Source organism: Ruminococcus flavefaciens ATCC 19208 (genome assembly GCF_000518765.1).
In the GTDB taxonomy this organism is placed as follows: Bacteria; Bacillota; Clostridia; order Oscillospirales; family Ruminococcaceae; genus Ruminococcus; species Ruminococcus flavefaciens.
Window position 1 is genome coordinate 302,997 of sequence record NZ_KI912490.1, and the last position, 115,343, is coordinate 418,339.

84 protein-coding genes and 1 other annotated feature (1 of these 85 only partly in view) are annotated in these 115,343 nt (G+C 42.8%); of the genes, 47 read left to right on the forward strand and 37 right to left on the reverse strand.

The window, feature by feature from the left end; all coding sequences use genetic code 11:
- On the forward strand, positions 1-1,401 hold a 1,401-nt coding region (locus tag L870_RS17470; protein WP_162148448.1), incomplete at its 5' end, for an endo-1,4-beta-xylanase.
- Between the two features lie 92 nt (positions 1,402-1,493).
- On the opposite strand, the gene L870_RS0111495 is transcribed toward L870_RS17470, so the two are convergent.
- On the reverse strand, positions 1,494-2,633 hold the full coding sequence (locus L870_RS0111495; RefSeq protein WP_341349474.1) for a glycerate kinase family protein: 1,140 nt from the start codon (positions 2,631-2,633) through the stop codon (positions 1,494-1,496).
- Between the two features lie 851 nt (positions 2,634-3,484).
- Here L870_RS0111495 and L870_RS19035 point away from each other — a divergent pair.
- Both L870_RS19035 and L870_RS19740 read left to right on the forward strand, forming a co-directional pair.
- Positions 3,485-5,113, forward strand: a complete 1,629-nt coding sequence (locus L870_RS19035; RefSeq protein ID WP_080676435.1) for a DUF5131 family protein — start codon at positions 3,485-3,487, stop codon at positions 5,111-5,113.
- 328 nt (positions 5,114-5,441) lie between these two features.
- On the forward strand, positions 5,442-14,804 hold the full coding sequence (locus tag L870_RS19740; protein WP_028518268.1) for a leucine-rich repeat protein: 9,363 nt from the start codon (positions 5,442-5,444) through the stop codon (positions 14,802-14,804).
- 141 nt (positions 14,805-14,945) lie between these two features.
- Here the strand turns inward: L870_RS19740 and L870_RS0111510 are convergent, their stop codons facing one another.
- The 4 genes from L870_RS0111510 to L870_RS17480 form a co-directional block, all read right to left on the reverse strand.
- A complete protein-coding gene (locus L870_RS0111510) occupies positions 14,946-16,142 on the reverse strand; it encodes an alpha/beta hydrolase-fold protein (protein WP_028518269.1) in 1,197 nt (398 codons plus the stop codon).
- Between the two features lie 128 nt (positions 16,143-16,270).
- Entirely contained in the window at positions 16,271-17,008 is a 738-nt protein-coding gene (locus L870_RS17475) for a purine nucleoside phosphorylase YfiH/LACC1 family protein (RefSeq protein ID WP_051411531.1), read from the reverse strand.
- Between the two features lie 28 nt (positions 17,009-17,036).
- Positions 17,037-17,606, reverse strand: coding sequence for a carbonic anhydrase (locus tag L870_RS0111520; protein WP_037272054.1), 570 nt, complete (start codon positions 17,604-17,606; stop codon positions 17,037-17,039).
- A gap of 88 nt (positions 17,607-17,694) precedes the next feature.
- Positions 17,695-20,430: a CotH kinase family protein gene (locus L870_RS17480; protein WP_051411532.1), complete on the reverse strand. Its 2,736-nt coding sequence runs from the start codon at positions 20,428-20,430 to the stop codon at positions 17,695-17,697.
- Positions 20,431-20,711: 281 nt separating this feature from the next.
- On the opposite strand from L870_RS17480, the gene L870_RS0111530 reads away from it, so the two are divergent.
- The gene (locus tag L870_RS0111530) at positions 20,712-21,512 is read left to right on the forward strand and encodes a class I SAM-dependent methyltransferase (protein WP_028518271.1); all 801 of its coding nucleotides are present in this window, start codon (positions 20,712-20,714) and stop codon (positions 21,510-21,512) included.
- A 57-nt stretch (positions 21,513-21,569) separates the two neighbouring features.
- Here the strand turns inward: L870_RS0111530 and L870_RS0111535 are convergent, their stop codons facing one another.
- Positions 21,570-23,591 carry a metallophosphoesterase family protein gene (locus L870_RS0111535; RefSeq protein WP_028518272.1) on the reverse strand — a complete coding sequence of 674 codons (2,022 nt, stop codon included), beginning with the start codon at positions 23,589-23,591 and terminating at the stop codon, positions 21,570-21,572.
- 618 nt (positions 23,592-24,209) lie between these two features.
- On the opposite strand from L870_RS0111535, the gene feoB reads away from it, so the two are divergent.
- Together feoB and L870_RS19055 are read left to right on the forward strand one after the other, a co-directional pair.
- On the forward strand, positions 24,210-26,558 hold the full coding sequence (gene feoB, locus L870_RS0111545; RefSeq protein ID WP_028518274.1) for a ferrous iron transport protein B: 2,349 nt from the start codon (positions 24,210-24,212) through the stop codon (positions 26,556-26,558).
- Positions 26,559-26,696, forward strand: a complete 138-nt coding sequence (locus L870_RS19055) for a FeoB-associated Cys-rich membrane protein (protein ID WP_080676436.1) — start codon at positions 26,559-26,561, stop codon at positions 26,694-26,696.
- Positions 26,697-26,754: 58 nt separating this feature from the next.
- Here L870_RS19055 and L870_RS0111555 read toward each other — a convergent pair whose 3' ends face one another.
- A complete protein-coding gene (locus L870_RS0111555) occupies positions 26,755-27,783 on the reverse strand; it encodes a 3-deoxy-7-phosphoheptulonate synthase (RefSeq protein WP_028518275.1) in 1,029 nt (342 codons plus the stop codon).
- A 72-nt stretch (positions 27,784-27,855) separates the two neighbouring features.
- Positions 27,856-28,209: a C-GCAxxG-C-C family protein gene (locus L870_RS0111560; RefSeq protein ID WP_028518276.1), complete on the reverse strand. Its 354-nt coding sequence runs from the start codon at positions 28,207-28,209 to the stop codon at positions 27,856-27,858.
- Between the two features lie 158 nt (positions 28,210-28,367).
- Here L870_RS0111560 and L870_RS0111565 point away from each other — a divergent pair, with 158 nt between their 5' ends.
- The 4 genes from L870_RS0111565 to L870_RS0111580 all read left to right on the forward strand — a co-directional run bounded on the left by L870_RS0111565 (position 28,368) and on the right by L870_RS0111580 (position 34,136).
- Positions 28,368-29,975 (forward strand): leucine-rich repeat protein, encoded by a 1,608-nt coding sequence (locus L870_RS0111565; RefSeq protein ID WP_028518277.1) that lies wholly within the window; start codon positions 28,368-28,370, stop codon positions 29,973-29,975.
- Between the two features lie 113 nt (positions 29,976-30,088).
- Positions 30,089-30,985 (forward strand): helix-turn-helix domain-containing protein, encoded by an 897-nt coding sequence (locus L870_RS0111570; protein ID WP_028518278.1) that lies wholly within the window; start codon positions 30,089-30,091, stop codon positions 30,983-30,985.
- A gap of 64 nt (positions 30,986-31,049) precedes the next feature.
- Entirely contained in the window at positions 31,050-33,500 is a 2,451-nt protein-coding gene (locus L870_RS17485) for a glycoside hydrolase family 44 protein (protein WP_037272055.1), read from the forward strand.
- A gap of 117 nt (positions 33,501-33,617) precedes the next feature.
- Positions 33,618-34,136, forward strand: a complete 519-nt coding sequence (locus L870_RS0111580) for a cysteine hydrolase family protein (protein WP_028518279.1) — start codon at positions 33,618-33,620, stop codon at positions 34,134-34,136.
- Positions 34,137-34,180: 44 nt separating this feature from the next.
- Here L870_RS0111580 and L870_RS0111585 read toward each other — a convergent pair whose 3' ends face one another.
- Both L870_RS0111585 and L870_RS0111590 read right to left on the reverse strand, forming a co-directional pair.
- On the reverse strand, positions 34,181-35,293 hold the full coding sequence (locus L870_RS0111585; protein ID WP_051411533.1) for a GGDEF domain-containing protein: 1,113 nt from the start codon (positions 35,291-35,293) through the stop codon (positions 34,181-34,183).
- A gap of 267 nt (positions 35,294-35,560) precedes the next feature.
- Positions 35,561-36,028 carry a C-GCAxxG-C-C family protein gene (locus L870_RS0111590; protein ID WP_028518281.1) on the reverse strand — a complete coding sequence of 156 codons (468 nt, stop codon included), beginning with the start codon at positions 36,026-36,028 and terminating at the stop codon, positions 35,561-35,563.
- A gap of 225 nt (positions 36,029-36,253) precedes the next feature.
- Here L870_RS0111590 and L870_RS0111595 point away from each other — a divergent pair, with 225 nt between their 5' ends.
- The gene (locus tag L870_RS0111595; protein ID WP_028518282.1) at positions 36,254-36,946 is read left to right on the forward strand and encodes an iron-sulfur cluster assembly scaffold protein; all 693 of its coding nucleotides are present in this window, start codon (positions 36,254-36,256) and stop codon (positions 36,944-36,946) included.
- 14 nt (positions 36,947-36,960) lie between these two features.
- A complete protein-coding gene (locus L870_RS0111600) occupies positions 36,961-37,959 on the forward strand; it encodes a GGGtGRT protein (protein WP_028518283.1) in 999 nt (332 codons plus the stop codon).
- 170 nt (positions 37,960-38,129) lie between these two features.
- Here the strand turns inward: L870_RS0111600 and L870_RS0111605 are convergent, their stop codons facing one another.
- From L870_RS0111605 to L870_RS18625, 3 genes are all read right to left on the reverse strand, one after another.
- Positions 38,130-38,846, reverse strand: coding sequence for a hypothetical protein (locus L870_RS0111605; RefSeq protein ID WP_028518284.1), 717 nt, complete (start codon positions 38,844-38,846; stop codon positions 38,130-38,132).
- A 256-nt stretch (positions 38,847-39,102) separates the two neighbouring features.
- Positions 39,103-39,435, reverse strand: coding sequence for a hypothetical protein (locus L870_RS0111610; RefSeq protein ID WP_028518285.1), 333 nt, complete (start codon positions 39,433-39,435; stop codon positions 39,103-39,105).
- Positions 39,436-39,702: 267 nt separating this feature from the next.
- Positions 39,703-40,692, reverse strand: coding sequence for a dockerin type I domain-containing protein (locus tag L870_RS18625; protein WP_028518286.1), 990 nt, complete (start codon positions 40,690-40,692; stop codon positions 39,703-39,705).
- A gap of 145 nt (positions 40,693-40,837) precedes the next feature.
- Between L870_RS18625 and L870_RS0111620 the strand changes: the two genes are divergently transcribed.
- From L870_RS0111620 to L870_RS0111630, 3 genes are all read left to right on the forward strand, one after another.
- Positions 40,838-41,896, forward strand: a complete 1,059-nt coding sequence (locus tag L870_RS0111620; RefSeq protein WP_028518287.1) for an alpha/beta hydrolase — start codon at positions 40,838-40,840, stop codon at positions 41,894-41,896.
- Positions 41,897-42,033: 137 nt separating this feature from the next.
- A complete protein-coding gene (locus L870_RS17495; RefSeq protein ID WP_051411534.1) occupies positions 42,034-42,507 on the forward strand; it encodes a hypothetical protein in 474 nt (157 codons plus the stop codon).
- Between the two features lie 167 nt (positions 42,508-42,674).
- Positions 42,675-43,556, forward strand: coding sequence for a DegV family protein (locus L870_RS0111630; protein ID WP_028518288.1), 882 nt, complete (start codon positions 42,675-42,677; stop codon positions 43,554-43,556).
- A 42-nt stretch (positions 43,557-43,598) separates the two neighbouring features.
- Here L870_RS0111630 and L870_RS0111635 read toward each other — a convergent pair whose 3' ends face one another.
- Positions 43,599-44,444, reverse strand: a complete 846-nt coding sequence (locus L870_RS0111635; protein WP_028518289.1) for a Rossmann-like and DUF2520 domain-containing protein — start codon at positions 44,442-44,444, stop codon at positions 43,599-43,601.
- A 354-nt stretch (positions 44,445-44,798) separates the two neighbouring features.
- Between L870_RS0111635 and L870_RS0111640 the strand changes: the two genes are divergently transcribed.
- Positions 44,799-45,371, forward strand: a complete 573-nt coding sequence (locus L870_RS0111640; RefSeq protein WP_028518290.1) for an RNA polymerase sigma factor — start codon at positions 44,799-44,801, stop codon at positions 45,369-45,371.
- On the forward strand, positions 45,371-47,605 hold the full coding sequence (locus L870_RS0111645; RefSeq protein WP_028518291.1) for a hypothetical protein: 2,235 nt from the start codon (positions 45,371-45,373) through the stop codon (positions 47,603-47,605). The genes L870_RS0111640 and L870_RS0111645 overlap by 1 nt, the downstream gene beginning before the upstream one ends.
- A gap of 84 nt (positions 47,606-47,689) precedes the next feature.
- Here the strand turns inward: L870_RS0111645 and L870_RS0111650 are convergent, their stop codons facing one another.
- Positions 47,690-47,893 (reverse strand): hypothetical protein, encoded by a 204-nt coding sequence (locus tag L870_RS0111650; RefSeq protein ID WP_028518292.1) that lies wholly within the window; start codon positions 47,891-47,893, stop codon positions 47,690-47,692.
- Between the two features lie 363 nt (positions 47,894-48,256).
- Here L870_RS0111650 and L870_RS0111655 point away from each other — a divergent pair, with 363 nt between their 5' ends.
- A complete protein-coding gene (locus L870_RS0111655) occupies positions 48,257-49,672 on the forward strand; it encodes a sensor domain-containing diguanylate cyclase (RefSeq protein WP_028518293.1) in 1,416 nt (471 codons plus the stop codon).
- Between the two features lie 225 nt (positions 49,673-49,897).
- On the opposite strand, the gene L870_RS0111660 is transcribed toward L870_RS0111655, so the two are convergent.
- Entirely contained in the window at positions 49,898-50,605 is a 708-nt protein-coding gene (locus L870_RS0111660; RefSeq protein WP_028518294.1) for a prolipoprotein diacylglyceryl transferase family protein, read from the reverse strand.
- A 24-nt stretch (positions 50,606-50,629) separates the two neighbouring features.
- Positions 50,630-51,193 (reverse strand): hypothetical protein, encoded by a 564-nt coding sequence (locus tag L870_RS0111665; RefSeq protein WP_028518295.1) that lies wholly within the window; start codon positions 51,191-51,193, stop codon positions 50,630-50,632.
- Between the two features lie 185 nt (positions 51,194-51,378).
- On the opposite strand from L870_RS0111665, the gene L870_RS0111670 reads away from it, so the two are divergent.
- The 5 genes from L870_RS0111670 to tnpA all read left to right on the forward strand — a co-directional run bounded on the left by L870_RS0111670 (position 51,379) and on the right by tnpA (position 56,317).
- Positions 51,379-52,086, forward strand: a complete 708-nt coding sequence (locus L870_RS0111670) for an ABC transporter ATP-binding protein (protein ID WP_028518296.1) — start codon at positions 51,379-51,381, stop codon at positions 52,084-52,086.
- Positions 52,079-53,668 carry a hypothetical protein gene (locus L870_RS19895; RefSeq protein ID WP_028518297.1) on the forward strand — a complete coding sequence of 530 codons (1,590 nt, stop codon included), beginning with the start codon at positions 52,079-52,081 and terminating at the stop codon, positions 53,666-53,668. Before L870_RS0111670 ends, L870_RS19895 begins: the two co-directional genes overlap by 8 nt.
- A gap of 194 nt (positions 53,669-53,862) precedes the next feature.
- A complete protein-coding gene (locus tag L870_RS18630) occupies positions 53,863-54,906 on the forward strand; it encodes a D-alanyl-D-alanine carboxypeptidase family protein (protein ID WP_051411535.1) in 1,044 nt (347 codons plus the stop codon).
- A 121-nt stretch (positions 54,907-55,027) separates the two neighbouring features.
- Positions 55,028-55,693: a nitroreductase family protein gene (locus L870_RS0111685; protein WP_028518298.1), complete on the forward strand. Its 666-nt coding sequence runs from the start codon at positions 55,028-55,030 to the stop codon at positions 55,691-55,693.
- Between the two features lie 174 nt (positions 55,694-55,867).
- Complete coding sequence (gene tnpA, locus L870_RS0111695) at positions 55,868-56,317, forward strand: IS200/IS605 family transposase (RefSeq protein ID WP_028518300.1); 450 nt, start codon at positions 55,868-55,870, stop codon at positions 56,315-56,317.
- 178 nt (positions 56,318-56,495) lie between these two features.
- Here the strand turns inward: tnpA and L870_RS0111700 are convergent, their stop codons facing one another.
- Both L870_RS0111700 and L870_RS0111705 read right to left on the reverse strand, forming a co-directional pair.
- Complete coding sequence (locus L870_RS0111700) at positions 56,496-57,422, reverse strand: SufB/SufD family protein (protein WP_028518301.1); 927 nt, start codon at positions 57,420-57,422, stop codon at positions 56,496-56,498.
- Between the two features lie 12 nt (positions 57,423-57,434).
- The gene (locus tag L870_RS0111705) at positions 57,435-58,163 is read right to left on the reverse strand and encodes an ABC transporter ATP-binding protein (RefSeq protein ID WP_028518302.1); all 729 of its coding nucleotides are present in this window, start codon (positions 58,161-58,163) and stop codon (positions 57,435-57,437) included.
- 321 nt (positions 58,164-58,484) lie between these two features.
- On the opposite strand from L870_RS0111705, the gene L870_RS0111710 reads away from it, so the two are divergent.
- Together L870_RS0111710 and L870_RS0111715 are read left to right on the forward strand one after the other, a co-directional pair.
- Entirely contained in the window at positions 58,485-58,727 is a 243-nt protein-coding gene (locus L870_RS0111710; RefSeq protein WP_028518303.1) for a hypothetical protein, read from the forward strand.
- Between the two features lie 3 nt (positions 58,728-58,730).
- Positions 58,731-60,251 (forward strand): hypothetical protein, encoded by a 1,521-nt coding sequence (locus L870_RS0111715; protein ID WP_028518304.1) that lies wholly within the window; start codon positions 58,731-58,733, stop codon positions 60,249-60,251.
- 113 nt (positions 60,252-60,364) lie between these two features.
- On the opposite strand, the gene L870_RS0111720 is transcribed toward L870_RS0111715, so the two are convergent.
- On the reverse strand, positions 60,365-62,743 hold the full coding sequence (locus L870_RS0111720; RefSeq protein WP_028518305.1) for a glycoside hydrolase family 11 protein: 2,379 nt from the start codon (positions 62,741-62,743) through the stop codon (positions 60,365-60,367).
- A gap of 289 nt (positions 62,744-63,032) precedes the next feature.
- On the opposite strand from L870_RS0111720, the gene L870_RS0111725 reads away from it, so the two are divergent.
- Together L870_RS0111725 and L870_RS0111730 are read left to right on the forward strand one after the other, a co-directional pair.
- Positions 63,033-63,707: a response regulator transcription factor gene (locus L870_RS0111725; protein WP_028518306.1), complete on the forward strand. Its 675-nt coding sequence runs from the start codon at positions 63,033-63,035 to the stop codon at positions 63,705-63,707.
- Positions 63,708-63,712: 5 nt separating this feature from the next.
- Positions 63,713-65,422 (forward strand): sensor histidine kinase, encoded by a 1,710-nt coding sequence (locus tag L870_RS0111730; RefSeq protein WP_028518307.1) that lies wholly within the window; start codon positions 63,713-63,715, stop codon positions 65,420-65,422.
- A 47-nt stretch (positions 65,423-65,469) separates the two neighbouring features.
- Here L870_RS0111730 and L870_RS18635 read toward each other — a convergent pair whose 3' ends face one another.
- From L870_RS18635 to L870_RS0111745, 3 genes are all read right to left on the reverse strand, one after another.
- Positions 65,470-68,217 carry a DUF6055 domain-containing protein gene (locus L870_RS18635; RefSeq protein ID WP_051411536.1) on the reverse strand — a complete coding sequence of 916 codons (2,748 nt, stop codon included), beginning with the start codon at positions 68,215-68,217 and terminating at the stop codon, positions 65,470-65,472.
- Between the two features lie 145 nt (positions 68,218-68,362).
- Positions 68,363-69,163 (reverse strand): TrmH family RNA methyltransferase, encoded by an 801-nt coding sequence (locus L870_RS0111740; protein WP_028518308.1) that lies wholly within the window; start codon positions 69,161-69,163, stop codon positions 68,363-68,365.
- 62 nt (positions 69,164-69,225) lie between these two features.
- Complete coding sequence (locus L870_RS0111745; RefSeq protein ID WP_028518309.1) at positions 69,226-69,900, reverse strand: META domain-containing protein; 675 nt, start codon at positions 69,898-69,900, stop codon at positions 69,226-69,228.
- A gap of 283 nt (positions 69,901-70,183) precedes the next feature.
- On the opposite strand from L870_RS0111745, the gene L870_RS18640 reads away from it, so the two are divergent.
- The 13 genes from L870_RS18640 (at position 70,184) to L870_RS0111815 (ending at position 89,595) form a co-directional block, all read left to right on the forward strand.
- The gene (locus L870_RS18640; protein WP_051411537.1) at positions 70,184-71,614 is read left to right on the forward strand and encodes a glycoside hydrolase family 16 protein; all 1,431 of its coding nucleotides are present in this window, start codon (positions 70,184-70,186) and stop codon (positions 71,612-71,614) included.
- 343 nt (positions 71,615-71,957) lie between these two features.
- The gene (locus L870_RS0111755) at positions 71,958-72,938 is read left to right on the forward strand and encodes a DUF4003 family protein (RefSeq protein ID WP_028518310.1); all 981 of its coding nucleotides are present in this window, start codon (positions 71,958-71,960) and stop codon (positions 72,936-72,938) included.
- Between the two features lie 48 nt (positions 72,939-72,986).
- Positions 72,987-73,952 (forward strand): PPK2 family polyphosphate kinase, encoded by a 966-nt coding sequence (locus tag L870_RS17515; protein WP_037272059.1) that lies wholly within the window; start codon positions 72,987-72,989, stop codon positions 73,950-73,952.
- Between the two features lie 238 nt (positions 73,953-74,190).
- Complete coding sequence (locus L870_RS17520; protein ID WP_051411538.1) at positions 74,191-74,859, forward strand: FadR/GntR family transcriptional regulator; 669 nt, start codon at positions 74,191-74,193, stop codon at positions 74,857-74,859.
- Between the two features lie 27 nt (positions 74,860-74,886).
- Positions 74,887-75,963 (forward strand): TraB/GumN family protein, encoded by a 1,077-nt coding sequence (locus tag L870_RS0111770; protein ID WP_037272061.1) that lies wholly within the window; start codon positions 74,887-74,889, stop codon positions 75,961-75,963.
- 357 nt (positions 75,964-76,320) lie between these two features.
- Positions 76,321-80,250: a DNA-directed RNA polymerase subunit beta gene (rpoB, locus tag L870_RS0111780; RefSeq protein ID WP_028518312.1), complete on the forward strand. Its 3,930-nt coding sequence runs from the start codon at positions 76,321-76,323 to the stop codon at positions 80,248-80,250.
- Positions 80,251-80,330: 80 nt separating this feature from the next.
- The gene (gene rpoC / locus L870_RS0111785) at positions 80,331-84,053 is read left to right on the forward strand and encodes a DNA-directed RNA polymerase subunit beta' (RefSeq protein ID WP_028518313.1); all 3,723 of its coding nucleotides are present in this window, start codon (positions 80,331-80,333) and stop codon (positions 84,051-84,053) included.
- A gap of 162 nt (positions 84,054-84,215) precedes the next feature.
- Positions 84,216-84,683, forward strand: coding sequence for a GNAT family N-acetyltransferase (locus tag L870_RS0111790; RefSeq protein ID WP_028518314.1), 468 nt, complete (start codon positions 84,216-84,218; stop codon positions 84,681-84,683).
- Positions 84,684-84,729: 46 nt separating this feature from the next.
- A complete protein-coding gene (locus L870_RS17525) occupies positions 84,730-85,869 on the forward strand; it encodes a glycoside hydrolase family 10-like protein (RefSeq protein ID WP_051411539.1) in 1,140 nt (379 codons plus the stop codon).
- Between the two features lie 334 nt (positions 85,870-86,203).
- Complete coding sequence (locus L870_RS0111800) at positions 86,204-86,383, forward strand: glycosyltransferase (protein WP_028518315.1); 180 nt, start codon at positions 86,204-86,206, stop codon at positions 86,381-86,383.
- On the forward strand, positions 86,367-87,347 hold the full coding sequence (locus tag L870_RS0111805; RefSeq protein ID WP_028518316.1) for a glycosyltransferase: 981 nt from the start codon (positions 86,367-86,369) through the stop codon (positions 87,345-87,347). The genes L870_RS0111800 and L870_RS0111805 overlap by 17 nt, the downstream gene beginning before the upstream one ends.
- Before the next feature lie 71 nt (positions 87,348-87,418).
- A complete protein-coding gene (locus tag L870_RS0111810) occupies positions 87,419-88,525 on the forward strand; it encodes a glycosyltransferase family protein (protein WP_028518317.1) in 1,107 nt (368 codons plus the stop codon).
- Positions 88,522-89,595 (forward strand): polysaccharide pyruvyl transferase family protein, encoded by a 1,074-nt coding sequence (locus L870_RS0111815; RefSeq protein WP_028518318.1) that lies wholly within the window; start codon positions 88,522-88,524, stop codon positions 89,593-89,595. The genes L870_RS0111810 and L870_RS0111815 overlap by 4 nt, the downstream gene beginning before the upstream one ends.
- A gap of 70 nt (positions 89,596-89,665) precedes the next feature.
- On the opposite strand, the gene L870_RS17530 is transcribed toward L870_RS0111815, so the two are convergent.
- From L870_RS17530 to L870_RS0111865, 9 genes are all read right to left on the reverse strand, one after another.
- Positions 89,666-90,595, reverse strand: a complete 930-nt coding sequence (locus L870_RS17530) for a glycosyltransferase family 2 protein (protein ID WP_051411540.1) — start codon at positions 90,593-90,595, stop codon at positions 89,666-89,668.
- A gap of 2 nt (positions 90,596-90,597) precedes the next feature.
- The gene (gene cps2T / locus L870_RS0111825) at positions 90,598-91,824 is read right to left on the reverse strand and encodes a beta 1-4 rhamnosyltransferase Cps2T (protein WP_155250196.1); all 1,227 of its coding nucleotides are present in this window, start codon (positions 91,822-91,824) and stop codon (positions 90,598-90,600) included.
- A gap of 122 nt (positions 91,825-91,946) precedes the next feature.
- The gene (locus L870_RS0111830) at positions 91,947-92,786 is read right to left on the reverse strand and encodes an SDR family oxidoreductase (protein WP_037272064.1); all 840 of its coding nucleotides are present in this window, start codon (positions 92,784-92,786) and stop codon (positions 91,947-91,949) included.
- Positions 92,787-92,799: 13 nt separating this feature from the next.
- Positions 92,800-93,729, reverse strand: a complete 930-nt coding sequence (locus tag L870_RS0111835) for a hypothetical protein (protein WP_028518321.1) — start codon at positions 93,727-93,729, stop codon at positions 92,800-92,802.
- Positions 93,730-93,743: 14 nt separating this feature from the next.
- On the reverse strand, positions 93,744-95,459 hold the full coding sequence (locus L870_RS0111840) for a thiamine pyrophosphate-binding protein (protein ID WP_028518322.1): 1,716 nt from the start codon (positions 95,457-95,459) through the stop codon (positions 93,744-93,746).
- A complete protein-coding gene (locus L870_RS0111845; RefSeq protein WP_037272248.1) occupies positions 95,456-96,946 on the reverse strand; it encodes an oligosaccharide flippase family protein in 1,491 nt (496 codons plus the stop codon). Before L870_RS0111845 ends, L870_RS0111840 begins: the two co-directional genes overlap by 4 nt.
- Positions 96,947-97,492: 546 nt before the next feature.
- A complete protein-coding gene (locus L870_RS0111855) occupies positions 97,493-98,023 on the reverse strand; it encodes a flavodoxin domain-containing protein (protein ID WP_028518324.1) in 531 nt (176 codons plus the stop codon).
- A 33-nt stretch (positions 98,024-98,056) separates the two neighbouring features.
- A complete protein-coding gene (locus tag L870_RS0111860; RefSeq protein WP_028518325.1) occupies positions 98,057-99,322 on the reverse strand; it encodes an O-acetylhomoserine aminocarboxypropyltransferase/cysteine synthase family protein in 1,266 nt (421 codons plus the stop codon).
- A gap of 25 nt (positions 99,323-99,347) precedes the next feature.
- A complete protein-coding gene (locus tag L870_RS0111865) occupies positions 99,348-99,854 on the reverse strand; it encodes an HD domain-containing protein (RefSeq protein ID WP_037272067.1) in 507 nt (168 codons plus the stop codon).
- 326 nt (positions 99,855-100,180) lie between these two features.
- Between L870_RS0111865 and gdhA the strand changes: the two genes are divergently transcribed.
- From gdhA to L870_RS0111885, 4 genes are all read left to right on the forward strand, one after another.
- Entirely contained in the window at positions 100,181-101,548 is a 1,368-nt protein-coding gene (gene gdhA / locus L870_RS0111870; RefSeq protein WP_028518327.1) for an NADP-specific glutamate dehydrogenase, read from the forward strand.
- Between the two features lie 253 nt (positions 101,549-101,801).
- A complete protein-coding gene (locus tag L870_RS0111875; protein WP_028518328.1) occupies positions 101,802-102,428 on the forward strand; it encodes a cytidylate kinase-like family protein in 627 nt (208 codons plus the stop codon).
- Positions 102,429-102,485: 57 nt separating this feature from the next.
- Positions 102,486-103,202, forward strand: a complete 717-nt coding sequence (locus tag L870_RS17535; protein ID WP_080676441.1) for a DUF421 domain-containing protein — start codon at positions 102,486-102,488, stop codon at positions 103,200-103,202.
- A complete protein-coding gene (locus L870_RS0111885) occupies positions 103,189-103,566 on the forward strand; it encodes a DUF4363 family protein (protein WP_028518329.1) in 378 nt (125 codons plus the stop codon). The genes L870_RS17535 and L870_RS0111885 overlap by 14 nt, the downstream gene beginning before the upstream one ends.
- A 148-nt stretch (positions 103,567-103,714) precedes the next feature.
- Here the strand turns inward: L870_RS0111885 and prfB are convergent, their stop codons facing one another.
- A complete protein-coding gene (gene prfB, locus L870_RS0111890; protein WP_028518330.1) occupies positions 103,715-104,833 on the reverse strand; it encodes a peptide chain release factor 2 in 1,119 nt (372 codons plus the stop codon).
- A gap of 609 nt (positions 104,834-105,442) precedes the next feature.
- Positions 105,443-105,681, forward strand: a binding site (T-box leader).
- Between the two features lie 172 nt (positions 105,682-105,853).
- Between prfB and L870_RS0111895 the strand changes: the two genes are divergently transcribed.
- Complete coding sequence (locus tag L870_RS0111895) at positions 105,854-108,475, forward strand: valine--tRNA ligase (protein ID WP_028518331.1); 2,622 nt, start codon at positions 105,854-105,856, stop codon at positions 108,473-108,475.
- Between the two features lie 78 nt (positions 108,476-108,553).
- Here L870_RS0111895 and L870_RS17540 read toward each other — a convergent pair whose 3' ends face one another.
- On the reverse strand, positions 108,554-110,140 hold the full coding sequence (locus L870_RS17540) for a S1C family serine protease (protein WP_080676442.1): 1,587 nt from the start codon (positions 110,138-110,140) through the stop codon (positions 108,554-108,556).
- A gap of 684 nt (positions 110,141-110,824) precedes the next feature.
- Here L870_RS17540 and L870_RS0111905 point away from each other — a divergent pair.
- Both L870_RS0111905 and L870_RS0111910 read left to right on the forward strand, forming a co-directional pair.
- On the forward strand, positions 110,825-112,093 hold the full coding sequence (locus L870_RS0111905; RefSeq protein ID WP_028518332.1) for a hemolysin family protein: 1,269 nt from the start codon (positions 110,825-110,827) through the stop codon (positions 112,091-112,093).
- A 278-nt stretch (positions 112,094-112,371) separates the two neighbouring features.
- Positions 112,372-112,677 (forward strand): hypothetical protein, encoded by a 306-nt coding sequence (locus tag L870_RS0111910; RefSeq protein ID WP_028518333.1) that lies wholly within the window; start codon positions 112,372-112,374, stop codon positions 112,675-112,677.
- 232 nt (positions 112,678-112,909) lie between these two features.
- Here L870_RS0111910 and L870_RS0111915 read toward each other — a convergent pair whose 3' ends face one another.
- The 3 genes in view from L870_RS0111915 to L870_RS0111925 are tightly spaced (at most 52 nt apart) and all read right to left on the reverse strand, a layout consistent with a single transcriptional unit that may run on beyond the window.
- Positions 112,910-114,226 (reverse strand): protein kinase domain-containing protein, encoded by a 1,317-nt coding sequence (locus L870_RS0111915; RefSeq protein ID WP_028518334.1) that lies wholly within the window; start codon positions 114,224-114,226, stop codon positions 112,910-112,912.
- A gap of 52 nt (positions 114,227-114,278) precedes the next feature.
- Positions 114,279-115,241: a GDSL-type esterase/lipase family protein gene (locus L870_RS18645; RefSeq protein ID WP_051411541.1), complete on the reverse strand. Its 963-nt coding sequence runs from the start codon at positions 115,239-115,241 to the stop codon at positions 114,279-114,281.
- A 12-nt stretch (positions 115,242-115,253) separates the two neighbouring features.
- A protein-coding gene (locus L870_RS0111925; RefSeq protein WP_242836507.1) for an MBOAT family O-acyltransferase crosses the window boundary here: on the reverse strand, positions 115,254-115,343 show its final stretch. 1,602 nt of this gene lie beyond the right edge of the window; the window shows 90 of its 1,692 coding nt (coding positions 1,603-1,692); its start codon lies beyond the right edge, outside the window; its stop codon occupies positions 115,254-115,256.

The following is a 115,343-nucleotide window of genomic DNA, read 5'->3' on the forward strand; positions in this document are numbered from 1 at the left end:
CAGAATAATAACTGGAATAACAACAACCAGTGGAATCAGAATAACGACTGGAACAACTGGAATAATCAGAACCAGAACAACACTTGGGACTGGAATAACCAGAATAACAATCAGTGGAACGGCGTTGTAAACAATGATTGGAACAACCAGAACAATAACTGGGACTGGAACAATCAGAATAACTGGAACCAGAATAATAACTGGGACTGGAACAACCAGAACAACTGGAACCAGAACAATAACTGGGACTGGAACAACCAGAACAACAACCAGTGGAACGGCGTTGTAAACAATGACTGGAACAATAATAACTGGAACCAGAACAACGACTGGAACAACCAGAACAACAATCAGTGGAACCAGAATAATAACAACAATAATAACAACCAGCAGCAGAACAACAATGCAGGTTCAAAGGACAGCCTCAAGGGAGCATTTGCAAACTACTTCAAGATCGGTACATCTGTAAGCCCTAACGAGCTTAACAGCGGTGCTGACTTCATCAAGAAGCACTACAATTCTATTACTCCCGAGAACGAGCTCAAGCCTGACAGCATTCTCGATCAGTCAGCTTGTCAGCAGAGAGGCAACAATGTAAATACTCAGATCAGCCTCAACAGAGCTGCTCAGACTCTGAAGTTCTGTGAGCAGAACGGTATCGCACTCCGCGGTCATACATTCGTATGGTACAGCCAGACTCCTGACTGGTTCTTCCGTGAGAACTTCTCACAGAATGGTGCATACGTATCAAAGGATATTATGAACCAGCGTCTTGAGAGCATGATCAAGAACACATTCGCAGCTCTCAAGCAGCAGTATCCGAATCTTGAGGTTTACTCATACGACGTATGTAACGAGCTCTTCCTCAACGACGGCGGCGGAATGAGACCTGCAAGCAACTCTAACTGGGTAAGAGTTTACGGTGATGACAGCTTCGTTATCAACGCATTCAAGTATGCAAGACAGTATGCTCCTGCAGGCTGCAAGCTCTACCTCAACGACTATAACGAGTATATCCCTGCAAAGACAAACGATATCTACAACATGGCTATGAAGCTCAAGGGGCTCGGCTATATCGACGGTATCGGTATGCAGTCACATCTTGCTACAAATTATCCTGACGCTAATACTTATGAGACAGCTCTCAAGAAGTTCCTCAGCACAGGTCTTGAAGTTCAGATCACTGAGCTTGACATCACTTGTACAAATACTCAGGAACAGGCTAATCTCTATGAGAAGATATTCAAGCTCGCTATGCAGAATTCTTCTAAGATCCCGGCAGTTACTATCTGGGGTACTCAGGACAGCGTAAGCTGGAGAAGAGACCAGAATCCGCTTCTCTTCTCAAACGGCTATCAGCCTAAGCCGGCTTATGAGAAGGTAATGGCACTTGTAAAGTAAGATCAATGTTAAGCCTGATCTTATAAATCATAAAAATAAAACAGTCACAGGATCGTAATTGATCTTGTGACTGTTTTTGTTTCGGAATATTGTCAGCGGAAAAGCTTTATAGTCCTGAATACCTGTTCTGCCGTGTCTGCAAGATTTTTATAGGCAGTTTCTTTGTCTATAGCCTGTTCGAGAGTACATATCCTTCGCAGAACAGGGAAGTATGCGTCGATGCCGCTTGCGTTGCACAGATCAGCCCCTTCGCGTACCGAGCCGCAGAATGCGATGACAGGCTTGCCGTATTTTTTAGCTAACCTTGCAATACCTATGGGAGCTTTGCCCATAGCGGTCTGACTGTCGAGACAGCCCTCTCCTGTGATGATTATGTCCGCTTCTGCTATGGCTTCTTCGAGCCTTGTCTCTCGTATAACAAGATCAACGCCCGATTGCAGCTCTGCATTCAGATAATACATCAGTGCAAAACCAAGACCGCCTGCTGCGCCTGCTCCTGCTGTATCGGGAGAAGCGGAAGGACAGCAGCTTTTCGTAAGTTCCGCGTAGCTTTGCATATATCCGTCCATAAGGCTGACAGCAGACTTGTCAGCGCCCTTCTGCGGAGCAAAAACTTCGCTGCAACCGTTAGCGCCGCAGAGCGGATTTGTAACATCACAGGCAACATGAAAAGCGCATTCTTTCAGTTCCTTTACTGCATTGTTGTCGGTGATGCGTGTAAGCTGTGAAAGACCGTTTGCACCGTACTCCACCTGATGACCGTCTTTGTTCAGCATACCAAATCCCAAAGCCTGCAAGCAGCCGATACCGCCGTCATTTGTGGCGCTTCCGCCTATACCTATAATGAAATTGCGGCAGCCCCGTCTGACAGCGTCAAGTATCATTTCACCAGTACCGTAGGTAGTTGTATGCATGGGATCACGCTCAAGCCCTGAAAGCAGCGGCAGCCCCGAAGCAGCTGCCATTTCTATAACGGCAGTATTGTCGGGGAGGATACCGTATTTAGCGGTAATACGCCGCCCAAGCGGATCACGGACATCGGCATCGACGAATTGCCCATTAAGCCCTGATACAAGAGCCTCCACAGTACCCTCGCCGCCGTCTGCAACAGGTCTGATAACAGCGTCTGTTTCTGGAAAAACACGGCATATACCCTCGGCAGCAGCTTTGCCTGCTTCAATTGAAGTCAGACTTCCTTTGAAAGAGTCTATTGCAATAACTGTTTTAATCATCAGCTTAACACCTCTATTTAAAAAATTGATGTTTTATATGCTATAATTGATTTGCGACCTCGACCAAATTTTAACATTAAATCATTCAAAAGTCAATACATTTTAGATAGTAAATCATCGGTAGTTTAATTATTATGTAATAAATGATAATTATTATTTTTTATTGGTATATTTATTTTATAACTCTAAGGTATAAATGTTAGAAAATTGCTAAAATGCCACAAATATTTCTCATTGTTAACAAATATTGAACGAAAAGCCACTTGACGAAATTGCACCTATAGTATATAATATAAATAGTGTATCCTGAATTGGGAGCACCTTCAGTAAGCTTAATTATTATTCTGATTTGCTATAATTTTTATTTTGTTTTTATTTTACCATTGTACTATTTTTTGTTACATTTCCCGCTGGTTTTATACTTTTATCGTCAGTAACTCAGCAGGAGCATATTTAATAATCGTCTTTTATATTTTCAGTATTTTTTACTTTTTACAGCAGCTTATGATAAGAATTAAGCTATGATATCTTCTTTCAGACAGAGCGAGGCTGCATAAACTTCCGGTTTATGTCGGTTTCTTGTTGTATGCGTTTAAACTAAATGTGCCGTACTTCGACAAGCAGCTATTATCACAGGAGCGTATTTACTCTATTTGATGGCAGATCGTTTTTATATTGTCTGCCTCAGTAATAACGTATCTTCTTTATTATGATTTTCGGCATTGAAGACACCAGCGCAGCATAATAAAAAAAAACAATTAATATCCAAGCTATGAATGCGGCTTTTCCCAAAGCTGCTTCTGTACAAAAAAACGTAGAAAAGAAATAAATATTGAAGGGCAAGATGTTTTATGCTGAGAATAGAAGACTACTATACTGACGCACCGTCAGCGGGTATCATTACAATGCTCGAAAGACCTGAAGTTGTAAACAGACTTCTGAATACTCTTATCTGTAATTTCAGAGGCTTTGACTTTATGAAGTTAAAGATAAGTATGCATTCCGTACAGGAAGAGCTGGAAGAGTTCAGCAATCTGAATCAGATGTATCTCAGCCAGATACAGAAGCTTTATGTTTACTATGACGGTCATCAGCTTGCATTGAAGCGTATACTTAAAGATATCAACTATGATACACACCTCAATACAAAGGTCTATTCTCCCGTAATAGGCTGTCCTATAGGCTGTAAGTACTGCTTTACCAAAAGGGTAGTAGATCATTTTGGTATTACCGAGGATTACAAGAAGCAGGTATTCCGCGGTCCCTTTAAAATGAAAAAGGACGAAGATGGAAATGATATTCCTGAGCTCTTCAATATAGAGACTGAAAGTCCTATTGACTGGTTCCTGACATATATGTCGGATTTTGGCTGTTGGAAGCCTGAGTGGCAGGAAAATGTTCTTCAGCAGATAATCGCTGCAACCAATATTAAGCGAAGAGACGGCAGGTATGTTGATACGTTCCAGCTCGTTACAAAATGTCCCAAGGGTATTGACCTCAGTCCTATCCCTGTGGATACTGATATGAGGAATGTTGTTATTTCCTGTACTGTTGACAAAAATGAATGTACAGACCGCATTGTTCAGCTTATCGAAAAGACAAAGGCTCATAAAATCACAGCCTGCGTTGTATACCAGCCTGTGCTTGAATACATAGAGCCTGTCCATCTTGATGAGCTTGTAAAGACCTATGGCAAAGATCATTCATGGGTAATTATCGGCGGCGAGATCGGCGATGGCGCTGCTCCTCTACAGTTTGAGTGGATAAAGGATATAATAGACAAGTGTCTTGAACTTGGTATCCCGATCAAAATAGAACGCGATATCATGAGGATCGTTGAGGCAAACGGATATGAGTATCTCGAACAGGAGCCTAAACCTATTAGAGAAGCAAAGATTATCCGCAGGAGAAACCTTGCTTTCAAGAATAATGCTGTTTCCGAGTATTATGAGCTGAAGGTGGCAGAGCTAAATGAACAGCTGAAAAAATGTGCTGCCGCTGATATGCTCGACATTGCATCTTCCATACTTTACGGCGAAGTAGAGATAATCGTGGAAAGCGCAAGGAGACTTCTGGAAAAGCTGCCTGAATTCGATATCATATTCAGTGCCGAGACAAAAGGTACTCCGCTTGCTTATGAAATATCAAGACAGAGCGGCAAGAGCTGTATCATAGCTCATAAGTCGGTCAAGCTTTATATGAACGATACGTATGAAGTGGCTGTGAAGTCCATAATGACTGAAAAGAAGAAGAAATTTTATCTTGCCAAAGAGGATGCAGAGGCTATGAAGGGAAAGCGTGTGCTTATTGTTGATAATGTTATAAGCACAGCCGAGTCTCTGAAGGATCTGGAAGCTATCGTTGAAAGTACAGGAGGTATTCCTGCGGCAAATGTTGCTGTATTTGCAGAAAGCAATTCCGGGAAGCGCAGTGACATCGTTTTCCTTGAAATGCTTCCGACTCTGGTTTGCGAAAAATAATATATAAAAATAAAGCAGGAGAGCTTCAGTGTTCTCCTGCTTTTTAGTTTTGTTTGTCTATTTCAGCATTAATGTGATACAAACGACTGAATTGTGACATATAAGTTAATCAGATATATTTGTTATATTTTGAATTGATATTTTTAACAAATGCGTTCTGTCTCGGTTGTTGCTTATAGAATTTTTAGTATTTATCATTGCTGCAAGTTAGTTATTTCACCAAAAATCCCCTTAAAAATTTAGGTTACTATTGAAGGTTTCGCTTCATAATGGTATAATTATTGAGATGGATTTTATTCATTGATTTTTGATAAGGGAGGTAATTGAAATGGGACATAAATACCCAGGAAAGTTCACCAAAAGGTTTGTGTCCGTGCTTGCCGCATCTGCTATGATAACCACGCAGATTCCGACAAATCTTTCAGCAAATGCAGCAAACACTGACAACGGACGAAAAGCAATTGTCGGCTCCATGACCGCTTCAAATGTTATTAATATAACGCCTGATAAAATCATGGAAACAGGCACAGTAACTACAACAGCAAATGCAGCAACTACAACTACAACTGCAAAGGCTGTTGCTTCTGCGACAACTACAGCAAAGGCTGCAACAGGCACTTCGACAACATCTACCACAACTAATGCAATAATAAGTTCAACTACTACATCAACAGCATCAAATACAGGCAAGATACAGCCGAATCCGGTATTATCATGCAGCAAGACTGTAATACCGGCTTCAAAAGCAGGTACCACAGTACCTGTAAGTATCTTCATCAATGAAGATAATTTCAATAACGAGGCATATTACAGCAATGCAGCGGTTTGTATAGATTTCGACAGCCGTCTTAAACTGAGCAGCGTAAATGCAGGTACTAAGGACGGAACCTCAGGAATGAATGCGGAGCTTGGAAGAAGCAGTACGAACCGTTCACGACAGAATTACATCATAAATGTTAAAGGCGGTTCTGCAAATGGCAAGAACGGTACATTTGCAACTATGAATATTACGGTTCCGCGTGATGCAACGCCAGGCGATATCTATTACTTCAATATCTGTACAAATAACTCTTGCACTCATTATTTCACCTATTCAAATTCAAAGATCAAGACCAATTGTGATCAAAGAGCCTGCACGACTGCAAGTACAGATGATGACAAGTATCTCAAGGGTACTCCGTTTGACGGATATATCCTTATTGATCCTGAGTCTGAGTCATCAGGGATTACGGTTGACAGTGATCACGAAGTTGTTCTGAAGGATCTTATATATTATAATGTATACAAGGATCATGCAGAAGTAGCTTACGGTAGCTTTGAAGTTGATAAGGCAGTGATCGCATCAGAGGTAAATGGTCAGAAGGTAACCGCTATTGCAGATAACGCTTTTGAGAATGCAAAGATCGAATCAGTTGTTATTCCTGATACAGTTAAAAGTATAGGCAGCTATGCTTTCAGCAACACATCTCTTGCTTCTGTTGAGATTCCTGACAGCGTTGAAACAATGGGTGAGTATGTTTTCAGTAAAAGCCGTTCACTCAAATCAGTAAAGCTTTCAGGTAAATTGGAAAGTATCCCCAGTGGTGCATTTTCATATTGTGCTTCGCTTGGATCAGTAACGGTTCCTGAAAGCGTTGTATCAATTGGAAACATGGCATTTGGCGATTGTACGTCATTGAAAGAATTGAAGCTTTCAAGCAAAATAACAGCTATACCTGATTATATGTGTTCAGGCTGTTCAAGTCTTGAAAAGACCAGCCTTCCGGACGGGATAACGAGTATTGGAAAAAGTGCATTTTATGGTACAGGTCTTGGCTCAATAGAGATACCTGACACTGTTACTGATATCGGTGAAGCTGCATTCTATAACTGTAAGAAGCTCAGCTCTGTAAAGCTTCCTTCTGCTCTGACATCTTTGCCTATAAGATGTTTCACAGGCTGTTCTTCACTTGAAAGCATTGAGCTTCCTGATTCGGTTTCGGTAATAAATTCATCAGCGTTTGCCGATACAGGTCTTAAAAAGGTAAATTACCCTAAGGCATTGACTAACATCGGAAACTATGCTTTCAAGAACTCAATGTTTGAAACGCTTGAATATCCTGCGGCATCAGTAAAATGTGCTGCGAGTGTTTTTGAGGATTGTACTAAGCTTACGAAAGTAATATTCCCTGATGATCTGCTGGGAATCAGTGCATCTGCTTTCAGAGGCTGTACTGCACTTGAAAAGGTCACACTTCCTGATACTGTTTCATCTATAGGAGAGTATGCATTTTACGGATCAGGCATAAAGGAAATAAATATCCCTAAGTCAGTGACTGTACTTTCATCTTATGCTCTTGCCGGTACTAATATCGAGAGCTTCAAGGTGCCTGAGCAAGTAACAATCATTAATAACGGCGCATTCTTAAATTGCAGCAAGCTTGCCTCTGTTGATCTTGGCGATAAGATCACAGATATACCAAGTTATGCATTCTCCGGCTGTACAGCTCTTAAAAAGCTTGATATCCCTGAGTCTGTAATCAGCATTAAAAACAGTGTATTCGCAGAAAGCGGCATAACAGAGATAACAATACCTGATTCAGTGAGATCAGTATCCAGTCAGGCATTTTCCGGTTCAAATATCGAAACAATCATATACTCTGATACACGCACATCTTTGCCGTCATATGCTTACAGCGGTGCTTCAAAAATGAAATCCGTAAAGCTGCCTTCACAGCTGAAGTCAATGACGCCGTATATGTTTGAAGGCTGTACTTCACTGACAAGCGTTGATCTGCCTTCAACAGTAGCAAACATATATGCAAATGCGTTCAGTAAAAGCAGCATAAAGGAATTAATAATTCCTGATACTATAACAACTATAAAGGAAAATGCATTTACAGATTCTGCCATTGAGAAGGTTGAATTTGGCGACGGTTTTACCACTCTTCCTTCAAAGCTGTTCTATAATGTATCTACACTCAAATCAGTAAAGCTTCCTGCAAGCTTAACTTATATCCCTTATGATGCTTTCACAAACTGCTATGAGCTTACAGACGTTGTTATCCCTGACGGTGTAACATCAATAGGCAGTGATGCTTTCTTAAATTGCAAGGCAATTTCAGAGATCAAATTACCGGATTCATTAACGAGAATAAATTCACGAGCATTTTATGGATGTGCTAAATTAACAGCTCTTGAACTTCCTGAAAAGCTCGAGCAAATAGGCTCATATGCATTTTACGGTACAGGCATAAAGGAACTGAAAATGCCTGAGACTGTAAATAAGGTTGATGGCGGTGCATTCACAGGTTCAAGCATTGAGACCATAACATATTCTGATTCTCTTACAGAGCTCCCAGCGAATGCTTATTCGGGTGCTGAAAATATGACATCTGTAAAGTTCCCTTCAAAGCTCACAGCTATTCCTGCTTACTGTTTTAATGGTTGTAAGGGACTTACTGAATTTGTTATCCCAAGCAGTATAACAAGCATCGGTGAGTACGCTTTCTATGGAAGCGGAGTAAAGGAAGTAAAGATCCCTTCAACTGTTGAGAACTTAAATCCATACATATTTGCAAATTCAAATATTGAATCTGTTGAATTAGATGATAAGTTCACAGAGCTTCCTAAATCGTTATTCAATAACGCTAAAATGCTTACATCAGTTAAGCTTCCTTCAAATCTCAAGGTACTTCCTGATAATATATTCGGCGGCTGTTCAGCACTTGAAAGTATATCACTTCCTGCGGGATTGGAAGCTATAAATACCAATGCGTTCAATGGTTCGGGTATTAAATCCATAGAGATACCTGATTCTGTTACAGAGATCGGTGAAAAAGCATTTATGGGTGCAGCTGCTCTTGTGAAGGTAAAGCTCCCTTCAAAGATTACAGCTATCCCTAATTCTGCGTTTTATAACTGTTCATCACTGGCAAGTATAAATATACCTGATAGTGTTGAAAGAATAGATGATTATGCTTTCTATTTCTGTAAATCTCTCACAAGTATAAAATTGCCGAATTCTGTTACAAGAATAGGACAGCAGGCTTTCGGTTTATGCGAGGGGCTTACCGCTATTGATCTTCCCGAGAAATTAGAGTATCTGGGTGCTTCTGTTTTTGCTCAGTCAGGTATCAAAGCATTAACGATCCCTGATTCTGTTAATGAGATCAACGGTGCGTTCTATGCTTCAAATCTTGAGACTATCACATATTCGGATTCACGTACAGAGCTTCCGAGAAACGCCTATGCAGGTGCTGCAAAGATGAAGTCTGTAAAGCTTCCTTCAAAGCTTACAGCTATCCCTGCAAATGCTTTCAGTGGCTGTTCAGCTCTTGCAGGTCTTGAAATACCGAGCAGTGTAGAGAGCCTCGGAAATAGTGCTTTCTCAGGCTGTTCTTCTCTTGTAAGTCTTGATATACCGAATACTGTAAAGAATATAGAATCATATGCTTTCTATGAAAGCGTATTAAAGGAAATAAAAATACCTGACGGAGTAGAGAAGCTTGAGGAATATACATTCTGCAAATCAGCGGTTGAAAAGGTCGAGCTTCCAGATTCTATGACTGATATCGGTAGAAATGTATTTAACGGTGCAACTTCTCTGAAGTCCGTAAAGCTTCCTTCAAAGCTTGAAACTATTTCAGGTTATGCATTTGTGAACTGTAGTTCACTTGAAAGTATTGAATTTCCTGAGACTTTAAAATCTATCGCTCTGAAAGCATTTTCCTCTTGTAGTTCTCTCAAGAGCGTTGAGCTTCCTGATTCGGTAACAAGTCTTGGACAATGTGCTTTTGAGGGTTGTTCTGCATTAACATCACTGAAGCTTTCATCAAGTACAGAAGAGATCGGAAAGCGCTGCTTTGTAGATACAAAGCTTGAATCGGTTGAAATTCCTGCAAGTGTAAAGACGATCGGTGATTATGCGTTTTACGTTTCTTCAGAACTCAAAACCGTTAAGCTTTCATCAGGAATTGAGAGTATCGGAAGCAATGCTTTCAGTAATTGTCCGCTGCTTTCCGAAATAAATCTCCCTGATACTTTAAAAACGATCGGTTCTAATGTATTCTTTAGTGACGATGCTCTTACAGAGCTTGAGATACCTGCTTCCTTAGAGAAGATAGAAAATAATGCTTTCAGCAAATCAGGTCTGAAAAAGGTTACAATACTTGGAGATGCTAAAAGCTACGGTTCATACCTGTTCAAAGACTGTATAAACCTTGAAACAGTAGTTCTTTCTGATACTTTAACGAGAATCGGAGAAAACTGGTTCAATAACTGTACATCATTAAAGACAGTAGAACTGCCTGAGAAAATGACATCTATTGGCAACGGAGCATTTAATGGCTGTACAGCACTTGAATCAGTAAAAATGCCTGATGGACTTACATCTATCGGCGAAAATGCATTCATTGGCTGCACATCACTGAAATCTATTGAACTGCCTGAGAAACTAAGGACTATCGGTTCCTATGCATTCAACGGCTGTACTTCATTACCATCATCGATTTTTATCAAAAGTAATGTTATATCTATCGGTTCCTATGCATTCGGCGGCACTAAGATAGATACTATTATCGGCTATAAGGATACAGCTGCAGAAAAATATGCTGAATCTTTACGATTAAAGTTTGTTGAGGCTGAGGTAAAGGAATGGGACAAGAAGGACAGTCTGCCTGAAACAGGTGTGTATAAGCTTAACTGCGATGTTACTGTTGAAGGAGATGTAACTGTATCTGAAGTTCTTGATATCGACCTTAACGGTCATAAGCTCACTGTCGGCAGAATAATAGTTACGGCGTCAAATGATACTCCTATGACAATAAGAGACAGCAGCAAGGATAAGACAGGTTATGTATGTACATCGGGTAAAGACGAGCTGTTCCTTGTAAATAGGGGACTCAGACTTTTAGGCGGTACATTCGTAGGAAATGAGCTTGGAAATAATCGTGCAACTGTTGTTGTAAACAACATATCTGGTAATAATAGCGGAATTGCTGATTTTACCCTTGACGGAGCAACAGTTATCTCTCATTACGGTCCTGCACTTTCCTTTGATGGAAAATATGGAGTTGCAAAGCTTATAAGCGGTACTCTTGACACAGAAAGCAAGAATGACAAGGGCGTAAGCTCAGATCAGGCTGCTATATACGGAGACAAAACAAATTACAATAATGTAATTCTCGAAGGTGCTTCTGTAAAGGCAGGCAAGGGATACGGCGTTACAGTTGCTTCATTAAAGATATCAGGCGGAACAATAACAAGTAAAGAGAACTATGCTATCTATGATTCCGCTGTAACATTGTCCGGTAATCTCAATATAAAGGGTGCGGAAGCAGATATTTACGCAAGTAAACAACGTTCTGTTTATATCGCAGGTGAGATCACAGGCGGTAAGGTAAGGCTTGAAGCTCCGTTTACAGGTACGATCACATCTTCTTATGCTAATTACCATAAGGATACGGATCCTTCAGTATTCTTCTCTGCTGTAAAGGGCGGTACATTGACTACTGACAGCAAGGGAGAGGTAGTTTACAATGCATCGGGTGTTACAACCACCACAACAACAAATAAAGGAACTACAACAAGCAAGACAACTACAACATCTACAACGTCAAAGACAACTACAACAAGCAAGACAACAACACCTACAACATCAAAGACTACTACAACAAGCAAAACGACTACACCTACAACATCAAAGACTACTACAACAAGCAAAACGACTACACCTACAACATCAAAGACTACTACAACAAGCAAAACAACAACTACAACAAGCAAGACAACAACAACACCAACAACATCAAAGACTACTACAACAAGCAAAACGACTACACCTACAACATCAAAGACTACTACAACAAGCAAATCAACTTCAACATCTACGACTACAACTGCTTTGACAACATCAACAACTACAACAACATACAATAATATCAGTCATCCTAAACTTAATGTAGCAGGCGAGCTTACATTTAAGCCAATGACAAAGGAAGAGATCATTGCAGCAGGTATTGATCTGAGTGATCCTGCAAACTACAACTGTGTAAAGTATTCCATCGAACTCAAATTCGGTATAGAAACAGCAACTATCAACAGAGTGGTTAACGGCAATGGAAATTCAGTAGATGATGTAACATTTGATTTTGGTGATGGTTCCGTTAATCTTCCTGATGGTGAATTTGTATGGGTAGAAGGACTTGGCGCACACATTATGCATACAGAAACAGTAGATGAAGAAATGTATCTTATTATTTACGGCGAATGCAAGTGGCTCAAGGAATTTTATGACGTACAGCTCATGATAGTTAATAAGGGAGACGGTACTCTTAAAAACTGTACATCTTCACTTGCTGTACCTGACGGACTTACACTTGCAAAGGGAGAGGCAACTCAGGACATGGGCGACCTTGCTCCTAACGAAGTAAAGACTACCAACTGGTACCTGCGCGGTGACAAGGAGGGTGACTATTCGCTTACAGCCTCATTCAAGGGCAATAATGACGGTGAACCTTTCGAGCTTAAATTCAAGTCAAAGGATAATCTCCATGTATACTCAAGCAAGGCACTTCATATGACTATCGAGCTTCCTATGTATTCCTACTATAAGCAGGAATATCCTATGAAGATAATTCTCAAAAATGTTTCAGACAAGCCTATTTACGACCTTGAGAACAGGATAATCGGCGTAAAGCAGGGCTCAAAGGCAACTATACATTATCAGGATCTTGATGAGGAAGGCAATATCATTTCAGAAAGAACCGAAACGAAGGAAAAGGTCATCTATGAAAAGGAAGGCGGTCCATGCGTTAAGGTCGATGAACTTGCACCCGGTCAGGCAGTTACGCTTGATGTAAATGTACTTGATCTCTGGAAATCAGTATACGAACAGTATCTTGCAGCAGAGAAGTTTAACGAAATTACAAGTATGATACTCAGCACGGTAAAGAATGATCCTGATGTTCTCGGTGTAGATGTTATACGTGCTGTTTATGCATCAGCTCTTGATGAGATGCCTGTAGAACATGTATTAAAACAGGTAAAGGTAGGATTTATTGATTCTGAGCCGATACCGTATACAGTTATAGTAACTCCCGCAGACAAAAAACAGAATGTTCCTGCAAAGAGAGTTATGACAGATACGGCAAACACTCTTGTAGCAGATATATTCAACAAGGCTTACGGCGAAGGTGAAGCTCCGAAGAACAGATTTGAAGAATTCAGAGACAATTTCATCTGTAATGTAAATACTGCCGATCCTGATGAAGTAACATCTGCTTTCAATGATTATCTCAGCGAATTCGATAATAACGTCTGGGAAATGACAGAATCTATGAATCTTGTTGTTCATCCGCATAATGGAGTTGCTGCTAATGTAAGGATAGTACCTGATGTACGTCGTTCAGCTCCTTCTTCAACAGGTTCTGACAAGTCAGTGACTGAAAATAAATTCGCTATAGATGATATCAACGGCGCAAAGGCTGACGCTGACGGCGTTCTTAAAGTAAGTGATGATACTATCATAAGAATAAGCGCAGATCAGATCGGTGCAAGCGGAACTCTTATCATTGACTATGCAGACGGTACTACAGAAGAGTATAAGGTACGCAATGTTGAAAAGCATGAGTGCAAGTCAACAGGCGGATATACTTTGGTATCTGCTCCTAAGAACGGAAATAAGGGACTTGCAGTAAAGATCTGTGATATCTGCGGTGAGATCATTGACACTACATATATCAGTGAAAAGTCAGTAGCAATGCTCAGCGACAAGACTACATATACCGATGTAAAGACTGCTGTTGAGGCTGCTGCTAAATCAGGAAAGGCAACAGAGCTTACACTCTTTGGTGATATAACAATAGATTCTGATATAGCTATACCTGATTATGTAAATGTTACTATTTCACAGGACGCTAAAATTACTGTCAAGGACGGAGGTAAGCTTGTTGCTAAGGGCGATATAAACGACTTCAGCGGATACAAGTATAATCTCAGCGGTAACGGTCCTATTGTCACAACAACAACTACAGCAACTACTAATAAAACAACAACAACTACTACCACCACAACAACATCAACAACTACAACATCTAAGCCAACCACAACAACATCATCTACATCAACAACCACAACCACCACTACTACATCAACAACTACCACTACCACCACCACAACAACTACTACTTCAACAACAACAACAACAACTACCACCACCACAACAACTACTACTTCAACCACATCAACTACATCTAAGCCAACTACAACATCAACATCAACAACTACATCTACTGCAACAACTGCTGCTTCCACAACAACTGTTCCCGTAAATTACGGTGATGTAAATGACGACAACATTGTTGATTCAGTAGACGCTTCTGCGGTTCTTCGCCAGTACGCGCTTACTTCGACAAATCAGGAAGGTATATTCACAGAGGCGCAGCAAACTTCTGCTGATGTAAACAAGGACGGTTCTGTAGATGCTATTGATGCTTCATTGATCCTCAGATATTATGCTTACTGCTCAACAGAAGATGAGCCAAAGTCAATTGAGGAATTCCTTGAAGATAAAAACAATGAAGTTTCAGAGCAGCCTGCAACCACTACAACTGCCTTACCTGTCACAACCACCACAACAAATTCAGCAACAACATCACCTGACATTGCGGCTGTTACGACTACTACTGCAACGATTGCCGATCGAGGCTGATTGCAAATCAAAAGAGTCCCTGTTATTACAGGGACTCTTTTTCAATATGTTATATTTGATATAAGTCATAAACTGTATTCTTAGCGACAAATAAGCCACGAGGCATTGCCTCGTGGCTTAATTTCTATATTAGTACCGACTTTATTTGGCTTTGAATGCGTATCTTAGGAAATTATACATATGTGCCCTAACTGAGATAGCGCCGTGGTCGCCGTCGGTGAGCTGATGCCAGATATGTTCCACGCCGTTTTGAGTGAGCGCCTCATGGTAGCTGTCGGGAGCATCTCCTACAGTACCGTCAAATCTGGTGCAGGTTATCATTAAAACATATGGGCTCGGAGCTGAGCCGAAGCAGAATTCACTCGGTGACATACAGCCCTCATGAGTCATATTGCCGTCAACAGTAGGGAATATACCCGGAGCAGGGCATACTCCACCCACATAGCCGTAGAGCTGAGGTCTTGTAACTCCCACATAGAGAGCCTCTCTGCCGCCCATTGAAAAGCCTGTTACAGCGGTATTCTCTCTGCCTTCCTTTACAGGATAGTTCTCCCTCATAAATGGCATGATGCTGTTTTCGAGATCCTCACGTATAGCGTCATATGCACGTGATGACTCATTTGTGAAAGCAGGGAAGATATTTTCCTTTGTGGTGAACATCTGTGGGAAAACGATTATCATTTTCTCAGCTTCACCTGAAGCAACGAGATTTCCGAGCATTGTCTGTATCTTCATGCTGTCATCTGTCATGGAGTCCTCAGAACCGAATATACCGTGGAAAACATACATTACAGGATATTTCTGACTGCTGTCGTATCCGGGCGGAAGCAGTATATTGAGATTCTTTTCGCGCTGAGCGTCCTTTGAGAAGTAAGTCTTTTTCTCGAGCGTTCCGTAGTCTACCCCTGACTTTTTCTCGGTTGAGGATGGCTCTTCGTGAGTATGTATATCCGCTGCCATTTTCTTCATGTAGCTGTTACCGCTTGGAGTTGTGACAGTTGTAGTTACAATAGGTGCAGATGTAGTAGTCGTAGTTGTTGCAGCTGAAGCAGTTGTGGTCTGCGGGAATTCCTTTATCGTACCAAGTACGTATTTCTGGAGCAGTACAAGGTCGTTTATCTGTATTGAGCCGTTGCAGTCGATATCTGCAAGCAGGTCAGTCTGTCCGCCCGAGAACATAGTGATTATATTCCTGCGGCATAATACCACATCGAACGAGTCGATTGTGCCATCGCTGTTAAGGTCACCTCTGACAGCAGCTGATGCAGGCAGTGCAGAGAAAACAGCTATAGCTGCGGCAGCTTCAAATGAAGCAGCAGTTTTTTTAATAATATTCATTTTAATACCCCCGAGTCTTATACTCAATTTACTGTTTTATTTTATAGTAAATTCTCCGGAAAGTCAATGATTTCGGAAGGTTAAAAAACTAAAAAAAGAAGCGGTACAAGCCGCTTTAAACATTTAAATTATGCTTTCATAATAATAAACGCTGCATTCTGTCTGCCTCTGTCGCCGCGTCTGTATGAATACAAGGAATTGTCATGGCAGGTGCAGCAGTTTATGACAGAGATATTTTCGTCAGTTATACCTTCCGATGAAGCTTTTAAACGTACAGCTTCCGAAAGATCGAGATACAGCTTATGGTTCCTGATAACGAATATCTTTTCGAGCTGCTTTTCCGTGAATACTTCGGCGTAAGCTTGGCGGACATCTTCGCCAACTTCGTAGCAGTCAGGGCAGATATGCGGTCCCGTTATCACTTGTATTTCAGCAGGAACAGCACCAAGCTCTTTCATGCGCTGAACAGCATTATGGAGCAAAGAGCCTGCTGCCGAACGCCAGCCGCAGTGCAAAAGTCCTATGACTGCCGCTTTTTTGTCAATAAGGTATATCGGAACGCAGTCCGCCGCGAGAACGCTGAGAGCTATGCCTTTTTCGGCAGTAACGATACCGTCCACCTTTTTGAGAACGTTATCCTTTATGACTCCCATGCCGCCATGTTCAGTACCGACTATCTCAACTTTATCGCCGCTTGCCTGATATGGGCGTATTATATGCGTCAATGGCACTCTGAGTCTTTCACTGAGAGAAATATAATCATCTGTGGGCGCATCGGTTGGAGCATTCCTTGTCCATATGCCTTCATTTCCCGAGGTGAATCCGCCGAAAGAGAATTCATCATCAATTATGGTCATGCTTTTCATTTATCTTACCTCATAGCTGTCAGATATATCATAAGAACTCGACCTCGCCGCTTTCAAGGTGATAGATAGCTCCCAGCACCTTTAAGCCGTATTCTTTTTCGTCTTTCTGTATTTGCAGACTGTGCTCGATAATATCACAGCTGTGCTCAACATTGAGGCAGCAGGCGCGAAATTCGTCCTTTTCATCGCCTATAGCCTTTGTTATCTCGTCTGTTATGTACTTTATATAGCCCTCAGGCTCATGGTTCATAGCAGCGTCAACTGCTCCGCAGTGGTCGTGACCGAGTACAACGATAAGTCCCGTACCGAGATGTTCAGCGGCATATTCTATGCTGCCAAGCTGGTGAGAGTCGATGACATTTCCTGCAACTCTGATAACGAAAAGATCGCCGATACCTGCGGAGAATATAAGCTCAGGCACTACTCTTGAATCCGAGCAGGTAATGATTATAGCGTAGGGCTGCTGGCCAGTATGGCTGAATTTTAGCAGAGTATCGGTAGAAACATCGGTTTTCAGTTCTTTTGCTGCGATATATTTCTGATTGCCATTGACAAGCTGTTTTTTTGCCTGATCGGCAGTAATTCTGTATGACTCCATATTGATCACCTCTGTATTTATTATATCACCTCAGCGTGAAAATGTAAACAGACCGTCTGCCATATGACAGACGGTCTGCTTTTATAGTTTAGTTTGTAAAGGATTTTATCTCACCTGTGATGTACTTTTTGAGAAGTGTAAGGTCGTCGCTGGTGATAGCTTTATCGCCGTTGATATCGGCTGCTGCAAAGTGTTCAGCACTGCCTGAAACGACTGCCTTTCTCATCTGGCTGAGATCGTATATGTCCACAACTCCGTCGTTGTTGAGATCGCCTAAGATGTATTCTTCATCGGGTTCTTCGGAAATAGTACCTTCCGAGTCTCCGTAAACTGCTTCGATTGTTGCATCTGAGCTGAGTCTTACCGTGATAGTTTCAGAAGTTTTGTCTCCGCTTATTATCTCCGCGCCCTTAATGTTCCAGCGTGTAAAAGGTACTTCACCGCTGGCATCTGCGGAGATAGTTATGTCGTAATCTGAGTGGTATTTGCCGCTCCACTGGTCTATATTTCCAAGCTTGAGAGTATTAAGGTCAATAGTGCCCTTATCGCCTGAGTTGATGACTGTGAGCTTATGAGGCTCGGAAGAAAGCTTCATTGCTGATCTTGTGGTACGCTCCGCATAGGAATAACGCTGAGCGTAGAAGTTCGCAACTGTTGAGAGCTCGCTCTCGAATTTGCCTGAGCTGCCTGAGTTGAAACGCTCGTAAGTATCTGAGATCTGCTGTTTGTAATTGTTTTTGTAGTAGTTTATTACTTCGTTGACTTTTTCGGGAACGAAGTTATAATTTGCCATATCCATCATAGTTCTTGAAAAGTCTTTTCTGAACTGTTCATTACCCGAAAGAGCAGTGAACATTTTTGCAAGCTCGCTGCTGTCCTGTTTTAAGCGGCTGTAGCAGTCAGCCGAGAATGACTTGTCGTAAGAACCGTAAAGTCCCTGACCTGATTCGGTATCGAAGAGCACCATTCTCCATTTGCCGTCAGCGTATGGATTAGTCTCATCAATGGCATCTGAACGCCATGCGGTATAGTTTCTCTTCGGCCAGTCTGCATTAGCCCAGTATATCTGAGCTGCAAAGTAGTCCATAAAGCCCTGTATATCTACCTTCTGACAGAATTCATCGTAGGATATGCTGCCGTTTGCAACACCATTGCAAAGAGCCTTCCAGTCGTTTAAGTCGCTGTCGCTGCCCTCTTCAAGCTCGCCGTTCTTTATCATAGCAATATCGCTTTTCTTAACTCCGTAGTGATCGCTGAGGTAGCTGTCGCTGATCTTTTCCATCATCTGGTATGTGCCCCAGAATTCGCCGTCGATAAATAATACACATTCAGTAGTTGCTTGATAAGCGAAGGCTCTGTCAGTTATAAGGCTCTGGTTTATGCTGTCGCGGAAGAATGCTGAACCGTTGTCATTGCCGCCGTTGCGGAGGACCAGTCCGTCGTACTTCTTGATAGCCTTTCCGTTTTTAGCTTTAGTAGCCTTTCCCGAGAAGAAGTCATATTCGAATTCAGCACAGCCGTAATCCTGTCTTGTGTAGATATTGAAGCTCTTCTGTGCAAGGCATCTTGAGTAGTTGCCCTTTATCCTGATGCCTACATTTTCTTGAAGCACCATTTCGCCGCCGTCAAAGAGAGTGAAGTTTGCAGGACGCTCCCAGTCTTTTCCTCTCTGAGTGTAGTTGGCTTCCATCTCCCATATATTGCCGTTTTGTGGAGCTCTGTTGCGTCCGGGTCTGCCGCCCTCGGGACCTGTATGTTCCTCAGGCTTGTTTTCTTCAGGTTTATTGCCTTCAGGCCCGTTTGGATCCTCAGGCTTCTGTTCCTCCTGCGGATCATTTGGATTTTTGTCACCGTAAAAGACCTTGCCGAGGCAGTAGATGCCTTTTTCGTAATCGAAAAGATTATCAGGGTCTGTGACCAATGATACTACCTTCATCTGTTTGTAGTATCCCGAATTTGTTTTGCCTATAAAATATGTCTTTGTTACGGGTTCGCTTGCGCGCCCCTGACTGTCTACGGATATTGCGCGTATCAAAGCTGCCTTGTCAACGTTGTCCCGCGGTGCTGTCGCTTTGTTCGGAGTTATGTCAGTACGTGCGCTGAGGCGGTTCTGAGTATCTGACATATCTTCGACCGTGATAGGTGCTGTGTACTTTTCGGACTCTGTAGTCGGGTCACTGCCGTCAGTGGTATAGTAAATGGTACAGCCTTCTTCTGCGGTAAGGTTCAGAGAGAAGCTGTTATCATAAAAACCGCTTTCCTGTGAGAACACAGGCTGACGTACAGCTGCACTGCCTTCCGGGGCAGCATTTTCCTTGTTGGGTGTGCAGCTCAGTGTGTAAAATTCGCCGCTTCCGTCGGGATACTGTCCGTATGAAGTATCAGAAGCAAGTACACCTACTGTAAGGGTCTGAGCTGTATTGCCCTGTGAGTCTGTAAGTACAAGAGTTTCACCCGAAGCAGATAATCCGAAGGGAGCTGTTTTACTGTCGCTCACTGCGGCATTTGTGTCGCAGAATACAACAAGCCGTCCGTTTGCAGGTATATGTGTTCCGCTCGGGAAAGTATACCTGTAAGGTTCCTGCTCCTTGTCTGAAAGTCCCCAGCCCGAGATGTCTGCTTCCGACTTTCCGCTGTTGTAAAGCTCTATCCAGTCATAATAGTTTCCGTCACCCGACTGGTAGGTGGTGTTTTTGGTGCAGACCTCATTTATTGACACTGCACCTGCGCTGTCGGCGTTAGCAGGGAGATATGCTGCGGATTGAAGCAGCATACCAAGACACAGAACTCCAGCAGCAGTTCGTTTCTTTGATCTGTTTTTCATGTTCTCCTCCGATAATTTAGATTAATCATCCTCATTGACCCGATATTACCGGAACATTTTTCTGTCTTATAGATTCCCTGTCGTAATCCGAACCCCCTTTTACAACATAATTATAGCACATATCTACACAAAATGCAATATAGGTGGAAATAATTACTGTATTTAATATTTATGCTGTTAATATTTAGCTAAGAGAAGAACTGCTTGACTTTTTTAACGATACGTTATATAATGATTATCTCGCTCCTGAAACTATGCCATTATACGGAGGTGTATCTGCAATGGAACAAAAGAATGATCTTAAACGTACTTTTGACAGTGTTTCATCAGCATATGATAAGATGCGTCCGGGATATGTCGGTGAATTATATCAGAAGATATTCGACTATGTACATATTGATAAAAACAGCCGTGCAGTTGAGGTAGGAAGCGGCAGCGGTCAGGCTACAAAGCCTGTGCTTGATACGGGTTGTGACCTCACAGCCGTAGAATACGGTGAGAATTTGTCCGAACTTTTGAGGGAAAACTTTAAGGGATACCCGAATTTAAACGTTATAACAGGAAAATTTGAGAATATGGCATTTGCCGAAAATGCCTATGACCTTTTATTTTCTGCAACTGCATTTCACTGGATCCCCGAGGAGATCGGATACCGAAAGGTGTTTTCCATGCTGAAAACAGGCGGAGCATTTGCGCGTTTTGCAAATCACCCCTGCATAAGCAAAAATGATACCGCACTTGCAAAGGCGATAGAAGATGCATATGATAAATACTATTACAGCTATTATCCCGAGAAGAAGCGCGGTACTTCTGTCGGGTATACGGAAGCGCAGTCCGAAGAAACTGCAAATATAGCATGCAAATATGGCTTTAGGGATATTCAGTCCCATATTTTTTACCGTGAACGTGTTTTTACGGCTGATGAGTACATTCAGCTGCTCGGCACTTACTCAGACCACATCGCAATTGAAAAAGAAGTGAGGGAAGAGTTCTTTTCAAGCATAAAAGAAGCCATAGATGCTCACGGCGGCAGGCTTGTGATATCCGATACCTTAGACCTGCAATTAGCGCGAAAGCTTTAAGCAATATATAATAAAGCTCCCGAAAACAGTTATTGGCTGCTTTCGGGAGCTTTTCATTTAATTATCATTCTTTTTGCGCTTTCTGCTTATAAGCATAAGAGCTGCGGCAGGTGCGGCAATGAACAAAATATCGAATCTGTCGCCTGTGGAAGGACTGTCTGAGCCTTTTTTGCCTGAAGTAGCTTTTGCAGTGGTTTTGGCAGTTACAGTTGTTGCTGCTGTGGTAACAGCAGAGGTCGTAGTCACAACGGGCTCTTTGAATATGTTTTTTGCTTTGATGTCCGTATGTCTTAACGTATCGCTGTAGGTACTCATAAGGTCAAAGCTGTAATTTTCACCATTGCGGTATACGAAGCTGAAATGTGCATCTGCACAGCCTATAGTAGTTGAAAGATAGCCCGAATGTGCATAAGTGAATTTCAGCGGCTGAGTGTCATAGCTTCTGCTGCTGTATTCAATAGTGCTCATGAGCTCGTCGCCGTCGGTCATGATAAGCTCACTTTCCTGTCTTGAATGGTCATGACCGAAGAGGTATATTATATCCATATTGTACTTTTCGGCATAGCTGTTTATGAGTTTAGCGAGCTTAAAGGAATTATCAATGTTATACTGGTTTTCGCCTATCCATTTTGATATAGCACCGCCGCTTGGCGTTACCGATTCGGGCTGGACGCCGAGTACATGGAGTCCCGAATGGGCTGATATCACCACCAGTTCGCCGTGGTAATCCTCGGCAGTTTTTTTCAGGAAGCTGTCAAGCTTATCTATTGTCCTGTCGTAGGAATATGTTATATCACTTCCGTTTATTTCGAGGGAAGCTTCAAAATTCAGACCGTAGACTGTAATGCCCTTTGCGAAGCGGCTGCTTTTTCCGTTTATAGCTGCTGCATCGGAAGTGCCTTTGAATATCTGTCCGCCGTATGGTGAGCGGTCATTTTCAGCACCAAGACCTGCTTTGTCGGACATTATTGAAGCAGCCTCGCCCGAATCATGGTTGCCTGACACAAATACAGCATCAATTCCGCCCAGATATGAGACTATCTGAGGGTAATAGCGTTCAAGCATGATATCCTTGCTTGCGGTCGGTCCATTTACAAGGTCGCCCGTGCATATGACAAGTGCAGGGATATAGCCGCCTGTATGTTCAATTACCTTTTCTATTGCATCAGTGATAAAGGGGTATTGCTCATGTATATCTGAGAAAGTAATAAAGGAATCCTGCATAACGCCCTTTGTGATAATAAAGGCTGCGTCAGCCGATCTTTCGCGGTAATGTATATCCTGAGCGTCATGGGCTTCTATGAGACAGTTTACGCGGTGTACTCCTGCTTTTTTCCCTGTAAGGGAGTCAGCCCTGAATGAAAGCTCTGCACAGGACTGTTCTCTGCCGTCAACGAACCATCTTATACTGTCAACAGTTATATCATCTGACAAAAGCTTTGCTGTGAATACAGGTGCAGCATATCCGCTTTCCTCGATAACATAGCTGTCGGCGGAAGGATGCTCCGCAATACAGCGGCTAAGATATTCGTTTTGTGAATACAGGTTCACTTCGGCAGCTTCTGTGGGATCATTTGTACATGAAAAGGGGACATCGCTTCCTTCGCTGTATTTGAGATAAGCGGTGCTGCCGTTTTCTCTGTAGCAAAGACTGCCATCGCAGTAGTCCCATGCATTTTCACCGTCCGCCCACCAGTTTGAAACGGTATAAAGCTCATTTTCATGGCTCACAAGATAAAAGGAACGTGAAGAGAGTGTGGTATATTCGGGAGCAGTGCTCGTTACCATAGTTCTCCTGTAATAATGCCACACGTATTCGCTTACATTGTCGTTGCAGGCTGTCAGGATTTCCTGTTTGCCGTCAGAGCCTTTTACTGTTATAATATAATCATTTCCGTCTTCAAGCTCGTTGACCTTATACCATTTTTCGCCATTGGCAAGTGTGAGAACGCCGTTTTCAACACTGGAAGGAGAAACTGCGGTATAATAGTCGACTTTAGCTGTCTGTGCCCGAAACGGCAGGAACGTAAAGCAAAGGACTGCGGCAGCAGACACAGCAGCTTTTTTTAAAAGTCTCATATCCAAAAAAACTCCGATCTGTCTGAATAAAAGTATTACTTATATATTATACCATATATCGGCGAATATTTCAATGTTCTTAATGAAACGAATATTACCCAAAATTAATTGGAGAAAGCAAGTTTATTTGTTTATGCTTACAAAAAACACCTGCAGGATTTGTAAGCTATTGACAAAAGCCAAAGTAAGTGATATTATAGGGTTAGCAAAAACTAACTCTATAATAAGGCATTTGAAAGGGTTTGAGTTGACTAACACGAATATAGATTTGTAAAGGCTAACTCTAATATAATATATCAGCACATCATATGCCGTATAAAAGCAAAACAGGTACAGAAAAATCTGTACCTGCTTTCCGAGGATATGATTAAATCAAAGAAACATTTTCCGCAGCGATGGGGGGAGTGAACTGCGGAAGGTTTCTGTAACCGGCTTTTATATTGCGACAGCAGTAAATGTGCTTACATTAGTATAAATCGGATCAGCGAATATAAATCAGACAGATCTGAATATATTTTTTTATTTTAACAATGTTTATCGGGAAAATGAGAGCTTTGATCGAAGATACCCATTGCGGTATCTTTAAAAACTGATATTTTACAGGTTTAGGAGCAGACTATGGAAACGCTTAGAAGTATAAAAATAGGTGAGACTGTCAGAGTTGAAAAGGTCGGCGGCGAAGGTGCGCTCAGGCAGCATTTTCTTGATATGGGACTTATCCCGGGTGCAGAGGTAACTCTCGTAAAATATGCGCCTATGGGTGATCCTATGGAGCTGAGGCTGCACGGCTATGAGCTTACCCTGCGCCTTGCAGATGCGGAGCAGATAGAGGTCTGTCCTGTCGCTGCGAAGGCAGAAGAAGTAAAGCCAAATAAAAAACACTCAAAGACCGATCACCCGGGACTCGGTGAAGGCGGACGCTTCCATGCAAAAGGTGACGGTGTACCGCTGGAAAAGGGCACAGTGATACGTTTTGCGCTTGTTGGCAATCAGAACTGCGGCAAGACCACACTTTTCAACCGCCTTACCGGTTCAAAGCAGCACGTAGGAAATTTCCCCGGTGTTACAGTTGACCGCAAAGACGGCTCTATCATAGGTCATGAAGATACTCTTATCACCGACCTGCCGGGAATATATTCCATGTCGCCCTACAGCAGCGAGGAGATAGTTTCACGTAATTTCGTACTCAATGAGAAGCCCCACGCTATAATAAATATCGTCGATGTTACGAATATAGAGCGAAATCTCTATCTTACCATGCAGCTCCTTGAAATGAACATACCAATGGTTGTTGCACTGAATATGATGGATGAGCTTACCTCAAACGGCGGAAGTATTGACATAAACCAGATGGAAAAGCGTCTCGGAGTACCTGTTGTGCCTATTTCGGCGGCAAAGAACAAAGGAATCGAGGAGCTTGTGGAACACGCGATACACGTTGCATATTATCAGGAAAGACCTCTGCGATATGATTTCTGCGACAAGACCGAGAACGGCGGCGCAGTACACCGCTGCCTGCACGGAATATCACATCTTATAGAGGATCATGTTGAGGCGATAGGAATGCCGCTTAGATTTGTTACCAGCAAGGTCATAGAGGACGATCCTCTTGTAATAGAAAAGCTTGAACTTGATCAGAATGAGATCGAGACTATGGAGCATATAGTCACTCAGATGGAAAAGGAACGCGGTCTTGACAGAAGCTCTGCCATTGCAGATATGAGATTCAGGTTCATACACAGGCTCTGTGATGATACTGTAAAAAAACCTGCCGAGAGCAAGGAGCATATCCGAAGCCGAAGGATAGACAAGGTGCTTACAGGCAAATATACTGCGATACCTGCGTTTATCCTTATAATGGGACTTGTATTTTTCCTTACCTTCAATGTTATCGGAGCTTTTTTGCAGGACATTTTTGAAATGGGCGTTGATAAGGTCACGGAGCTTACCGATAAGGCGCTTAATCATGTAAACGTAAATTCAGTCATTCACGACCTTATTATAAACGGTATTTTTGCAGGTGTGGGAAGCGTCCTCAGCTTTCTGCCTGTAATAGTAACGCTGTTCTTCTTCCTGTCAATGCTTGAGGACAGCGGCTATATCGCACGAGTTGCCTTCTTTATGGACAAGCTTCTGCGAAAGGTGGGACTTTCGGGAAGAAGTATAGTTCCGCTGCTTATAGGATTTGGCTGTTCGGTACCTGCCGTAATGTCCACAAGGACACTGCCCAGTGAACGAGACAGAAAGATGACCATACTTCTCACGCCATTTATGAGCTGTACTGCAAAGCTGCCGATATACGCGTTCTTCGTGAATGCTTTCTTCCCTAAACGGGGAGGATTTATAATGGTCGGACTTTATCTTCTCGGTATAGTTACGGGAATACTTGCTGCTTACCTCTTCAAGGGCACTTTATTCCGCGGCGAAGCAGTTCCTTTTGTAATGGAACTTCCCAACTACAGACTCCCTGCCGCAAAGAACGTTGCACAGCTTCTCTGGGAAAAGGCAAAGGACTTTTTGCAGCGAGCTTTTACGGTAATACTTATTGCTACAGTAGTTGTATGGTTCCTTCAGAGCTTTGATACCCATATGAACATGGTAAGCGATGCAGGGGACAGCATACTTGCAGCCATAGCAGGCATTTTTGCACCTGTAATGAGTCCTGTAGGGCTTGGCGACTGGCGTATACTTGTTGCGCTTATAAGCGGATTTATGGCTAAGGAAAGCGTAGTATCCACACTTGAGATACTGTACTCGGGCAGCGTTGAGACGGCTATGACTTCACTATCCGCAGGCTGCCTGCTGGTGTTCTCACTGCTGTATACTCCCTGTGTTGCGGCTATTGCAGCTGTAAAGCGTGAGCTTGGAAAAAAATGGGCTCTGGCAGAGGTAGTATGGCAGTGCGGAGTAGCATGGGTGATGACACTTATCATACGTGCGGTACTTATAGCGATAGGAGTGAGCTGAATGAATATAGCTGATATTATCCTTATACTGCTTATTGCTGCGGCTCTTGTATTTGCGGTAAGGGCTTCGGTGAAGAATGCAAAGAGCGGAAGCTGCTGCGGTGATTGTACAAAATGCAGCGGCTGCAATAAAGAATGAAAAATACCTGTAAAGCCTCTTTCGTGGAGCTTTACAGGTATTTCTTCTTTTAAATCGATTATAATCTGTCTGCAATATCCAGTATCATCTTTTCGGTCTTTTCCCAGCCGAGGCAAGGGTCTGTGATAGATTTTCCGTAGATATGCTCATCTATCTTCTGTGAGCCGTCTTCGATGTAGCTTTCGACCATGAAGCCTTTCACAAGCTTGCGGATATCGCTGTTATAGCGGCAGCTGCTGATGACTTCCTTGACTATTCTTGGCTGTTCCAGAGGGCGCTTGCCTGAGTTGCAGTGGTTTGTGTCAACTATTACGGCAGGATTTTCAAAGCCCTTCTGCTGATACATATCGAAGAGGAGCTGTAAGTCCTCATAGTGATAATTAGGCATATGCTGACCGTGATTGTTCTCAAAGCCTCTGAGTATGGAATGTGCGAGGGGATTGCCCTTTGTGCTTACCTCCCAGCCACGGTAAAGAAATGTATGACCTGACTGTGCAGCCTCAATAGAGTTCATAAGCACTGGGATACTGCCGCTTACAGGGTTTTTCATGCCTACAGGTATATTCAGACCGCTGGCAGTAAGACGGTGCTGCTGATTTTCAACAGAACGTGCTCCCACAGCCACATATCCGAGAAGGTCGTTGAGGTAACGGTGGTTTTCGGGGTAGAGCATCTCATCAGCACAGGTAAAGCCTGTTTCCTGAATTGCGCGGAGATGCATTTCACGTATTGCAACTATACCCTTGTACATATCAGGCTCCTTGCTTGGGTCGGGCTGGTGGAGCATTCCCTTGTAGCCCTTGCCTGTAGTTCTTGGCTTGTTGGTATAGATACGCGGTACTATGAGTATCTTATCCTCGACCTTGTCCTGCACCTTTCTCAGACGGCAGATGTAATCGAGAACGCTTTCCTCTATATCTGCGGAGCATGGTCCTATAATAAGGAGCAGCTTGTCAGAATTTCCGCTGATAACATCAGCTATCTGTTTGTTTCTTGCTTCTATGACTTTTTGAAGCTTCTCCGAAACGGGGTACTGTGCTTTGACCTCGGCTGGGATAGGAAGCTTGCATTTGAAGTTCATATTCATATATTTCTCTCCCTCTCTGATGATTTATAACAAAATGCTCATATCACTTTAATGGTATCAGCAGCTGCGGCTTTAACCTTTGCCGAGCATTTCTTCCAGTATCTCGGCTGAATCGGTAACACAGCCCCTGCATGAGCGAAGTCCGCTCTTTAACTCGCGGCACATGACAGATTTGTTGCGCGAGATGAATTCAGTTTCAAATTCGTTTATCTTGTCCGTATCTTTTCCGTACTTGCTTGCAAGAACGTATTCAGCCGCCATTACAGCACCGCATTTGCCCATTTTTCCCCCTGCAAAGGGAGCAGCTGCGGTTTTTGCCTGCTCCTTGTCCATTCCTGCTTCATCGGCAAAGGCACAGAGTACAGATGCGGAACAGCTGTAGAAGCTCTTGTGATACTTGACTGCGTTTTCGGTTTTTTCTGCCATTTATATCACTCCTTAGATCATATATCTATATAATAGCAGAAAAAGCGCAAAAAGTAAAGACAGCTTTTCGGAAAAAAGTCGGTTCATAAAAAAATGATGAAATTTATGCCATTTTGTGCTATTATTAATATATAGATTTTTTGGAAATGAGGATAGCAATGAATAAAATAAAAAACACAGCAATAACCGCAGGAGCTTTGATACTTACGGTTGTACCGACTGTTGGCAGTACGGGCAGTATTTCAGGATATGCGGCAGAGATATATTCCATTTATCCATATGGCAGAGAAATAAAGGTTGAAACAGATGAATGGGAAGCTTCTAAATCCGGGTATTACGACGAAAATGTTACTTTGCGCGGATATAATGGCAATAAGGAAAAAGTAGTGATACCCGAATATATTGACGGGTTAAAAGTTGAAAAATGCGATATCGTATGGAGCGATTATCCCTTTGTAAGATCAGTAACATACCCGGATGTCGAATTTTATAATTATTATATTTCTGATTCAAATGTAGAGGAGCTTTATCTGCCATTTGTTACCGATGCAAGCGAGATAGGCTCTCAGGATAACACAAAGCTGAAGATCATCGGCTTTGCCGATAATATGAGTTTACTTGAATTTCCCAGCGATGCATATAAAGACTGCACAGCTCTGGAAACTGTAAAGATGCCCACGGAGTACAACAGAGTTAAAGTCGGATCTTATGCTTTTTTCAATACAAATTTAGGCGAGGTGGGATTTGAAAAGCCGTCGGTTATCGGCAGAAGCGCTTTTGCAAATTGCAGATCACTGAAAAGCATAAAGCTAACTGACTCTAAGGTGGGATCACGTGCTTTCAGCGGCTGCGGTTCATTGAAGGAAATAAGCTTTTCCGGCAGGATAGCTCTCGACGACCTCAGTTTTTATGACTGCCCCGAGCTTGAGAATATAAACCTAACAGATGCTGATGTAACTTCCGATGCTTCTTTCAGCAGCTGTCCGAAGCTTTTTTATATAAACTCGGAGCCTGCTTTTGACAGTAAGACAGGGGATTTCGCTCCCGAGTACAAGGATTTTATTTTCAGAAATTTTGCCTCATCTGATGATGTGGGATTTATAAATCAGTACATCATGGCACAGGTCAGGAAGATAGTTGAGGAAAATATTACAGACGATATGACAGATGTTGAAAAAGTAAAGGCGCTTCATGACTGGGTTTGCAGTAATACCGAATATGACCCGGGAGACAGATCAAGCAGAAAAAACCACAATGATGCTTCTGTATTTATGAATGAAACTACTGTCTGCGACGGATACGCAAGGATATGCAATCTGCTTTACCATGAAGCAGGGATAGAGACCTGCTTTGTACAGAGTGATATACACGCATGGAATATCGTAAAGCTTGGCGGTCACTATTTCCATATCGACACTACATGGGACGATATTGACAGTGAAAAAATATCTTACGACTGGTTCATGAAGTCGGACGCAGAGCTGAAAAAAGCAGGCGGTGCTCACGGAAAATGGGGAATATATAAGGTTACTTCTCTTCACAGCTTTCAGAGCGAGGTTATGCCCGAATGCAGGTACAGCTGCGGAGATCTTAACACAGACGGCGAGTTGGGAGTATCCGACCTTGTGAAGATGAGCAGGTATCTTCTTGGAAAAGAAACTATAAATGATGAGGACTATCCTCTGTCAGACCTTGATCTCAGCGGAAGTACCGATGTATTTGATATGATAAAGCTCAGGAAGCTGCTTCTGAATACTGCAAAATAGTATAACGAACAGCAAATATCAACCAATAGTTGTATTTAATCTATTTTTATTCGCTTGTATTCTACCTGAGGTTGTGGTAGAATAAATATAGAAACGAAAAGGTGAGGTGTGAAATGGATAAAAACAGCACTTTCCGTACAAACCTTGTTAAACGCAGAAAAGCTTTAGGGCTGACTCAGGAGCAGCTTGCGGCACGGCTCAACGTTTCACCGCAGGCAGTATCAAAATGGGAGAATTCCAGCTATCCCGACGGAGAGCTTCTTCCGCGGCTTGCAAAGGAGCTAAACATCTCACTCGATTCTCTTTTCGGTGTAAAGGTCATGGACAGCGAGCGCGATATCGAACAGCTCATAGACGACGAGGTACGCTCTGTTCCCGAAGAAAAGCGTTCAGAGCTTTTTATGAAAATGATGTATACTGCGCTTTGCGCCTGCAACCCGAATAAAGATACAGTGGGCAGGCTGCGCAGCAGCTTTGAGCACGAGACCTTTGCAGGACTTAAAACAGACCGTGAATTAGCACTCTCACGGCTGAATACCGATCTCAGGTACTTCTGTTTCCTTGAGATACCCGAAAAGGGCGTTAATTCCTACTTCGGTGACACCACAAATATGGTAAGGCTGTTCAATACACTTGCCGACGATGATGCAATAAGTATAATAAGCTATCTCGGAGCAAGCGTAAGGAACAAGATGTTCTCGGTAGCGATGATATCGGAAAAGCTGGATATACCGTCGGAAAAGGTCCAGCACATCATCGACAGGCTCGACCGCTTCGGACTTGTCTGGCGCGTTTCTGCCGATATTAATGATCAGCCTGTTATACTCTACGGCTACACACATCATACATCACTTACTCTTATACTGGTACTGGCTAAGACCATTACCAACTACCTGAAATACATGGATCCCAATGTTGAATTATGGGAGCGCGGAGCTTTCAGGCGCGAGAACGGTGAACAGGACGAGATAGTGCCGCAGGTGCCGTGGTGGAAGGAAGGCGAGCTATAGGCGATAACAGCATAAGCTGTTAAAAAAACCGTTTAGGCACGGGTAAAAAACAGGAGGAAAAAACATGAAAAAGACAGCAGCGTTTCTTGCAGCCTGTGTCGTATCAGGCTGTGCAGTTACTGCTCCTATGAGCGGTATCCCAAGCAGTATCGCAAATGCAGCAGGCGGCTATGATATGAATATCACAGTCGATCTCAAGGGTGAGCGAAAAGAGATATCTCCCCTTATCTATGGCGTGAACCAGTACACCACTAATCTCAAGGACGTGAAAACCAATGCTGTCCGTCAGGGCGGCAACCGTATGACAGCATATAACTGGGAGACAAACGCTTCCAACGCAGGTTCTGACTGGAAGCACAGCTCGGACACAAATCTCTCAGAATCAGACGATCCCGCTGACTGCGTTCAGGTACTCTCAAAGGACGCAGCAAAGAACAATGTGGGCTACAAGCTCACAACATTACAGCTTGCAGGCTATGTTTCGGCAGACAAGGACGGTACAGTAACGGAGGAGGAGAAAGCTCCTTCAAAGCGCTGGAACAAGGTAGTTCTCACAAAGGGAACTGATTTTGCCGATACACCCGATCTTACAGACGGCGTAGTCTACATGGACGAGTACGTGAACTACATCATCAAGAAGCTGGGCAATTCAAAGTCTGAGACAGGTATTCAGGGCTACAGCCTTGACAATGAGCCTGTTCTCTGGAACGACACACACAGCAGAATGCACCCCGAGCCCGTAACTATCAAGGAGCTTGGTGAAAAGTCCATAGAAATGGCAAGAAACGTAAAGAAGCTTGATCCCGATGCAGAGGTATTCGGACCTGCTCTCTACGGCTATACAGCCTTCGATCACCTCGATGATGACGATGCACATACCGAGTGGGAGGAAGTTAAGGCTGCAAATAACTATCACTGGTATCTTGACTGCTACCTCGATCAGATGAAAAAGGCTTCCGAGGAGACAGGTACAAGACTTCTCGATGTACTTGATATCCACTATTATTCAGAGTCTGCAAGAAACGGCATTGAGGACAGACTCCAGTCTGTACGTACTCTCTATGAGGAAGGCTTCTCCGAGAACAGCTGGATAGGTCAGTGGTGTATGCAGAACGTACCGATACTCCCGACTATACAGGCTTCTATCGACAAGTACTACCCGGGCACAAAGCTTGGTATCTCAGAGTACAACTTCGGCGGCGGAAATGACGCTTCGGGTACTATCGCTGAGGTCGAGGCACTTGGCTGTTATGCAGATAACGGCGTTTACTTCGCATCGCTCTGGGGCGGCGAGCCGTTCATCGTTTCAGGTATCAACCTTTACACAAACTATGACGGCAAGGGCGGCTGCTTCGGCGATACTCTTGTTCCTGCAAAGACAGAGGACGTTTCAAAGTCCAGCACATATGCAGCTGTAAATGCAAAGGACGACTCACAGGTAACTGTAATGGTCACAAACAAAAATCTCAAGGAAGCTGAGAATGCTGTTATCGACCTTAAAAACACAGACAACAGCTATAAATCGGCAGCTGTATACGCTATTTACGGCGACGACGAGCAGATAAAGCTCATTGACATTGTTAAGGACGTAAAGGACAACAAGGTAAATGTTGAACTCCCTGCTTTCTCTGCTGCTATGGTAGTAGTATCCGATAAGGCTGACGCTTTTGACGGACTCAAGACCTTTGAAGAGACAAAGACTGAGACAGTAACAAAAGAATTCACAGATATAAAGAAGCTTACAAACGACAAGGGCTACGTTGTAGTACCTATCGAGGACGCTAAGCACCTTTCAAAGATCATCATCAACGGTGATGTTACTTCAAGTGCAGGCTCAAGCTGGGGAACAGCAGGCTGCGCAGTATGTATAAATGCGGTTTCAGACGCAGGCGAGAACTTCTGGACATACAAGAGCTACAGCCTTAATCTGGGCAATTCTACAGCTACAGTCAAGTTTGACGGCATACTCAACAAGGAAACAGGCGAGGGTGCTGACAAGGTAGTTGAAGAGCTTAAAGCTACTGTTGCTGACGGCAAGATAGAGCTCCAGAAGTGGTGGGACGCTTCCGAAAAGAGCGAAGCTTCCGTAGAAGATGTTATCGCAGTTGATTACAAGAGCATACAGGTAGTATATGAGTATGCACAGGGCGAAACACCTACAGTAAAGCCTGATACAACAACAACTACCACAACAGTAACAACAACTACTACTGCTAAGACTACAACTTCAACTGCTGTATCAACAACAGCGACCACATCAGGTACACCTTCCGATGTTAAGTACGGCGACGCTAACTGCGACGATACAGTTGACCTTTCAGATGCTGTACTCATTATGCAGAGCCTTGCAAATCCAAACAAGTACGGTCTTACAGGTACAGAAAAGAGCCATATCACAGATAAGGGCTCAAAGAATGCCGATGTTTACAACACAGGAGACGGAGTTACAACAAATGACGCAGTATCAATACAGAGATATCTGCTCAAGCTTATTCCTTCGCTTCCCGAAAAGTGATCTCTATTTTTTAATACCTCTCATAAAAAAGGACTCCGAATGGAGTCCTTTTTGCTTGACAATATGACTTTTACGTGATATAATACTTTTAACAAAATTTGAAATGAGGAACTGAAAATGGCGGACAAAAAGGCACTTATCGTAATTGATATGCAGAATGATTATCTCTGGGACAAGAGAATGAAGAAATTCAGCTATGATACTGAAAAGCTCACAGCGGAAGTGAACAGGAGCATCAGTGAATTTCACGCAAACGGCGATGATGTTATCTATATTGCGCAGATGTTCCCGAATATAATCACAAATAAGTGGTTCATAGGCTTTTCCATAAAGGGAACGGAGGGCGCGGAGCTTTACAAGGGAATGGACAAGGTCACAGACCTGTACTTTGAGAAAAATCTTCCCGATACCTTTACTGCCGCAAAATTCAGGGAGCACATGAAAGCTCAGGGCTATAAAGAGGTAGTTCTGTGCGGACTTGACGAGTGCGGCTGTGTAGGAGCTACGGCAAAGGGAGCAGTCAAGGCAGGACTCAGCGTAAGTATAATCGAAAAGAGCACAGGCTGCCGTTTCCCTGATGCGAAGCATAAGAAAATGAGAGATAAACTCACATCTCTCGGTGTAAAGTACATCTGAATAAAACAAAAACGGAAGGTATAATATTTAATGCCTTCCGTTTTTTAATCTGTAAACTCTGTATGGTTTTTCCCGTTGTTTTTTCCTTTGTAGAGGCGTTTGTCGGCTTTTGTGATAACACTGTCTATTTTATCGGTCTGTATTCCCGTGTTTACGCCGAATGTCATAGTAACGCCGAATTCGCAGTCCTCAATTTCAAAAATATGTGCTCTCAGCGACTTATGCAGCTTTTCCGTAAATTCGACACCGTCTTTGATAGTGGCTTCGGGGATAACGAAGAGAAATTCCTCACCGCCCCATCTTGCGGCATAGCCACCCTTGGGTATAAGGCTTATAAAGAGATTGGCGACATAAACCAATACCTTATCGCCTATATCGTGTCCGTAGGTATCGTTTATCCTCTTGAAGTTGTCTATATCACCTATACCGATAACATAGCTTGTAGAAGGAGTAGGGCATTCTCTGCGGATAGTTCTTATATTCTCATTCATAGCGCGGCGGTTGTAAAGCTGTGTAAGAGGGTCTATTGAAGCAAGATTTTTGAAAGTCTCGCGCTGATGTACGAGCTTGAATTCCATATATTCACGCTGAAGCATATAACTTGAAGAAGCGAACAGCATAACAAAAGCACCGATAAAAACATTGGTTATATGCATGGCTCTGAGAGTACCTGCGTCCTCAAGGGCGTATTTAAAAACAGTATCATCTGTAACTGTGATCTTCAAATAAAGATATATCCCCATCGCAATGGATGTGACGATGAAAGGGACATAGAAGTGCTTGCTTTGAGTAAGGAAGGTTGCAGGGATTATCAGCAGCAGGAACATACCGAAGTCGGGTTTCCAGCCGATAAGATGTGTGGCATATGCCGCATGAGCTATGATCTCAAGATCGGAGAGATAGACCAGAATGCCTTTATTATCTTTTAAAACAGGTATAAGTATCAGTGTTGTTAAATAAAACGCGATGCTGCCGATATTGAAGTATATCATTTCCTTTATATGCAGCATATAAAACATGATAAAATAGGAAATATGTGCAAAGAGACAGCCGCACAGACCGATCACGTAAATTGCTTTTTCGTGTGTATTGTCAAATAAATGCTGATGGTCTTCTATAAACTCACGCAGGATTTCCGAACTTTTTCGGAAGGTCATAAAAATAGTCACTTCCCTTCGGGTGAGTTTTTACTCATAATAATCTATTATACAATAGTATACATCAAATCAATACAAATTTCAATAAATAAATTGTAAAAAAACGCCTGTATATGAAAAAATAATAAATATCTTTGACTTTTTTGGCTTTATACGGTGGATAAGAAGATGAATAAAAACTTTTGATCGTGAAAGCGCAATTTATGTAAAATTTGCCATAAAAGAGCAATTTCCGACTGCTTGCACGATATGTTATTTTTGCGAAAATCAGCCGTTTGCGGGTGGGCTTTCAGATAAATATCTGTCTAATATTTCAGCAGCAGTACGAACGAATCTGACGCAGGGGCGTACTTTATAGTATTCCTCTGTTCTTTTTTCGGGCTCGGGAGTGCTTGTTACTGTCAGTCCCTTCAGCAGTTCGCGGCAGATAATAGTATCATGGGCTTCCTTGAACTGAGATGCGAGATACTGTATCCTCTTGTAATGCTCTGATTTATCTTCATGTGAGAAGCTTTCTCCCGGTCCGTAGACTATGCCTGCTATCATAAACATGGCAGAGCAGGTGCCGCAGACCTCGCGCATACGCCCCATTCCACCGCCGAATGAGGAGGAAAGCTTTATAGCAAGCTCTTTGTCAAGTCCCGTAACATCGCAGAAAGCAACAAGGACAGACTGAGCACAGTTGAGTCCGTCTGCAAAAAGCTGACAGGCTTTGTCAGCATGATCGTATTTCATAAAAACAACTCCTTGATAAGTGTCGATAGAATAATTATATCTCTTTTCCGGCGTAAAATCAACGCGTGACGGCGAAAAAACATTCTTCAATGTTATTACGTCCTAACAAAATGGATTCTTATTTTTGAGCTTTTTTCTTGATTAACATTCTGAAATGTAGTATAATGTTTACTGTATGCAAGGGCAGTTTATTCGGCTGTCTAAAAACCGAAAGGAGTATTTATAATGATTTATTCGCACGAAGTTGAAACAATGTGCCCGATCGCACAGGGCGTTGCTCACGGCGCAGCTCCGATACCTGAGGAAGCAAAATGGGTAAAGGCTAAGGAGATAAAGGATATTTCCGGATTTACACACGGTATCGGCTGGTGTGCACCTCAGCAGGGTACCTGCAAGCTCACACTTAACGTAAAGGAAGGCGTTATCCAGGAAGCTCTCGTTGAGACTATCGGCTGCTCAGGTATGACTCACTCTGCTGCTATGGCTGCTGAGATCCTCCCTGGCAGAACAATTCTTGAAGCTCTTAACACAGACCTTGTTTGTGATGCTATAAACACAGCTATGAGAGAGCTCTTCCTTCAGATCGTATACGGACGTTCACAGTCTGCATTCTCTGAGGACGGTCTCGTAGTTGGTGCAGGTCTTGAGGATCTCGGTAAGGGACTCCGTTCACAGATCGGTACTACATATGGTACTCTCAAGAAGGGACCACGCTATCTTGAACTCACAGACGGATATATTACAGGTCTTGCTCTTAATGAGGACAACGAGATCATCGGCTATAAGTTTATCAACTTTGGTAAGATGATGGACTTCATCAAGGCCGGCGATGATGCAAACACTGCTTTTGAAAAGGCTCAGGGCCAGTACGGCAGAGTTGCTGACGCAGTTAAGATCGTTGATCCAAGAAAAGACTAAGGAGGACTTGTAAAATGGCTTTATTTGAATCATATGAGAGACGTGAGAAGCAGATTCTCGCTGTTCTTAAAAACTACGGCATCGGCTCTATCGAAGAGTGTGCTGACGTATGCAAGGCTAAGGGCCTCGATATCTACAAGCTCGTAGAGGGTATCCAGCCAATTTGTTTTGAAAATGCAAAGTGGGCTTACACAGTAGGCTGCGCTATCGCTATAAAGAAGGGCTGCACAAGAGCTGCTGACGCTGCTGCAGCTATCGGTGAAGGCCTCCAGGCTTTCTGTATCCCTGGTTCTGTTGCAGATCAGCGTAAGGTTGGTCTTGGTCACGGTAACCTCGGTAAGATGCTTCTCGAAGAAGATACAGAGTGCTTCGCATTCCTTGCAGGTCACGAGTCATTCGCTGCTGCTGAAGGTGCTATCGGTATCGCTGAGAAGGCAAACAAGGTACGTAAGAACCCACTCCGTGTAATCCTTAACGGTCTCGGTAAGGACGCTGCACAGATCATTGCTCGTATCAACGGTTTCACATACATCGAGACAGAAATGGACTACGCTACAGGCGAAGTTAAGGAAGTATTCCGCAAGGCTTACTCAGACGGTCTCCGTGCAAAGGTTAACTGCTACGGTGCAAACGACGTAAGAGAAGGCGTTGCTATCATGTGGAAGGAAAACGTTGACGTATCTATCACAGGTAACTCAACTAACCCAACACGTTTCCAGCACCCTGTTGCAGGTACATACAAGAAGGAGCGCACAGACGCTGGCAAGAAGTACTTCTCAGTTGCTTCAGGCGGCGGTACAGGACGTACACTCCACCCGGATAACATGGCAGCAGGCCCTGCTTCTTATGGTATGACAGATACTATGGGACGTATGCACTCTGACGCTCAGTTCGCAGGTTCTTCATCTGTTCCTGCTCACGTTGAGATGATGGGTCTTATCGGTATGGGCAACAACCCGATGGTTGGTGCAACAGTTGCTTGCGCAGTTGCTGTTGAAGAGGCTATGAAGTAATAGCTAATCGGCTATAATACGCTATAAAATGAAATCCTGACAGGTTTTACGACTTGTCAGGATTTTACTATTTTCTGGGACTATAACGTGTTTTGTCACCCGTTTGTCATCCTGTATATACAGCAAAAAACCGTCCTATGGACGGCTTTTGTAATATCTTTAATTATATTTTAGTCCAGTTCTTTTCTTTCCGCACTGTCAACGAGCCACTTGTCGCCGATCTTGACAATGTGTATATCTACCTGTGTTACACCGCCTGTAAGCTCGTAATCAGCTCTTGCAGTAAACTCGTCATCGCTTGCAGAAATGATCTCGGGATCGAATTCGTCCCAGCCGTAAATATATGCTCTGCCGCCGGTTTTTGCATAGAGAACACCGTCTGCTTCGGTAAAGAAAGGCTCGTCACCTTCGATGAGGTAGGTATGCTCTTTATAGAATTCACCTGTGAAATTATCCGAAAGGAATGACTTTATTTTGTCAAGATCAGAAAAATCGTATGAATCTATTTCACCGTCAGTGACCTTGTAATATGTTGGATCAGATGCAAGAGGCTGGTTTGCATCAATAATTATACAACCGCTGCCCAGCATTTCTGATGCTGTCATTGCCTCCATAAGCTCTACGGTAATTTTCTTGTATTCCTCTTCGTTTTCAGCAGCAGGCTTAGCCTCTGTAGTATCTTCCTCGGCAGCAGTTGTTGCTTCGGAGGTTGTTGTCTGCTCTGTAGTTGTTGTGCTTTCAGTTGTAGTCTCAGCTTCTGTAGTCATTGTAGTTGCAGTTGTAGTTGTCTCTTTAGCTGATGAATCATTTGATGACTTCTTGTCCGAGCAGCCTGTAAATGCAGTCATAACTGCGATAACTGCACCGACAGCAATAATTTTCTTCATATTTGATCTCCTTCTTCCTTGCTCTGCATAAGAGCGCTATGTTGGTCACTGAAGCCGCATATACGGCAGGAGCGATCTTTTTATAAATTATATCACTGCTTTTATGAAAGTCAATAATTGTTACAGCATTTGTAACTCTTTTTATTATCTTGACTGAAAAAAATCCGCACACTATATATAAATATATTTAACTTGACATTGGTGAAAGGGGAAATAATAAAAAAGGACCGCCTTTAAAAGGCGGTCCTTCACGTTGTCAGATTTTGCAGAATACGTTTGAGATAGCACAGCTGAGTGCCTGATACTGATGCTCTAATTCAAGATCATCTACGTATTCATTGATTTCTTCTCTCAGATCCCTTGGTGTTTCGTCTTCGTCAATAAGAACGCTGTCAACCGAATACCAGAAGTTACTGTCCATAGTGAAAATAAGAACTCCGCACTGTTCACACTTTCTTCCTAAGATCTGGCTGACAAACTCTTTGCTGACAGGCAGATATAAGCAGTCATAATCCTCATCATAGATGTAGGAATTGTTACCTGTCGTGATGTCGTCGTAAATTGCTCCTAACATTGAAAAAAGTTTCATAAAAAAGCCCCCTATAAAATAAAAATTATGTTATTATAATACTTGGAATATGGGCATTTGTAAACCCCTTTTTTTGAAATGTTACAGTTTATTAATTTTATTCGTTATACTGCAATAAAAAAAATCTGCAATGTTGTCTATATTGCTGTAGAAAAATGGGGTGTAGAGTTGTAGAAATTGCTGATATATTTCGATTTTGTAAATGTGATAGTTAAATGAACAAAGAAACACTGCGGAAACAATTTATTCCGCAGTGTTTGACAAGTTTTATTTAAGCACTTTTTCATCAGAAGGAAGAGTAACCTTTGTAAAGACTGCGGCTTCATCACCGCCTGCCATAGTCAGGGTATTTCCGATTATTGTTACAGTACCTGCTCCGTTGAATAAAGGAGTAAGATTTTCATTTGTAGTAATTGTCAGCCTGTTGCCATCCAGTTTATAAGTGAAGAAGTTGTTATAGACTATCCTGCTCTTGCCTTCCTCATAGAAATCAATAACAGAATATACTGAATCTGCGCCTGCATTTCGGTCCTTTTTGAAGCCGTTAAGGATAGTGTTATAGAATACACCGCCATAGAGGTGATATGTTCCCAAATATCCGTCAGTGCTTTCTATCCTTGACATTTCGATAAGCTTTTCCTTACCGTTATCAACGGTTATAGTTCCGTTTTCCTCCTTGAATGAACCTGAGGAGACAGCGGAACCTGTCACATAAAAGTCATTTCCGCTGAAGTAGAAAAGGTCAGAGGTCATATCGAATATTCCGCCGGTACCTTCTTTTGTAAAGAATAATCCGTAATTATTTGTGTTTTCTTCATCTTGCTGATTGAGCTCCCAGAAGCCTAATATATCCTTGCTGTAATCTACTGTAGTATTGACGGTAGTTGTGGTGGTTGTAGTTGTCACCGGAGCGGTCGTAGCAGCAGATGAGCCGTTTACGAAGGTCTCAAGGTCAAGAGTACCGCTTGTGGATGTGTATGCGTAATATGCAAGGATATATGAAGCATCAACTGCATCGACATAATTGTCATGGTTTACATCAGCAGCTTTTCTCTGTTCTTCTGTGAAGGTACCGCCCTTATGAGTTGCGTTGTTTGCGTATTCCGACAGTATCAGAGATGCGTCTACTGCATCTACATAACCGTTGTTATTGACATCACCGAAAGTATATGCAGCAAATGCCTGTGCAGCAGATGATATCAGCAGTACAGAAGAAGAGAGTACAGAACAAGTTATTTTAGCGATAGTGTTTTTCATAGTTTACCTCCATTAAAGATTTTGATACATTTATTTTAGCAGAAGCGGAATATAATGTCAATGTGAAATTATCACAGAAAACAGCTTTTGTTGACAGCAGAAATGCGAAGTGGTATAATTAACAAGAAGTAAGGGGGTACAGATAATGAAAAAGGTTTTAAAAAGAACAATTGTAATATTATTGATTTTTCTTATTGTATCGTTTGTAATAGCATATGTGATAACGTCAAAGGAAATGGCAAAGAGCTTCGGGCGCGGTGATTATCCTGACAAAAACAAATCTGCTACATGGTTTTACGACCATTATGAGAATGAGTATCCCCGTGAAGAAGTGAGCTTTAAATCGGGTGACAATACCCTTAAAGGCTTCATATACGGCATGGATAATGACAAGGGACTTATCGTGTTTGCTCATGGCATAGGCAGCGGACATGAGATGTATCTCTCGTTTATCACGCAGCTTGTTGACTGCGGCTGGCGTGTATTTGCCTACGACTGCACCGGCAGCGGTTACAGTGAGGGCGACGGTACAAAAGGTCTGGCACAGTCTGTTATCGACCTTGATAATGCTCTGACATATGCGGAAAGTGATGCTCGTCTAAATATATTTGATAAATTTGTACTGGGACACAGCTGGGGCGGATATGCAGCGGCAGCTGTACTGAATTTTGACCATGATGTCAAAGCCTGCGTTACTATGTCTGGTTATAATACTCCGTATGAGGAGCTTTCGGAGACTTGTGAGGTAAGATTTGGCGGTTGGAGCAAGCCTCTCAATCCTGTGGTATGGCTGTACAATAAAATAGAATTCGGCAGCAATTCCTCTATATCGGCGGTTGACGGCATAAACAAGTCAGGTATACCTGTGCTTGTGCTGCACGGCGACGACGATGATGTCATAGATTATAACGGAGCATCGGTAATTGCTCATAAGGACGAGATAACTAATCCCAATGCGGAGTATAAGGTATATGACGAAGTGGGCAGAAACGGACATAACAGCTATTTCTACACTCCCGAGTACAAGAAATACAAGGAGGAAGTCCTTACACCAAAGAGTGATGAGCTTGAAAAGAAATACGGCGAGGACATTCCCGATGATGAATACATAAGCTTTATCAATATGATAGACAAGAAGCTGTACAACAGCACAAATGACGAGCTTGTGGAGCTTATTGACGATTTCTTTAGCAAAAATCTGTAATAACAAGGGCTGCTGATCTCAGCAGCCTTTTTCGTGCCTGAAACTTTTTTTGCTCCGCCGCTTGATTTTTTGGAATTACAGTGATATAATATAAATGAATATGAAATTGATTATCAGTTTACAAGGAGAGTGAAAAAATGTCTTTTAAAAGATATGCATTTACAGTATTGCTTCTGACTGCAAGTATCTGTTCATGCGGAGAAAAGAAGAGCGAACCTGCACCAAAGGCTTCAGCAGCAGTTGCAAGCAGCGGATATGACGTTGACCTGACACAGCTGAATTCCCAGATGGTGTATGCACAGGTATATGATATGGTCACAAAGCCAGAGGATTATAAGGGGCAGAAGGTACGTGCGAAAGGTCCTTTTTCATACTTCAAGGACGATCAGACAGGAAACGAGTATTTTGCCGTGCTTATAAGTGATGCTACAGCCTGCTGCTCGCAGGGAATAGAATTCGTACTTGACGGCGATCATAAATACCCCGACGATTACCCTGCAATGGATACTGAAATAACCGTATCGGGCACTTTCGATTATTATAAGGAAGGCGTTAATATTTACTGTCAGCTTCTTGATGCAAAGATAGAGGACAGTAAGCTCTCATGGTGAGATGATAGTGACAGAGCTTCGGACAAAGCGGTTGTCCGAAGCTTTTTATATGTCTGTAAGCCTGTTCTATTGACAAAAACAGCGTATAATGATATAATCTCCTATGGGAAATTTGCTCTGTTTTTTGCAGAGTATGTATGAAAGCTGATAGAAACGAGGAAAACTGAATGAAAACTGCGGTCATGACTGACACTAACAGCGGCATATCACTTGATGAAGGACACAGATACGGGATATATGTTCTGCCCATGCCTGTTATTATCGACGGAAAGGATCATCTTGAGGAAGTGACGATAACTCATGATGAACTTTATAAGGCACTGAACGAGAACAGAGATATTGTTTCGTCACAGCCTTCACCGGGTGCACTGATCGAAATGTGGGATAAGATCCTTTCGGAGGGATACGACGAACTTGTTTATATCCCGATGTCAAGCGGCTTGAGCGGTTCGTGCAGCACAGCGAAGGCGCTTTCGGAGGAATACGGCGAAAAGGTGGTCGTAATAGACAATCACCGTATATCCGTAACGCTCCTTGACTCTGTTTACGATGCGAAGTATCTTGCAAACAGTGGTAAAAATGCAGCTGAGATAAAGGAGATACTTGAAAAAAATGCGTATCAGAATGATATATATATAACTCTTCACAGTCTCAAGCGCATAACAAAGACAGGAAGAATAACTGCGGCAGGTGCGGCAATAGCAACTGTGCTCAATCTTAAGCCCATACTTAAAATACAGGGCGGCAAGCTTGATGCATACGCAAAGGTGAGGGGAATGGCTGGAGCAGAGCAGAAAATGCTTGAAGCCGTTCACAAGGATATTGCGGAAAAGTATGCAGGCGTACCGAAGAATAAGCTCAGCATAGGTGCGGCAGGCACTCTGGAGGACAAACGTGCTGCAAAACAGTGGTTTGACAAGGTAAAGGCTGAGTTTGCAGGATACAAGGTAACATACCGTCCTCTTGCATGCAGTATCGCCTGTCACGTGGGAACAAACACACAGGGAGTAGCAGTCGGAACGACTGTGCGTACATTAAAAACAGACTGAAAAAAGCCTGAGAGCGTTTTAACTGCTCTCAGGCTTTTGAGTTCAGAGAAGAACCCTGTTCATCTTTCTGTAGTCGCTGTCGGGGTGCCTTTTCTGAGCCACCTCAACAAGCTTGCGTGAAACTGCCTTGTACATTGATTTGTCGTTTTCCTTGTTCAGACATTCGATATGCTTCTGGACTGTCTGAACGTCGTTGCGCTCAATAGGACCTGTAAGAGCCTCCGCAGGTCCTACCTTGAAGATGTGACGGATATTGCTCATTACAAGGGGCTGTAGAGCTGCCAGTGCTTCGTTCTCGCTGAAGCCGCATTTTTTCAGAAGGTCAATGCTCTCCTCAGCCAGTGCGCAAACGAGATTGCTTGATACAGCACAGGCTGCATGGTACTCATGCTTGTGACTGCTCGAGATAACTCTTACCGGATTGCCCATATCCTCAAATATCTTTTTCCACTGCATAACATGAGCTTCGCTGCCCTCTAAGCAGAAAAATGCATGGCGAAACTCTCTGTATGAGTCGTATTTGCTGCTGACAGGGAAAAGCGGGTGGATAGAGCAGCCGCTGGCACCATATCTTGCGATATCGGGAAAAGCCTCAAGTGCAGACATTGCGCCGCTGCAATGGCAAATCTGCTTGCCTGCTATACCAAGGTCTCTTATTTGTTCGTACACCTCTCGGATAGCATTGTCGGGAACGGTAATGAATACCGTATCACAGCTGCTTAAAAGTGAGTCAAGATCGTCAAAAGCGTGTGTTTGCGTGAAGCGTGAAGCTTCGGTTCGTGACTGGATATTACGGCTGTAATACCCGGACACTGTAAGTCCGTTTTCGGTAAAGTATCTTCCGAGTGAGAACCCGACTTTACCGGCACCAATAAAACCAATTTTCATTTTAATATCCTCCTGTAACCCAATATTGTTACTATACTAATTATATCACGATTGTGCTGTACATACAATAATTTGTGCTAAAAATCTGCAAAAAATCAACTTGTACGCACTGATTTGAAGTTGTATTATATTCCATGACATAAGGTCAGTTTTATTTTTGTGCATTTTGATAAGAAAATACAGGCTGTTTTTAGCACAGGTGTTGTTTTATCCGATGTTTTGTGATAAAATATAACCGAAAAAATTTTTTATAATGCGTCACAGTAGTTTTCAGACTGCGAGTGTATATTACAGAGCGTGACAAATGCATTTGAACAGCTTTTAGAATAAATCCAAAAAGCGGGGAGGGATCATATGACCGACGAGAATTTGCGCAAGCTTCTTAAAAGCAGTCCTGACAAGGCACACCGACTGATTTTTGACGAGTATTACAATTACGTTTATACTATAGTTTTCAACCGCCTGCGAAGCTTTGCTTCGAGGGAGGATATAGACGAATGTGTCAGTGATGTTTTCTCGGATATTTTTTTGAAGTACGACCCAAACAGGGAGTACAGCGGTGACGTAAAGGGCTATGTTGCAACTATATCAAAAAGGCGTTCAATAGATATGTTCCGCAGGCTTAATGCAAGAAAAGCGGATACGGTATCAATTGACGGCGACGATGCATTGCAGCTTGCGTCCTCGGAGAGAGTCGATGAGATCACGGAAAGGACTGAAACTGCCCACGAAGTTCTTGATGCGGTAAATTCTCTCGGCGAACCTGATTCTACCATAATCATGCAGAAGTATTATTACGGAAAATCGTCTTACGAAATAGCAGATATGGTCGGAATGAAAGCAGATGCAGTAAGAAAAAGGCTGAGCCGTGTATTGAAGAGGCTGAGAGATGTGCTTTCGGATATTGGTGAAGGGAAGGTGAGTTAATGATAGAAAGAAACGAGCTCGATGTTCTTGAAAATGCAGAACAGAGCGTAATAGACAGGCTTACAGCTGAATATCCTCCCCGCGATGAAAAGGAAAAGGAGAAGGTGTTCAGTATGAGCGAAAGAAAATTCAAATACAGATCAAACCAGACAGAAAAAACAGCAGAACAGACTGTCAGCGGCGTTGAAGTATATAAACGTCCCAAGTGGCAGAAATTTCTCAGTATCGCAGCAGCCGCTGTACTGATAGTTGGCGGATTGGGCGGCGGTGCATATGCATACAGACAGTTCAGTAACGGCGGATCGGCTGTGACCGATACCAGCAAAAAGACAGCTCCCTTCGGTGACTTTGCGGAGCTTGAGTATCAGCTTTGTCATTATAATTCAGAGCCAAAGACAATATATATTGATAATGAGACAGATGAAGAAGGCAAGGTGTATTTTTACAGAGGCATGGATATAACCCAGGAGCAGCGTGAACAGATCGCCGGATTCCTGAATAACTACGACTATGAAGAGATATCCGACGCTGATGTTTTATTATCTGCTATCAATCAGTCGCTGAAAGAGGCTGATAACGAAGAAGCTGCCAGTGATGATTTTAAAAATGCACCGTCTTTTGTCTATGAAAGCGGAAACGAGATCAGAAGTATAGATATACAGGAGTTAGACGGTACGGGTATACTGCGATACAGCTGCTGTAAGTATACCGACGAGGACGGCAGACTTGTTGCGGCAGCACAGGATTATTCCATAAATACATGGAAAATAGACTATGATCTTTTCAAGTCCACTATTGAAGGAATACTCGGCACTGAAACCAAGCAGCCAACAACAGAGGCAATTGAGGAAACTGTACCGTTCGATGATTTCTTTGGACGTGAGATCACTGTATCAAGTGATTATCATACAAACATTAGTGTAACTACAGACGGAGACTATCTTGCGTATGTATCTAAGGGCAAGGAAATACCTTCAGAAAAGCGTGAGCAGATCGGAGAACTCTTTAACAGTCTGGAGCTGAAAAAGAAGGACAGAGATCCGTTTATTGAGGATATGCCGTTCCAGTTCCAGTCATTGGACAAACTTGATTTTGTATACCTCAATGGTGATGAACTTGCTTATATCACTCTCCACAGGGATTCAAATATTCTGGTCTATGATTCATTCCATGTGGAAACGATTAATAACGGAAGTAATATAGGCGATTACTACTATTACAGGTGTACAGATGAAGGACATGCAAGAGACGATATCAAGATCTACGATATAGATTACGATGAGATCGCAGGCAGGATAAGAGAGATACTCGGTGATGAATTTGCTTCGGAAACAGCTATGAAAAATAATTATGCCGGCTTCAACTGGAAGGTAAAAGGCGATACAGATATATACCTTTCGGATAATGACAAAGAAGCATTGTATGGCATATTAAACTCCTGCAAATGGGAAATGGAAAGCATGAATGAATATTTCTCAGATATAGATGACAGCAATGCTTCCGACAGCGTGATTCTTTACAGTGAAGATTCTAAAATGCATCAGTATGTCAGCCTGCAGACTCTTCCTGAGTATACATTAGTCGAATTTTGCGAATATAATAAGAATGAAGCAGGAGAGATCATTCCTTCAAAGTCAGGTGAGGTATATAAAGCATATGATACAGAATTGGTAAAGAAGATAAAGGCTTATCTGTCAGGTGAGGATACAGAAGATGGAGTTATCAGTTTCTCGTTCCTGAAAGACGGAAACTGGGGCTGCCGTATCAATAATGAAGATGCTCCGTATAGTCAGATAGACTTATATGAAAAAGTTAAAAATCAGTATGGTGAAGTTTCAGACGAAGTTTTTCAGTTTGTTTATTACACAAATTATTTGTCATTCGATAAGATCATGAAAATAACTGCTCTTCTTGAAAGTAAGGAATGGGAGATATTCACTTTTGACACAGATCCTTCCGAACAAAACGGAAGTGCAGCGTTTACCACCCGAACAGTTGATAACTTTATAGAGATGCGGGTGCAGAGCGGAGACGAAAAAACAACTATTAATTTCGACGTATACGGATATGAATTAAATGATATGGGACCAAGCAGAAATGAGGATGGAACATACCGTTTTAATTATAATTTAGTCGATAAAGAGGTGCCATATTACTTCTTATCAAAGAGCTTATGGTTCTCATGCGATGATCCGAATCTTGCACAGGAAATAGCAGATATTATAGCCGAATAAAGCATTTGCCGTCCTCTTCTGAGGACGGCATTTTTGCATATATACCGAAAAAGACCGCTTAATAAAGCGGTCTTTCATATAACATCAGTTTTTGCTTACACGTTCACGCTGCATCATACGTCTCTGACGTTCGGCTTCTTCGGTCTGTTTCTGACGCTCCTGATTTCTTCTTATCTGCTCACTGAAATAAGCTTCGTCAGCTCTTTGCTTGCTCTTGTGTATGAAAAACATCGAAACAAGGATCAACAGCACGAGCAGGACTACTCCGACTATAAGAATTGTTTGCATTTCACACTCCTCCTTTAGATTGAATTTGACTTCCTGTAATATGTTACTTAAATTATACCACATTGAAGAGCTGCCTTCAATCGTAAATACGACGAATTTTTTCAGATATCATTGTGCATTTATTACAATGAAAAATGCAGCCTTTTCCGATAGTCGGAATTATGTAATTATTATACTGATGATATATATTATTTTTTTATGTCTTGTGCTGTGAACTTCGTTTTATTGTTTAAGCTGTTACTTGAATCACATATTGTCTTGGCATATTCAAATAAAATTCACTGGACATTTTGAAATAAATGTGATATAATATAACATAATCACAGAAGTATTTTATTCTGACTTTTTTTGAAAGGAGTTATTATGGACTTTCAAGAGTATGTCGAAAAATTTGAGCCAATGACCTGCATTATTTCCGTAGAAAAGCTTAAAGACGGCGGATACGGCGAAATAAGGATAGTTGCAGGCAACAAGGCTTATATTCAGTCAATAGAGGATCCGCACCATGTATCATCTTCATCAATGCTTGACAACAAATTCGTACCAAACAGCCTATATGAAAAATATATCCCGAAAGACCTGAATTTCGAGGATTCATGTTATAATTCTGCTATCAAGAAGAAGATCATGCATACATATATACACCCGGAGAGGTATGATTTCTGGATCAATATGGTAATGATGCCGCTTGCGTCAGATGATCCGAATATGGGCTACTGCTCATATTCTCAGGAGCTCACTCTCAAGGGAGATGCAGATATGATGGCGAATACCTCGGCAGAAACATCGGCTGCCGTTATCAAGACCTGTATAAAGCTCAGGAGCACCGATAACTTCCCTGAGACTATGAATGAGATAATAAACGATATCAGAGAGCTTTGCGGCGCAGATCAGTGCTGTATACTGCTGACTGATTTCAAAGAAAGAAAATGCTCCGTACTTGCGGAGGCTTATTTCGACGAAACCAGAACAAAGCGTATGAATTATTACATCGAAGAAGGCTTTTTTGATGTTGTTGAATCATGGAAAAACACTATTGCAGGCAGTTCATGTCTTATAGTGCAGGGTGAAAAGGATATGCAGGTCTTAAAGGAAAGAAACCCTGTATGGTATGATTCCCTTGTTGAAGCTGAGGTAAACAGTGTAGTATTGTTCCCGCTTAAACATAATAATGAGGTCCTCGGTTATATATGGGCGGTGAATTTTGATACCGAACAGACTTCAAAGATCAAGGATACCCTTGAGATAACCTCTTACTTCATAGCTTCCGAGATAGCCAATTATCAGCTTCTCAACAAGCTTGAGATATTAAGCTCGGTAGATCTTCTTACGGGTATATATAACCGTAACGCCATGAACAACCGTATTTTCAATATTACTTCGGGAAGAGTGCCTTCACCTAAGTGCTTCGGTATCATTTTTGCAGACCTGAACGGACTGAAGCAGAAAAATGATGAAGAAGGCCATGTGGAGGGAGACAAGCTCCTGAAAGGGGCGGCTGCTCTGTTGAAGGAGACTTTCCCGGAATGTGAGATATACCGTGCAGGCGGAGATGAATTCATGCTTATAGCCGTTGATGTGGGTGAAGAAGTTCTTAAAGAGCGTGTGGAAAAGCTCAGGAAAGACTCTGAGGATCCCGAAAATATCAGCTTTGCACTTGGTCTGTACTGTGACGACAATGGCGGCGATATCCGTGCAGCCATGAGAACGGCAGATGAGAGAATGTACGAGGATAAAAAACGCTATTACGGCAAATATCCCGAGCGAAGGCGCAGATGAAAATTCCCTTTATGAGAGTGGTGTTTATATGAAAGTCAAGCCCCGAGGCACTTGAAATGCTTCGGGGCTATTTTTTCACGACTCTACAAATAACTTGCTGATCGTATGAATGGGATTCCAAAGGGACTGTGTTCCTTTGGCAGGGTTACTCCCCATAAAATGGGGAGATGTCGCGTAGCGACAGAGGGGACGTACCGGTTAGGTCAGAGGCGTTCCCTTACATTCTCAATTCTCAACTCTCAACTTTTTAAAGTATTTATATTCTGCAATTCCAACGGCTGCAATAACAATACATAATACCTGATTTAGTGTGATTATCTTATCCGTGTGAGAAGCGCGGAGAAAATCAAGTCCGCCCTTGCCGAGTACAGATGCGATAATTACGAAAAGCTCTGTGTTTTTGTTTCCCTTCAAATAGAGAATCAGTCCGACAGCGAAGATAACGAAGAACAGGATAGTTTCCGTAAGCTGAACGGGAAAAACACATATATTACCCGTATGCCTGCCTGTATATTCGATACAGAAAGGACCATGATAGGCAATGCCGCGGCAGCAGCCTGCGCACAGACAGCCTATTTTTGATATGCTGTACATCAGCGGCACAACGAGAGTGCAGCTTGTGAGCATAGTCCTGAACTCGCGGCGGTCTCTGCCTATAAGAGCTATAGTCACAACGGCAGCAAACATACCGAAAAGTCCGCCTATTGAGGAAAGTCCCATGCCCTTTCCGAAAGTAGTTATATAAGTGAGCAGCAGCCCGAAGAATATACTCATAAAGGGGGCGAGCAGGGAAAGATATCCTGCCATATGCTTTTTGACTCCGCTCCTGATGTTCAGAAAGAACATCGTACCTATACCTGCTGCAAATGACAGCATTATCATTATTGCATAAGGGGGAATTTTTCCCCAGTCAGTGTCAATGTGTAAAGTCATATCCTTATCATCTCCAATGCCGCATTATCCGGGGATATTGTGGCAGCTGTCCAGAAATTCTCCTGTTAAGGCTCCGCAGGCTGCCAGCACCATCATTACTCCGATAATGAAAAGTACGCCGAATATGATGTAAATTATCATAAGAACTTTTCCGAATGTATTATGCGGATAATTCACGCGGACTATTATCATAAGAACAAGAGCAGCTATCCAGCAGGGAAATGTTAAGAAGGGCAATACATAAGCTCCCATAAAGCCCAGACCTATAAGTCCCAAGGATAATCCGCACATTGTATTGGCTTTGTTCTCGTCCTGAGCATTGTTCTGCGCATATGGCATATAATTTGGCGGATAATAATTGGAAATCGGCTTGTCGAAGCTGAAAACTACCTCATCACTGCCGCTGAAGGACATGAGATAATAGTATTCCTCGCGTGTAAGATAGTGGAACCATCTTCCGTCAAGGGTCTGTGTGAAGAAATGTCTCTGCAATACCTCAGGGTCAACTCCCTCGGGAGCGAATATTGAAGGTATTCCCTGAACCATATCGTATGTGCAGTTTTTTACCTCATAAAAGTGTATTCTCATAATAATGCCTCCCCTTTGGCTTTCATTGATTATATTTTACATTATCTCTTGTATTTTTTCAAGATGACAAAAATAATTTATTCAGTGACATTTGTAATCAGTTTTTCTTATTGACTAACGTGAAACAAACTGCTATAATTTATGTTAGGGGTCTGTGAAGATCATAAATATACGGAGGCTTTAATATGCGTTTTTCTATTGAAAATCTATCAAAAAAATTTGATGATAAACAGGTACTAAGAGATATAACATTCACCTTTGAATCAGGCAAGATATACGGGCTTCTCGGAAGGAACGGAGCAGGAAAGACTACGTTTTTTAACTGTATAAACGGTGATATTTCAGCAGATTCGGGAAAATATACGCTTCTTACCGATACCGGAGGCAGGGAACTCATTCCCGAAGATATAGGATATGTGCTTTCAACTCCTACAGTCCCCGAATTTCTTACGGGAAGGGAATTCCTGAAATTCTTCACCGAGATACATTCCGACAAGATACATGACCTCAAGCCCCTTGATGTTTATTTCGACTATATGGGTATCGACCGCATCGACCGCGACAAGCTTCTGAAGGACTATTCTCACGGTATGAAGAATAAGATGCAGATGCTCATAAACTTTATAGCACAGCCGAATATACTTCTGCTTGATGAGCCGCTCACATCTCTTGACGTAGTAGTTGCCGAGGAGATGAAACAGCTCCTTCGTTCACTTAAAGACAATAAGATAACAATTCTTTCCACACATATAATGGACCTTGCACTTGACCTGTGCGATGAGATAGTTCTTCTCAATCACGGTGTGCTTGAGCCCGTATACAAGTCCGACCTTGACAATAACGAATTCAAGGAAAAGATAATCGCTGCACTCAGGGAGGATAACAATGCTTAAAACTCTTTGGATATCCTTCAAGCTGAAAAATACATACCGTGTAAATTCGATACTGCACGCTTTCAGACAGATACCGCTGGTAAAGAAGCTTTTTCCGCCTGATGTCTACAGCATGGCTGGCTTTAAGGTATTTGCCTATGTGATATCAATTCTCTGGGCATTTTTCTCCATGTTTGCCTTCAAAATAGCATATCTGTTCTTCTGTGTCGTTATATGGTGCGGTATGTTTGAGATAAGCAGGGCAGATACACCGCGCTTTTTCATGCATCTTCTTGTGCCGCTCACCATTTTGGGAGCATTTATAAATAATTATATGTTTACTCCCGAGAAGCATAAATACTATGCAATGATACAGCTTGGCATGGAGGCAAAAAAATACACTCTTGTAAACTACTTTTTCAGTATTTTAAGGCACTTTATCGGCTTTGCAGCTGCTGCGCTGCTGTTTGGACTGGATCACGGCATGAAGGCTTGGCATTGTCTGCTCCTCGCTGTATTCGGTGTTTGTGCAAAGACGGCAGTCTGTCCTCTGGAGATGCTGCGCTTCAAAAAGGGTAAGAAGCTTGCAACAAAAGTCAAGCTTAATGTCGCTTCGCTTATTCTCGGTGTTGTGGGGATCGTAGGACTTTATGCAATTGCCGTATTCGGCTATATGATACCGCTCTATGTATCCTATGGCATTATTGCCGCATTCATTGTCGGAGCAGTCATTGCTCTGCCGTATATAATAAGGTTTAAAGACTACCGCGCACTTAACAAGGAGATACTCAATGCGGAATTCGTGTCGCAAATGGATATCAAGGCAGCGCAAAGGCAGAATTTTCGTAAGAATACACAGAAGAATATCAGTGCTGACACAGGTATTACAAGTGACAAGAGCGGATTTGAATACCTCAACGAGCTTTTTGTAAAGCGTCATAAAAAGATACTCTGGGGAAGCTCGGTTAAGATAACAGTGGTACTGGCGCTGCTGCTAACAGTTATGTGTGCCGTATGCATTTTCATGCCTAAGGAAGCGGCTGAGCTCAACAATCTTATCAGCAGATCACTGCCGTATTTTGTATTCGTAATGTACGCTGTTAACCGTGGAATGCAGTTCACACAGGCACTTTTCGTAAACTGCGACCACAGTCTGCTAACATATCCTTTCTATAAGCAGCCAAAGTCAATACTGACACTTTTCCGTATAAGACTGAGAGAGATAATAAAAGTAAACCTGCTTCCCGCAGCAGTGGGCGGAATTGGTCTGGCATTGCTTCTGTTCATATCGGGAGGTTCTGACAATCCCGTAACATACGGCGTGATCTTCGTATCCATGTGTGCACTCAGCATATTCTTCTCGGTGCATTACCTTACGATATACTACCTTCTCCAGCCATATAACGCAGGTACAGAGGTGAAAAACGGTACATACCGTATCATTACTACGGTAACTTATCTTGTATGCTACTGGATGATATATGTAAAAGTCCCGGCACTTCTTTTCGGAGTTCTCACAATAGTATTCTGTGTATTGTATATCGCGGCAGCCTGCCTGCTGGTATATAAATTCGCACCAAAGACCTTCAGGATACACAGCTGATATTAAGAAAGCAGACCCAAAAAGCTTTTTCGGGTCTGCTTTTATGCGGAATACTGAAATATCAGCGATGATATTTCAAATATATAAACGGGTACTGTCATATGGCTGTGTCTGTTTTCAAAACAAGAAAACGATTATTGTATTAGGAAAGTATTGAGTGAATATTGAATCATCATTAAGAAAGGCGGATGCTTTTGACAAAAATAACCGACTGGATAAAGGAACACAGGAAAAAGCTCCTCATAGCGCTTGTTCTGATACTTCTTGCGGATATACTGCTTATTGTAATTTTTTCGCTGAAAAATGACGATAAGCCGCAGACTGCGGGAAAGGAGTACAAAGCTGCTGCTGAGGTAACAGAGGTCACGAAGATCGCGGAGGTCTCAGAGCCTGCTGAATCGGCATTAGAAAACGAACAGCAGACCGTATCGGACAAGTCTGTCGAATTTGATACAGATGACCTGCCGTACTGCAAGGCTGCTGTTATATATTCCGTGAGAAAAAGAAAGATCCTGTACAGCGATAATATATATGAAGAAACAGCTCCCGCAAGCCTTACAAAATTGCTTACAGCGGCGGTCGCGCTTAAATATGCAGATGCAGATGATGTGTTCACAGCAGGTTCTGAGCTTGCATACGTAAATGCAAATTCAAGCATTGCAGGACTTGAGGCAGGGGACAGCCTTACTCTCCGTGATCTGATAACAGGTATGCTCCTTGCTTCTGGAAATGACGCAGCACATACGGTGGCAGTTTCGGTGGCAAGAAAGGTCTTTCCCGATGCAGACCTTAACGATGTCGAAGCTGTAAACTGCTTCTGCGGACTTATGAAGCAGTTTGCAGAGCAAATAGGCATTGAGCAAAGCTCCTTTTTAACTCCAGATGGCTGGGACACTTATGATCAGTATACTACAGTTTCAGACCTTCTGATCCTTGCGGATTATGTGCTTACAGTAGATGAACTGCGTGAAATAGTCGGAATTCCCGAAAAGACAGTCTACTCAAAGGAAGGCAAGGTATTCACATGGCAGAATTCAAATCAGCTCCTTGACCCGAGCGGTAATTACTACTGTGAAAATGCCATAGGCGTAAAGACGGGAACTACTCAGAATGCAGGAAGCTGTCTTATATCAGCCTTTGAAATTCGCGGTGAAAAATATATATCGGTAGTTGTGGGCTGCAATACAGACGATGACAGATACGTTTATACCCTTGATATGATAGATCAGCTGCTCTGAGGCGATTTATTGCGAAATTTTTGAATTTATTTCCGTAATATTATCTAAAATCTATTGCATTTTACAGTTAAATGTGGTAGAATAATAAAAAAGCTGCAATTTTGCAGGAACGAGGTGTATTATGGATATAAAAGAAGCAATCAAATCACGACACAGTGTAAGACAATTTATCAATAAACCTATAGCAGATGATCTCAGGCAGGAAATCGACAAACTAATCAAAGAATGCAACGAAGAAGGCGAGCTGGATTTTCAGATAGTATATGACGATCCTGAATGCTTTAACACCTTTCTTGCTCATGTAGGAAAATTCGAGAATGCGCGGAATTACATAGTTCTTGCAGGAAAGAAATCAATAGAAGACCTCGATGAACGCTGCGGCTATTATGGCGAAAAGATCGTACTTGCAGCACAGCAGCTGGGACTCAATACCTGCTGGGTAGCAGGCACATACGGCAAGAGTAAGATCAGAGCTGAGATCCCCGACGATGAGAAGCGCGTATGCGTTATAGCGATCGGTTACGGTGCAAATGAGGGAACAAAGCATCGTTCAAAGCCTGTAGAGAAGCTCTGCGATATCAGAGGCGATGAGATGCAGCCGTGGTTCAGAAACGGTCTCGTTGCAGCTATGATGGCACCTACTGCACTTAATCAGCAGAAATTCTTTATAACTCTTGAAAACGACGAAGCAGTCATTACAACTAAAAAAGGCATGATGACAAAAATTGACCTTGGTATAGTAAAGTACAATTTTGAAGCTGCTTCGGGACATAAATGTCGTGCATGACTTAAAAAGCAAGGGCGGATATATCCGCCCTTTTTCTTGTAATCAGAAAACCCCCGGCTCGGCCGGGGGTTCAAAAGAGCTTACAGCTATAAGTCTTGAAATAAAAACTCCTTTTGATTATAATAAACTTGCGGCTACCAACTGCAAGAAGAATCAAAAGGAGGTCATTATAAAGTGAATGACAAGTATAGTTTATCACATTCAAAATGGAATTGCAAGTATCATATAGTATTTGCGCCTAAATATCGTAGAAAAGTGTTTTATGGAGAAAAGAGGTATGAAATAGGACAAATATTAAGGCAGTTATGTAATTGGTATAGAGCAAATCTGCTTGAAGCAGAAGCTTGTCCAGACCATATACATATGCTGGTGGAAATACCGCCAAAGAATGCAGTATCTTCATTTATGGGATATCTAAAAGGGAAAAGCAGTATAATGATATACAATAAGTGGGGAAATATGAAGTATAAGTATCGAAACAGATCGTTTTGGTGTCGAGGATATTATGTTGATACGGCTGGGAAGAACACAGCTGCAATAGCCGATTATATCAGGAAACAATTAGAAGATGATAGAATAGCAGGTCAATTAACACTGGACAATACAAATCCATATAGCGAGTAAGCAGTAAGAAATACGCAGAAGAACGTAGCCGCGTGCGTCCGTGTTGTTACGCCTTTTCAGGCGTGGCTTGTATTCTGAGCCCCTATGGGGCGTTTAAGGAAAAACCCCCGGCTTTGCCGGGGGATGCTTATTGTATGTAATGGAAAAAGCCATAGCAATTTCACTATGGCTTGTTATTTTACTTCAAGAATCCGTTGATTATCTGTTCCTCGGCTTCTGCCTCTGTAAGACCGAGAGTCATGAGCTTTATGAGCTGTTCGCCTGCGATCTTACCGATAGCAGCCTCGTGAACGAGAGCTGCGTCAACGCTGTTTGCTTCAAGAGAGGGAACTGCAAGTATTCTGCCATTGTCCATGATGATCGAGTCGCACTCTGTATGACCGCTGCAAGCTGCACTGCCGTTTATGCACAGATCGAGCTTCTGGTATGAGTTATCACGTGCAACTGAACGTGAAACTACATCGGCGCTTGAGCCGTCACCGTTAAGGTCAACCTTATATATACTGTAAGCCTGCTGCTGACCGTGAGTCATAAGTCTTTCGCGGACTAAAAGCTTTGCATCTGCTTTGAGCTCTGCGATGGTAGTGCGCTTTGTAGAGTCAACGCCCTTGATCTGCACCATTTCCATTTCCATAGTGCTGCCCTCGTCCATGTGGACTTCCGTTACAGGATTGAGGATACGCTTACCGCTTCCGTCACCTGAGCCGTAATGCTTTTCAACGTAGCGCACCTTTGAATTCTTACCTATGAAGAAACGGTGTATACCATCATGCTCTGAGTCCTGAGAGCCGCAGTTGTCGATACCGCAGCCTGCCACGATAAGAACATCGCAGTCATCACCAACGAAGAAGTCATTGTAAACGTTCTCCTTGATGCCGCTCTGACTGAGTACTACAGGAATGTGGATACTTTCGTTTTTAGTGCCTGATTTTATGCGTATATCAATACCGCTTACATCTTTTTTTGACTGTATGTCGATATTAGCGGTAGTATTTCTCATTAATGCCTTGCCGTTTGCGCGGAGGTTATATGCACCCTCGGGGATACCGTGAAGATCGGCTACCTCCTGAAAGAGTCTTTTCTGAACTGCGTCCATCTGATCCATATTCATGCCTCCTTACGCCATTTTGTGACAGATATTGATTGCGTTTTCAGTGCCTGTGATCTCGGGGAGGATAATATCCTTTTCGCCGTACTTTAATATATTACCGTCTGATATAACTATTATCTCGTCGGCAATATTGAGGATACGTTCCTGATGAGAGATAACAAGGATAGTTCTTCCGCTGCGTTCCTGACGCATTTTCTCAAAAATACGGATAAGATTATTGAAGCTCCAGAGGTCTATTCCTGCCTCAGGCTCGTCAAATATAGCGAGCTTTACATCACGGGCAAGGACTGTAGCTATCTCGATACGTTTAAGCTCACCGCCCGAAAGAGAAGCATTTATCTCACGGTCGATATAGTCCTTTGCACAAAGACCGACCTCAGAGAGATAGTTGCAGGCATCTGAAACGGAAAGCGTTTTGCCTGCGGCTATTCTGAGCAGGTCTATAACAGTCAGCCCCTTAAAGCGGACAGGCTGCTGAAAAGCAAATCCGATACCGAGCCTTGCACGTTCAGTGATATTTTTTTCGGTTATATCAACACCGTCAAAAATGATCTGACCGTCTGTATTTTTTACTATTCCCGCAATGATCTTTGCGAGTGTGGATTTACCGCCGCCGTTAGGACCTGTTATGACTACGAATTTATTATCACTGATAGTATGGGAAATATTTCTGATTATTTCAATATTGGAACCGTTGTCATCGGCGCTGAAGGAAACATTTTTCAGTTCAAGCATTTTCAGAACTCCATTCTTTTTTATCAGGCAGATACTGCCCTGAAAGTATATAATTACATTGTTATTGCTCTATAAATTATACCACCTATTATAAATAAAATCAATAACAGACTATATTTTGTTGCATCTCTGAAACATTAAAACGAACTGAAAAAGGCTTAAAATCGGCAAAACTTTGTTATATGCTGCTAACTTGCGCTTGATACATGATCAGCTTCCAAAAAAAATTTTTTTGATATTCAATGTTTTTTCGTTGAAAAAATGTGTTTTTCAGCCCCTTTATGAAAGTACTTTCAAAAAATCTTTCAGGAGGTAAGAATAATGCTTACAATATTAAAGGAAAAATTTATGAGCTATAACGGTGAGAGATCACTTGTCATAGCAGAGCTTGCAGTTGATACAAAGACTGAGCTTCCCGCAGAGGACGGAGTCAACGGAAGACTTATCTCACACGGTACTATTGCATGGGAGATAAGCACAGGAAATATTTACGGCTTCGGCGGTGATGGAAAATGGGTAAATCAAGCAACAGGTGAAGCATATGACCCTGAGGACGGAGAATGATAAATGCTGCATGAAATATTATTTGCAAATAAGGGAGCTTTGTCTGATGATGTAAGAAGAAATATGATCGCAAGGAAACTGAATTTCGGTGAAAGCGAGCTTACAGGGGCACTTCCGCTTCGTTTCCGTTCAGACGGCGCAGCTTTGCTCGACTGGAGCATAACAGGAGCAGCAGGCGGAGTAGGAAAGCTTGGAAAGAACTACCTTAAACAGAAAACAACTTCAATACCTAACGGTGCTGCTGGAACTTTTATATCAGGCGGCGATGCTTGGCTGGACGTTCTTAACGGAATAACATTTACCACAACCGCCGGTACGACACGTATAGGAATGCTGTTCCATATTATCGGTAATGGCAGCGTATTGCCGACCGGTGTCGGCGATATTATGCTGGTTGAAGGTTCTGAAATCCCAACAGCTTATGATGCCGAAACAAACCTGTTTACCGAGAGTGTTATGCAAGGTTGTTATCAGACGACCAATGATACTTTTGTTGCAGGAACTCAGCTGTTATACGCAGGTGATGACGGTAAAGGCGGAACACATAATTACAGTTCTACCGCTGAATTTATACAGACAAGATGCAAAACGTATTCTCAGAGAGTCAAACCAAATACCACATACTCTGTGAGAGTGTTCAACAGTTCCTATAATAACCTTGAAGTTGCGTTATATCTGCTTAGTGAACCGGGCGCTATTGCATCTCAGTTTGTGGCATTATCCGGACAGAAAAGCATTCCTGACAACGGTACTTTTGCTGCAAATGATGAACAATGGGTCGGACTTGCATATTCGGATTACCGTACTGTTACTATTGGACAGTGTCCGGTAGATACAAGACCTATGACGTATGATTACTGTGAGTCTTTTGCTGATTTAAAAGCAGGAACGTATAAGCTTATGATTGATATCTGGGGCAATATTCGTATGTCCGATAATATAACCATAGGTTTTCAGGACTACACGGGTTGTGTTGATGACAACTGGAACGGTGACCAGAGTGATATTAATGAATTCTTCGCTCTTATAAAAGAAGACGATACTTTTGCTATACAGAAAACTAATATTCTTGAAAACGGAATAAGTAAAAGGTCAAAAGAAGCCCCATATCCGAATTATTATCACAGAGAGTTTACGTTTACTCTCGATAATGATACCAAAGTTGGATTGTTTCACAAAGCTTATTACACTTCGACTGTATATGCTTATCCACCATATTTCAGATTCATGATAGTTGACTCGGATGTCGCCGCAGAAGCATTTACCACAACGAACGTATCTCCAACAAATATGAGCGGTTATTCCGCTTGGGAGAAATACAGCGTCAGCCTGCCTGTAAATATCAGCAGCAGAGGTCAGACACAGACTGTGGATATTGATCTCGGGGACTCTTTCCTCGGAGCAGGCGATACCATATCACTTGCAGATACTCATGTTTCCATACCTACCTACAGTGATGTCAATGTGATAACTGTTGACAGCGAAGTACAGCCAAGCGAAATGTACATAAAGTATGTAGGGTAAAACTATACTAAACAAAACAGCTCCCGTAACAGGGAGCTGTATAAATAAGAAAGCCCCCTCGGTCATATAGGGGCTTTCTTATCTATTATTCAGAGAGGTGGGTCAAGCGTGTTTTAAGAGGGGAAAGAGGAGGTCTTTCCCAGTACGAAGCTGGAAAGGAGCACGAGATCGTTTATCCCGGTCTTTCCGTTGCCGTCAATATCAGATGCCTTATTTTCTGATATTCCGTCAACTGCATTTATAAGAGCTTTCCTTTCGGAGATCATATCGAATATATCAATAATACCATCATCATTTATATCACCTTTTATATCATGTCCTGTAACTGTTGACTGCGGTTTGTTCAATGATAAAAGGCATTCATTAAGGTTTGCATAGCCCTTTTGACTATCTGTTGAGAATGAAAATCCTATTTCTGTAAGCTCTTTTGTATGACTTGGGAGATCCGTTTTATCAATTGCCTGTATAAAGTCAGTAATATTTATTTCACCTGAGATCTTTGCAGGCGTTTCTGATGACGCATTATCCCGTCGTATTATGCAATAGCGATAGTAATAGAACCCGCCGATTCCAAGATCGCCGAATGAATTAAGGGTACAGTATGCATCATATGTATTACCGTTTACCTGTAATTCGGCGGTCTGTATGATATTTGCGTTTTTTAGCATGGAATAGGGAGGGTTTAGGGAAGGGTCTGTTACAAAGCTATTGCTGTAATTTTCAACTATGATGTATGAGGTAAAATCATCTTCATTAATTGCATGAATACTGACATCCCAGATACTATCGGCATTTTCATTATTTAACTCTAAGTCGTACTTTACCGACATCTGAGCATCATGGGTAAACGGCTTTTTGCTTTTCCGGTATTTCTGGATACCTTTGGAGCCGTCAAAATCCCATTTCACTGAACAGCCACCGTTTTCATCAGGTTCAAAAATGAAGTTTTCATCATTGAATTTATGGTTATTGCCCCATCTTTCGAGAACAGGCGGTTCAGTATCCAAAGATTCACCGATATTGATATCGAATTTTTTGATATATGCCTTGCCGTCGGAACTCATTGAACCGACTACCAGAGAAAGCTCTGATATGTATAATGGCGCATCTGAACCTTTTTTATAGTAATCCTTGTTCATAGCGTCAAGATGCTTTTTTATATCTATAGTTCCTCTTCTATATTTGTTTTCAGCCTGTTCTTTATCTGATCTGTCTGTTTCAAGGCTTCTGAACTGCATATTGATGTACGGGTTTTCAGGATAAACGCCAAGAAGGTTTTCCTGATAATACTTACGGCCTTTGTATAATCCGTAATGTTTTCCGCCTTCATCAAATTCAGTGCTGAACGAATAGAATTCATCAGGATACTCATAATTTACCATGCCTATTGGTATAAAGAATTCATCGTGACAACCCTCGTTTTTTGAGTCCTCGATATATCCGTGTATACTGAATTCCGTCATGCCTTTTTCAAGGTCTGAATAATCAATATCATAATCCGCAGTTATACTGCTGACGCTGTTGATATCGAGATAATCGTCAAACCGTCTGGTCTTGCGGAATTCACTGAAGCCTCTGTCTGTATCCCATGTAAGATCAAAGCTGTTTTTATCATCAAAGCAAATATCGTAATGACAGCCTGTGAAAGGTTTTGCTTCGTAATAATAACCGTCTTTTTTGACAGGAGAATTTTTTTGTACATTAATTTTCTCCTGTGACTCAGTGTCGGGGGCTTCTGAAAACGTACAGCTATGTGCCGTCAGACAGCCATTGCATCTGTAGGCTTCAACATCAAAATATAAGCAGTCAAGTGTGCCGAATTTAAGACCTGCGCGCTCCCATTGTTCGAAATGTTTTTTCAGGTCTATACTGCCGTATAAATGATAAGATTCACCTGCCGACATCTGTTTTCGTCGTTTTACGCTGAAATACTGATTGATACAGTAAGAGCCGTATATACTTTCAACAGGGATCTGAGAGAAATACATATCATATATTGCCCCGTTGTCCTCGAAAGATCCGAGCTCTTTATATCCTGTTTTTGTTTCAGGAATATGGAAATTAAAGCTGTTTTCGATAACATACAGTTCTGTATCGCCCTGTGCTGTTTTCATGAATCCATATGCGCCTACATATGAACAGCTTTCGGACTTTAAGCTTTCGGAGTCTATTTTCACGGATACGTCATATGACATATAATAGTCGTTGTAATCGCTGTCTGCTTCTATGCTGTGGCCTTTTCTGAAGTAGTAGTTTTCAACATCAGTCCAGTCACAGCAGTAGCTGTCAGGATCATCGATTAAGTGAAATTCCTTGCCTTTATTGTCCTGTAGCCAGTAGCTGTATGTATAGCCGTCTTTATTCCATGTCCTGCTTGGTGTTGGTATTGCCATTGCTGCATGGACATTCAGCGGTAATACCGAAGCAGAGGATAATAGTACCGCAGCTGCTGTAAAAGCTGCTGCATAACGCTGTGCTGATTTAAAAGACATAAAATTTCCCCTTTATGCCAGATAAAAGAAACTGCGTCAGAAAGCCTTTTTGACTTTCTGACCTTATTATATTACAAAAAAATGGCTATTACAAGACATTTTTTGCCCGAAATGTTATGTTTTGATCGTTTTTTGCTCTTTATGAACACGATGAGGAGAAGAATTTGACAGTTTTGCATGGTGTGTATATAATGAAATAGAAGAAGCTACATAAAAGACAATAAAAGGACACACAAAAGACACACTGCGGTTTTATAATACAGTTAAAGCAATAAGGAGTGCACATCTTATGAAGAAAATACTGCTTATAGAGGACGATACCGAAATATGTGAGGTCATCAGAAACTATTTTAATAATAAAGGTACGGAGGTATCTGCGGTAAACAGCGGAGGCAAAGCCTTTGATATCATCAGGGACAGTGAGCTTGACTATGAGCTTGTACTGCTTGATATAATGCTGCCCGAAACGGACGGTTTTACGCTGTGCAGACAGCTAAGAGTGAGAAGCGATATCCCTATAATTTTTATAACCGCAAGGGGAAGGGAAGAGGATATCCTTTACGGATATGATCTGGGCTGCGATGACTATATCGTTAAACCATTCTTGCTCTCTGCACTTTACAGCAAATGCGAGGCACTTGTCCGCCGTGCAGGCAGTAATGACAACGGTAAGGTGCTGAGCTGCGGCGGTATTAGCCTCGACACAAGGACTCTCCGATGCTTTGCAGATGATAATGAAGTGGAGCTTCCACCCAAGGAGTTCGCTATATTACGCTATCTTTTAGAGCATGAGAACTGGGTAGTCACACGTGATACTCTCCTTGACAGGATATGGGGCTATGATTATTTCGGCAGCGACCGCGTAGTTGATAATCACATAAAGAAACTGAGAAAAGCCCTCGGCAGCGCAGGTGCGCAGATAAAGACTCTTGTGGGACGGGGGTATAAGCTTACAAAGGAGTGAACAAAATGAAAAAAGGACTTTTCAAACACAAGCCCAAACGCACTACATTAGGGAAGATGTTTGCAAAGGCGATGATAATACCGATACTTCTGACGTTTATGTGCGCAGCCGTGCTTAATGTGGGCATTGAACGCATTGCTTGCAGCATGGCTGAGGTTCAGTTTGAACGTATTATTGAAAAAACTGAACATACGATACAGTTTAGTGAAGACCCGAATGACAAATTTGGCGGAGCAGAAAACAATGCTTTAATGTTAATGGATATGACATCTATGGTAGATCTGTTTTCTGTTCAATCCGGAAGAGTTGAATACTATAATTACGTTTCGTCATCAAATGACAGAGATAGTTTAGTTGTAAGTGCTGTTGTGGACGAGAATGGTAACATATTGCTATCAAACTCCGTAAAAATGTGGTGTGTTGTAAGAAAAAATGATGAACCATCGAATAATAAGTGGTTTTACTGTGATCCGCAGGAAGTAAAACTGCCTGATCTTGACAAACTTATAGATGACCATATCGATGCATATTATACAGGAAAAGACAAGTGGAGTTGTTTTGATATCACAGGTGGTTATTTTAATTTTAAAGAGCACAAAATGATACCGTATAAAATACAGTTGCAAAAGGGTAATGCCGATGACCTCAAAACAAAGGATATCGTAATAAATACCGACGGAGCTGATCTCAGCGGATATGAGTATATGGAATTTGCTGCTGATAATTTCAATTCAGGCAAAAGAGAATATCCTTGTTGTACTTTTGAAGAAATATGGGGCGTTGAGCAGGAAAAGATAGACAAAGCACTGTCAGAACATCTTACAATGAGTAATTACGGAAAAAACTATGAGAGCGATTATGAGTATGCAATAAACGATTTTATCTCACATTCTCATGTAAATATCGACGGTAAAAAATACACGCTTTTTGTCGAGTTCAAGGTAAATGTATGGGTAGATTGGGTGAAAAAGCTCTACTGCACAATAGTGTTGTTATTCTTCATTATAGTCATGCTTCTGACATTCCTTCGCTGCTGGGCTAAAAATGTCAAAAACAAAGCTCAGTACGCCTTTGAGGACTATCAGAGAGCCCTCACGAACAATCTTGCACATGACTTAAAAACTCCGCTTGCGGTAATAGGCGGATATGCCGAGAACCTTCTGGAGATGCGCAAGGACAGCGGTGATGAAAAAGAACTGCAATATCTCGGTTCTATTATGAACAACGTGTCCTATACCGATGATATAATCGCCAAGACGCTGAAACTCAGCGAAACAGAACAGAAAAAGAAACCGAACAAAAAGAAAGTCGATATAAAAGCCCTTGCGGAGAAATGCGCAGAGAAATACAAAGACGCTTTTGAAGAGCGCGGAATTGAAATTTCTATTGAGGGCAGCGGTGAGGTAAATGCCGATGAGGACTCCCTTTCGCTTGCCGTTGATAATCTTATATCCAATGCAGTGAAGTACACTCGCAATGACGGTTCTGTGAAAATAACTGTAAGCAAAAAGGAATTCGTCATAGAGAACGATACTGTCGAGAATATTGATACGAAGGAGCTGAAAATGCCTTTTGTAAAGGGCGATAAAGCTCGCAGCGACAAGAGCAGCAGCGGTCTGGGACTATCAATTGCTGAGGCTGCCGCAGTACAGAACGGCTTCGCATTGAAGCTCAGCTGTAAGGATAAGAAATTCAAAGCCATGATAGAGATGTAATATAAAAAAGACAGGCTGCAAATGTACTTGCAGCCTGTTTGTTATTATTATTGTTCGGGAAGTGATTTGATAACACCTTCGATGTATCTGCTTATTGAACGAGCGTCCTGATTGGTAAGTCCGCCGCCCGGTTCATAAACGTCAGCGTTTGAGAGTCCCTGTACAGTTATATGTGCGGAATTGCTGCCGTTCACGCCGTAGCTTGATGGGAATGCAACTGCCTTCATTATAAGGCTTGCATCATTCTCGTCGACTATACCGTCGCAGTTTGCGTCGCCGTAAAGTGTAGGCTCTGAAAGTATTATCTCCTTGCCTGTATAGTAGTATTCGGGTTCTTCTGCTTCGTGGAAATATACGCGGAAATAATCCATAGAGCCGTTGAAATAGTTGCCCGAATGGTCACGTGCTATATAGCAGCGTGTAAGAGGACTGAATGTCTGCTCGGGAAGAGTCGTAAGCTTTACGCTTCCGATAACTTCACCGTTTATAAGAAGCTTTGCAGTATTATTATTGATTATAACACGGACAATGTACCATTTGCCCTCTTCAAGTGTGGTCTTTGAAGTGATCTTTGAGTCACCGATACCGAATTCGGGTTTGCCGCTTTTATTTGACGGCGTAAAGTACATTGAAGTACCGTTTCCAAAATCAAATACTCGCTGGTCGGCGCTTCCGCCTCTCCAGAGAATGGAAGTACATATCTCCATATTCTTGTAGTCCACAAGGGTCTTATCGCAGATTATGTACTGGTTTTTGCCGTTGAAGGTTATTACTCCGTTTGCAGTTGCGCGTTTCTCCTGCCAGAGAGGCGCATTTCTGAGTATGCCGTTTGTAGCACCGTATGTATCGTAGGCAAATACAGTGCTCTCACGTTCAAACTCATATCCTGCATAGAGACCGTCAGTATACGGCAGTTTTTCGTTATATTCGTCTGATTCGAGCCAGCCGAAGGCTGCGCCGTGTGAAACAGAGTTTTCGTTGTAGAAATCGCCGTCGAGTATAGCCTGACCTGAGGCAACTCCTTTTCCGTAGCAATAAGCAGTACCCTTTACGGTAGCGTCATCGGTTACGGAGTATTCATCGAGGAGGTAGGCATTGCCCATTATACGGGCATTCCCCGAAACAGAAGCTCCTGCGGTAACAACGGCGTTCTCGCCGACCTTAGCGTTTCCGCTGATAGTTGGTGTAGCCCACCAGAATCCGTAAACACAGGCATAATCGCTTATTCTTGCGTTATCGGTAATGGTGGCGTTATTGACTACGGCGTGATCTGTTATGACGACATTGTCTCTGATAACAGAGTTTCCGAGCACCATTGCGTCCTGTCCGACGTAAACAGTGTCATCTATCTCTACAGTTTCAGCAACAAAGCCGCCGCCGTTTGGGTGGATATGACCTTCGATACTTTTCTTGATATCGCGGTACATCGGTGTAGCACCCTTGATATCGAATTCGTAGGGATAGCGGCGTTTATAGTCGCTTTGGGTGTATGAGTATTCGTCGCCGTTCTCAGCTTTGTCATATATGTTATTGGGAATAATAGTATCAGGTGTAGCTGCTACAGTAAGGTAAAGAGCTGTCTCTGTGCCGTCGAGGGCAATGGTCTTTGTACCTTCTGAGAAAAGGGTGGAATAACGAGTCGTCCCGTCTTCTTTTTCCGCAACGAGACAAGCACGCCAGTCAGCTTCTTCAGCGTCGGAGATGCCGCGGAGTGTTACGGACACACGTTTACCTTCGATATTGAGGGGAATAACATTCAGACCTGTCTGCATAGGCGCTTTTTCTTCAGGAACGATATAACAACCTTCCTTGTCGGGAGCAGGCTCGGGCTGAGTGTAGATAAGCTGCCATACGAAGGGATCTTCGAGGGATTTGCTGAGGGCTTCGTTATACAGCTCTTTTTGCTTGAAATCAAGGGTAGCCATGTGCTTTGCAAAACTGCCGATAAGTTCTTTCATATCACAGCCTGAAAGTCTTTCGATAGTATCAAACGGGTATTCTTCTGGCAAAGCTTCGGTTTGAAGCTTCATGATGAAATCCTTGCCCAGAACGTCGAAATTATCAGGATTTTCAGAAAGATACTGGAGGAATATCCACGCCTCATAGTACATTCTTCCGTGGGGAATAGTTAGATTCATATTTCTGAGATAGGGAAGGAAAAAATGTGTGGTAGGAGTTTCGAGGGTATCGAAATACTGCTCCTTGAACCAGTTTGCTACGGCTTCCCACCAGGGACCTGTGATAGCCTGGTCGGTCCAGCCTTTTGAGTGATAGGTAAGAACGTGTCCGTATTCGTGGGGGAGAGATGCTGAGTCAGTACCGTCCTCCTGAAGCATTGCAGCAGGATCACAGAATATATAGGCGAATCCTGTGAAGGGTTCTGCGCTCATGTATGCCCAGCCTTCCTCGAAGTCGGGAAGTCCCGTTCTTGTAAGATAGATATTGGTCTTGTACTTATTTCCGTCGGGGTTAAAAACGGATTCAGAGGAGTCCTTCATGCCAAGCTCGGTTGTATAGATTTCGCGGTATTTTTCAAGTTGATCAAGGTTGAGCTTGATGAAAGTGTCATTGATTAAACCTGTCTGATCGTCATTGCCCCAGATTATCTGGAAATGTTGGGATGTTGCTGTGTTGTACTTGTCCATGTAGTGCTGGTCGCCTGAGAAGTCGTGGTAATCCCGGCACAGATACTCGTCTTCTCCTCCCGCCGCCATAACAGTGGTGCTTGGGAATCTGACCGAACTTCCGACCAAAAGGAAGGAAGCAGCCGCAGCCAGCAGCCTTTTAAAGACCATTTGAATTCCTCCTTTTTTCACGGAAAACGGGGAGGCGTTTACCGTTCTCCGATAAACTTACAACCATATTATACCACAAGTTATAGAAAAATTCAATAGTTTTTGTACAATTTATTTCAATTTTTTTTCCAGAATGTGAAGATTATCACTTTTTGCTAAGCTGCCAGAAGGCAACAGCACTGGCTGCTGCGACGTTTAAGGAGTCTACACCGTTTTGCATGGGTATCTTTATTGTGTAGTCACAGGCAGCTATCGTTTCTGTTTTCAGACCGCTTCCTTCAGTTCCAAGAATGACCGCAAGCTTTTTTTCTGAGGTGAGCTTAGGGTCATCTATTCTTACCGTGTCGTTTCTCAGTGCCATTGCAGCTGATGCGAAGCCGTATTCCTTCAATGTATTTATATAGTAAGGAGGCTCACTGTCAAGATAAGTCCACGGCAGCTGGAATACAGTGCCCATACTTACGCGTATGGAGCGGCGGAAAAGCGGGTCACTGCACGATGGGGTGAGCAGGACTGCATCGAAGCCAAGTGCCGCAGCCGAGCGGAAGATCGCGCCGATGTTTGTCTGATTCATTATATCTTCAAGTAACGCGATCCGCTCGGCACCTGCGAGTATGCTCGCAGGTGTGGGCAGAGCCCTGCGGCACATGGCGCATAGTACGCCCTGAGTCATTTTGAAGCCTGTCAGCTCTGTAAGAAGCTGCGATGGTGCAGTGTATACAGGAATATTTCCGCACTGTTCAATAATATCGGCAGCTTGTATATTTATATATTTACGTTCCAAAAGTATGGAAATCGGGGTATAACCACAATTTAATGCAGTTCTTATCACATTCGGGCTTTCTGCCACGAAGATTCCTGCTGCTTCAAGCTCTTTTTCGGCAGTATTCCTGTAGGGAAGAAGCTCGGCTGCGGACAAGTCTGAGATCTCGATAATATTTGCCATATTTGACTCCTTTGTGTGAAATCAAGAAAAGCTGCCCTGTGCGGCAGCTTTCGATGAATATTTTATTTTACTCTTGTGAATGTCTGTGTTTTCTTTGAGCTTGTGAGCGTCAGGGTGTCGCCTTCGATCTTGTACTCAGCAGTACCGCCGTCACCTGAAAGGTCCATCATTCCGGAATAGCCTGATATTGTGATCTTGTTGTCTTTTGTTTCGTAATTGAAGAGATTATTGAAAATGACTTCGCTGTGATCGCCGTCAAATTCAAGTGTGATGTCTACAGATTCAGGCATCTCCTCCTCGCCTTCCTTTGACAATCCCTGTAAAATGCCGTCATAAAGGAGTCCGCCGTCAAGTGAATACTTTCCGTCATAGCCTTCCTTGTCGTCGAGCTTTGTCATTACCAGCATTTCCTGACCCATTACGTCTAATGTGAACTTCTTGCCGTCTTCCTTATAGTAATCCTTTGAAAGAACAGTTCCGCTTACGTTGAAGCCGTCTTCATCAAAGTGAAGGATCTTGGAGCTGTCAGCATATACAGAGCCTTTTCCGTCAGCAAAGATTATGCCGCCGTTCTGTATGCTCTCGTTGTCGAGGCCGTCGATAGACCATTTACCTGTTATATCAGCAGTTTTCTTTGACTTCTTTGAACTGTCGCTGTCGCTTTTGGCTTTTCCGCATGAAGCAAGAACGCAAAGTGCGAGTGAGCAGACTGCGATAGATGAAATTGTTTTTTTCATAAAATATCCTCCGTAGTATTATCTTATATCTTTACCGTTCTATGTAAATGAGCGGAATATAAGCTTGTTTTGGACGTATATCAATGTACATTATAGCATGGCGCTTTTTTTATTTCAAGTAAAATGCTGAAAAGTCGCCGAAATGCTATTAAATAATAGTGTGCTTACCTTAAAAAATGTTCCTTTTGCACATAAAAAACGGCTTTAATGCTTGACACAGCTTGTTTTAAATGATAGAATTATGGCGTAAAAACACTATCTGTAAAAACAGGAGGCGGTATTTATGAAGTGTATCAAAGCATTAGCGGCTGCGGTGATAGCTGCGGCAGCTGTACCGATATCGGTCTGTGCTGACAGTTCTGCTGTCATGGACTATAATAGTGACAGCGTTGTTGATATATTTGATATGGTAAGTGCAAGAAAAAGCGGTGTTTCCGGGGCAGAACTGAAAAAACTCAGCGGTTTCCTGCTGGGAAACGGTGCGGAAGCTGCTCCCGAGGAGGGCTATAAACTCATATGGAGCGATGAATTCAGCGGAGATTCGCTGGATATGGACAAGTGGTCCTATGAGCTGGGTAACTGGAAGCTGGACGACAACGGCAACTATGTGACAAACGGCTGGGGCAACAACGAGCAGGAGTTCTATACTGACAAGAATGCCACCGTTAAAGACGGTATCCTGACTATTGCCGCAAAAAAAGAGCGCCTTGCCGATGAAGTGCAGGGAGCATATGATTACACGTCTTCACGTATCAATACCGCCCATAAGTTCTCCGCCTGCGGTGGAAAAATAGAGGTCAGAGCAAGATGCGATTCGGGAAAGTCCCTGTGGCCTGCTATCTGGATGCTGCCTGAGGACAGCGCTTACGGCGGCTGGGCTGCATCTGGTGAAATAGATATCATGGAGGGCTGGGGAAGTACTCCCGAAAAAATATGCGGAACTATCCATTTTGGCGGTGCATGGCCGAATAATACCTATCTTACCAACAATTATAACTTCCCTGAGGGCGACGGCACTCAGAACTGGCATACTTATAGTATTGAGTGGGAGCGCGGCGAGATACGCTGGTATGTTGACGATAATCTGTACAGTACCCAGAACGACTGGTATTCCGAGGGCTTCAGCTACCCTGCGCCCTTTGATCAGAATTTCTATATTATCCTGAATTTCGCCGTGGGCGGACATTTTGACGGCATCGACGGTATCTATGCCGAACCTAACACCTTTGCGGACGGCGAAAAGCACTTCGATATAGATTACGTAAGAGTTTACGAAAAAACGGGTTCTGATTTCACTCCTTCCGAAATGAGCTCTGTGCCGCTGGACAATTACATCGAGGGCGCGGATGCTTCTGTTGCCAACAAAGAGGGCTGTACCGTGGTCGATATCAAAAATGCAGGCGCTTTGGAATACGCTGTTATGGGACTGCTCAGAGGAAAGTCTGTCAGGGCGGGTGAAAAGTATACGATCAGTTTTGATATAAGCTCAACTGCTCAGCGCAGCATGGTGCTGACGGCTGAGGACAGCGCATATACCCGTTATCTCAACGAAAAACTGACGCTAACTCCCGAAAAGAAGCACTACAGCTTCGATGTTGTCTTCCCGAGCGATATGAAGGCTGATATCAAGTTCCAGCTTGGAAATATCGATGACGCTGCCGCACTTGGAGCACATACGGTAACTATTTCGGATATTTCATGGGATAAAGGCTGATATTATATTTATTGTGTGAAAAATGCTGTATCGCAGTTTAGCGGTGCAGCTTTTTCGCTCATCGTAGCTTTTATACGAAAAAAAATGTTTTTTTATAAATTTTTGGTTGAAATTGTTTGGGAAATGTGGTATAATATTTTTATATAAATACCAATAAGTTTTATAATGGACAAAATGATAAGGATAAAATGCTGATGAAAAGCCATTTTTGGCTATTTGGCTTTAACGGCAAAAAATGACATGGTTCAGTTTCGTTTTGTAAAATCAGCGCAAAAAGTGGTTTGACACTTTTATGATATTCTGATATATTATTTTTGAGATAAAAATGTTAGGGAGGTGCGTCATGAAGGAGCTTCTGAAGAAACTCTGCGACAAGTATCTGCTCAATCTGGGACTTTTTACCGATCTGTGCCCTCTTGAGCGTGATATACTGTATCCTGTCTGTGCAAGTGTTTTCTGTGCGGCAGATGCGGAATTTGACCTCGCAAAATTCAAATCCAGTCTGGCACTTATCAAGGAAAATCCTAAAATGCTTTCCAGCTTCCGCAGTACCGTGCGTCCGCTTATAGCTTCACTTTTGTCTGTCAGCGGAGACCCGAGAGGTGAGATGAATCAGTATCTTGAATGCTATGAGATAATGCGGAAATACTTCACCAATTCCGAGCATCTGGCTCTGCTGTCAATGCTGTTTACGAAGATAGTCCCTGTTGATAAGGCAGAGGAGTATATCAAGCGCGGAAGGCAGATATACGACAGAATGAAAAGAGAGCACCGTATCCTTACCACAAAGGAGAATATTGCTTTTGCTGTTATGCTGGCATTTTCAGAGAAGTCCGATGACGCTCTCATCGAGGATATGGAAGCAAGCTATCAGCTCCTCAAGCACAGCGATGCCAAGAACAGTATGCAGTCGGTATCCCATGTTCTGGCTATGTCCGACGAAAAGCCCGAGGACAAGTGCGCAAAGTTCAAGGAGCTTTACGATAATATGCTCAAAAAGGGAAAAAAATACGGAAAGCGCTATGAGCTTGCAATGCTGGCAGCTATGTCAATAGCTGATTTCGACAGCGGCGAGATAATATGTGATGTCAGCGATGTTGAAGCCTTTCTGGCTCAGCACAAGGCTGTATTCGATCTTTCGGGATTTGACGGTGATGAGCCTGTATGCCATGCCTTCATGCTCCTTACATCTGCTTACGCAGGAAATGCCAATATAAATGATGAACTAAAGAAACGTGTACTGATGGCGGCAGGTCAGGCAGCACTGTATTCCTTTATGGTGTACAGCATGATGACTGTTGCTCCTGTGGTGCCCGAAATATGATACAAACAAATAATGCAGTTATCCCATAAATGAACGGAGGTTTTTAAAATGAAGGCGGATAAGTATATCATCGGAGGCAAAAAGACGGATATACGCAAGCTACCCACAAACAGCAAAGAGGACAATGTTGACAAGGAAGAGATCATAAAAAAGTATGAGGAAAACAAGCTTGAGCTTGCCGCTCTTCAGGATAAGTTCTACGCTGATGCAAGAGAGGGTCTGATCGTTGTTATACAGGCACTGGACGCTTCGGGAAAGGATTCTACTATAAAGAATGTCTTCAGCGGTATCAATCCGCAGGGCGTGAAGGTGCATTACTACAAAGCTCCTACTTCCGATGAGCTGGCTCACGACTATCTCTGGAGAATTCATCAGAATATACCGCGCAGAGGTGAGATAGCCATATTCAACAGAAGTCATTACGAGGATCTTGTTACGGTACAGGCTGAGGATATATGGAAAGGCTATCATATGTCGGACAGGATACTCGATGACTCTAAGAAGGAATTCTTTGAGAAGAGATATGAGCAGGTGAATAACTTCGAGAAGTATCTCTATGAGAACAGCTACCGCGTTGTGAAGATATTCCTTCATGTTTCCAAGGAGGAGCAGACCGCACAGCTTCTCGAGCGTATCGAGCTGCCCGAGAAAAACTGGAAATTCCGTGCCGATGACCTTAAAGTAAGGGATAAATACGACACATATCTCAAATGCTTCAACGATGTTATAAATAAGACTTCGACCAAGGAGTCGCCGTGGTACGTTCTTCCCGGCGATCAGAGATGGTATACAAGATATCTCGTAACGGAGATACTCCTTGACGCTCTGAATGCCTGCAAGCCTGAATATCCCGAGCTTCCTGACGAAGAAAAGGAAAAGCTTCCCGAGTGCAGGAAAGTGCTCACGGAGGCTATGGCTGAGTATGAAGGCAGCAAGGCAGGCAAAAAGTCGGAAAAAAGTGATAAGAAGCCTGAAAAGCTTGATAAAAAGGCAAAGAAAAAGAGCAAGAAATGATAATTGCGCCCCTGCCGTTAACGCAGGGGCTTCTTGGATATATCAAAAGTATATATGCTGTGGCTCGGCAGGAGCTTTTCAGGGAAAACTCCCCCGGTATGATGCATATAGGCTTTTGCTGTGAATGTGCCGATATTAGGGGTATCGGAAAATATTTAAGATATGCTGTTGACTTGCTTGAAAAGATGTGCTATAATTTTTATATACCTTTATTATTTATTTTATATAAGGAGGAGCTATGGGGAACAGTGAATACCGCAAGACGATCGACTATATACTTGACCTTATCAGAGGCGGAATGCTGCAGGTAGGGGACAAGCTGCCAACTGAACGGAGTATTTCAGAAAAGCTTGGGATCAGCAGAAACACTGTCAGAGAGGCACTCAGAGGTCTTGAAATACTTGGGATTGTTAACGGAAAGCAGGGCTCGGGAAATTATCTTACGGATAATATCTCAGAGTCTATCGCTAAGGCTATGGACGTAATGCTGCTTATGAACAGAACTTCAAAGGAAGAGATATGTTCTTTCAGAAGAAGCATGGAAAAAACTGTTTGCAGTTACCTTATCGGAAGAGGCTGCAGCAACGAGCACAAGCTGAATATCGTTGCAGCTCTTAACAGACTCAAGGAGTCTGAGGGCACAAGCGAGAATTCCATTGCTGACAGAGATTTTCACTATTCTCTTATTTATGCTACTGAAAACAGCTTCTGGATAACCTTTATGAATGCTGTATCAGAGGTGTATATGAGGTGGATAGATGATTTTCTGGTAACTGCTGATCAGGGTATGCATATCAGACTTCAGGAATGTCATGAGAAAATGGTGCAGGGCATCATCACAGGTGATACCGAATTCTGCCTGAAGGCTATTGATTCGCATTATGACCTTATTGATAATGGCTTTTGATAAAAAGCGAAAGGAAAAATGTTTTTAATGAAATTTAATCGTATTATCGCAGCCGCAGCTGCGTTATTATGCGCTGTCGGCTCGTTTTCATGCACAAAGAAAAGTAACGACAGTTCGGATAAGAATGAGACTACGACTGCTGCACAGACGGAAGAAAATACTACAGTAAGTGAAGAGACGACCGAAGCAGCGGAGCAGGCAACAGAGGCTGACAATGACGAGAATACGGATATAAACGATTATATCTCGGTAACAGACGCAACTCCTGCTATGTGGAAGGTAACAGATCCTGCTACGGGAAATGAGCTTTATATGATGGGGACTATGCATATCATAACTGAGGATACTTTCCCTCTTCCCGATTATATCATGGACGTTTACAAAAACTGTGACGGTGTCGCTGTAGAGCTGGATATAAACAGTATAATGAGTGATATGTCGCAGCTTCAGGATTTCTACGGCAAGATGCTGTATACCGACGGCACTACGGTCAAGGATCATATCTCGGAAGAGACTTATGAGAAAATGAAGAATTACCTTTCCGCAAAGGGAATGTACAATTCTATGATGGAGGCATATATGGCAGGCTTCTGGGCATCACAGGTGGAAACCGTAAGTATTCTCAACATAGATAATCTTGTGCAGGACGGTGTGGATTCAAGGTTCATCACTATGGCAAATGAGGACGGAAAAAAGGTCGTTAGCATCGAAACCATCGACGTTCAGGCAAAGGCTATTACAGCGCTTTCAGATGAGCTTTCGGACTATATGATCTCGGAAACCATTGACAAGGCAGAGGATATGTCAGAGTATACGAAGAGCTTTGCCGAAATGTACGACGCATGGGCATCGGGAGATATTGACAAGCTCGATGAAGAGGAAGAAGAGGAAGACGTTCCTGCCGAGCTGGAAGATGATATGGAAGAATATATGAATACTATGCTCTATGACAGAAATGCGGGCATGGCTGAGAAGGCTGAGGAGTATCTGAAAAACGGCGATAACTACTTCTTTATGGTAGGCGGCGCACATTTTGCGGGCGAAAAAGGCGTTGACGATATCCTGAGGGAAAAAGGCTACACAGTTGAAAGAGTAGCTGCATGATGCAGAAAAAGACTGAGGAACTTTGCAAGTCCTTGGTCTTTATTTTTTGTCAGCAAAAGCATATCTTATGTAATACAAAAATATACAAAAAAACCACCCGTTTTATTCAAAAACAGGTGGTTTTGATAAATCTTTCCACAGCCCCTTGACATGGGGCAGAACTTGTATTATAATGTAATAATGTATCAATATGGAATAGTCTCGCTATTTTGCAAGATATTATAGCACATATTGCACAGGCTTGTCAATAGTTTTGGGAAAAATTTTTCATAGGATACGATAACCAACAATAATTTCTGTCGCTTCTGCACTGTGTGCTGCGGAGCGGCGGTAAAAAAATACAAGGAGGTTCCGCCTATGGTGAATGTTACACCTAAGCAGCTGGGAAAGAATGTCAGAATGAGCTTCGGTAAGATTACCGAGCCTCTGGAGATGCCGAACCTTATCGAGGTACAGAAGAACTCGTATAAGTGGTTCAAGGAAGAGGGTCTGCGCGAGGTATTCCGCGAGATGACCGCTATCACCGACTATAACGGCAATCTTGTCCTCAACTTCAAGGACTACAGATTTGACGACACTCCCAAGTATTCTCTCGCAGAATGTAAATCAAGAGGAGCTACCTATCAGGTCGCTATGAGAGCTACCGCTACACTTGCAAACAAGGAAACGGGTGCTGTCAGCGAAAGCGAGATATATATGGGTGACTTCCCCCTTATGACCGACAGCGGTACCTTCGTTATAAACGGTGCCGAGCGTGTTATCGTATCACAGCTCGTCCGTTCACCGGGTGTTTACTACTCCTTCACAAAGGACAAGACAGGTAAGGACCTCTTCAGCTCACAGATAATCCCTAACCGCGGTGCGTGGCTGGAGTATGAACAGGATTCAAACGACGTTGTTTACGTCCGTATAGATAAAAACAGAAAAATACCGCTCACTACATTCATCAGAGCTCTCGGCGAAGAGGGTACAGATGAAGAGATATTCGAGATATTCGGCGATGACGAGCGCCTCAGACAGACTATCCTTCAGAAGGATCAGACAAAGAACCGCTCTGATGCCCTTATCGACGTATACAAGAAGCTCCGTCCCGGCGAGCCTCCTACAGTAGAGAGTGCGGTAAGCCACCTCAATAACCTCTTCTTCGAGGCTAAGAGATATGACCTCTGCCGTTTCGGTAGATATAAGTACAACAAGAAGCTTGGCATAGCTTCAAGACTTTCGGGCAGAACTCTTGCTGAGCCTATCATCAACGAGATGACAGGTGAGATCCTTGCAGACGCAGGCGAGACTCTTACCTACGACAAGGCTTGCGAGATCGAGCAGGCTGGTGTATACAGTGCATTCGTAACTGTTGAAGCTAAGGAATACTACACCGACGACCGCGGAGAGACTTCTATCCGCATGGTTGAAAAGACTGTTAAGGTCATCGGCAACGGCATGGTAGACATCAAGGGCTATGTTGACTTTGATGCTGAGAAGTACGGCATCAATGAGAAGGTTTCCTTCAATGTCCTCAAGGACATCATCGACAATGCCGCTGATGCTGACGAGCTTGAGGAGACTATCAAGAAGAAGGCAGACGAGCTTTCTCCTAAGTATATCACTCTTGACGATATCAAGGCTTCTATCAGCTACTTCCTCAACCTTTGTGAGGGCGTTGGTACTGTTGACGATATCGACCACCTCGGAAACAGACGTATCCGCAGCGTCGGCGAGCTTCTCCAGAACCAGTTCCGCATCGGTTATACAAGAATGGAGCGCGGCATCCGTGAGAGAATGAACCTCCAGACTCAGGACGTTAATACCCTTACTCCGCAGACTCTTATCAACATAAGACCTATTTCTTCGGCTATGAAGGAATTCTTCTGTTCTTCACCGCTTTCACAGTTCATGGATCAGAACAATCCTCTTGCCGAGCTTACTCATAAGAGACGTCTTTCAGCACTCGGACCGGGTGGTCTTTCAAGAGACCGTGCCGGATTTGAGGTACGTGACGTTCACTACAGCCACTACGGAAGAATGTGTCCTATCGAGACTCCTGAAGGTCCTAACATCGGACTTATCTCCTATCTGGCTACTTTCGCAAGAATAAACGAATACGGCTTTATCGAAGCTCCTTACAGAAAGGTTGACAAGGCTACAGGCGTTGTTACCAAGGAGGTAGTTTATATGACTGCCGATATGGAGGATAACTTCGTTGTTGCTCAGGCAAACGAGCCTCTCACAGAGGACGGAAAGCTTGCAAGACCACGTGTTAATGCACGTTACCGTGAGCAGATCCTTGAGTGTCCGAGAGAAAACGTTGATTATATGGACGTTTCTCCTAAGATGGTCGTATCTGTTGCTACATCTATGATCCCGTTCCTCGAAAACGATGACGCTAACCGTGCCCTCATGGGTTCAAATATGCAGCGTCAGGCTGTTCCGCTCCTCAAGACAGAGCGTCCTTTCGTTGGTACAGGTATGGAATACAAGGCGGCTGTTGACTCGGGCGTATGCATTGTATCCGATTATGACGGCAAGGTAACCTACGTTGACGCTGACAAGATCACTATGGTCGATACAGACGGTGTTGAGCACAAGTATGAGCTCATCAAGTTCAAGCGTTCAAACCAGGGTACCTGCGTAAATCAGAGACCTATCGTCACAGCAGGCGAGGAGGTCAAGAAGGGACAGGTGCTTGCAGACGGTCCTGCTACAGCTGACGGAGAGATCTCACTCGGTAAGAATGCTCTCATCGGCTTCATGACTTGGGAAGGTTACAACTACGAGGACGCTGTTCTCCTTAACGAGAGACTTGTAAGAGAAGATGTATTCACATCAGTTCATATAGAAGAATACGAGATCGAGTGCCGTGACACAAAGCTCGGACCTGAAGAGATCACAAGAGATATCCCCAACGTTGGTGACGATGCTCTTGCAAACCTGGACGAGAACGGTATCATTCGCATCGGTTCGGAAGTAAATTCAGGCGATATCCTCGTCGGCAAGGTAACACCTAAGGGTGAGACTGAGCTTACAGCCGAGGAAAGACTCCTCCGTGCTATCTTCGGTGAGAAGGCAAGAGAAGTCCGCGACAATTCACTTAAAGTACCTCACGGTGAATCAGGCGTTATCGTTGACGTTAAGGTATTTACACGTGATAACTGCGACGAGCTTTCAGCAGGCGTAAATATGCGTGTTGTATGTTATATCGCTCAGAAGCGTAAGATCACAGTCGGCGATAAGATGGCCGGCCGTCACGGTAACAAGGGTGTCGTTTCACGTATACTCCCTGAGGAGGATATGCCATTCCTTCCAGATGGTACACCTCTCGACATCGTGCTCAATCCTCTCGGCGTTCCTTCACGAATGAATATCGGACAGGTACTTGAAGTCCACCTGGGTATGGCTTGTAAGGCTCTGGGCTGGCACATCATGACTCCTGTATTCGACGGCGCACACGAAGATGATATCCGTGAGTGCTTCAAGATGGCTAATGAACACGCTCAGGAGCACAAGGACGATATGTTCGAGCTCAAGGCTATGGATAAGGTAATTAATCCTAATGCTCTTGAATTTACTGAGGATTGTAAATTCACACTCTATGACGGACGTACAGGTGAAAAGTTCGATAACCGCGTAACTGTGGGCTATATGTACTACCTCAAGCTCCACCACCTCGTTGATGATAAGATCCACGCACGTTCAGTCGGTCCGTATGCACTGGTTACACAGCAGCCTCTGGGCGGTAAAGCTCAGTTCGGCGGACAGCGTTTCGGAGAAATGGAAGTTTGGGCACTCGAAGCTTACGGTGCTGCTTATACTCTCCAGGAGATCCTTACTGTCAAGTCTGATGATACCATCGGCCGTGTAAACACATACGAGGCTATCGTAAAGGGTCAGAATGTTCCTACTCCGGGTATCCCTGAGTCATTCAAGGTACTTATCAAGGAAATGCAGTCTCTCTGTCTCGATGTCAAGGTACTCGACATCAATCAGGAAGAGATCGACCTCAAGCAGAACTTCGACGACGACGATCCGATGCCTTCACGCGAGTCATTCTCAGATGAGGATACTGCTGACAGCACAAGCTATTCAGACAGCGATATGGAGGACGCAGGATTCGGCTTTGAAGATGACGAGAACGGTGATCTTGATGACGACTTCGACAGCGTTGATAAGGACGATGAGTTCAGCTTCGACGAAGGCGAGGACGAAGATGACTTCAATTTCGGCGACGATGAAGAGGAAGGAGATCTTTTCGACAGCTTCGACATCGACGATCCTTCCGATGAGGACTAATATAAATCCGAAAATATAATACGCGGCGCGGCTGATGTATGCCGCTTATCGCGTACCGATGTAAATTTGCAGGAGGTAGCATGGAATTTACAACTTTTGAATCAATAAAGATCGGTCTTGCTTCGCCCGAACAGATCAGAAGCTGGTCTTATGGTGCAGTTGAGAGACCTGAAACTATAAATTACAGAACTCAGAAGCCTGAGCGTGACGGTCTTTTCTGTGAAAGGATATTCGGACCTACAAAAGACTGGGAGTGTCACTGCGGAAAGTTCAAGAAGATACGCTTTAAGGGCAAGATCTGTGACCGCTGCGGCGTTGAGGTCACAAGAGCAAGAGTAAGAAGAGAGAGAATGGGCCACATCGAGCTGGCTGCTCCTGTTTCTCATATCTGGTACTTCAAGGGCACTCCTTCAAGAATAGGACAGGTGCTTGAGGTATCTCAGAAGAGACTTGAAGAAGTTCTCTACTTCACAAAATATATCGTTACCGATCCCGGTAATACAGAGCTTATAAAGAAGCAGCTCCTCTCAGAGAAGGAATATCTCTCATACCTCGAAAAGTACGGAGATGACTTCAAGGCTGAAATGGGTGCAGAGGCTATCAGAAAGCTCCTCAATGAGTATGACCCTGCAAGATACGACACTCACAAGCAGAGACTTATCGAAATGGGTAAGGTCTCTCTCGGCGGCAAGAAGATCGAGTGCTTCAACAAGCCTACAGAGTGTGAGTGCGAAGAGTGCCAGAAGTTCAGAGAGCTGGAGGAAATCGACTGGAGAAACAATCTCGAGATCGTTGCAGATGATCTGAAGGCTGAGCTTGTGGGACTCCCAAGCGGTCAGAAGAAGGTAAAGCTCCTCAAGAGATTACAGATAATCGAGGCATTCCGCCTTTCGGGAAACAAGCCTGAGTGGATGATACTCAGCGTTGTTCCTGTTATCCCGCCTGATATCCGTCCTATGATCATGCTGGACGGCGGCAGATACGCTACATCAGACCTTAATGACCTCTACAGAAGAGTTATCAACAGAAACAACCGTCTTAAGAGAATGCTCGAGCTCGATGCTCCTGACATTATCGTAAGAAACGAAAAGCGTATGCTTCAGGAAGCTGTTGATGCTCTTATCGACAACGGCAGACACGGCAGACCTGTTACAGGTCCAAGCAACCGTGCCCTCAAGTCACTTTCAGATATGCTTAAAGGTAAGCAGGGACGTTTCCGTCAGAACCTTCTCGGTAAGCGTGTTGACTACTCGGGACGTTCTGTTATCGTCGTAGGACCTGAGCTGAAAATGTATCAGTGCGGTCTTCCTAAGGAAATGGCTCTCGAGCTCTTCAAGCCTTTCGTACTGAAGAGACTTGTTGACAAAAAGGCTATCGCTAATATAAAGAGCGCAAGAAAGCTTATCGAGCGCGCTGACAATAAGGTTTGGGACGCACTTGAGGACGTTATCAAGGATCATCCTGTAATGCTCAACCGTGCGCCCACGCTTCACCGTCTCGGTATCCAGGCATTCGAGCCTATCCTCGTTGAGGGTCGTGCTATCAAGCTCCACCCGCTTGTATGTTCTGCGTTCAACGCTGACTTCGACGGCGACCAGATGGCTGTACATCTTCCGCTTTCAGCAGAGGCTCAGGCTGAGGCTCGTTTCCTCATGCTTGCTGCTAACAACCTGCTCAAGCCTTCTGACGGTAAGCCTGTTGCCGTTCCTTCACAGGATATGGTACTCGGTTCATACTATCTTACAATGGATAAGCCGGGTGAGCCGGGCGAGGGCAAGGTATTCCGCGATGTTAACGAAGCTCTTATGGCTTACAATGAGCATGATGTATCCCTTCACGCTAATATCAAGGTAAAGATCACAAAGGATATCGGTGACAAGAAGGTATCAAAGATCATCGACGCTACAGTCGGCAGACTTATCTTCAATGAGAATATTCCTCAGAACCTCGGCTATGTTGACAGAACAAATTCTGACAAGCAGTTCGACCTTGAGGTAGCATTCCTCGTTGGTAAAAAGCAGCTCTCCGATATCATCGAACGCTGCATAAAGATACACGGAACAACAACTACTTCCGAAGTTCTTGACCGTATCAAGGCTCTCGGTTACAAGTACTCAACAAGAGCAGCTCTTACTGTTGCTGTTTGTGACGCTTCTATCCCGCCGCAGAAGAAAACCATTCTTGCTGAGGCAGATGCAGAGGTCGCTGAGATCACAAGCGAGTACGAGTACGGTTATATCTCCGCACAGGAGAAGTCCAAGAAGGTAATTGCTCTCTGGACTGAGACAAACGACAAGGTTACTGCTGCTCTGAAGGCTAACTTCGACCGCTACAATCCTATCTGGATGATGGCTGACTCGGGTGCCCGTGGTTCTATCTCACAGATCCGTCAGCTTGCAGGTATGCGTGGACTTATCGCTAATACATCAGGCGGCGTTATCGAGATCCCGATCAGAGCTAACTACCGTGAAGGTCTTAACATCTTGGAGTACTTTATCGCATCCCGAGGCGCGAGAAAGGGTCTTGCTGATACCGCTCTCCGTACCGCTGACTCAGGTTACCTTACACGTCGTCTTGTTGATGTATCTCAGGACGTTATCATTCGTGAAGAGGACTGCGGAACTACAGAAGGTATCGAGGTATTCGAGATCAAGAACGGCAACGAAGTCGTTGAACCGTTTGATGAGCGTCTTGTTGGAAGATTCCTTGCTGAGGATCTCCGCGACGAGACAGGCGAGCTTATCGTATCACGCAACAAGCTCATCAATGACGCAGATGCTAAGAAGATCATTGACTCTGGCGTTGAGAGGATAAAGATACGTTCAGTCCTCACCTGTAAGTCAAGAACAGGCGTATGTGCTAAGTGCTATGGTGCAAACCTTGCATTCAACAATATCGTTTCAGTCGGTGAAGCCGTTGGTGTTATCGCTGCTCAGTCTATCGGTGAGCCAGGTACACAGCTTACCATGAGAACCTTCCATACCGGTGGTGTTGCTTCTGCCGATGCTGAAGATATCACACAGGGTCTTCCTCGAGTTGAAGAACTTTTCGAGAGCAGACGTCCTAAGGGTGCTGCTATCCTTTCAAGGATCTCAGGTAAGATACACATCGAAGAGATCAAGACTACAAGAAATATCATCGTTTCAAATGACGAGACAGGCGAGTCTGAGAGCTATATGATCCCATACAACCTCAAGATCAGAGTTCAGGAAGGCGAGTCTATAGAAAAGGGTACAAGACTTACCGAAGGTAATATCTACCCTGCTGATATCCTTAATATCCTCGGAACACAGGCTGTTCAGAACTACATCATCAATGAAGTTCAGAAGGGTTACCGTTTACAGGGTGTTGATATCAACGATAAGCATATCGAAGTTATCGTTCGTCAGATGCTCCGCAAGATCAAGGTAGAGGAAACAGGCAGCAGCTATCTGCTTCCGGGTACTCTTGTTGACAGCAAGGAGATCGACGTTATCAATGAAGAGCTTCAGGCTCGTATCGACGCAGGCGAGTACGATGTACAGCTTGTCAAGACAAGTCCTGTTCTTCAGGGTATCACAAAGGCTTCTTCAAATTCAGACAGCTTCATGTCAGCAGCTTCATTCCAGGAGACTACAAAGGCTCTCACAGATGCTGCTATCAGAGGTAAGAGCGACCGACTCCTGGGACTCAAGGAGAACGTTATCATCGGTAAGCTCATACCAGCAGGTACAGGTATGGAGTGCTACAGAAACGTTGAAGTCGTTAAGAACGAAGGCTACGGCGAGCACAATACAGCAGCTCCTATTGCAAATCAGATATAAGCATAAAGCTCCCGAGGAGTATTCTTCGGGAGCTTTTCTTAGTTTAGAGTTGAGAATTGAGAGTTGAGGCAGGGGCTGGCGCAGCTAACAGCCCGTTGAATAATTATTTGCGGGACGCCGAGGACTTTGTCCCCTACAAATTATTTTACTGGAGAACATACTATGAATATTATTCTGAAACGTGCTGAACTATCCGATTGCGAGAATCTCTGGGAAATGCAGGTGGAAGCCTTTTCGGAGCTGCTGGAAAAGTACCGTGACTACGAAACAAGTCCTGCAAATGAGCCTGTGAGCAGAGTCGAGGAACGTCTGAAACAGCCGTTTACTTATTATTACTTCATCATGGACGGCGAAAATACTGTGGGTGCGATAAGAGTTGTCGATATGAAGGACGGAAGCCGCAAGCGTATCTCACCTGTGTTTATTATGAAGGAATTCCGCGGTAAGGGCTATGCTCAGAAGACTATTATTGCTGTTGAGGAGCTTCACGGCAGGGATAACTGGGCTCTTGATACCATTTTGCAGGAGACATGGAACTGCTATCTTTACGAGAAAATGGGATATCATCAGACAGGTGATACAGAGCCGATAAATGAGAGAATGACCATTATAGGTTACGAAAAAAATTGAGCATATCATGTCCTATCACTGCATATAATGCAGTGAGGTGAGATGTATGAAGAAATTTTTTGCAGCTGCCTGTGCAGCTGCTTTTCTTATGTCAGCAGGCTGCTCGGCAATTGTTAAAAATGAGCATAGCGAAACAGAGTGCAGCGAATCAAAAGCTCCTGTAACAGAAGATACAGCATTTGAGCCGCTGAATTACAGGGAGCAGGTGGGAATGTGGCTGCCGTATGTATGCTTCCCTGATTATATGCAAGGGAAAAGCGAGGAAAGCTTCCGTAAAAGTGTGTCGCAGATAATGGAGGACGCAGCAGCAGACAGCGTGAACACGGTGTATTTTCATGTCAGACCTAACGGCGATGCTTATTATATGTCGGAGCTTTTCCCGAAAGGAGCGTACCTTGACGGTGACTATGACCCATTGGAAATAATTCTTGAAGAAGCTCACAAACGCGGCATATCAGTCCATGCATGGATAAATCCACTGCGGCTTCAGACAGCAGAGCAGATGGAGAGAGTCCCTGACAGTTTTTTAATTAAGAAGTGGATAAACGCAGGAGAGCCATATGTGAAAAATGTAAACGGGCGCTGGTATCTTGACCCTGCTTATCCCGAGACTGTCGGGCTTATAGAAAGCTCTGTAAGCGAAATACTGAGGAATTACGACGTTGACGGGGTACATATCGACGACTATTTCTATCCCACAACTGACCCTGAGTTCGACCGTGAAGCCTTTGAAGAAAGCGGCAGTACCGATCTTGCGCAGTGGCGTATTGAAAATGTGAACCGCTTTGTGAGAGCCATATATGATACGGTCAAGGGAAAGGACGAAAGACTGGTTTTCGGTATAAGTCCGCAGGGGAACATTGATGCGGATTATAATTCACAGTACGCTGATGTAAGACGCTGGGGCAGTGAAGAGGGCTACTGTGATTATATAGTTCCGCAGATTTATTTCGGCTTTGAGAATGAGAACAGTCCCTTTCTGCCGACTCTGAAACAGTGGGAGGAGCTGGTGGACGACAGCAAAGTTTCGCTTATTATCGGACTTGCCGCCTATAAGCTTGGAAGAGAGGACAAGTGGGCAGGAGATGCAGGGGAGCTTGAGTGGATAAACGATCCTGATATTATACGAAAACAGATAATGGAAGTGAAAAATTCAACTGCTGACGGCTACGCGCTGTATTATTGATGGCAGAGGTGTGGTTTATATGCCCTGATATTTTGCAGGCTCGGGAACGACTGTGTATAGTCGTTTCCGAGCTTTTGTTTTTTCCGTGCATTAAGATGTTATAATTACTTTTTGCAGGGTACAATGTATTTTATCAAAGAAGAATATTGATTTTAAAATGTTTTAATGGTATAATTAAAGGTAAGATCGAAAAGATATAATAGTTTGTCTGACGGCGGATTCCAAAAGGAAGTATATGCCTATATCTGATAATATTTTGTATGCAAAGGCTCGGCTCAATAGCTTGTATTACAAGCAGTATCCGCGATTAATTGCAATATTATGGAGGATTAAGATGAAATATTCGGTTGTGATATGTACATATAACGGAGAAAAGTATATCAAGGAACAAATTAAAAGCATACTTGATCAGACACATAAAGTCGATGAGATACTGCTTTTTGATGACAGCTCTAATGATAATACATTAATAAAATATTCATGGCATGGAGGTATATATGGAGTTTACTTATGAGGTATCGGTACTGGTAGCTACTTATTATCCCGATTTGAATAAAATTTTAAATACTCTTTATATGATTATGCGACAACGATCTTGCAATTTTGAAATCATTATTACTGATGATGGCTCTGAATGTGATTATTTTACACAAATAGAAGCGTATTTCATTGAAAAACAATTTAAAGATTATAAATTGATTAAAAATAATACAAACGTTGGCACTGTACGCAATATTTACAATGCATTAATGTCTTCTTCTGGAAAATATGTGTATTGTACTTCGCCTGGAGATTATTTGTATGATGACATGACTTTGCATGATTTTGTGAATTATGCAAAACAGTGTAATGCTGATTTAGTTTTTGGTGACGCTGTGTATTATAGTGTTGAGAATAATCAAAATATTAAGTTCCATGAGGTGCAAAATAATCCCCCATATCCTGATGTATATAACAATAAATCAAATGCTTTTAAAAAGACTATTTTTTTTATGGGAAATTATATTTTAGGTGCAGCACTTCTTAGAGAGCATATGGTATTTAAGATGTATTTAGAGAAAATATTGGATGTATGTAAGTATGTTGAGGATAACACAACAATTGCCTATATGCTTATTGAGGATAAGAATATTTGCTATTATAAAAGATTATTTATTTATTATGAATATGGCGATGGTGTTTCAACTAGTAAATCCGAAAAATGGAAGCTAATGTTAAAAAATGACTTTAATAATTGTTATAAGCAAATCGCGGTTGAGTATGCAAATAAAAAAAATATAAGTAAGCTTTGCGAGTTGAAATATCGAAATTATAAAGTGATTCGTAAAGCGTTGCTATTTTTAACAACTCCTATGTTTTTAAAAGTTAAACTGTATAAATTATTAAGAAAAAAATGTAAAACGATTTGTTGCGAGAATTGTAAAACAAATATGCTGGAGATACAAGACAATTTACGCATGATTAAACAATCAAATTAATGCTTTACATTTACCCTAAACCGGATATATTGGGAAAAAGAATCCACTCTGATAAAATGTGGGGCGTGCTGATGGACGGTAAGTATTATGCTATGACAAACACTGTCAAAATTCTGGAGCTGATAAATAAACTTCAGGGAAAAGGTTTAGTTTTGTCAGGCATTATAATTCATCATCTGAATAATACTTCGCTGAATGAACTGTATAAGATACTGAAAGCGACTGATGCGCGTATATATATGTATCTTCATGATTTTTATACTATTTGTCCTTCATCGGGATTACTGAGAGATTACCATGATTTCTGCGGAGTTTCATTCCCGAATGAGCAAAAATGTCTCGGCTGCAGTTGTCTGAGTGAAACAACTATCAAGCGCGCAAGGCATATTTCAGTATTTATAAAAAAGATCTCAAACAGGACATTATTTATTTTTCCGTCACAGTCAGCGCTTGAAAACTGGAGAGAAGCATATCCTGAAAAGAGTTTTCATACCACAGTTATTCTTCATCAGATCCTGAGCGGTGAATATAAAGCTAATATGAGTCCTGTCAGTGACAGTGAACCGCTGAGGATAGCGTATGTCGGATATCAGGCTCCGCATAAAGGCTGGGCAGAATGGAAAGAAGCTGTTAAGAGATCACATGAAGCAGGATGCAACTATTTGTATTATCAAATGGGAAGCTGCAATGAAAAAATAGATTTTGTACAAAAATGTGATATTGATTTTAAAAAGGATATCAATGCGATGATCACAGCACTCAGGGAGAATAAAATAGATTGTGCTGTATTATGGTCGCTATGGCCTGAAACATACAGTTTTACTTTTTATGAGTCATATTCGGCAAACTGCTATATACTGACAAATCAATTGAGCGGAAATATCGCGGCAATGGTAAAACAAAAAGGAAACGGTACAGCTGCCGAAAATAAAAATGATCTTTCGGCATTATTGCTTGATGAATCAGGGCTCAGAGAAAAGATAAACTCTTTCAGGAAAAAGAAAGAATACGGGCCTGATCGTTTAATAGAAAATGATGCTATTGTTAAACTGTTGAGATCTGATAAAAAACGATATAGTGTTTTTCCTGCTCACAGATCATACTCGGACTATATGTCAGGTTGTCTGTTAAAGGTATATTCTGTTTATACATATTTTCGGAGGAAGCATTTAAAATGAAATGTGTGATTGTCACTTTCCATAATGTATACAACTTTGGAGCTGTTCTTCAGGCTTATTCTTTAAAAAGCTATATCGAACACAAAGGTCACTCTGTTGTTTTTGCTGACCTGAGGACAAAGGAGCTAAAGGATCCTTATAGTTTGAATCCGTTTCAGAAGCCCTTAGGCATAAAAATATTATGCAAACGTACACTAATGATCCTTGCAGCACGTTTGCCTCAGGCTTTGGCGTTCAAAAACTTTGCAAATAAAAGAATGGGCACAACAATAAAAGGTGATAGAAAAGCTTTTGAAGAATACAGTCCCGATGCCGTAATTATAGGAAGTGATCAGGTATGGAACGATGCGCTTACAGGTGAAACAGATGTTTATTATCTTCCGTGGCTTGATAAAAGCATAAAAAAGATTGCATATGCAGCAAGTTTAGGTAAAAAGAAACTGACAGAGTATCAGAAAAAATGCATAAAGGAAAATCTTGAAGGCTTTTATCGTATTTCTTTGAGAGAAAATAGCTGCATAAATGAGATAAAGCAGCTGTCTGATAAGGAAACCAGTGTTGTTCTGGATCCTGTATTCTTAAATGATAAGCAGTTCTGGTCTGAGCTGGCTGGCGGGTCACGGGTTCGTCCTCAGGCAGGAAGCTATATCCTGATATACGCTCTGAACTTCAGTTCAGATGCTGTAAAAAAAGCAGAATGTATCTCGGAAGAAATGAAATTGCCTGTAATAATTGTTCATCCAACAGGAACAAAACAAGCTATAAAAGGAAAACAACTATATAATGTAGGACCTTGTGAATATCTGTACCTGATCAAAAATTCAGCTTTGGTAATCACTGATTCATTCCACGGAACGGCATTTTCATTGCTGTTTGAGAAAAAGATCTACTGTGCAGGAGATATAACTGATTCGAGAGTCGGAACATTGCTTGGCAGAATAAGACTGAATGATGACAGTATAACGAATATATGCGGAGTACAGGTATTTGATTTTTCAAAGTCTGATAATACAGCACTTAAACTCAATATAAACGAATCGAAAAGTTTTCTTGACAGCACTTTGGAATAAAAGAACAACGCTCAGGAGAAATATGCTCCTGAGCGTTATTATATTATATGAATTGAATGGTCGAATCAGATCACCCCAGAACGTACATACCCGCAGTTCTGATCCACGAGCTTTTGTGGATACCGTATTTCATATAGATCTTTAATCTTCCGATTTTGTTTTTATCTTTAAGCGAGCCGTAAACTGCAATAAGGGAATTCTTTTTAAGCTTGTAGATACGGGCAAATTCAGCAGCCTGCACCCAGCTTACATAGAGTGAGTGACGTACAAATTCTCTTCCCTTGCCGTTTATTCTGTTCCAGACCATATTGGCACACATTTTATTTGCGCCAAGTGTATTTGAAGAATGCTGTCTGTAAAGTATGGTCGGCTTACTTATAAAGTACATTTTTCCGAAAGAAGCTGCAATAAGTGTCGCCCACCAATCATGCATGACCATTTTATCGGTACTCTTTGATAGGATAAATTTATCCCTCAGTGCTCTGTTTACCATCATAGTGCAGCCTGTGACTACATTATGTGCCAGAAGATGGGAGAGCCGCTTGTCACGGCAATGAAGCCGCTGATAAATGTCTGAGCTTTCTGATAGAACATTAAGTTTTTCATCGACTATCTTCTGATCTGTATATACAAGACAGGGAATACTTTTGTCAGTTTCGATTTTCTTCATACAATGCAGAGAATGAGATACCTTTTCAGGTAACCATACATCGTCCTGATCACAGCACATATAGTATTCTGCTTCAACTGCATCAAACAGAAAGCAGAAATTCTTACAGGCACTGCCGCTGGGAGCGCCTTCAACAACTGCAAATTTGTCAGGGAAACGCTTGACATAATCATCTATCTGCTCCAATGAGCCGTCGGTCGAACCATCATCATGAATAAAGCATTTCCAGTCACCTGAAGTCTGCGCAAGTAAAGATTCCAGCTGTTGTTTAAGGTACTCTCCTCCGTTATATACAGCCAGAATGACAGCAATTTTTTTATCACACACCATTGTTATATTCCTTCCGTAAAAACAGCAGCATATCTGTCGCAAATGTATTTCCAGCTGTAATTGTTTTCAATACGTGACGTTGACTTTTTACCGAATTCGTCAAGTATTGACTGTGGCAAAACATCTGCCCTGTCGATCAATGATGACAGTGAACCGCTTTTCTTTGACCAATATAAAGCTGCATTCTTTCCGACTTCTCGGTTGAAGCTTACTCCGAGCAAAAGATTGAGCCGTGTACTTGCAAGAGCTTCAAGCAGGCTTGGATTTGTTCCGCCGACCTCATGTCCGTGAAGATAAGCATATGCATTTTCTCTTATTCCTTTGAGAAGCTCCTTGTCATATACTGTTCCGACAAAATGTATTCTTTTGTCAGATGAAAAGTGAAGCTTGGTTTCAAGCTCTTCATAAAAGCTGTTGTTTTGATTTGTTATCACAACAAGAGCTTTTTTTGTATGAGATGCCATGAATTCGCGCAGCATGATCTCGTAGTTGTTTTCAGGGACAAATCGTCCGACTATCAGATAATACCCTTCAGCTTCAATATCCTTTTCCTTCAGCCATTCACTGACTCGTTTTTCAGTTTCGGGTGATGAATGAGAGGTATCTGCTCCGTATGCGATATAAACTGTTTTGGGAGATCTGCCTCCTGCACAGTGTCTGTCATAGTTTTTATGTATATACGATTCGATATTTGTTGAATCGCAGATAACAAGATCAGCGTGTTTGACCATTAATCTTTCGGAGAGTTTCCAATAGCGGCGTACAGGAGCGCTCCATTTTGCCCTCTTCCATTCGTGACCGTCGGGATTGATATACAGCCTTGCACCGAGAGAGTGAAGCTTTCTGCAATAGGGGGCTATGAACGGACCTATGCGGCATGCCATTATGTAAACAATTGCATTCCTGATCTTTTTTTGTTTTATGATATTTATTGTTTTTTTCAGTGCAGTTATATCATAGTAAACTGCCTTTGCAGAGCCAAGCTTTTCAGGAACATTTATCCTGAAGCATAGTGCATTATGATAAGTAAACAAATTGTTCGATATCTGTTTTGCACCTTCCATTTCCGAAGGCTGTATACTTCCTTCACCGTTAGCCTTGCAGGCTACATAATAGACAAGACTGCTGTTGTTTTGATGATATTCGGTCAGCCTGTCAATAAACGTTTCATATCCGCCATAGGCTCCGAGAGATTTTGCTCCCAAAAGAAAAACATATTGTTTTTTCACTATATTTCTCCTTTACGATTTTGTTCGTTTTTATTCTGTATTTGATACAGAAACGGTTCTTACATAATATACAGAATGATGATTTATAAGGTATGTATTCAGAGTAATTGAATATCACATCGTTAATATTCAATATCATCAAATGTTAAAGTTCCGCAGCCGCCTGTGATATAAATTGTTTCACCCACGATCATTCGCCCCATGCTGCTCGTTAAAAATACTGCAAGATTTGCGATCTCTTCAGCCGTAACATACCGTCCTGACGGCGACTTATCGTATGACAGATCACCGCCTGATTTTTCCAGCAGCATCCCTGAAGCCGTAGGACCTGGGGCAATACAGTTTACAACGATGCCATGTTTTATCAGCGATTTTGCGAAGCCTTTGGTAAAGCCCATTTCACTCCACTTTGAGACCATATATGGCGAGATCGCAGGTCTGTTTCCTGATACTGATGCAATATTCAATATATTTCCGCATATATGATTGGAAATAAGGTATTTCGCAAATACCTCAGAAAGCGTATAAGTTCCGATAACATTGGTCTTTATCACTTCCTTAAGATCATCAGCGTTTGTATTCGGAAACGGTTCACCTTTGGATATTCCCGCATTATTTATAAGAATATCAATTTTTCCGAATTTAGTATTATTAATTATTGACTCAAAGCCATCACGCATCTTATCTGAATCACTGATATCAAGATTAAATGCTTCGGTATTACCGCCTATGGCTGTACGTGCTTCTTCTAATTTTGACATTGTTCTGCCGCAGATTATTACATTTGCTTTATTGGCAGCACAGGCTTTTGCAATTGAGAGGCCTATACCGCTTCCGCCGCCTGTGATCAGTACAGTTTTGCCTTTAAGTATATCTCCCTGAGAAACAGGAACGGTTACGTATTCGGTTTTAGCGCATTTGCTGACAGCTTTCCTGATTTTTCGTTTTACTTTTCCTAACATCAATTACACCCCATCATTGCTTCAATATATACATAACAGGTCGGTCACTTTCTTCTGTAATTCTTTCTATATCATCAATTGTTCTTACGGAAAAGTTCAGATCCTCAGCAAGCATCCGAAACATTTTTTCATTCTTTTCCGCCAAAATAATATATACTACTCTGTTATTCATTTCACGGTTGCCAAGAGTATTGATATCATGCAATGCACTTTTCTCAGTCACTATACCGATGTATTTTTTTCTCTTCTTAGCTAAAGATGCCCCCAGAACATATGCCAGACGACCTTCATGTCCGCCTGCACTGCCGCATATTATTACGGCATCTGGAAGCAGATCAGCGGGAAGATAAATTTCGGGATCTATAAAAACAGCACATTCTTTATCAATTGCTTTGGATAGACTGAGAATAATATCGTTGCATACCGTTTTGGGACATTCTGTTTTTGTAGTCACTATCTTATCCGAAATGAATTCGCAGTCTTTCCTCAGGTCAAAATCAATATGAGCAGCCTTTTTTATATCAAGTATCGAATCAGCTTTTCTGTGAAACTCTTCATTGTCATCAAAGCAGGTGATACGAGCTTTTTTGTATGAAGTATCGTTGAACTCGGTATCTGAATCAAGTGCGATATCTGAAGTAATTGTAACAGCGATAACGGGCAGGTTACGATAATATGCTTCTGTCATTGCAGGCATAAAGCTTCTGTATTCGTTGTCGCCGTTTGTGCATATGACCACTGCTTCCGAAGCTTCGGCACTCATTCCTGTGGCTATGTATCCGACAGATCGTGCATCTTCATACTTATATATAAGAAAATCACGTTCTTCAGCTATAGAAATGAATTTTGAATCGGCAACGCTGTTTGTACATACGATTCGTTTTATATCTCTTTTGAGCAGTTCGTCAAGAAAAGAAGAGATATAGTATTCCATTGTCATCATATTAATATTTCTCCCTATTTCTTGATTATACTGCGCATGATCTTAAAAAGAACGGAACGCTTGATAATTTGTTTAAGTCGGCTATGTTTAACAGCTGCAATGGTTTTGACAAGACGCAGAGCTTCACATTCATCTTTGTCCGAAGTAAATACCTCAAGTATTACGGGGGTATCTGAATGAGACAGCCACTCTTCACAGATACTGCGGTATTCTTCCTTTGAACTTGCAGTCAGATAACGTATACCTGAATTTGAAGCATAGTTTTTCAGCAGGCTTACGGATTTGCAGCCATTATGTCCTTGCGCAGCTATAAAATCATTTGCATCTTCGCCAAAGAAAACGCATCTGTGATTATATGTCTTGAACTCTGCTCCCATTCCGTTATTGATGACCATGATATGAACATTTGACGGGATATTTGCCAATACAGAGTTCTGATCATAGAAAAATGCCAGATCGCCTACTATTCCATAGTATTCTTTTTCGGGATTGACCAGAGCTGCACCGATAAGAGATGATACACAGCCGTCTATACCAAAACCGCCCGTATTGCTGTAACAGCTTACAGTGCTGTTTGTTTCAAAGTAATTATAAGATCTGAGGGTGTTCAGTATTCCCAGATGCAGTACAGAATTATCAGGGAAAAGAGAAGCAGTCTGACTTGCGATCCAAAGGTTTGAAAAAGGCAGCTCAGGAATTTTTTCGGCTAAAGCATTTCTTTGCATTTGACAATCATTGAGCAGAGAATCGTTGAGTTTCTTTCCTTTTGAATAGTGTGAAAAGAAATCGTATTCTTCCATTTCAAATACATAAGTCATTTTTCTGTATGTATCCCGAATTATTCCGTCAGGATTAACACGCCAGATTTCGCGGGCATCAAAAATAATATATGCACCTGAGATATATCCGATATGAATGACCAGATCAAATCTCTTTGAACTGAACTCTTTTTCCTGATCGTTCAGAAGATTTGCAAGAACGCGGTGCTTACCACGGTAATTGCTTGTCTGATCACATATAACAATTGCATTATGTATTTCGCAGAATGCTTCAATTGCGTCCTCTGTTTTTTTGTCAAAGACAGAGTGAGCCCCGACAAAGACACATATTTTAATATCTGAAGGTATTGAGGGAAAAACGTCATTGACAAGAATCCGATTAATAACGCGATATTGCGGCAATGTCTTAACCGAAAAATCATTGCTGAAAAGAGTTACCATATTAAGGTGAACAGGTCCTTTGTTATTATGCCACAGCTCAAGTATTGCATTATTAATATTTGTAATTGTACTTTCTTCATCATTTGCAGATACTACAGTCGGAACCTGCACACTCAGCTTCACAACATTTTCACTCTGAACAGAACGGTCAAGCTGCTGCGGAGAAAACTGATATGTATTTCCGAGATGCTGCGATGCAGTTACTGCAAGGATAGGCAAATGCTTTTTATAGGCTTCGGTCAGTCCTGAAACATAATTTCTTGATGATGTCGCACCTGTACATGATAATACTACTGCTTCACCTGTTTCTTCTGACAGGCCACATGCCATATATGCTGCTGCTCTTTCATCAACAGCAGAATAGACTGTAAAAAACGGGTCATTCTGGACTGAAGCAACAAAGGTGACATTAGTTCCGCCGGGTGATGCAATAACGTATCTGATATTATGCTGTTTCAATAATGATATTAAGATAAGAGTATTCTTTTCTATGGTGTTATTAATATTCATTTCTTTATAACCTTTCTTAATGTTTTGAACATATCTCTGTTTACCAGACAATTTATAAAGAATACACCTACAGCAATTATGACAGTAATAAGAGCACCATATTCAAAAAATACAAGATAGCTGTTAATATCAAGGTCGATCATATCTTTAAAAAACACGACAGTACCGAATATTAAATAATTGATCCCTAAAACAGATATAGTTTTAAATGGCTTTCTTTTCATTATAATGATGTCAGAAATATAATTGCAATAAATTATTTTGATCGGCAATGCACATATAGTTGCTATTATTACTCCTGTTATTCCGAATATATTTACAAGGATAACAGATAATACTAAGTTTACCGCTGCTTCGATTATATTGATCTTTAGTGCAGGCTTCTGACGTCCTGCAACTCCAATGAGGTTTCCGCCGATATATCTCGACCATGTCAGCAGCTGTATCAGACTGAAGCATATGGGTAAATATCTGTGAAAATAATTAATATCGGATATGTCCTTTGTATATAGCTTTACAAACGGTATTATCATAATGTATGCTACGGATATCAATACAGTTATACTTGCCATAAAAAAGCTATTGAAGGTATCGTGCATTTTTTTATACTTTTCAATACTTTCATGGTATGCAATACCAAGATTATAAAATGTTGCCTGATAAACTGCATTCAATAAGCCGCTTAACGCTATAAATACCATATTATACACTGAATAGACACTTGATGCTGCAGTGGACAGAAAAATAGACAGAACTAACATATCGGTAGCCGAAAAAACAGTCCATGTGATCTCGGAAATCACATAGGCAGTTCTATCAGGCAGTGTTGCGGTATCGGGAGCTGCATCATATCTGATCCATTGATATTTCTTTCCTAAATAAACTTTATATATAAATAGTTTTATAAGTGAAACGAAGAAAATTCCTATCTGGATAAATGCAATATTGATCCCTGACAGTATGAGTATGATCTTTACAGCATAACATAAAATAATCGAGATCATATTTATGATATTTACTACATATATTTCGCCTTTTGCATTTAAAAAGCAGGTCCATGTATTAATAAAATAGAATGATATTACACTTGTAAGTCCCTCAAATATTATATAAAAGAATACAGTACCGAATGAGATTTCGGTCTTTAGCAAAAATGGCATTACGATCGCAAATATGCAGACGCAAAAAAGATAATAAACAGATATTTTTCTGTAATACCTTTTTGCTACCGACATCCAATATGATATTTTTTCTTTATCATCAGTGGAAACAGGTTTGTAAAGCATATTTCTTGCCGCCGAACTTATACCTGCTTCCAATAATGCAAGATATGTAAAAACCTGTGAAATAGTGCTGATAAGTCCGTTAGTATCAGAACCATAATTCACAAGGACTATTCTCGGTATACATAAACCAAATACTATTGTAATCAACTGACTGAAAAAGCCTACAAAGGCATTTATAACTAATCTTTTTTTCTTATCCATATTATCAATCATTCAAAGAATCAGTAAGCTATTTTGAATTCTCCCTGTTTTTATTGTAATATTTCCGATCACAGCTGAACCGATCGGACTAATTTAATACATTAATTACATTATAACACTAAAATTAATATTATACAACGCTTTTGTCAGTTATAATTTTTTATTTTTTGTATTTCATCTGCTGATTGAAAACATGTCGGAATATGGGATTGTATTTGTTGTTTGTAATACTTATAAAAAGAAAGCAGGCGTTTCTTCTGTCCGAGAAAACGCCCGCTTTCTTGTGTTAATACACATATTTAAAGAGAAAAATGAAAAAAGCAGCAAAATTTATAATATACAGCTTTCAGGCTTTACCTGATACCGAGCATGAGAATAATTATACTGTACATTGCTTTCATATATATAATCGTTTCAGCAAGGGAAAAAATGACAATTTGGAAAAAAATCGTGAAATCTTACAATAAAGGATATGCTTTTATGTATGTTTTGAATATGAGTTAAGAAGAATGAAAAAGCTCCTCCGGATTAACGAAGGAGCTGATCTTATTTTTTCATATAAGCAACTATTGGTTCGATATATTTTGGATTTGAAAAATCATGGGATTCCGAAATAGCTTCGATCATAGCTTTTTCGTCCTCGTCTTTTGTTTTCTTGCCTTTCAGCATAGCTGAAAAGGTTTTCATAAGCATTTTTGAACCCAGTGACATTTTTTCATAATCAAGTCCGCCCTGACAATAAAAAGCCTTTGCGTACTTTTTCTGTTCATCGGTGAGGGCCCTGTCCAGCAGCTTATCAACGCCCGAATAAAATGCAGGGCTTGCGCCAACACCAAAAATAGCTAATTTCTTGTCTTTCCAGCCTTCTATCCTGTTTGTGAACCAATCGGCACGGTTTATCTTTTCAACAGATACCCAGCCGCCATATATAATAGCGTCATAATCTTTGAAATAAGAGTCTTCTTTTTTTATCGCTTTCTTTATGGATATCATTTCTGCTTTGAGTTCATCAGCGATCCATTCTGCGTATCTTTCGGTAAATCCGGTCTGTGATGAATAAATAATCAGTGTTTTCATATAAACTCCTTTTAAGAAAACTCACAAAGAGCCTCAGATAGCTGCAAAAGCCTGCTTGAGGTCATCGAGGATATCCTCAACGTTTTCAAGGCCTACGGAAAGTCTGATAAGACCGCCGTTTATGCCGCAGGCAACAAGCTGTTCGTCGGTGAGCTGACGGTGTGTAGCACTTGCAGGGTGAAGTACACAGGTACGGATATCGGCAACATGAACTTCATTTGAAGCAAGCTTAAGTGAGTCCATAAATTTAACTGCGGTATTTCTGCCGCCCTTTATAACAAATGAGATAACTCCGCTTGTACCGTCAGGGAGATATTTCTGAGCGAGATCATAGTACTTGTTGCTCTTGAGTGCAGGGTAATTAACGGATTCCACCTTATCATTGCTCTCAAGGAACTGAGCAACTGTAAGAGCGTTCTCGCAATACTGCTTCATACGGATAGGAAGAGTTTCAAGTCCGAGATTGAGGTAGAATGCGGACTGAGCTGAAGGATAGCAGCCGAAATCTCTCATGAGCTGCATTCTTGCTTTAATGATGTATGCAGCCTTTCCGTAAGCCTTTGTATAGATAGTGCCGTGGTAGCTCTCATCAGGTTCTGTGAACTCAGGGAACTTGCCGTTAGTCCAGTCGAAATTGCCTGAATCTACGATAACACCGCCGCCCTGTACAGCATGGCCGTCCATGTACTTTGTAGTTGAGTGAACGATAATGTCAGCGCCGTGCTCAAAAGGTCTGCAAAGGATAGGAGTAGGGAAGGTGTTGTCGATAATAAGAGGAACGTTGTTTTCGTGAGCTATCTTTGCAAACTTTTCGATATCGAATACTGCAAGAGCAGGATTTGCGAGAGTTTCGCCGAATACAGCCTTTGTGTTAGGCTTGAAAGCAGCTCTTATCTCGTCCTCGGGAGCATCTGCGTCAACAAAAATGCACTCGATGCCAAGCTTTTTGAGGGTATATGCAAAGAGATTTACAGTTCCTCCGTAGATAGTAGCTGCTGAAATAAAGCTGTCGCCTGCCTTTAAGATGTTGAGCAGAGAGAGCAGTGATGCAGCCTGACCGCTTGAGGTACACATAGCACCTACGCCGCCTTCGAGGGCGTTTATTTTTTCCTCGACAGCCATAACTGTGGGGTTTTCAAAACGTGAATAGATAAGGCTCTTTGTAGGGTCATCGAATACAGCGGCAACATCGTCTGTTGAGTCATAGACATAAGTTGTGCTCTGAACTATAGGAACAACTCTTGGCTCAGTATTCTTCGGGGTGTAGCCTGCATGCAGGCATTTGGTTTCGATCTTCATTGTAGGGATACCTCCTGAAATATAGTTATCGCACTTTCCTGCGTATTATTCTTTGTACATTTGGTACACAGAATTCAAGGACAGCACAATATTTGTCGATGATAGTTATTATGTATGTCTCTTTATAGCTTGGCTTTGGTCTTGTCAGAGGCCACATATGCTTTTCGATCATGTCCTTTTCGAGAGAAGTGATCTCGGTGAGCTCTGATGCGTTGGAATAAGCCTGCAATGAATGATGCCTGCTGTGAGAAGCCTGCCATTTCTGCTTTGTAGAGTTGTACTCCTTGCGGTCATAATAGAAAAGATCGTGGAGAAGTCCTGCTCTTGCGGCAGAACGGGCGTTGAGCCTGAATTTCCTGCAAACAATGTAACAATAATAGGATACGTTGACACAGTGCTGAAAACGTGTTGTAGAGACATGGTGTGTGATATTTTTTAACTCGCGGAGCTGCTCACAGTCGATTATATCGCTTACACAGTCATAATAGCTGTTATCAGTGAGTTCTTTAGAGGAACATATAGCTTTCAGCATAGGATAGTCCTCCTTGTTAAAGAATATCAGAAGCAAAAGCTCCAATATGAATATTATACAATAAATTATACGAAAAATCAATAAGAAATGTAAATTAAACGTTTAAAAAAATAATTGGTTAAACCATTCTGGGACAAAACAGAAAATAAAATGTATATATATTGTATAAAATATACAAAGAGTCTGTAGTCGGCCGTGTTATAAATCTAAAAACAGACGAATTTATAAATTCACTGCAATAAAGTATTGCAAAATCTGTAACATAGTGCTATAATTTAATATGAACTGCGGTATCCGCAGAATTTAGAAAAGGAGGTTTTTTAACAATGGCGTTAAAAAATCAGTATCTTATCGATTTATTAGAAACAGTTAAGAAGAGAAATCCGGGCGAGCCTGAGTTTATCCAGGCTGTTACAGAGGTTCTTGAGACTCTCCAGCCTGTTGCTGAGAAGAGACAGGACCTTATTGATGCAGGCGTTTTCGATAGAATCGTAGAGCCTGAGAGACAGATCATGTTCCGTGTTCCTTGGGTTGACGACAACGGCAAGGTACAGGTAAACAGAGGTTTCAGAGTACAGTTCAACTCTGCTATCGGACCTTACAAGGGCGGTATCAGACTTCACCCATCAGTATATCTCGGAATCATCAAGTTCCTTGGTTTCGAGCAGGTATTCAAGAACAGCCTTACAACACTCCCTATGGGCGGCGGTAAGGGCGGTTCCGACTTCGACCCTAAGGGCAAGAGCGACGGAGAGATCATGCGTTTCTGCCAGAGCTTCATGACAGAGCTCTGCAAGCACATCGGCGCTGACTGCGACGTTCCTGCAGGTGATATCGGAACAGGCGCAAGAGAGATCGGCTTCATGTTCGGTCAGTACAAGAGAATCCGCAACGAATTCGTTGGCGTTCTCACAGGTAAGGGTCTTACATACGGCGGTTCACTTGCAAGAACAGAGGCTACAGGTTACGGTCTCTGCTACTTCACAAATGAAATGCTCGCTGCTAACGGCAAGAGCTTCAAGGGTCAGACAGTTGTTATCTCAGGTTCAGGTAACGTTGCTATCTACGCTACAGAGAAGGCTACTCAGTACGGTGCAAAGGTAGTTACAGTTTCTGACTCTAACGGTTATATCTACGATCCTGACGGAATCGATCTTGATCTCGTTAAGCAGATCAAGGAGGTTGAGCGCGGACGTATCAAAGAATACATCGGCAGAACTTCACACAAGAACGCTGAGTACCACGAGGGCAGCGTTTGGACTCTCAAGTGCAATGCAGGCGGAATCAAGCTTGATATCGCTCTTCCATGCGCTACACAGAATGAGATCAATGCTGACGGCGCTAAGGCTATCGTTGCTAACGGCGGCTACGCTATAGCTGAGGGTGCTAATATGCCTTCAACTCCTGAGGCTATCGAGACATACCTCTCAAATGGTCTCCTCTATGGTCCTGCTAAGGCTGCTAACGCTGGCGGTGTTGCTACATCAGGTCTCGAAATGAGCCAGAACAGCGAGAGACTCAGCTGGACATTTGAAGAAGTTGACGAGAAGCTCCACGGCATCATGAAGTCTATTTTCAAGGCTTGCGATGAGGCTGCTAAGGAGTACGGCATGGCTGGCAACTACATGGCTGGTGCTAACATTGCAGGCTTCCTCAAGGTTGCTGAGGCAATGAAGGCTCAGGGCTGCGTCTGATTGAATAAAAACTGATAGTGACTCATCAGTAGAGCAGTAAAGAATAATACCTCCCGTTGTGCTAACCGACGGGAGGTTTTTAATTTTAATATATTGCACAATTAACAGGCTAATAAATTGTTTAAAACATAGAACTTTACTAAATATACAATAATTATTTATGTTCAACTTGAAATATGTGCAAGATGTGGTATAATATATCTGTAGTTATTTTATCAATCTAATAATAATTGAACATGAGGGGGACTATCCGATGAAAAAATCTATCATTACAATTGAACGACAGTACGGAAGCGGCGGTAGTGTCATCGGTAAGCTTGCTGCTGAGAAACTTGGTATCAAATGCTATAACCGACAGATACTTGAAATGACTGCTGAAAGATGCGGTATCGCTACCGAATATCTTGAAAATGCCGAGGAGAATGTTCCTACAAGTTTCCTTTATTCGCTTCTTCTATCCGCTAATCCTGCAAGAACTATGGAGGAAAATCTGCCTCTTTCGGATAAGGTGTTCCTTATGGAGAGCCGTATCATAAATGAACTGGCTGAAAACGAGAAAAGCTTTGTGCTTGTTGGCAGATGCGGAAATTATATCCTTGAAGAAAAAGGCTGCTTCAGCGTTTATATCTACGCTGACCCTGAGTCCCGCGTTAAACGTGCTATCGAGGATTACGGCGTAAGTGAGAATAAAGCGGAAAATATTATGAAAAAAGCAGATAAACGCCGTGAGACCTTCTATAATGTAAATACGGGAAAGACATGGCAGGACAAGGATCAGTATGAGCTTTGTCTCAACAGTGCGGTGCTTGGTGATGAGCTGTGTGCGGACATAATCGTTAAGGCTTATCTGGAGTATAATTCACGTTTTGAAGAAGAATAAATTATAAAGAATAAACAGCTCCTTTTGCGGCACAATAGCTGCAAAGGAGCTGTTTTCATGTGTGTAGTTCTTATTCGTTCACTGATTCTGTATATACTCGTTATTTTCGCCGTAAGACTTATGGGAAAGCGTCAACTCGGGGAGCTTCAGCCATCGGAGCTGGTCATCACTATCCTTGTCTCAAATATTGCAACCCTGCCCATCGAAGATGTGAATATCCCCGTAATAGTCGGTGTAACACCTATTCTTGCCCTTGTATGCTTTGAGGTCATAGTATCTTGTATAAACCTTAGATCTCCTAAGCTCAGCAGGCTAATATCGGGAAGTCCTAAGATAGTCATTCGCGGAGGCTGCATCGAGCGTGATATACTCCGTGAGCTGCGGTTTTCTGTGGACGACCTGCTCATGGCACTGCGAAGCAAGGATATTTTTGACCTTAGCGAGGTGCAGTACGCAATTGTTGAAACTACGGGAAGCATATCCGTAATGAAAAAGTCTGCCGAGGATACTCCGAGTCGTAATGACCTGAAAATAGCCGCGGACTGCTCCGATCCTCCCGTGCTTATAATATCCGACGGAAGATATATCCCACAGGCTATGGAGTCGCTGAAACTTGGGAGGAGCACAGTTGAGGCATTACTGAAAAGGAACGGGCTTTCAGCTGATAATGTCTTTATTATGACGGCTGATGAGTCGGGGAAGTGCTTTGTTGCGGATAAGCAGGGGAGACCTCCGAAGATTCTGATGATAGGTGAGAAAAATGACAAGAGTTAAGATAAGTGCGGCAATACTGCTTATGCTTGTTGGGATAAGCGTTTTTTCAAGTATATGGGTGAACCACAGCTGCGATGCTATGCTGAGTGAGATTGATATTATACATGAGCTTGAGGGAAAAGGCGATATCAGTGCAGCGGCTGACAGAGCAAGGGCAATGAATGCGGACTGGGAAAGCTTTCGTGAAAAGGCTTCTGTTATGCTGAAATACGACAGGCTCATTGAGATAGACCGTCTGTGTTCGCGTATCGTTTTCCTTGCAGAGAATGAAGAAGACGAAATGACAGCGGAGCTTGCAGAGCTCCGCGATATGCTTGAAATGCTGAAAAGCGGTGAAACACCGCTTCTTACAAGTGTATTCTGAGTTGAGAATTGAGAGTTTAAAGTTGAGAGTTGTTGTGTCGCCTGCGGCGGATAAAAAGATAAAAACCCCTGAAACCCACTAAAAGGTTTCGGGGGTAATGTTATTATGATTTGTATTTATAAAGTGGAGAGTCGCTAACTCTAAAAGCTTACTTTTCAAGTGTTCCGTGTGAGAGCGACTTCAGGTATGCGTTGATAAAGCCGTCGATATCGCCGTCCATAACTGCCTGAATATTGCCGTTTTCAAAGCCTGTACGTGTGTCCTTTACGAGAGTATAGGGCATGAATACATAGGAACGTATCTGTGAGCCCCATGCGATCTGGTTCTGAACGCCCTTGATATCCTCGATCTTTTCAAGGTGCTCGCGCTCCTTGATCTCAATGAGCTTTGAACGGAGCATCTTCATGGCGTAGTCCTTGTTCTGGTACTGGCTTCGCTGAGTCTGGCAAGATACAACGATACCTGTAGGCTTATGGATAAGACGTACAGCCGAGCTGGTCTTGTTTACCTTCTGACCGCCTGCGCCGCTTGAACGGTAAACTTCCATTTCGATATCCTCCGGACGGATATCAACTTCGATAGAGTCGTCAAGCTCGGGCATTACTTCAAGTGCTGCGAATGATGTATGTCTGCGTCCCTGTGCGTCGAAAGGAGATACACGGACAAGTCTGTGAACGCCTGACTCCGACTTCATATAGCCGTATGCGTTTTCACCCTCGATAAGGATAGAAGCGGACTTCATTCCTGCTTCGTCGCCGTCGAGATAATCCAGCAGTTCGACCTTGAACTCATGGCGTTCAGCCCAGCGGTTGTACATACGGTAGAGCATCTCTGCCCAATCCTGAGCTTCTGTTCCGCCTGCACCTGCGTGGAAAGTGAGGATAGCGTTTGCATTGTCGTACTCGCCTGTGAGGAGAGTTGCAAGCTTTTCGTCCTCCAGCTTTGTCTTGAAGGCTTCGGACTCCTTCTTTATTTCTTCGATGTCGCTCTCGTCGTCAGCCTCGATAGAAAGCTCGATGAGAGTGATGATATCTTCAAGGTTTTCGTTGAGCTGATTGTAATGCTCGATCTTTCTTTCAAGAGATTTCTGCTCTTTCAGTACCTTCTGAGAATTTTCGAGGTCGTCCCAGAAGCCTTCCTTGGCAGTTTCTTCGCCAAGCTCAGCTACTCTTTTCTTAGCAGCTTCTATATTCAGTACGTCGGCAAGCTCCTTCATTTCAGCGCGGTAGCCTGTCATTTCGACTCTGAGTTCATCAAGTATTATCATAGCTGTAATTCCTTTCAAACATAGATACATATATTATATCACAGTTTTGGACTGAACGCAAGAGGTGAGAGCCAGTTTTTTGCAAATATTTAGTGAGCAGTGGTTAGTGCTTAGTGATTAGTGTAGGGGCTGCCTTTGGCAGTCCGCGAGTAAGTAGAGAGTAGAAGTGTAGGGAATGCCGCCTCGGCGTTCCGAGCCGTTAGACTGTAGGGGCGAGTTCCGCTCGCCCGTGTATGCCTTACGATGTAAACAACATGAACACGATGTAGGGACGCGCATTGCGCGTCCGCAGGTAACGCGGCAAATATGATGAAAACAATTGCAGGGGCTGATTATGTTTGTATCGTTATCCGCGGAACGCCGAGGGTGACTCCCTACAGTGTAGGGAGATGTCAGCAGAGCTGACAACGGGTCATCGCTCCTGTTAGGGGCGTTCCCTACGATTCTTACTTACGGGCTGTCGGGGACGCCAGCCCCTACACATAGTTACGGCATACATAATTGTTACGGGCACACGGAATGCGCCCCTACAATTCTTAGTTCATAGTTCTCAGTTCTTGATTTTTCGTCTTGACAAACTCGGATTTATCGTGTATAATAGTAGAGTATTCAAAGGCGATGATGAAGAGGAGTACTCAGGATACCCGATTTTCAGAGAGCTGCCGTGCGGTGAAAGGCAGTATGACGGACCTGCGGAAGTAGCTTCGGAGCTTCGCGTGCCAACGGCTTTGCTCAGTAGTATGCGGCGTGTTCCTCACGTTACAGGGGAAGAGGTTTGCAGACCTCGCAGAGTGCGGGAGAAGGCTCCCGAATTCAGGTGGTAACACGGACATTAGTTCGCCCTGGACCTTAGTGGTTCGGGGCTTTTTTAATTCGTAATTAAGAATGCGTAATTCGGAATTAATGTGTCGCCTGACGGCGAACATTTGAAATTTTGATCTGTGCCCTTTAGGGCACACCGCAATTCCTAATTCCGAACTCCGAATTCCGAATTTTAACTGACTGAAAGGAAGAAGAAAAATGGCAAAGGAACTTGCTAAGGCATATAATCCAAAAGACTTTGAGGATCGTATCTATGCCGCTTGGAATGAAAAGGGCTGCTTCCGCGCAGAGGCTGACCCGAAGAAAACATCCTACACTATAGTTATCCCCCCTCCGAACATCACAGGACAGCTCCACATGGGACACGCCCTTGATGAGACATTACAGGATATCCTTATCCGCTGGAAGAGAATGAGCGGCTACAGCGCACTGTGGCTCCCGGGTACAGACCATGCTGCCATAGCTACAGAGGCTAAGATAGTTGAAGCTATGCGCAAGGAAGGCGTTACCAAGGAAGACCTCGGACGTGAGGGCTTTATGAAGCGCGCATGGGAGTGGAAGAAGCAGTACGGCGGACGCATCGTTGAACAGCTCAAAAAGCTGGGTTCTTCATGTGACTGGTCAAGAGAGCGTTTCACTATGGACGAGGGCTGCTCAAAGGCTGTAAAGGAAGTATTCATCAAATACTACGAAAAAGGTCTCATCTACAGAGGTGAACGTATCATAAACTGGTGTCCTAAATGCCGCACATCACTTTCAGATGCTGAGGTTACTTATGAGGATCAGGCAGGTCATTTCTGGCATCTTCGCTATAAGATAAAGGACTCGGACGGCTATCTTGAGCTTGCTACAACACGTCCCGAGACTCTCCTCGGCGATACAGCTGTTGCTGTAAATCCTAAGGACGAGCGTTACACAGACCTGGTTGGCAAGACAGTTATCCTTCCTCTGGTTCACAGGGAGATTCCTATCGTTGCCGATGACTATGTTGAAATGGACTTCGGTACAGGCGTAGTTAAGATAACTCCTGCTCACGACCCTAACGACTTTGAGGTAGGTCTCCGTCATAATCTTCCCGTTATCAATGTAATGAACGATGACGCTACTATCGTTGACGATTACCCTGCATACGCAGGCATGGATCGCTACGAGGCAAGAAAGAAGATCGTTGAAGATCTTGAAGCTGAGGGCGCTCTCGTTAAGATAGAGGATTACAGCCATAACGTTGGTACCTGCTACCGCTGCGGCACTACTGTTGAGCCTAAGGTATCAACTCAGTGGTTCGTTAAGATGAAGCCTCTTGCAGAGCCTGCTATAAAGGCTGTTAAGAACGGCGATACTAAGTTCGTTCCCGAGCGTTTCGACAAGATCTACTTCCACTGGCTCGAAAATATCAAGGACTGGTGTATCTCACGTCAGATCTGGTGGGGACATCAGATACCTGCATTCTACTGTGATGCCTGCGGCGAAATGGTAGTAACAAAGGAAAGCAGCGCAGTTTGTCCTAAGTGCGGCAAGCCCATGAGACAGGATCCCGATACCCTCGATACATGGTTCAGCTCTGCACTCTGGCCTTTCTCAACACTTGGCTGGCCTGAGAACACTGAGGACTTAAAGTATTTCTATCCTACAAATACCCTCGTTACAGGCTACGACATCATCTTCTTCTGGGTAATCAGAATGATGTTCAGCGGTCTTGAGAACATGGGCAAGGTACCTTTCGATACAGTTCTTATCCACGGTCTTGTACGTGACGCACAGGGACGCAAGATGTCCAAGTCACTGGGCAACGGTATCGATCCTCTTGAAGTTATCAACGAGTACGGCGCTGACGCTCTCAGATTCATGCTTGCTACAGGTAACTCACCCGGAAATGATATGCGTTATATCGACGACAAGGTAAAGGCTGCCCGTAACTTCGCAAACAAGCTCTGGAACGCTTCACGTTTCATAATGATGAATCTCCCCGAGGATTTCGAGTTCAAGGGACTTCCCACAGAGCTTGAATTAGAGGACAAGTGGCTTGTAAACAAGTTCAATCAGCTTGCCAAGGAAGTTGGCGAGAACCTTGACAGATACGAGCTTGGCGTTGCTTCACAGAAGATATACGACTTTATCTGGGACGTTTACTGCGACTGGTATATCGAGCTCACAAAGCCGAGAATTCAGGCAGGCGGCGAGACAATGGCAAAGGCTCAGGCAGTTCTTGTATGGGCAATGCAGGGTATGCTGAAGCTTCTCCACCCATTCATGCCGTTCATTACTGAGGAGATATGGCAGGTTCTCACAAACGAGAAGTCAATGATAATCCTCGAAACATACCCTACCTACGATGCTTCTATCGACTTTAGCGCAGAGGAAAAGGCATTCGAGAAGATAATATCAGCTATCAAGGCCATAAGAAATACACGTACAGAAATGAACGTACCTCCGTCGGTAAAGGCTAAGCTCTTCATTGAGACTGCCGACAAGGAGCTGTTCAACTCTTGCGCAGTATTCTTCGAGAAGCTGGCTTCCGCTTCGGCAGTTGAAACAGGTGATAAGTTTGATATCCCTGATTCGGCAAATGCTGTTACCGACTCCGCTCGTATCTTCATACCTATGGACGAGCTTGTTGACAAGGAGAAGGAGATAGCAAGACTTGAAAAGGAAAAGGCTAAGGTACAGAAGGATATTGACTTCCTCAGCGGAAAGCTCAACAATCAGGGCTTTATCGCAAAGGCTCCTGCACAGCTCATAGATGCTGAAAAGGCTAAGCTTGCAAAGGCAGAGGAAAAAATGACTAAGATAGAGCAGTCTATCGCAGCTTTCAGAAAGTAATATGAAATGCAATAAGCTCCCCGTTTTCAGGGGAGCTTATTTTAGTATATAATGAAGGAAGAATATTATGAAAGAATCTTAATCAAAGTTTTCTGCGTCAGCAGAGCCCTTCTGTGTCTTGTTTGACTTTTTGCTCTTAGTTGTGGTCTCTTCTTCGTTCTCTTCGTCCTCGTCCTCATCTTCATCCTCTTCTTCTACCTCGGCATTCTTCTTGGACTTATTCTCTTCCTTTTCCTCGTTCTTTTCGTTCTTTTCGCTGTTCTTCTCTTCATTTTCGGTTTCCTGTACCTGCTCGTCAAGAGTTACAACAATGGTCTTTTCTACGCCGTTTCTCATGATAGTGAGCTCGAACTCTTCGCCTGCGGAGTGCTTGTTCTTCTTTGCAACAAGCTCTGCTGTTGTAGTTACCTTCTCGCCGTCAGCCTCAACGATGATGTCGCCTTCCTCAAGACCTGCCTTGTCAGCGGCACTGTCCTCGTTGATCTGCTTGATCATTACGCCAACAGGGAGATTGTACATCTCAGCAGCAGCCTCGGATATAGCCTGACAGCTGATGCCCAGCTGGGGCTTGCCTGTAACGTGACCGTACTTCATTATATCGTCAATGATAGATGCTGTTGCATTTGAAGGGATAGCAAAGCCGAGACCCTCGATAGAAGCCTCCGATGAACCGTAGGATGAGGACATCTTTGAAGAGTTGATACCGATGACCTGACCGTACTTATTGATAAGCGGTCCGCCTGAGTTGCCTGAGTTTATAGCGGCATCAGTCTGGATAAGGTTCATAGCCTTGTCGTTGATAGTGATGTCACGGTCAAGACCCGAGATCATACCGCCTGTAACAGTATTTTTAAGTTCAAATCCCAAAGGATTGCCGATAGCAATTACAGATTCGCCAAGCTGGAGCTCGTCGCTGTTGCCGAATTCAGCAGCTGTAAGACCTGTTTCGTCTATTTTGAGAACTGCAAGGTCGCAGTCTACATCGTAACCGATGATATCTGCATCGTATGTATCGTCACCAAGCAGGACTTTTACAGATTTTGCTTTGCATGCGCCGTATTCGCTGTCATAGATAACATGAGCGTTTGTAACGATGTATCCGTTTTCTGATACAACTACGCCTGTGCCTGTACCCTTGTATTCCTTTGTCTGGGGCTGAGACTCGCCGTAATCGTAGTCACCGCCAAAGCCGTCGAAGCCGCCGAAGCCGCCAAAGCCTCCGAAATCAAAGAAGTCATTGGGGATAGACATCTGAGACTGCATTTCCATTTCAAATGTAGACTCAACACCGACTACTGAAGGAAGGACTTTCTTTACGATCTCTTCGTTTGAAAGTGCTTTGCCGTCTGACTCTACAGGCTCGATAATGCTTATGTTCTGAGCTGCAAGAGCAGTCTTTGTGGAAGTCTTTTCTTCATTATCGTTATCTGCTTTTGCTTCATCGACTACAGCAGTCTGGGGCATATCGTCATCTGAAAAATAACGGTAAGCCTGAATAGAACCGCCTGATACGATAGCCATAGCCATGATAAAGGCTGCTGTTTTCAGACCTGTATGCTTTTTCGGAGGCTTGTTGTTATTATTGCCGCCGTCTGTACTGAAGCCGTTGTAATTGCTTCCGTTCTCCTCTGTGTTATTATTGTAATTGTAATTATACTCACTCATATTATTCACTTTCCTTTTCATTTATTCTTCTGAGGTTTCCCTCAAGCTTTAATTATATTATATTTAGCCTATGTGAAATAAAAATGCGATTAATGTATTGTTTTTGAGAATTTTATGTGTAAATTCTATCACAATTCATAACCTAATGTGTAAGCAGCGTGAGCACAGAGCCTGTGCACCCTTGCTCCGCGTGAAAGTTTCGTTGGGACTTTAGCTTTTAGCCGCGAGAGATAACAGACGAAAGGGAAATATCATCGCGTGAGTGCAGAGCCTGCGCACCCTTACTCCGCGTGATAACTTTTGCGTAAGGTGAAAAAAACGCCGCGAGTTATAGTAAACGAATGTGCAGTATCATCGCGTGAGCACAGAGCCTGTGCCCCCTTACTCCACGTGATGATTTTGTTGGTGGTTAGATTTTAGCCGCGAGATATTATAAACAAAAGGCATATCTCATCGCGTGAGCACAGAGCCTGTGCACCCTTGCTCCGCGTGATAACTTTTGCGTAAGGTGAAAAAAACGCCGCGAGTTATAGTAAACGAATGTGCAGTATCATCGCGTGAGCGCAGAGCCTGCGCACCCTTTTCGCGCTTAGAATAATTGATCGGATAATTTTATGCCGCGCTCTTGCATTATTCTTATATATATGATATAATAAAAACATTATATATAAGGAAAGGAAAATTATGGACAGTTCAGATATATGGAAGATAGTTCTTGTCATTGCCATGATGATATTTTCAGCCCTGTTTTCAGGCACTGAAACAGCATTTTCAAGTGTCAACAAGCTCAGACTGAAAAATTATGAGGCGCAGGGAAATAAAAAAGCTAAAAAAGCCCTGAAGCTGGCAAATCGCTTCGATGAAGTCCTTACGGCGGTGCTTATAGGCAATAATATCGTCAATATTGCTACTTCATCGGTCAGCACTATCGTATTTATAAAGCTTATGGGAAGCAAGGGCGCGGCAGTATCCACCATCGTTATTACTGTATTGGTACTGATATTCTGCGAAGTATTGCCAAAATCATATGCAAAGAAAAATGCGGAAAAGCTTGCACTTGCATTTGCTCCCGCACTTTCATTCCTTGTTATGGTGTTCAAGCCCTTCGTATGGCTGCTCAATAAGCTTTCTTCACTTGTCTCGAAAGAAGATAAAGCTCCCAGCGTTACCGAGGAAGAGCTTAAATACATGATCGACGAGATCGAAGAACAGGGCGTTATCGAGGAGCAGGAGAGCGAGCTTGTAAAGAGTGCCCTTGAATTCGATGAAATTAACGTGAATGAGATACTAATTCCCCGTGTCAAGGTCGTGGGAGTTGAACTTAATGCGACTATCGACGAGATAAAGGAGCTTTTCAGCAGGGAAATGTATTCAAGACTTCCTGTTTATGAAAAGAGTCTTGATAACGTAGTGGGCATCATCACAAATAAGGCTTTCTTCAAGATGCTTGTGGAGGGCGGAAACGATATCAAGTCAATAATACAGGAAGTCCCTCATATTGCGGATTCAAAGCTCATAAGCGAGGCAATGCGCGATATGCAGCGTTCAAAGGTGCATCTTGCGGTAGTTATCGACCAGTACGGCGGTACTAAGGGTATAGTTACCCTTGAGGATATCATCGAGGAGCTTGTAGGCGAGATATACGATGAGGACGACGAGATAGAGACAAATATCATGATGCTTGCTCCTGATAAGTACGAGGTCGCAGGAGATATGAGCATAAGCGATATGCTGGAAATGCTCGATCTTGACGAGGATATGATAACTACGGATTATACCTCTGTGGGCGGCTGGGTAACAGACGTTATGGAGCATATCCCCGAAGCAGGAGAGACTGCCGAAAGCGGTATTTTCCGCATCACAGCTGCAGAAGTGAATGAGCAGACCGTAGAAAAGGTAATTATCGAGGTTCTTCCCGTTGACGATGATGAAGATGACGAGGAAGAAGAATAGAACTAAGAATTAAGTACTAAGAACTTAGAGCTAAGAACTAAGATTGTAGGTGCTGTCTTGGCAGTCCGTAATTTCAGATGATACACGGACGCGTAAGGGGCGCAGGTTCTGCACTGTAGGGGCGCATTCCGTGCGCCCTCTAAATACATACAAATTTCAAATGACACACTGTAGGGACGACCATTTAAGCAGTGCCCCAAATCTGTGATTTGGTTGGCAATGCTATATGCAGAGCTGGTCGTCCGTGCATTTTTCAGAGAATTGAGGCGGTCAGAGCCATGAAATCGAAAAAAGAAAAAGCTTTTATATTAACAGGCATTATCTTCCTTGCAGTGGGGCTGCTCGTTAATATACGTGTGATACTTGGGATAATAAGGACGCTCACTTCTGATGAGCCCGAAAGTATAGGCATTATCGGCGGCGCAGACAGTCCAACGGCTATATTCATTTCTGAAAGTATCTTCAAGAATATGAGTATCCTTGAAAAAGCTGGACTTTTGCTAATAATAGCAGCTCCTATATTGATTATCACAGGAATAGTGAAATGCCTCAGAACAAAGCAGCATCATGCAGGGGGCAGATAGGAGTTGGATTTGACACATAAAATTCCCCCTTCCTTCCTTCCACTCTTGAACGATTTAAAGCATAAAAGTGCATTGCATATCTAAATAAAAAGCAAGGAAGGAAGGAAGGAAGAGGGATATTGTTTAACAACTCTCAACTTGCGGACGACTCATGGCTCGGGCTGTCGAGGACGCCAGCCCCTACACAATAAAATGAAAGCTCCCGAAACAATTACAGCTTCGGGAGCTTTTCTTATTCTACTGTACCCTCGCTTCTGCCGATAGTAAGGACGAAGCCTTTATTTATGGGCATGATGCCGTTAGGGTCGACAGTTTTTACTGTATTGTCGGGAAGCTTTACGCTCCATGTCTCCTGAGTGAGATTGCGCAGAGCGTGCTTGCTGGGGTCCTTCTTGTTGCGGACTACCTCGCCGATGATCTTGTGGAAATCACCGTCAGTTTCGCCTGTCATACCCTCATAGAGCTTAGCACCGCCGAATGCAGGAAGCTCAAAGCGTTTAAACTTGATGCTTTCGGTGCAGGTGAGCTGACCGCCGCAGTACATACAGCTTACGGAGTATTTTGGTGTAATGAACGTCTCTTTACCGCAGTGAGGGCAGGGAACAGTCTCGCTTCTCAGCTTTACGAAAGCGTCCAGCCATGTCATTTCGATAACACGGTCATAAGGCGGCTTTACTGAGCTCTTGCCAAAGGACTGTATGAACAGGTCGCGGATATATTCGGGGTATATCTTCCAGAAACGGAGAGTATTCGTGTTGAGCTGATTATTTGCAGCATTGCGGTCGTCCTCGGGGTCAAGTACGAAAACAGGGTCGCTGCCGTAGAACTTCTTTTCAAGCTCGGGAGTCATACACGGGGGAGTCGAGTACTTGCCCTCAAGTGGGTGCTCAATGAAGAGCATACGGAAGAGTATTACAGCAAGTGAGAAGCGGTCGGAACGCTTGTCGGGAGCACCGCCGAGGACTACCTCAGGTGCCATATAGCGCTGTTTGCCTGCGATACCGAAGTTTACTCCGCGTTCGGAAACGTTGTCGTTGTCACATATGAGCACGTCGCCGTTCTGCGGATCAATAAAGAAGTTGCCGTTATTTAAGTCCTGATAGCTGTAGCCATCGTTATGGAGGGCACGGAAGCCTTCGATGATATTTATAGCTGCATTGCAGCGAGCAGTTATATTTGCGAAGCTTGCCTTCATACGGCGGGTTTTCGGATCCCAGAGCAGAAAGCGTGTAAGCTCCTCATATCCCTTTGGACGAAGGGGCATTATGTAGCCGAAGCTGCCGTCTATCCAGTTGGAAAGCTCCTCAGGCCAGAGAAAATTCTTTGTGGGAGCGCCTTTTTTTATGTTTGCCTTGAGGTTTTCGTAGAATTCCTCAGGGTTTTTCATTTTATCAACGGTGGATTTATGGTACCATTTAAGCGCCATTTCCTTGCCGCCGCACTCTACTCTGTAGACATTTCCCTGACCGCCGCCGCCGAGAAATTCCAGTATGGTAAATGTAGAATTATAAATAGTTCTGCCTTTATAGCCTGTTTTGAGTTCTGCCATGATTTAGCTCCTTTCATATCCCTTATATTTCTGCGGAATTTACCGCTGTTTGTTACATATTTGAGAATTCCTCGTTCTGAGGAAGTTTTGTAGTTGTCGGTTCAGCAGCTGAGGTCTGTTCCTCTGTCTTGTTTTCAGATGTTTCGGCAGATGGCTGTGCGGCTGTAGTTGCAGGAGCGGAGTTTCCGCCCTTTTGTACAGTATTCTGGCAAAGCCAGTCGCACCAGTTTGAATAATACTTTGCTAAGAAGTGGATTCCGTCGCTTGTACAGTCGTCGGGAAGTGCGCCGTACTCATTATCGAAGATGCCGTTTGCATTGAGGAAGAATACTTTGTTGTTGTCTGCAAGCTCCGACAGCTTGCTGTTGAGAGCGTTGATGCGCTCATTGTTGATAATGTCTGTTTCTGCAAAGGAAGCAACGTGGAGATTTGCCTGAATGTAAATGATAGCATCAGGCTGCACCTCTTTGATACCATCAACGAGCTTTCTGAAAGCGGAAGCAGTATATTCGATATCGTTGCCGACTTCATTTATACCGAGCATTACGTATATTTTGCCGAACTTTTTGCCGTTGAGAAACTCCCATATAGTTTTGCCGTTAACAGGTGAGTTATCTATCTGATAAGATGAAAGACCGCGGTGACAGAAATACTGTGCATTTTTCAGAGTTCCGTAATCGCGTATGCCCTCTGTACGGGAATCGCCTATAAAGAGCGCGTCATCGAAATATTCACGGCCGCTCTCCACGAACTGTACTCCTGTCTGTGCAGGAGCAGGCTCGGTTGCCTTTTCTGCGTCCGCAGGAGTTGTTTCACCTTCAGATGCGGGCTGAGTAGCTGTATTTGCGTCATCTGCTGACGATGCAGGCTGTGCTGCGGCAACAGGTGGTTTGACTGCCGGCTTTGGGGATTTAGTTTTACTGTTGTTCCATATCTGCTTATATATGAACGGTGATGCGAACAAGCAGGTAAGAAGCAGTATTATCGCATATATGCCTTGTCTGAATCTGCTCAAGATAGTCTCTCCTTAAAATCTGAAATACATGAACGGGTCATCGAGTCCCTTATACATACAGTAGACAGATGCCCAGAATACTGCAAGAAGGACGATGGCTGT

Bases quoted from the DNA above. Each gene is read 5' to 3' on its own strand.
- L870_RS0111755 (WP_028518310.1), top strand. From the start codon at position 71,958: ATGAAGGAGCTTCTGAAGAAACTCTGCGACAAGTATCTGCTCAATCTG.
- L870_RS0111600 (WP_028518283.1), top strand. From the start codon at position 36,961: ATGGCTTTATTTGAATCATATGAGAGACGTGAGAAGCAGATTCTCGCT.
- L870_RS0111605 (WP_028518284.1), bottom strand. From the start codon at position 38,846: ATGAAGAAAATTATTGCTGTCGGTGCAGTTATCGCAGTTATGACTGCA.
- L870_RS0111740 (WP_028518308.1), bottom strand. From the start codon at position 69,163: ATGGCAAATATTATCGAGATCTCAGACTTGTCCGCAGCCGAGCTTCTT.
- L870_RS17520 (WP_051411538.1), top strand. From the start codon at position 74,191: ATGGGGAACAGTGAATACCGCAAGACGATCGACTATATACTTGACCTT.
- L870_RS18640 (WP_051411537.1), top strand. From the start codon at position 70,184: ATGAAGTGTATCAAAGCATTAGCGGCTGCGGTGATAGCTGCGGCAGCT.
- L870_RS0111570 (WP_028518278.1), top strand. From the start codon at position 30,089: ATGGATAAAAACAGCACTTTCCGTACAAACCTTGTTAAACGCAGAAAA.
- L870_RS17495 (WP_051411534.1), top strand. From the start codon at position 42,034: ATGTCTTTTAAAAGATATGCATTTACAGTATTGCTTCTGACTGCAAGT.
- L870_RS0111830 (WP_037272064.1), bottom strand. From the start codon at position 92,786: ATGTTAGGAAAAGTAAAACGAAAAATCAGGAAAGCTGTCAGCAAATGC.
- L870_RS0111580 (WP_028518279.1), top strand. From the start codon at position 33,618: ATGGCGGACAAAAAGGCACTTATCGTAATTGATATGCAGAATGATTAT.
- L870_RS19895 (WP_028518297.1), top strand. From the start codon at position 52,079: ATGCTTAAAACTCTTTGGATATCCTTCAAGCTGAAAAATACATACCGT.
- L870_RS18635 (WP_051411536.1), bottom strand. From the start codon at position 68,217: ATGGTCTTTAAAAGGCTGCTGGCTGCGGCTGCTTCCTTCCTTTTGGTC.
- L870_RS0111790 (WP_028518314.1), top strand. From the start codon at position 84,216: ATGAATATTATTCTGAAACGTGCTGAACTATCCGATTGCGAGAATCTC.
- L870_RS0111715 (WP_028518304.1), top strand. From the start codon at position 58,731: ATGCTGCATGAAATATTATTTGCAAATAAGGGAGCTTTGTCTGATGAT.
- L870_RS0111840 (WP_028518322.1), bottom strand. From the start codon at position 95,459: ATGAATATTAATAACACCATAGAAAAGAATACTCTTATCTTAATATCA.
- L870_RS0111845 (WP_037272248.1), bottom strand. From the start codon at position 96,946: ATGGATAAGAAAAAAAGATTAGTTATAAATGCCTTTGTAGGCTTTTTC.
- L870_RS0111815 (WP_028518318.1), top strand. From the start codon at position 88,522: ATGAAATGTGTGATTGTCACTTTCCATAATGTATACAACTTTGGAGCT.
- L870_RS17480 (WP_051411532.1), bottom strand. From the start codon at position 20,430: ATGAAAAACAGATCAAAGAAACGAACTGCTGCTGGAGTTCTGTGTCTT.
- prfB (WP_028518330.1), bottom strand. From the start codon at position 104,833: ATGATAATACTTGATGAACTCAGAGTCGAAATGACAGGCTACCGCGCT.
- L870_RS0111595 (WP_028518282.1), top strand. From the start codon at position 36,254: ATGATTTATTCGCACGAAGTTGAAACAATGTGCCCGATCGCACAGGGC.
- L870_RS0111495 (WP_341349474.1), bottom strand. From the start codon at position 2,633: ATGATTAAAACAGTTATTGCAATAGACTCTTTCAAAGGAAGTCTGACT.
- L870_RS19740 (WP_028518268.1), top strand. From the start codon at position 5,442: ATGGGACATAAATACCCAGGAAAGTTCACCAAAAGGTTTGTGTCCGTG.
- L870_RS0111585 (WP_051411533.1), bottom strand. From the start codon at position 35,293: ATGACCTTCCGAAAAAGTTCGGAAATCCTGCGTGAGTTTATAGAAGAC.
- L870_RS0111640 (WP_028518290.1), top strand. From the start codon at position 44,799: ATGACCGACGAGAATTTGCGCAAGCTTCTTAAAAGCAGTCCTGACAAG.
- L870_RS17535 (WP_080676441.1), top strand. From the start codon at position 102,486: ATGTGTGTAGTTCTTATTCGTTCACTGATTCTGTATATACTCGTTATT.
- L870_RS0111555 (WP_028518275.1), bottom strand. From the start codon at position 27,783: ATGAATATGAACTTCAAATGCAAGCTTCCTATCCCAGCCGAGGTCAAA.
- L870_RS0111895 (WP_028518331.1), top strand. From the start codon at position 105,854: ATGGCAAAGGAACTTGCTAAGGCATATAATCCAAAAGACTTTGAGGAT.
- L870_RS0111860 (WP_028518325.1), bottom strand. From the start codon at position 99,322: ATGAAGATCGAAACCAAATGCCTGCATGCAGGCTACACCCCGAAGAAT.
- L870_RS0111905 (WP_028518332.1), top strand. From the start codon at position 110,825: ATGGACAGTTCAGATATATGGAAGATAGTTCTTGTCATTGCCATGATG.
- L870_RS0111590 (WP_028518281.1), bottom strand. From the start codon at position 36,028: ATGAAATACGATCATGCTGACAAAGCCTGTCAGCTTTTTGCAGACGGA.
- L870_RS17530 (WP_051411540.1), bottom strand. From the start codon at position 90,595: ATGGTGTGTGATAAAAAAATTGCTGTCATTCTGGCTGTATATAACGGA.
- L870_RS0111865 (WP_037272067.1), bottom strand. From the start codon at position 99,854: ATGCTGAAAGCTATATGTTCCTCTAAAGAACTCACTGATAACAGCTAT.
- L870_RS0111800 (WP_028518315.1), top strand. From the start codon at position 86,204: ATGAAATATTCGGTTGTGATATGTACATATAACGGAGAAAAGTATATC.
- L870_RS18625 (WP_028518286.1), bottom strand. From the start codon at position 40,692: ATGAAAAACACTATCGCTAAAATAACTTGTTCTGTACTCTCTTCTTCT.
- L870_RS17515 (WP_037272059.1), top strand. From the start codon at position 72,987: ATGAAGGCGGATAAGTATATCATCGGAGGCAAAAAGACGGATATACGC.
- L870_RS0111685 (WP_028518298.1), top strand. From the start codon at position 55,028: ATGGATATAAAAGAAGCAATCAAATCACGACACAGTGTAAGACAATTT.
- L870_RS0111670 (WP_028518296.1), top strand. From the start codon at position 51,379: ATGCGTTTTTCTATTGAAAATCTATCAAAAAAATTTGATGATAAACAG.
- L870_RS0111910 (WP_028518333.1), top strand. From the start codon at position 112,372: ATGAAATCGAAAAAAGAAAAAGCTTTTATATTAACAGGCATTATCTTC.
- L870_RS0111770 (WP_037272061.1), top strand. From the start codon at position 74,887: ATGAAATTTAATCGTATTATCGCAGCCGCAGCTGCGTTATTATGCGCT.
- L870_RS0111875 (WP_028518328.1), top strand. From the start codon at position 101,802: ATGAAAAAATCTATCATTACAATTGAACGACAGTACGGAAGCGGCGGT.
- L870_RS0111635 (WP_028518289.1), bottom strand. From the start codon at position 44,444: ATGAAAATTGGTTTTATTGGTGCCGGTAAAGTCGGGTTCTCACTCGGA.
- L870_RS0111710 (WP_028518303.1), top strand. From the start codon at position 58,485: ATGCTTACAATATTAAAGGAAAAATTTATGAGCTATAACGGTGAGAGA.
- rpoC (WP_028518313.1), top strand. From the start codon at position 80,331: ATGGAATTTACAACTTTTGAATCAATAAAGATCGGTCTTGCTTCGCCC.
- L870_RS0111720 (WP_028518305.1), bottom strand. From the start codon at position 62,743: ATGTCTTTTAAATCAGCACAGCGTTATGCAGCAGCTTTTACAGCAGCT.
- L870_RS0111520 (WP_037272054.1), bottom strand. From the start codon at position 17,606: ATGGAGTCATACAGAATTACTGCCGATCAGGCAAAAAAACAGCTTGTC.
- L870_RS0111885 (WP_028518329.1), top strand. From the start codon at position 103,189: ATGACAAGAGTTAAGATAAGTGCGGCAATACTGCTTATGCTTGTTGGG.
- gdhA (WP_028518327.1), top strand. From the start codon at position 100,181: ATGGCGTTAAAAAATCAGTATCTTATCGATTTATTAGAAACAGTTAAG.
- L870_RS0111835 (WP_028518321.1), bottom strand. From the start codon at position 93,729: ATGATGACAATGGAATACTATATCTCTTCTTTTCTTGACGAACTGCTC.
- L870_RS17525 (WP_051411539.1), top strand. From the start codon at position 84,730: ATGAAGAAATTTTTTGCAGCTGCCTGTGCAGCTGCTTTTCTTATGTCA.
- L870_RS0111810 (WP_028518317.1), top strand. From the start codon at position 87,419: ATGGACGGTAAGTATTATGCTATGACAAACACTGTCAAAATTCTGGAG.
- L870_RS0111700 (WP_028518301.1), bottom strand. From the start codon at position 57,422: ATGGATCAGATGGACGCAGTTCAGAAAAGACTCTTTCAGGAGGTAGCC.
- L870_RS0111660 (WP_028518294.1), bottom strand. From the start codon at position 50,605: ATGACTTTACACATTGACACTGACTGGGGAAAAATTCCCCCTTATGCA.
- L870_RS17485 (WP_037272055.1), top strand. From the start codon at position 31,050: ATGAAAAAGACAGCAGCGTTTCTTGCAGCCTGTGTCGTATCAGGCTGT.
- L870_RS0111510 (WP_028518269.1), bottom strand. From the start codon at position 16,142: ATGAATATTATTAAAAAAACTGCTGCTTCATTTGAAGCTGCCGCAGCT.
- L870_RS0111530 (WP_028518271.1), top strand. From the start codon at position 20,712: ATGGAACAAAAGAATGATCTTAAACGTACTTTTGACAGTGTTTCATCA.
- L870_RS0111725 (WP_028518306.1), top strand. From the start codon at position 63,033: ATGAAGAAAATACTGCTTATAGAGGACGATACCGAAATATGTGAGGTC.
- L870_RS0111855 (WP_028518324.1), bottom strand. From the start codon at position 98,023: ATGAAAACACTGATTATTTATTCATCACAGACCGGATTTACCGAAAGA.
- L870_RS0111655 (WP_028518293.1), top strand. From the start codon at position 48,257: ATGGACTTTCAAGAGTATGTCGAAAAATTTGAGCCAATGACCTGCATT.
- L870_RS0111620 (WP_028518287.1), top strand. From the start codon at position 40,838: ATGAAAAAGGTTTTAAAAAGAACAATTGTAATATTATTGATTTTTCTT.
- L870_RS0111630 (WP_028518288.1), top strand. From the start codon at position 42,675: ATGAAAACTGCGGTCATGACTGACACTAACAGCGGCATATCACTTGAT.
- L870_RS0111730 (WP_028518307.1), top strand. From the start codon at position 63,713: ATGAAAAAAGGACTTTTCAAACACAAGCCCAAACGCACTACATTAGGG.
- rpoB (WP_028518312.1), top strand. From the start codon at position 76,321: ATGGTGAATGTTACACCTAAGCAGCTGGGAAAGAATGTCAGAATGAGC.
- L870_RS0111745 (WP_028518309.1), bottom strand. From the start codon at position 69,900: ATGAAAAAAACAATTTCATCTATCGCAGTCTGCTCACTCGCACTTTGC.
- L870_RS17540 (WP_080676442.1), bottom strand. From the start codon at position 110,140: ATGAGTGAGTATAATTACAATTACAATAATAACACAGAGGAGAACGGA.
- L870_RS19055 (WP_080676436.1), top strand. From the start codon at position 26,559: ATGAATATAGCTGATATTATCCTTATACTGCTTATTGCTGCGGCTCTT.
- L870_RS0111705 (WP_028518302.1), bottom strand. From the start codon at position 58,163: ATGCTTGAACTGAAAAATGTTTCCTTCAGCGCCGATGACAACGGTTCC.
- L870_RS0111645 (WP_028518291.1), top strand. From the start codon at position 45,371: ATGATAGAAAGAAACGAGCTCGATGTTCTTGAAAATGCAGAACAGAGC.
- L870_RS0111805 (WP_028518316.1), top strand. From the start codon at position 86,367: ATGGAGTTTACTTATGAGGTATCGGTACTGGTAGCTACTTATTATCCC.
- L870_RS0111560 (WP_028518276.1), bottom strand. From the start codon at position 28,209: ATGGCAGAAAAAACCGAAAACGCAGTCAAGTATCACAAGAGCTTCTAC.
- feoB (WP_028518274.1), top strand. From the start codon at position 24,210: ATGGAAACGCTTAGAAGTATAAAAATAGGTGAGACTGTCAGAGTTGAA.
- L870_RS17475 (WP_051411531.1), bottom strand. From the start codon at position 17,008: ATGAAAAGCATGACCATAATTGATGATGAATTCTCTTTCGGCGGATTC.
- L870_RS0111650 (WP_028518292.1), bottom strand. From the start codon at position 47,893: ATGCAAACAATTCTTATAGTCGGAGTAGTCCTGCTCGTGCTGTTGATC.
- L870_RS19035 (WP_080676435.1), top strand. From the start codon at position 3,485: ATGCTGAGAATAGAAGACTACTATACTGACGCACCGTCAGCGGGTATC.
- L870_RS0111915 (WP_028518334.1), bottom strand. From the start codon at position 114,226: ATGGCAGAACTCAAAACAGGCTATAAAGGCAGAACTATTTATAATTCT.
- L870_RS0111535 (WP_028518272.1), bottom strand. From the start codon at position 23,591: ATGAGACTTTTAAAAAAAGCTGCTGTGTCTGCTGCCGCAGTCCTTTGC.
- L870_RS0111610 (WP_028518285.1), bottom strand. From the start codon at position 39,435: ATGAAACTTTTTTCAATGTTAGGAGCAATTTACGACGACATCACGACA.
- L870_RS0111565 (WP_028518277.1), top strand. From the start codon at position 28,368: ATGAATAAAATAAAAAACACAGCAATAACCGCAGGAGCTTTGATACTT.
- L870_RS0111665 (WP_028518295.1), bottom strand. From the start codon at position 51,193: ATGAGAATACACTTTTATGAGGTAAAAAACTGCACATACGATATGGTT.